Consider the following 114,952-nt stretch of genomic DNA (forward strand, 5'->3'; position numbering starts at 1 on the left):
CCACTACGATCAGGTCTTCACCGCTCACGGCGTGATCATGATCTTCTTCGTAGCGATGCCGTTTGTTATCGGTCTGATGAACCTGGTGGTTCCGCTCCAGATCGGTGCGCGCGACGTGGCGTTCCCGTTCCTGAACAACCTGAGCTTCTGGTTCACGGTAGTTGGGGTGATCCTGGTAAACCTGTCACTGGGCCTGGGCGAATTCGCGCAGACCGGCTGGCTGGCGTATCCGCCGCTTTCGGGAATAGAGTACAGTCCCAGCGTTGGGGTCGATTACTGGATCTGGAGTCTCCAGCTATCCGGTATTGGTACGACGCTGACCGGTATTAACTTCTTCGTCACCATCCTGCGTATGCGTGCGCCGGGCATGACGATGTTCAAAATGCCGGTATTTACCTGGGCGTCGCTGTGCGCCAACATCCTGATTATTGTCTCTTTCCCGATCCTGACCGTCACTGTCGCGTTGCTGACGCTTGACCGCTATATCGGCACCCATTTCTTTACCAACGATATGGGCGGCAACATGATGATGTACATCAACCTGATCTGGGCCTGGGGCCATCCGGAAGTGTACATTCTGGTGCTGCCGGTATTCGGGGTGTTCTCCGAAATCGCCGCAACCTTCTCGCGTAAGCGTCTGTTCGGTTACACCTCGCTGGTGTGGGCAACGGTCTGTATTACCATTCTGTCGTTCATCGTCTGGCTGCACCACTTCTTCACGATGGGTGCGGGCGCGAACGTCAACGCCTTCTTTGGTATTACCACCATGATTATCGCCATCCCGACCGGGGTGAAGATTTTCAACTGGCTGTTCACCATGTATCAGGGGCGTATCCAGTTCAACACTGCCATGATGTGGACTATCGGCTTTATCGTCACCTTCTCGGTGGGCGGTATGACCGGCGTACTGCTGGCGGTGCCGGGCGCAGACTTTGTGCTGCATAACAGCCTGTTCCTGATCGCCCACTTCCATAACGTGATTATCGGTGGTGTGGTGTTCGGCTGCTTCGCGGGCCTGACCTACTGGTGGCCGAAAGCCTTTGGCTTCACCCTGAACGAAACCTGGGGCAAACGCGCCTTCTGGTTCTGGATCATCGGCTTCTTCGTGGCCTTCATGCCGCTGTACGTGCTGGGCTTCATGGGGATGACCCGTCGCTTAAGCCAGCAGATCGATCCGCAGTTCCACTCGATGCTGATGATTGCAGCGGGCGGCGCAGCGCTTATCGCCTGCGGTATTCTCTGCCAGCTGATTCAGTTCTACGTGTCTATTCGCGACCGCGATCAGAACCGTGACCTGACCGGCGATCCGTGGGGTGGTCGTACCCTGGAGTGGGCAACCTCTTCACCGCCGCCGTTCTATAACTTTGCCGTTGTGCCGCACGTTCATGAACGTGATGCCTTCTGGGAAATGAAAGACAAAGGCGACGCGTACAAAAAGCCTGAGCGTTATGAAGAAATTCATATGCCGAAAAACACTGGCGCGGGCATCATCATTGCTGCCTTCACCACGCTGTTTGGTTTCGCCATGATCTGGCATATCTGGTGGCTGGCTATCGCGAGCTTCGCAGGCATGATCATTACGTGGATTGTGAAAAGCTTTGACGAAGACGTGGATTATTACGTGCCGGTAGCGGAAGTCGAAAAACTGGAAAACCAGCATTTCGATGAAATCACTAAGGCAGGGCTGAAATAATGGCAACGAGCACTTTTAACCAAACTACGGCCCATGCGCACGATCATGGGCATCACGATGCAGGATCGAACAAAGTTTTCGGTTTCTGGATCTACCTGATGAGCGACTGCATTCTGTTCTCGTGCCTGTTCGCCACTTACGCAGTGCTGGTCAACGGCACGGCGGGTGGTCCGACCGGCAAGGACATTTTTGAGCTGCCGTTCGTGCTGGTCGAAACGTTCCTGCTGCTGTTTAGCTCCATCACCTACGGCATGGCGGCGATCGCCATGCACAAAAACAACAAAAGCCAGGTCATCACCTGGCTTGCCCTCACCTTCCTGTTTGGTGCCGGGTTCGTGGGAATGGAAATCTATGAATTCCATCACCTGATTGTTGAAGGTTATGGCCCGGATCGCAGCGGCTTCCTGTCGGCGTTCTTTGCGCTGGTCGGCACCCACGGACTGCACGTCACCTCAGGTCTGGTATGGATGGCTGTGCTGATGTTCCAGATCAAGCGTCGCGGTCTGACCAGCACTAACCGTACCCGTATCATGTGCCTGAGCCTGTTCTGGCACTTCCTGGACGTAGTGTGGATCTGCGTGTTCTCTGTAGTTTATCTGATGGGGGCGATGTAATGAGTCATTCAACCGATCACAACGGCGCGTCCCACGGCAGCGTAAAGACCTACATGACAGGATTTATCCTGTCGATCATCCTGACGGTGATCCCGTTCTGGCTGGTAATGAGCGGTGCCGTGTCGCACGGTGCGATCCTCGGAACCATTCTGGTTACTGCGGTGGTACAGATTCTGGTGCATCTGGTCTGCTTCCTGCACATGAACACCTCTTCTGAGGAGCGCTGGAACCTGACGGCCTTTGTCTTTACCGTGATTATCATCGCTATCCTGGTAGTGGGTTCAATCTGGATCATGTGGAACCTCAACTACAACATGATGGTTCACTAAGAGCGGCGTGTATGTTTAAGCAATACCTGCAAGTAACGAAACCAGGCATCATTTTTGGCAACCTGATCTCGGTGATCGGTGGATTCCTGCTGGCGTCAAAAGGCAGCATCGATTATCCGCTGTTCATCTATACGCTGCTTGGCGTATCTCTGGTGGTCGCCTCTGGTTGTGTTTTCAACAACTATATCGACCGTGACATCGATCGTAAGATGGAGCGGACGAAAAACCGGGTGCTGGTCAAGGGGCTGATCTCGCCAAAAGTCTCGCTGGTGTACGCCACCTTGTTGGGTATTGCTGGCTTTATGCTGCTGTGGTTTGGGGCCAATCCGCTGGCCTGCTGGCTGGGGGTCATGGGGTTCGTGGTGTATGTGGGCGTCTACAGCCTGTATATGAAACGTCACTCCGTCTATGGCACCCTGATTGGCTCGCTCTCCGGCGCTGCGCCGCCGGTGATTGGCTACTGCGCGGTGACCAACCAGTTTGACAGCGGCGCGGCGATCCTGCTGGCGATTTTCAGCCTGTGGCAGATGCCTCACTCCTACGCCATCGCGATTTTCCGCTTTAAGGATTATCAGGCGGCGAACATTCCGGTACTGCCGGTGGTGAAAGGCATTTCGGTCGCCAAAAACCATATCACGCTGTACATCATCGCGTTTGCTATCGCCACGCTGATGCTGTCGCTGGGCGGTTACGCCGGGTATAAATACCTGGTGGTCGCAGCGGCGGTGAGCGTGTGGTGGCTGGGCATGGCGCTACGCGGTTATAAAGTGGAAGATGATAAAGTCTGGGCGCGCAAGCTGTTCGGCTTCTCCATCATCGCCATTACCGCGCTTAGCGTAATGATGTCAGTCGATTTTATGGTGCCGGATTCACACAGCCTGCTGACTTACGTCTGGTAACCAGGTAACAAAAAAGTAAGGCACGCCCGTGCCTTACTTTATTCACCCCGTCAATTTCCATACTTCGCAGTTTCTCCCGTCAATGCCGCTGGTTATTTATTACAAAACCACCCGGTTTTATTAACTTCAAACTAATAACATTCCCCTCCCGCCAGAATGAGCAACCTTTATGAAATATGTTTTAAACAATCATCTGTTTACCCTCATTCCTGCCCGCACTACACTATCCCTGGCTTTTACATTGAGGTGGTAATGAACGATTACAAAATGACGCCGGGCGAGCTGCGCGCGACCTGGGGTTTAGGGGCCGTCTTCTCCCTGCGTATGCTCGGCATGTTTATGGTTCTGCCCGTTTTGACCACTTATGGCATGGTGCTTCAGGGGGCAAGCGAAGCCCTGATTGGTCTGGCGATTGGTATTTATGGCCTCGCACAGGCGGTATTTCAAATTCCTTTTGGCCTGCTTTCTGACCGCATCGGGCGCAAGCCGCTGATCGTCGGTGGGCTGGCGATTTTCGTTATCGGCAGCGTGATTGCCGCCCTGTCACATTCCATCTGGGGCATTATTCTCGGGCGCGCCCTGCAAGGCTCCGGGGCGATTGCCGCTGCGGTAATGGCCCTGCTTTCAGATTTAACCCGGGAACAGAACCGCACCAAAGCGATGGCGTTTATCGGCGTCAGCTTTGGCGTGACCTTTGCTATCGCCATGGTGCTGGGGCCGATTATCACCCACAAACTTGGGCTGAATGCGCTGTTCTGGATGATCGCTGCGCTGGCGACGGCAGGCATCGCGCTGACCATCTGGTTTGTGCCGGACAGTAAAAATCACGTTCTCAACCGCGAATCGGGGATGGTCAAAGGCTGCTTCCGTAAAGTGATGGTCGAGCCACGACTGCTGAAGCTTAATTTCGGCATTATGTGCCTGCATATTCTGCTGATGTCGACGTTTGTCGCCCTTCCCGGCCAGCTGGAGTCGGCGGGGCTGGCCTCAAACGAGCACTGGAAAGTCTACCTGGCGACCATGCTGATTTCGTTCGTCTCGGTGGTGCCGTTTATTATTTATGCCGAAGTGAAACGCCGGATGAAACGGGTATTTCTGGTCTGCGTGGCGATCCTGCTGATTGCAGAAATTGTGCTCTGGGGCTCCGGTCCGCACTTCTGGGAACTGGTGGCAGGCGTGCAGCTGTTCTTCCTCGCCTTCAATCTGATGGAAGCGCTGCTGCCTTCGCTTATCAGCAAAGAATCTCCGGCGGGATACAAAGGCACCGCGATGGGCCTCTATTCCACCAGCCAGTTTATTGGCGTGGCGATTGGCGGTTCTTTCGGGGGCTGGATAGACGGATTATTTGACTCGCAGACGGTGTTTCTCGCCGGTGCGCTGCTGGCGACCCTCTGGCTGCTGGTGGCAAGTACCATGAAAGAGCCGCCCTACGTCAGCAGCCTGCGGGTGGAAATCCCCCGGGAAATTCCTGCCGATGACGCGCTGAAGGATCGCCTGTTGGCAACGGCTGGCGTCAGCGAAGTGCTGGTCGTTGCCGAAGAGCATTCGGCCTATGTCAAAATTGACAGCAAAGTCACTAATCGTTTTGAGATTGAGCAGCGCATCAGCGCAAAAGAAGCCGCGTAGCTCTGGCTACGGGTGTGAGAGTGGTACACCGTCCCTGACAATCATCGCACCCCGCAGCAGGTCCACCCGCTCACGCGAGTGGACCTGCAATACGGCTGATTAATCGCGGAAGTTTTTAAACTGGAACGGCTGTCCCAGATCGCCACCGCGTACCAGCGCCATCACGGATTGCAGATCGTCACGGGATTTCCCGGTAATGCGGATCTCTTCCCCCTGAATTTGCGCCTGCACTTTCAGCTTGCTGTCTTTAATCAGCTTGACGATTTTCTTCTGGATCGCGCTTTCAATGCCCTGCTTCAGCTTTGCTTCCACAAACCAGGTTTTACCACTGTGGACGAAGGTTTCCGGCACGTCCAGCGAAGTGCCTTCAATGCCGCGCTTGAGCAGCTTGGCGCGCAGAATATCCAGCAGCTGATTCACCTGAAAATCGGATTCGCTCAGCACCTTAATGGTCTTATTAGCGTCGTTCAGCTCAAAAGTCGCCTCAACGTTGCGAAAATCGAAGCGTGATTCAACTTCACGGCTGGCGTTGTCAACTGCGTTACGGGCTTCCTGAAGATCAACTTCAGAGACAATATCGAAAGATGGCATCTTTTCCTCTCCCTTAGTTTCTTTTGCGATGCATAATACCCGCCACACGGCATAACTCAACTTGTTCTGTCCAGAAGCGTAGTCGAAAGCGCCAGAGTGGATCGGTGACAAGCGAGGAGGATCAATGAAAATTACCGTACTCGGATGCGGTGCAATGGGACAACTCTGGCTGAACGCACTTCATCAGCATGGGCATGACGTTCAGGGCTGGTTACGGGTGCCGCAACCGTATTGCAGCGTCAATCTGGTCGAGCTGGACGGCTCAATCTTTAATGAATCCCTGATAGCCAACGATCCCGACTTTCTGGCCGACAGCGATCTCCTGCTGGTCACACTGAAAGCCTGGCAGGTTTCTGACGCCGTGCGAGCGCTTGCGGCGATTCTCCCTGAAACGACCCCCATTCTGCTGATACATAACGGGATGGGCACCGTGGACGAACTGCGCAGCGTCAGGCAACCGCTGTTGATTGCCGCGACCACCCAGGCCGCACGGCATGATGGTAACGTCATCGTTCATGTGGCGAGCGGAATTACCCACATCGGCCCGGCAAGAAGTTATCCGCAGGATCTTAGCGGGCTGGCCGACGAACTGCAAAAAGTGCTGCCCGACGTTGCCTGGCATAATAATATCCATTCCGCCCTGTGGGGCAAACTGGCCGTCAACTGCGTGATTAACCCGCTGACGGCGCTCTACAACTGCCGCAATGGCGATCTGCGCCAGTACGCGCCGTTAATTGCGTCTTTGTGCCAGGAGATTGCGGCTGTGATGGAGCGGGAGGGGTTTCATACCTCGCAGGAAAATCTGCTCTATTATGTCTATCAGATCATCGACAGCACGGCGGAGAATATTTCCTCCATGTTGCAGGATATTCGCAGCCAGCGTCACACAGAAATTGATTACATCAATGGTTATCTGCTCCGGCGCGCCCGCGCGCACGGGATTGCCGTTCCCGAAAATACCCGCCTGTTTGAACAGGTAAAACGAAAGGAGAGTGAATATGAGCGCATCAGCACTGATATGCCTCGCCCCTGGTAGTGAAGAAACTGAAGCCGTCACCACCATTGATTTACTGGTGCGCGGCGGCATTGACGTCACGGTTGCCAGCGTCGCCAGCGATGGCAATCTCACCATCACCTGCTCACGCGGCGTGAAGATCCAGGCAGACGCGCCGCTGGTGGAAGTCGCCGACGGTGAATATGACGTGATTGTCCTGCCCGGCGGCATTAAGGGCGCGGAGTGCTTTCGCGACAGCCCCTTGCTGGTCGAAACGGTAAAACAGTTTCACCGCTCCGGGCGTATCGTTGCCGCCATTTGCGCCGCTGCGGCAACGGTGCTGGTTCCACATGACATTTTCCCGATTGGCAATATGACCGGCTTCCCGGCGCTGAAGGATAAAATCCCGGAAGAACAGTGGCAGGATAAACGCGTGGTGTGGGATGCGCGGGTAAAACTGCTGACCAGCCAGGGGCCGGGCACATCAATTGATTTTGGTCTGAAGATTATTGACCTGCTGGTCGGACGCGAGAAAGCGCATGAGGTGGCTTCGCAACTGGTGATGGCGGCAGGAATATATAATTACTATGAATAATCAATGATTTCAGGGTGGTGACGACACAACCCTGAAATCATTATCACTTGTGCCCTTCACCACAAACGGCATCATCTCTTCCACGCTTCCCTTTCTCAGTATCTGCATTTAAAAATAGCGCTATGCAAATGCCAGACCCGGTATCGCGATACGATACCGGCTTTGCTGCGGTGAATAACGCACGCTGCGTAAACCTCCCTGTTTACATAGTTAAGGCCGGTACACCTTCACGTTGTTAAAGCCCTGCTCGCGCAGATACAGCGCCTGCAAACGGCTCATCACGCCGCGCTCGCACCACAGCAGGTAATTTTTGCTCTGGTCGAGATCGCCGAATTTAGTGCTGAGTTTATAGAACGGCAGCGAGGCAATTTCCACGCCTTCCAGCTTAAGCGGCTTGTCGTCCTGCTCGTCGATGGCGCGGATGTCGAGGATCACGTCGCTGGCGCTGAATCCGCTGACGGTTTCAACTTCCACCACCGCCTGCTGCGTCTGCTGGGCAATTTCGCGAATGTCGATATTGGTGGCTTCCTGCACCACTTTATCGAGGATTGCAAAATCGAAATGCGTTTCTTCCGCTTCGATTTTTGCCTTCACCGCTTTCACCGTCGGGCTTTTGGAGATCACGCCGCAGTATTCCGGCATGGTACGGGCGAAATCTTCGGTGCCAATTTCGCGCGCCAGATCGATGATGTGCTCTTTATCGTGCGAAATCAGCGGACGCAGGATCAGCGTATCGGAGACGTTATCGATCAGGCGCAGGTTCGTCAGCGTCTGGCTGGACACCTGCCCCAGCGCTTCGCCCGTCACCAGCGCCTGCACGCCGTAGCGTTCGGCAATCTGTGAAGCGGCACGCACCATCATGCGCTTAAGCACTACGCCCATCTGCCCGTCGTCCACTTTCTCAAGGATTTCGCCGACAACCGGTTCAAAGTTAATCGCCACAAAGCGCACGCGGTGCGAGCTGCCGAAGCGGTTCCACAAATAGTGGGCGACCTGACGCACGCCGATTTCATGCGCCGCGCCGCCGAGATTGAAGAAGCAGTAATGCACGCGGCAGCCGCGACGCATCAGCATGTAGCTGGAAACGCCGGAGTCGAAACCGCCGGAAATCAGCGACAGCACGTCTTCCTGCGTACCAATCGGGAAACCGCCCAGCCCTTCCACGCGCTTGTTCACCAGCAGCAGACGGTCGTTTTCAATTTCGAGATTCACGGTGACGTCCGGGTGCGTCAGCTTCACGCGCGCGGATTCAATATGCTGATTCAGGCCGCCGCCAACATAGCGTTCGACTTCAATCGAGCTAAACTCGTGAGTGCCGCGACGTTTTACGCGCACGCAGAAGGTTTTGCCTTCCAGCCGTTCACGGTACAGGGCCAGCGCTTTTTCGAAAATATCGTGCAGAGACGTATACGGAACGTCCTCCACTTCCAGCACGTGGTGGATCCCCGGAATGCGGGTCAACGCTTCCCGGATAACCGGGCGCTGGTTTTCGTCTTTCGCGCGGACTTCGATGTGATCCCAGTGACGAACGACGGCAAGATCTTCGTCGTAGTGTTTCAGAACGTTACGAATGTTACCGGTTAAAATTTTAATAAAGCGCAAACGTACAGATTGGCTTTTGATAGTGATTTCCGGGAACAATTTAATGATAAACTTCATGGCGGCAATGATTCTTCAGCAAGTCATTACGACTTGTACAGGAAAAGAGTACAGCAACCGCAGTTGCGGCTGCATCCAGGCGCGCAAGTATACCACCATCGCGGTCATTCTGTGCATCTGCCCTCACCATTGCGCGTTATTTGCTTATCCGTTCGAGTCCGTTACCATAAACCTCGTGCTGAAATAACTAAGAGTCAGACCTTACTATGCCAAAGAAAAACGATGCGCCTGCCAGTTTTGAAACTGCATTAAGCGAGCTGGAACAGATTGTTACCCGTCTGGAAAGTGGCGACCTGCCGCTGGAGCAGGCGCTGAATGAATTTGAGCACGGCGTGCAGCTTGCCCGTCAGGGGCAGAAAAAGCTGCAGCAGGCCGAGCAGCGGGTGCAGATCCTGCTGGCGGACAGCGAAGATGCCCCTCTTACCCCTTTTGCACCGGACGCTGAGTAAATGGATTTCAGCCAACAACTGCACGTTTGCGTGGAGCGAGCCAACGACGCGCTGCGCCGGTTTATCGAACCGCAGCCGTTTCAGAACACTCCGCTGGTCGAGGCCATGCACTATGGTGCATTGTTAGGCGGTAAACGGCTGCGGCCTTTCCTGGTGTATGCCACCGGCAAGATGTTCGGCGTTAGCCAGCAGGCGCTGGACGCGCCAGCGGCGGCCATTGAGTGCATTCATGCCTATTCGCTTATTCATGACGATCTCCCGGCAATGGACGATGACGATCTGCGCCGGGGCCAGCCGACCTGCCATATCAAATTTGGCGAGGCAAGCGCGATCCTCGCGGGCGATGCGTTACAGACGCTGGCGTTTTCTATTTTAAGCAGCGCGCCGATGCCCGATGTCAGCGATCGCGACCGTCTGGCGATGGTGGCTGAGCTGGCGCAGGCCAGCGGCGTGGCGGGAATGTGCGGTGGACAAGCGCTTGATCTGGCGGCGGAAGGTCAGCATGTGGACCTGGCGGCGCTGGAAAAAATTCATCGTCACAAAACCGGTGCGCTGATCCGCGCGGCGGTTCGCCTTGGCGCACTTAGCGCTGGTGACAAAGGACGTGACGCACTGCCCATTCTTGATACATATGCAGAATCTATCGGTTTGGCGTTCCAGGTACAGGATGACATTCTGGATGTGGTAGGCGATACTGCCACCTTAGGGAAGCGTCAGGGTGCCGATCAGCAGCTTGGCAAAAGTACCTACCCCGCACTTTTAGGCCTTGAGCAAGCCCGCCATAAAGCGCGGGATCTGATTGATGATGCCCGCCAGTCTCTCAGCCAACTGGCCGCGCAGTCTCTCGACATCTCTGCACTGGAAGCACTGGCGAATTATATAATCCAGCGTGATAAATAAACAAAACACCGCGATGAGTCTCTATGAGTTTTGATATAGCCAAATACCCGACCCTGGCGCTGGTCGACTCCACCCAGGAGTTACGCCTTTTGCCAAAAGAGAGCCTGCCGAAGCTGTGCGACGAGCTGCGTCGTTACCTGCTCGACAGCGTGAGCCGTTCCAGCGGACACTTTGCCTCCGGGCTTGGCACGGTTGAGCTTACCGTCGCGCTGCACTATGTCTATAACACGCCTTTTGATCGCCTGATTTGGGATGTGGGTCACCAGGCCTATCCGCATAAAATCCTGACCGGTCGCCGGGACAAAATTGACACCATCCGCCAGAAAAACGGGCTGCACCCGTTCCCGTGGCGCGGTGAAAGCGAGTATGACGTGCTTAGCGTCGGTCACTCCTCCACGTCTATCAGCGCGGGGATTGGCGTCGCCATTGCCGCTGAAAAAGAGGATAAACAGCGCCGCACGGTGTGCGTCATTGGCGACGGCGCGATCACCGCAGGTATGGCGTTTGAGGCGATGAACCACGCGGGAGATATTCGCCCGGACATGCTGGTGATCCTCAACGACAACGAAATGTCGATTTCCGAGAACGTCGGCGCGCTGAATAACCACCTGGCCAAAATTCTCTCCGGCAAGCTCTATTCCAGCCTGCGCGAAGGCGGCAAAAAAGTGTTTTCCGGCGTGCCGCCGATTAAAGAGCTGCTTAAGCGTACCGAAGAGCACATTAAAGGGATGGTGGTGCCGGGAACGCTGTTTGAAGAGCTGGGCTTTAACTATATCGGCCCGGTAGACGGTCACGACGTGCTCAGTCTGGTCAGCACCCTGAAAAATATGCGCGATCTGAAAGGCCCGCAGTTCCTGCATATTATGACCAAAAAAGGGCGCGGCTATGAGCCTGCTGAAAAAGATCCCATCACCTTTCACGCGGTGCCGAAATTCGATCACACCAGCGGCGTGCTGCCCAAAAGCAGCGGCGGCTTGCCGTCCTATTCGAAAGTCTTTGGCGACTGGCTGTGTGAAACGGCGGCCAGCGATGACAAACTGATGGCGGTGACGCCCGCCATGCGTGAAGGCTCCGGCATGGTCGAGTTTTCCCGCAAGTTCCCCGACCGCTATTTTGATGTCGCTATTGCCGAGCAGCACGCGGTGACGTTTGCGGCAGGACTGGCCATCGGCGGCTATAAACCGATCGTGGCGATCTACTCCACCTTCCTGCAACGCGCTTACGATCAGCTTATTCACGATGTCGCGATCCAGAAATTACCGGTGCTGTTTGCTATCGATCGCGCAGGGATCGTCGGCGCGGACGGTCAGACGCATCAGGGCGCGTTCGATCTCTCTTTCCTGCGCTGCATCCCGGATATGCTGATCATGACGCCGAGCGACGAAAACGAATGTCGGCAGATGCTGTACACCGGCTACCATTATGCCGACGGCCCGAGCGCGGTGCGCTACCCGCGCGGCACGGGAACCGGCGCGACGCTTGCGCCGCTGGCGGCGCTGCCCATCGGTAAAGGCGTGGTGAAACGTCAGGGTGAAAAAGTCGCGATCCTCAACTTCGGCACCCTGCTGCCCGATGCGCTGGTGGCCGCAGAATCGCTGAATGCCACGCTGGTGGACATGCGTTTCGTCAAGCCGCTGGATGAAACCCTGATCCTGCAACTGGCGCAACAGCATGAAGCGCTGGTGACGCTGGAAGAAAACGCCATTATGGGCGGTGCGGGCAGCGGCGTGAATGAGGTGCTGATGGCCCGTCGCAAAGCGGTGCCGGTGCTGAATCTTGGCCTGCCGGATTATTTCATCCCGCAGGGAACCCAGGAAGAAGCACGCGCCGATGTGGGCCTGGATGCGCCAGGCATTGAAGCCAAAATCCGCCGCTGGCTACAATAACTCCCCTCCCCACTCCTGCTATGCTTACAACTACCCTTATAGCAGGAGTGGAACCATGCAATACAACATGTTAGGAAAAACAGACCTCAGGGTTTCCCGCCTTTGTCTCGGCTGTATGACCTTCGGCGAACCGGATCGCGGTAAGCACGCCTGGACCCTACCGGAAGAGAGCAGCCGCCCGATTATTCAACGCGCGCTGGAAGGCGGCATTAACTTCTTTGATACCGCCAACAGCTATTCTGACGGTAGCAGCGAAGAGATTGTCGGCCGCGCGCTGCGCGATTTTGCCCGTCGGGAAGAGATTGTGGTGGCGACGAAGGTCTATCATCAGGTAGGCGATCTGGCGGAAGGTCTTTCGCGTGCGCAGATCCTGCGCTCGATTGATGACAGCCTGCGCCGTCTGAATATGGATTATGTCGATCTGCTGCAAATCCACCGCTGGGATTACAACACTCCGATTGAAGAAACCCTCGAAGCGCTCAACGACGTGGTGAAAGCCGGTAAGGCGCGCTACATCGGCGCGTCTTCGATGCACGCCGCCCAGTTTGCCGACGCGCTGGCGCGACAGAAACAGCACGGCTGGGCACCGTTTGTGACCATGCAGGATCACTACAATCTGATTTACCGCGAAGAAGAACGGGAAATGCTGCCGCTGTGCTATCAGGAAGGCGTGGCGGTGATCCCGTGGAGCCCGCTGGCGCGCGGTCGGCTGACGCGTCCGTGGGGCGAAACCACCGCCCGTTCGGTTTCTGACGAATTCGGCAGCACGCTATATAACACCACGGAAGATAACGACGCGCAGATCGCTGAACGGCTAACCGGAGTAAGTGAAGAAACCGGGGCGACGCGCGCACAGGTGGCGCTGGCCTGGCTGCTCAGCAAGCCGGGCGTGGCCGCGCCGATTATCGGCACGTCCCGCGAAGAACAGCTGGCAGAGCTGTTACAGGCAGTGGATCTGAACCTGACCCCGGAACAGATCGCCGAGCTGGAAACGCCGTATCAGCCGCATCCGGTGGTGGGATTTAAATAATCGTCGCTAAGACCTGCCGGACGTACAGTCCGGCAGGTATTCAGGCAAAGTGATCGTAACCTTTCCAGTCAAAAGTCACCGGCGCACCGTTGCGGACAAACTCCAGCCCTTCACTTTCCGGCACAATCTGGCCGATGCAGGTAAACGCCGCGCCGAGATGCCCCAGCGCCACATCCAGCGCACCGCGATTCAGTTCCGGGACGGTAAAGCACAGTTCGTAATCTTCGCCGCCCGCCAGCGCCCAGCGCAGCGCCTGGTCAGGCTCAACATGGCGCTGCATCTGCGCAGACAACGGAAAAGCGTCGAGATCGAGACGTGCCCCGCAGCCGCTGGCTTTGAGGATATGACCAAGATCGGAAATCAGACCGTCGGAGAGATCGATAGCTGAACTGGCGCGATCGCGCAGCGCCTGACCGTGCAGAATGCGCGGCGTCGGCCGGATATGCCGTTTCACCAGATAAGCCGCATCCGCCGGGTCATTCACCTGAAGCCGATCCTGCAAAATCGCCAGACCTGCCGCACTGTCACCCGGCGTGCCGGTCACGTAAATCCAGTCGCCAGGCTTCGCGCCGGAGCGTTTCAGGGCGCGGCCCACCGGCACGTAGCCGTGAATACCCAGGGTCATGGAAAGCGGACCGCGAGTGGTATCGCCGCCAATCAGCTGCATATCGTAGTAATTAAGCTGTTCAAACAGGCTGTCGCTAAAGGCGGCAAGCCAGGATTCATCGACTTCCGGCAGGGTCAGCGCCAGCGTTAACCACGCCGGATCGGCACCCATTGCCGCCAGATCGCTGACGTTCACCGCCAGCGCTTTATACGCCAGATCGGCAGGATCGATATCCGGCAGGAAATGCGTCCCGCATACCAGCGTGTCGGTGCTGATTGCCAGCGTCTGTCTTTCAGGAATATTGAGTAGCGCACAGTCGTCGCCGATGCCGGTTTCAACATCACGGCGGGAGCTTCTTACGCGGTCAAAATAACGGGCAATCAGGGAAAATTCGCCGCATGCCATACGTTAAGCCTCAGCAGTAAAAAGAAAAGGCCGGGAGCAGAGCGAAGACCGCCCTGCTGTTCCGGCCTGGAGATTACTTTTTGCGGGGACGGATCGCCGGGGCTGCTTTATCCAGCACGCCGTTTACGAATTTGTGGCTGTCTTCTGCACCAAACGTTTTGGCCAGTTCAATGGCTTCGTTGATGGCGACTTTGTACGGTACATCATCACGTTTGGACAGTTCGAACAGCGCGATACGCAGTACGGCTTTCTCAACCTGACCCAGCTCTTCAAGCAGGCGGGACAGGTACGGCTTCATCAGGCCGTCGAGATATGCGCTGTTAGTCGCCACCCCGGAGAGCAGTTCACGGAAATACACTACGTCAACATCTTTGACGTCCTGTTCCGCCAGGAACTGGTATTCGACATCAGCGATGTCGTTCTGGGACAACTGCCAGGAGTAAAGCGCCTGGACGGCACATTCACGGGCGCGGCGACGAGCAGCAGGTTTCACGGAATTCCCCTTACAAAATTCAGGCCTTGATGGCTTTCAATACATTAATCATTTCAAGCGCGGTCAGTGCAGCTTCTGCACCTTTGTTACCGGCTTTTGTGCCAGCGCGTTCGATGGCTTGTTCAATACTTTCAGTAGTGAGTACGCCGAAAGCGACAGGAATTTCTGTTTCCTGTGCGACGTGCGCCAGACCGTTGCTTGCGCCGCCCGCGACATATTCAAAGTGGGCAGTACCGCCACGGATCACGGTGCCGAGTGCCACTATCGCATCGTACTTACCGGTTTTCGCCAGCGCACCGGTCGCCAGAGGCAGCTCGTAAGCGCCGGGCACCCAGACAACGGTGATGTTTTCATCTTTCACCTGACCAATACGCTTGAGAGCGTCAATCGCGCCTTCTAACAGGCTGTCATTGATGAAATTGTTAAAACGCGCAATGGTGATGGCGACGCGAGCGTCCGGGGCAGCAACGTTAGCTTCAATAATGTTCATACTCTTCCTTTGGGTTCATTTGGCCCCGCAGGGGGGCGGATTTTATCATAATAATTCAGGCGCTGCTGCTGTTTATACCGCAGGCGCTACAGGTTAGTCAGATGGAGACAAATATCCGGGCCAACCTGTCGTATCTCATTGAATTTAAAATGGGGCGCATCGGCGAGCTTCTCAAGCCCCGGCAGCACGCAAAGAGCGCGGGCATCGCTGCCCAGCAGTTTGGGCGCGAGATACACCAGCAGTTCATCGACCAGCCCGGCCTGAATCAGCGCGCCCGCAAGCGTTGGACCGGCTTCCACCCAGACGCTGTTAATTTGTTCGCGTCCCAGTTGCATCAGCAGCAGGACCAGATCCAGATGCCCGTTGTGCGCCGGAATGCTCAGCGTGCGCACGTTTGCAGGCCAGACGCGATTATCCTGTTCGGTACGCGCAAACCAGGTTTCTCCCGCCTGCTGAACGATGCGGTGTTCCGGGGTCACGCGGTTGTGGCTGTCAATCACCACGCGCACAGGCTGGCGCAATTCATCCTGCGGATAGCGCGCCAGCACCTCGGCGGAAAGCGCATCGCGGCGGACGTTCAGCTGCGGATCGTCCGCCAGCACCGTGGCACTGGTGGTCAGAATGGCGTGACTTTGCGCGCGCAAACGCTGCACATCGCACCGCGCTTGCGGTGAGGTGATCCACTGGCTTTCGCCGCTGTGCATTGCCGTGCGTCCGTCCAGCGACGCGCCAAGCTTAAGCTGCACATACGGAAAGCCGGTGCGCATTCTTTTCAGGAAGCCTTTATTCAGCGCTTCCGCTTCGCTCATCATCAGCCCGTGACTGACCTCAATACCTTCCTGTTGCAGACGGTACAGACCGCGCCCGGCCACCTGTGGATTGGGGTCCTGCATGGCGACGACAACGCGCGCGACGCCTGCTGCAATCAGCGCTTCGCAGCACGGCGGCGTGCGGCCATGATGACTGCACGGCTCAAGCGTCACATAGGCCGTTGCACCACGGGCCTTTTCGCCCGCCATACGCAGGGCATACACTTCCGCATGTGGCTCGCCCGCGCGCTGGTGAAAACCTTCCCCGACGATGTCGCCTTCTTTGACAATCACACAGCCCACGCGGGGATTGGGATGGGTGGTAAACTGACCGCGCTGCGCCAGCTTCAGCGCCCGCGCCATGTACACTTCATCCTGCATGAGTTAATCCTGTAAGCGGGCGATCTCTTCGCCAAATTCTTTGATGTCTTCGAAACTGCGGTAGACGGAGGCAAAACGGATGTAGGCCACTTTATCGAGCTTTTTAAGCTGCTCCATCACCAGATTGCCGATCATCTTACTGGGCACTTCGCGTTCACCGGTTGCCCGTAATTGCGATTTAATGTGATTAAGCGCCATTTCGACGTCATCCGCACTCACCGGGCGCTTTTCCAGCGCGCGCAGCATACCGTTGCGCAGTTTATCTTCATTAAAGGGTTCGCGGACGTCGTTGCTTTTCACCACTCGCGGCATCACCAGTTCCGCCACTTCAAAGGTGGTGAAGCGTTCATTACAGACCAGACACTGCCGACGACGGCGCACTGAAGAGCCTTCCCCCACCAGACGGGAGTCAATTACTTTGGTATCTACGGCTAAACAGAATGGGCAGTGCATAACGCGTCCTGACGAGTGGTGAATGTGGCCTATAGTTTACCCTGAACTGGCGGGACTACAAAGGAAGAGCTTTTTTGAGACTATGGATCGATGGCAGGCGCGCCGTTATCCTCTACCCTAATGATAATAATTGCCCTTTTGAAGGAATCGACGCTATGACAAGAGGTTATCTGAAAGCTTTGACGCTGGGGAGCCTGTTTACTCTGGCCGCCTGCGCACCGCACAGTGAAGTTCGTCAGTTGCATCAGAGCGTAAGCACGCTCAATAAAGAAATGACGGAGCTGAATAAAGAAACGGTAAAAATCACCCAGCAAAATGCGCTGAATGCGAAATCGGCCAGCGGCGTTTATTTACTGCCCGGCGCAAACACGCCCGCCCGCCTGAACAGTCAGATCGGGATGCTGCGGATGTCGCTGACCAATATCGCGCCAAATGCCGACGGCACGCGGGCGACGCTGCGTATTCAGGGCGAATCGAACGATCCGTTACCGGCCTTCAGCGGCACGGTAGAATGGGGACAGCTTCAGGGCACCACCCAGAACTATCAGGAAGTTAACGTGCAGAGCCAGTTGATCAACGCCCCTGCCAGCACCCTGGCCCCCAGCGATGTCGATGTTGCCCTGCAACTCAATGGCATTACGCCTGAGCAGTTAGGTTTCATTCGAATCCATGACATTCAGCCCGCACAACAACCTTAATCCTGCCAGGGCGGATCATTTTCCGCCCGCTTTTCCCCGTATTTCGTAAGCGAATATTGGCAACCCACGCAGTTGCCAGTACAATCGCCGCCGTTAAAGTACGCAAACGTGAACGCAATCGATTACGTCAATGAGAAGAATGTGAAACAACACATATTTTTGTGAGCAGGGATTCTTATAATAGGCCCCACAGAAAAATTGAAACATTTAGCAACGCGTACTCATCTTTCGTTCCCGTGAGGGATTTTTAAACAGTGGCATAACTATGAAATATACAATTCTTGCAGCAGGCGCTGTGCTGGCGCTCTCTTCCACTTTTTCGGTGAACGCCGCAGAAGAAGAAAAACCGCAGTTCCTTTCCGATTGGTGGCATCAGAGCGTCAACGTGGTCGGCAGCTATCACACCCGCTTCGGACCGGCGCTGCGCAACGATACCTACCTCGAATACGAAGCCTTCGCGAAAAAGGACTGGTTTGATTTCTACGGCTATGTCGATGCTCCGCGCTTCTTCGGCGGCGACGGCGATTCTCGCGGTATCTGGAATCACGGTTCCCCGCTGTTTACCGAAATCGAGCCGCGTTTCTCCATCGACAAGCTGACCAACTCCGATCTGAGCGTTGGACCGTTTAAAGAATGGTACTTTGCCAACAACTATATCTACGATATGGGCCGCAACGAGTCGGGCCGTCAGAGCACCTGGTACATGGGTCTGGGCACGGACGTTGAAACCGGACTGCCGATTGGTTTGTCGCTGAACGTTTACGCAAAATACCAGTGGCAGAACTACGGCGCGTCAAACGAGAACGAGTGGGACGGCTACCGTTTCAAAGTGAAATACTTTGTGCCAATCACCGATGTCTGGGGCGGCCACTTAAGCTACATCGGCTTTACCAACTTCGACTGGGGTTCGGATCTGGGCGACGATCAATACCGCACCAGCAACTCTATCGCTTCCAGCCACGTGCTGGCGCTGAACTACGACCACTGGCACTACTCAGTCGTCGCGCGTTACTTCCATAACGGCGGCCAGTGGAACGATGGCGACCAGCCGGTCTGGCAGGCCGAGCCGATCAAATCTAACGGCTTTGGCTGGTATCTGGTCGCAGGCTACAATTTCTGATGTCATAACGATGTAAAAAGCCGATCTGTGGATCGGCTTTTTTTATGTCGCACGCCTGGAAAACATTCACCACAATTTTATTTATAGACTAATTTAATCACCATACAAATATTATCATAAAAACACCTCATTCATTTTTAATATATATACCAGAGGAATATCTCGGTATTTTATTCACCCTGCCAATATATATTAAATTGTATAAATATTACCTCAGTCACATTATTACCCCACCAATGAAGACAATTGTGATCTTTTTCTCACTCTGGTTATAATTTAATAGGAAAACGTTTTCCTTTTCTTATATCCTCGCCGCATTCAAAATAACCTGGCCTCCTCTAATGATGAAAAAAAGCAAACCAGGCACTCGCGTCACGATAAAAGACATTGCCAGTGCAGCCAATGTCAGTATTAGTACCGTGTCAAAAGTCATGAACGGCACCGGATCAATTAGTCGGCAAACCCAGGATAACATTAAGAGAGTCATTAACGAACTGGATTACCGACCGAGCGAACTGGCACGCGCGCTGCATCAAAAGAAAACATACACCATTGGATTATTATCCAGCGATAATTACGGACGTTTCAGTCTGCCTATTCTTAATGGAATAGAGAATGCGCTGGCGGAAGCGCAAATATCCGTGTTCCTGTGTAATGCTGGCGGCTGCGAGCAGGAACTTAAAAGACATGTTGATTCTTTACTGGCAAAACGCGTTGACGGCATTATTGTCACCGCTGCTAAAACGGATACCCGCCTGCCGCTGCCAATGAAAAAGAATCAGACGCCGGTAGTCTATGCCTACACCGACGTTGAAGATGAAAATGCCCTTTGCGTCCTGCCTGATGATATCGGTGCGGGCCAGCTTGCCAGTCAGCATTTGATCACCCAGGGCTGCAAACATATTGTGCAAATTACCGGGCCTGCACATTTTATGGCGGTCCGCCAGCGCGATGCTGGCTGTAAAAGCGTGCTATCTGCTCACGGCTTAAAAGATTATCCGCTGCAATACGGTCCGTGGAATTCTGAACATGGCTATGCCGCTGCACGGGAAATTCTGTCCCGGTGTCCTGAAGTGGACGGCATTATTACCGGAAATGATTTAATCGCACATGGCGTATTACAGGCATTACATGAACATCATCGCCAGGTGCCAAAAGATGTGGCGGTCGTGAGTTACGATAACTGGCAGGTGATTACCGAACTCTGTCGCCCGACGCTTAGCAGCGTTGATTTTGAGTTGAAAGAATTAGGCCGGATCGCCGGTAAATGTTTAATAGAAAAAATTGATGGGCAGGTCCACCGGGGAAAAATTATCGTTCCCTGCTACCTGCAAATGAGTGAATCAAGTTGTAGATATTCCATAAGTTAACAAAACCGAGGTGTTTATGTTTTCAAAGGCTCTACATACCACTCTTGCCGCCTGTATTATTTCTGCGACATTGGGTAGCATTGCACACGCAAAAGAAACTGTTACCTTCTGGGGGCGCTCTAATCAGACGTCACTGGAACTGCTGGTTGCGGCTTATAATAAATCCCAGGATAAAGTCAATATTAAGCTGAACATGATCCCCGGCGAGAGCATGTTAACCAAGCTTAGCTCATCGATTGCCGCCGACAGCGCCCCGGACCTGGTGGCGCTGGATGTCTCTTTTCTGCCGCAGCTTCATGGTTCTGAACAACTGGTAGACCTGACGGATAAAATTGGCGACCGGGATTATATTCAACAACTCAGCGGCTCCCTGAAAACCATCGGCGTCTCCAAAGGACGTCTCTACGGCGTGCCATTTTCTGCCGAGTCTTCCTTCTTATTTTACAACAAAAAGATATTTCGCCAGGCGGGGTTAGATCCTGAAAGACCGCCAGAAACGCTACAGGAATTAAGAGAGTATTCCGAGAAAATTAATAAGATTGGCGACGGATACTACGGCTTTGCTATCCCCGGCACCTGCTCTGGCTGCCTGGCATTTACTCTCCTGCCCTATATGTGGGCCAATGGCGGCGACGTCTTTACTGATGAGGGTAAGCAATCCGTTATTAATTCAGAAAGTAATAAACGCACCCTGTTATTTTTCCACAAAATGTATACTGACGGCCTGATGTCTCCTGTTTCCAGAGGGGATAACTCGCTGATTGATAGTTTTGCTTCAGGGAAAATCGGTATGGTCGGTTCGGGTGCTTTTGTCTTTAAAGTCTTCAAAGACAGCTACCCGCATATCGAATATGGCGTAGGGTATTATCCGGGTGAGAAAAAAGGCGACTGGGCCTCTTTTGCGGGAGGGGATGCGCTTGCCGTCCCTGTCAAAAGTAAGCACCAACAGGAAGCCATCGACTTTATCGATTGGGCGCTATCTAAAGAAACACAGATCGAACTGCTGGCAAAAAATGGTTTTGTGCCGACGCGTATGGACGCCAGCGATAACCCGTATAACCAGAAAGATCCCAGGTTTCTGTTAGCAACCAAAGCCCTGGCTAACGGACGCTCTGTCTATTTGCCTGCGTATAACGAAGCCATTAGCGCGCCCAGTAGCCCATTCCTGACTATGTTGCAGAAATCTATTTTTGAAGGGGATGTGGATAATGCGCTGAATACCGCAGATCAGAAATTCAAACAGATTATAAAAATGTCGCAGGAATAAATACCAGGAAGATGATTTCAGCGTAATGAAAACCTGTTGAAAGTAATTATCAACAGGCAAGGAGTACACGCATTAGTAAATTGACTCTGCGTCATTTTACTAATATCACATCGATAAAGCCAGGCGCACACTGTATTCATTTTACGCATTGTGAAGCTACGCGCTCAGGCTTTTAACAATTAAATACGAAGAGGTGTTTATGGTTTCAAAAATTATATACACTACCGCAGCGGCCTGTTTGATAACGGCTTCATACAGCCATTTCGCGCAAGCCAAAGAGGTCGTTAACTTCTGGGCCCGTAGCGATCAATCCGCTCTGCCGATGCTGGTTAGTGAATACAATAAATCGCAGGATAAAGTTACCGTTAAGTTAAATGAGATCCCCAATGCGCAGATGTTAACGAAGCTGAGTTCAGCGATTGGCGTGGGTAATCCACCCGATATTGTCGCCATTGATCTGGTCTATTTCCCTGAACTTAATCGTTCCGAACAGCTTGTCGATCTGACGGAAAAAATCGGCAAAATGGATTACGTGAGCCAGTTCAGTCCGACACTCAAAGGAATAGGCACCTATAACGGCAAATTTTACGCCGTGCCGTTCGCCGCTGAATCCGCCCTGCTGTTTTACAATAAAAAACTGTTCCGTGAAGCGGGTTTAGACCCCAATCATCCCCCCGAAACGCTGGCAGAATTACGTGAATATTCGGAAAAAATTCGCCAGCTCGGCAACGAGTATTACGGTCTCAGCATTCCGGGAACCAGTTCCGGCGGCCTGGCCTTTACTTTTATGCCGTATCTGTGGGCCAACGGCGGAAGTGTTATTTCCAGCGATGGCAAAAAATCCGTCGTTAACTCTGAAAATAACAAAAGAACGCTGACCTTTTTCCATAACATGTACAAAGACGGCCTGATGTCGCCGATGTCCCGGCTGGATGCGTCTCTGAACGATTATTTTGCCTCCGGCAAGATTGCCATGGTTGGTAGCGGCGCATTCACGTTCAAAGTGTTTAAAGAGCAATATCCCAACCTTGAATACGGCGTCACCTATTTTCCCGGCGAGAAAAAAGGTGACTGGGCGTCTTTTACCGGCGGCGACGCATTCGCGTTACCGGTAGGAAGTAAACATCAGGATGAAGCGATTGATTTCATCAACTGGACGCTGTCAAAAAATACCCAGGTCGAACTGCTGGCAAAAAATGGCTTCGTTCCGACGCGCATGGATGCCAGTGATAACCCGTACAGCCAGCAGGACCCCAAATACCTGCTGGCCAACAAAGCGCTGGCGAAAGGGTATATTCCTTTCCTGGTTCCTTACAATGAAACCTTTAACGCCACCAATAGTCCCTGGCTGACCATGCTGCAAAAATCGATATTTGATGGCGATATTGACGGCGCACTGAAGACGGCGGATCAAAAAATTAACCAAATCATAAAAATGGCAGAAGAGTAAGTTTAAGTTTTTTTGATTCAATAAACACATAGGTCGTCTGCCGACAACTTTCCGTAGACAGATGACCTGCTGAGGTGATGAGAATGTTTGCACAAAAGGAAGTTCCGCAATCACATATTTTTCAGAACGTTGCCCTGCCAAAATTCAGGAAAAACAACCGCAAGGGATATTTAGGTTTTTTATTTATTTTACCGGTATTAGCGATAATGGTATTTTTCTTTGTCATTCCGCTCATGATGACCGCGTGGATGTCATTCTTCAAATGGCCAATGTTTGGTAAAACCAAATTCATTGGCTGGATGAACTATACCAATATTTTCCAGGATGATGTTTTCTGGCACGCGCTAAAATTTACCTTTGCCTACGCCCTTATCGTGACCCCGCTTATTTTTATACTGTCGATGTTTCTGGCATCGTTAGTCAAAAACAGCGGCAGGCCCGGCGTCGCTTTCTTTCGTAGCATCTATTTTCTTCCGACGGTAATCGGCTTCGGCACCGCCAGTATCTTATGGAAATGGCTGCTGGATATTCGTTTCGGTTTACTCAACCACCTTGCGGTTTCCCTTAATCTGGTTGAATCGCCGATCATGTACCAGGACTCGCTCAGCATGAGCCTGATCGTGGTCATCACGATGGTGTTATGGAAAACGCTGGGTTTCAATATGATCCTGCTGCTGGTGGGGTTACAGGGGATCAGTAAAGATATTTATCATGCTGCGCAGGTCGATGGTGCGGTTGGCTGGCGACGTTTATTCTACATTACGCTGCCGCTGATGCGGCGCACGTTTATGCTAACGCTAATTCTCTCCGTCACCGGTTCACTGCTGGCCTTCGATCAGTTTTATATCATCACCAATGGCGGCCCGATGGATAAAACCCTCACCAGCGTTTTCCTGATTTACAACAATTCGTTTATTAATGGCCGACTGGGTTATGGCGCAGCGCTGTCAATTATTCAGCTACTCATCTTAATGGTCGTGAGTATTTTGCAAATCTGGCTATTACGCGATAAAGAAGGACGAGCTTAATCATGAATACGGAAGTGATCCTGCATACCCAGAGGAAGAAAAACCGGCTGCTGGAAATTTTATTCTATGCGGTTAACGCCGGTATGGTTATCGTTTTTTTGTATCCGCTTCTCTGCGTACTTCTGGCATCGATGAAACCGGCGGCGGAGTTGGTACTGATGCCGCCGCGCTGGTGGCCCTCGGTATTTACTCTCGATAATTTTAGTAAACTGCTGCTGTCTAATAACAATATGTCGCGGGCCATCATGCTGTCAGGAATAGTCTCTTTTCTGACGGTCATCGGCACCGTGCTGTTATCGACGTTAGCCGGATACGGTTTTTCCCGCTTTCACTTTCGCGGTAAAAACGTGTTCTTTGTGCTGATATTGCTCACGATGATGATCCCCTCCCAGCCGATCCTGACGCCATTATTTATCATCATTACCAAACTGGGTCTGCAAAATAATATCCTCGGTCTGGTACTGGTTTATATCACCTTCCAGCTACCGTTTAGCATTTTTATGATGCGCAATACCTTTGACAGCATTCCCAAAGAAATTGATGAAGCCGCGCAGCTCGACGGCTGCTCACCGGTGAAAATCCTTTTCCGGGTGATGCCGCGCATGGTGTCGCCAGGGATTGTCACCGTGGTCGTCACAACCTTTATTGCCGCATGGAATGAGTTTCTGGTGGCGCTGATATTTATGACCGACTCCGACAATTACACCATGCCGATTCTGTTGCTGATGACCAGCGCGGGTAAATACGGTTCGGTTGACTGGGGACTATTACAGGCCTGCACCGTGTTTGCCATGCTGCCGTGCATCATTATTTTCCTGTTTTTACAAAAACATTATGTCAGTGGATTAACCAGCGGCGCGACCAAAGGTTAAGCAAATAAAATTTTATTCATGGAGATTTCACATGAAGCTAAATACCGTACCCTATATTCTGCAAACATTATCCTTTATTAACCCCGGTCAGATTACGCCTGCGGGCTGGCTTAAACGGCAGTTAACGTTACAGGCCGAGGGTTTGTCCGGGCAGCTGGAAGAAATCTGGCCCGATGTGGGCGCAAACAGCGGCTGGCTCGGCGGCAGCGGTGAAAACTGGGAGCGTGGCCCCTACTATCTGGACGGGCTGGTGCCGCTGGCGTACTGCCTGCAGGACGAGAAGCTGATTAAGAAAGCGCAAAAATGGATCGAGTGGATGCTCGCCAGCCAGGACGCAGACGGTCAGTTTGGCCCGACGCAAAATAACGACTGGTGGCCGCGCATGGTGGCATTAAAAGTATTAATGCAGTACGCCGATGCCACTCACGATCCTCGCGTGGTGCCTTTTATGCAGCGCTATTTTCATTATCAGCTTCAGCATCTGCCTGCGCGCCCGCTCAGCGACTGGGGCAAAGCGCGCGCGGCGGATAATGTGCTGTCGGTTTTGTGGACGTGGAAACAACGGCCGGATGATGAACAATTACCGGCGCTGGCGAAATTACTGCTCGAACAGGGCGACAACTGGCCGGACTTTATTATTCACCACCTGCCGACCGGCCCGGTCAATTATTTCTCGCACTTAACCCACGTCGTCAACGTGGCGATGGGCATGAAATATTCGGCGATGCATGACGCCATCCACCAGCAGCGCGAGCGTCTGGCAGAAATTCACCGCTGCTTTGCCGAGCTGGATCACTATCACGGTCAGCCGCAGGGGATGTTCTCCGGGGACGAATGGCTGGCGGGCAACGCGCCGGAACAGGGCGTGGAGCTGTGTGCCATCGTCGAACTCATGTTCTCGCTGGAAAACCTGCTGCGCATTTATGGCGATGCGCAGTTTGCTGAACGCCTTGAGCGCATCGCGTATAACGCCCTGCCCGCCGGGATCACCGCCGATATGATGGCGCATCAGTATCACCAGCAGCCGAATCAAATCGCAGTAAGCATCGCCAAACGTAATTGGACCTACAGCGGCGACGACTGCAATATTTTTGGCCTGGAACCCAATTTTGGTTGCTGCACCGCCAACTATCATCAGGGCTGGCCCAAACTGTGCAACAGCCTGTTTATGCAGGCAGGCAGCGACGATCTGGCCTGTATGGTTTACGGCCCTGCGGAAGTGGTTTCCGGCGACTGGCAGATTTCCCTGCAAACCGACTACCCGTTTAATACCGATCTGCGGCTGGACATTCGTCGTGCCCCCGCAGGCGAAAAAACCCTGTGGCTGCGCATTCCGCAGTGGAGTGAAAACACGGTCTTTACCCTCAACGGCGAAGAGATTACCTGCGACGGCAAGGGCTATCTGCCGTTGACCCGCCAATGGCAGGCAGGCGACACGCTGAGCATCACTTTTGAACGGCAGCCGCGTCTGGAACGACGTCCGCGCAATGCTGTCGGCGTTTATTATGGCCCACTGCTGATGGTGCATACGCCTGGCGAGATCTGGGAAAACATCCCCGGCGGTTCGCTGAGCGGCGACTGGGAAATCCGCCCTCGCAACTGCTGGGATTACGCGCTGGACGTGCAGCCAGGCGAAGGGTTAATCGTGCGCAGTATTAGCTGCTGCCCTTCCGGTGATCAGCCCTTCGCGCTGGAAAATGCCCCCGTCACCCTCCGCGCCAGCGCCCGCCGGATGCCGACCTGGAAGATGATGGATAACTCGGTGGCCCCGATGCCTAACAGCCCGGCCTACGACGCGATGTGCTGCCCTACGCTTGCCACGCTCGTTCCCTACGGCTGCGCGCGTTTGCGTATCGCTGAATTCCCGTGGGTCGATGGACGCCAGAAAACCGCTGAAGCACATTAAAGGGTGAAGTCATGGCAACGATACGACTAGAGTCCGTCTACAAAGCGTACTCGGCAAAACAGATTGTCGTTAACAACATTAACCTGACGATCGATAAAGGCGAGTTTTGCGTGATTGTCGGTCCTTCCGGCTGCGGTAAGTCAACGCTGCTACGGATGATTGCCGGTCTGGAAGAGATATCCGCAGGCGAGCTTTATATTGATGATAAGCGCATGACCGAAACGGCCTCTTCTGAAAGGGGCATCGCGATGGTTTTCCAGAACTACGCGCTCTATCCCCATATGACCGTGGAGGAAAATATGGGATTCGCGCTGAAAATGGCGAAAATGCCGACCGATGAGGTCAAACGATACGTCGCGGCAGCGGCAAAGTCGTTACAGCTTGAAGACCTCCTGCTGCGCAGGCCCGCCGCCCTTTCCGGCGGTCAGCGCCAGCGCGTGGCAATTGGTCGCGCCATCGTGCGTAAACCCGGCGTCTTTTTGTTTGATGAACCGTTATCAAACCTGGATGCCGGTCTGCGCGCACAAATGCGGCTGGAAATTGGCCGCCTGCATCGCGAATTTGAAAATGTGGCGACGGTGTATGTTACCCACGATCAGGTTGAAGCCATGACGCTGGCCGATAAAATCGTCCTGCTCAACAGCGGTGAAAGCGTCAACAAGTACGGTAGCGTGGCGCAAATTGGCACGCCGCTGGAGCTGTACGAGTCCCCGCGCAATAAATTCACCGCCAGCTTTATCGGCTCTCCGCGGATGAATTTCCTGCCCGCGAAGGTGGTCAGCGTTCATGCCGACCATGTGGAGGTCAAACTTCCCGGCGGGGAAACGCTGGCGGTTAACGTCAACGGTGAGCGCCTGACTTGCGCGGAGGATGTGACGGTCGGCATCCGCCCGGAACATATTTCTCTGCAGAAAGAGGACGGGCCAAACAGCCTCGTTCGCAGCGTCCATTTTGTGGAGCAGCTCGGCGATGCCACCTGCCTCTATTTTGAAGGCGATTTCACCGCCAAACTCAATGGCTACCACCAGTACGCTTATTACAGTGAAATAAGGTTACATTTACCGGCTGAATGTTGTCATCTGTTCGATAGCAGCGATCAGGCCTGCCCTCGCCTGCTTAACGCCACGGCACACATGGAGACGACCGCTCACTGATCTTCACTCTGCCCTCCGGTTTCCGACCGGAGGTGTAGAAACGGGCGGAATACGGGGAGGATCGCAATGGAGCGAGGCATCATATTTGATCTCAAAGAGTTCTCGGTCTTTGACGGGCCGGGCATCAGGCAAACGGTTTTTCTGAAAGGATGCCCCTTGCTATGCAGCTGGTGCCATAACCCGGAAGGGCAGAAAAAGCACCCGCAGGTGATGGCCACTCAAACCGAATGCCGGTACTGCCATCTGCAGCAATTTATTCAGGAAAATAACCGCTGTTGCCGCTGCGCAAAGATCCTTCCGGCATTAGCCAAAACGTCAGGTGAGGAAATCAGCTCCGCCGATCTGATCGAAAGACTGCGCATTAACAGTGGCTGGTATGCGAAATACGGCGGCGGCGTGACCTTTTCTGGCGGCGAGCCACTCATGCAGCCCGCATTTTTACTGGATGTACTGCAACACATTCCCGATATGCATACGGCCATCGAAACCTCAGGGTATTGTGACAGTGAAATCTTTACCCGAATTATTGCGCAAATAGACTATGTGATGCTGGATATCAAAATAGTCGATGCTGAATGCCATAAAAAATACACCGGTCATAGTAATGACAAAATACTTCACAATCTGCATACCCTTTGTAATAGCGAGAAACCTTTTACCATCCGAATCCCGCTCATACCGGGCGTCAACGATAACGAACATAATTTCCGTCAAACCGCCGAATTAATTCATCAGGCTAAATCCTTAATTAAGGTCGAGCTTCTCCCCTATCACCGGACCGCTGGTGCGAAATATGCACAGATCGGCAGAGCGTATCAGCCAGGTTTTGACGAGCAAAAAGCGATTCATGCGCCAGTGAATATATTCCGCGATTTTGGCATACGGAGTGAAATATTATGAATGACCGTATTGCGCTGCTACGCCAGCAATTTATTACTGATAAAATTCAGATCCCCTGGCGGCAGCAGCCCGAAGACAATGACGCGTTAGCCGGGACATTCAGCCGGGATAATCTGAGTCATACCCGGCGGGAGGCGTTGCGTCTGATCCATATGCTCAGTAAAGAAACGCCCGTCGTGTTTGCCAATGAGCGTATTGCTTTTACGCGCACGGTGCCTGCGGTTCCGGCCCTGTTAACCGCGCGCGAGATGGCGGAATTAAAAGCCACACATTTCGTGCATGGTGAAGTCTCTAATTTAAGTCTTGATTACACCCGGCTTATCCGCACCGGTCTGCGGCCTAAGATCGCCAGCCTTGAGGTGCTGAAAGCGCAGTTCCAGCAGCACAATCAATCAGAGCAGGCCGGGTATACCCAGCTGCAAATTGAGATCCTGGAAAGCATTCTCGATCTTTCAGAGCGCTACCGGGAAACCGCGCAATTGCAGGGCAATAAGGTGGTGGCGCGCACGCTCTCCCGCGTTCCGGCCAACCCGCCAGAAAATTTCCTTGAAGCTCTACAGATGTTTCGCATTTTGCATTTTACCGCGTGGTGCGGCGGGCACTGGCATAATACTATTGGCCGTCTGGATCAATATCTCTATCCGTGGCTGGAACACGATCTGCAAACGGGGGCGCTGAATGAAGAATCGGCGCTGGAATTGCTGGAAGAGTTTTTCCTGACCTTTAACCGCGACGCGGATATTTATCCCGGCGTCCAGCAGGGAGATAACGGTCAAACGCTGATGTTGGGTGGACTCAACCCGGACGGCACGGACAGCTATAATCTGTTGTCGGCGTTGTGCCTTAAAGCCAGCCTCAATTTAAACGTCATCGATCCGAAAATTAATCTTCGGGTACACAGCAAAACCCCAATTGAAACTTATATTCTGGCGACCCGCCTGACCAAACAGGGTCTTGGCTTTCCGCAATATGCGAATGATGATGTGGTGATCCCCGGCCTGATGGCGTTGGGATACAGCAAAGCAGACGCTTATAATTATGTTGTTGCCGCCTGCTGGGAATTTATTATTCCGGGTCGGGCAATGGATATCCCGAACATTAACGGACTCTCTTTCGCTGAGGCGGTTCTTGATACGGTCGGTAAAAAACTCGCCGCCTGCGCCAGCTATTCCGAGCTTTTCACCCATGTTAAAAGCACCATCGCCAGCAGAATTGATACGATTTGCCAGCAGATAAAAAACCTGTATCTGTTTCCCGCCCCTTATTTTTCACTGATGATGGAGGGCTGTACGGAAACGGCGAGGGATATTTCGTTGGGCTGTATCTATAATAACTATGGGCTGCACGGCACCGGATTATCCACGGCGGCAGATTCTCTCGCCGCCATTAAAAAATTCATTTTTGATGAGCAAATTATTACGGCAGAGGAGATGCTCGCGGCCTTAAAAAATGATTTTGTCGGTTATGAGGATTTGGCAAATCAATTACGTTATCTGACGCCTAAAATGGGACAGAACGATGATTATGTCGATAGCATCGCCGTTGATTTATTAAACTGTTTTGCCGATGAACTTCAGGGGCGGAAAAATGAACGCGGCGGTATATTCCGCTCAGGTACGGGGTCAGCCATGTATTATATCTGGCACTCGTCAGATCTTCCGGCAACGCCCGACGGCCGGTATCGCGGGGAAGGCATTGGCTGTAACTATTCCCCCGGTCTTTTCACAAAATGCGCCGGGCCGGTTTCGATTATTAAATCCTTCACCAGGCCGGATTTAAAACGCACCATCAACGGCGGGCCACTGACGCTGGAACTTCACGATACTCTGTTTCGCACCGCAGACAGCATTGCCAAAGTCGCGTTGATGGTTAAGTCGTTTATCGAGGCAGGCGGCCATCAGATTCAGCTTAACGCCGTTAATCGGGAGACGTTAATCAATGCGCAAAAACACCCGGAAAATTATCGCAACCTGATAGTCCGCGTCTGGGGCTGGAGTGGTTATTTTGTCGAGCTGGATAAAGTCTATCAGGACCATGTTATTCAGCGGATGGAACTGGTGATCTAAATATTAAGGAAGTATTTATCAATGAAGATACAAGACCGTGAATTTATCAATGTCTGTAAAGAACAGATTTTACGCCTGACCGGCAACGAGAAAATTGCCGCGATTCTGGAGCGCGCGCTGGCCAATACTCTGGATACCACCCTGCAAACCAGTGAGCACGGCGTGTTTGCCATCACCGGTGATATTCCGGCGATGTGGTTGCGGGACTCGGCGTGTCAGATGCGTCCCTATCTGCTTTTCTGCCAGCAGCATCAGGAATTACAGGCGATGATCGCGGGGGTGATCCAGCAGCAGCTGCACTTTATTACCCTTGACCCCTATGCCAACGCGTTTAACCGTCACCCGGACGGCTCCGGTCATCAGGGTGACCTCACCGATATGCAGCCGCAAATTTGGGAGCGTAAATATGAAATTGACTCGCTCTGCTATCCGCTCCAGCTGGCCTGGCTTTTCTGGAAAGTGACCGGCATTACCCGCCACTTTAACGAGACGTTTGTTCAGGCCAGTAATCTGATCCTCGATCTGTGGGAGACGGAGTTGCACCATGAGGAACAATCCCCTTATCGTTTCCAGCGCCCCAACCCGCCAGCGCCCACCGATACCCTGACCCACGAGGGTAAAGGCGCACCGGTGAGCTACACCGGCATGACCTGGTCGGGCTTTCGCCCCAGCGATGACGCCTGCCGCTGGGGCTATCTGGTGCCTGCCAATTTCTTTGCGGTGGTGGTGCTCGGCTATCTGGAAGAGATCGCCCATGAGGTGTTGCATGACGAAGATTTACGGCTCCGGGCGGCCTGGCTGAAAGACACCATCCGCACCGGCATTGAGCGCTTCGCCGTCACGGAGCATGAAAAATACGGCGCAATGTACTGCTATGAAACCGACGGGCAGGGGAATGCGTTATTGATGGATGACGCCAATATCCCTTCCCTGCTCTCGCTGCCGCTGCTCGGCGCGCTGGCGAAAGACGATCCGCGCTATCTGAATACCCGGCGCTTCATTCTCAGCCCCGACAATCCTTCTTTTACCGCCGGGCACTTCGCGCAGGGCGTCGGCAGCCCGCATACGCCAGAAGGCTATATCTGGCCGATTGCGCTGGCCGTGCAGGGACTGACGTCAGACGATGCGGCGGAAAAACTCGCCATGATCCAGATGCTGATCGCCACCGACAATGATACCCGGATGATGCATGAGTCCTTCGATCCTGACGATCCCTCACGCTTTACCCGTCCGTGGTTCTCCTGGGCGAACGCCATGTTCTGCGAACTGGTGCTGGATTACTGCGGCCTGCGGCTTAACGATTTAATTAATACCAGGGAGTGATCATGTCTGTAACCATTAAAAACCCGATCGTCGATGGCTGGTACGCCGATCCAGAAATCCGTTTTTATGACAACCAGTACTGGATCTATGTCACCCGATCCTTCAGCGACTATCAGCAGCAGATGAACATCGACGCCTTCTCGTCGCCGGATCTGGTCCACTGGGAGAAACATTCAGGGATTATTCAGATGACGGATTTTCCGTGGATCTGGCGCGCGGTATGGGCACCGACTATTGTTGCCCGCAACGGCAAATACTATCTGGTCTTCGCGTCTAACGATATTCAGAGCAATGATGAAACCGGCGGGCTGGAGATCGCGGTGGCCGACTCTCCCGCTGGCCCTTTCCGCGCGCTGCTGCAACAGCCGCTGATCGGCCGTTTTATTCACGACGCGCAGCCCATTGACGCGCACCTGTTCGCCGATGATGACGGCAAAATTTATCTCTACTACGGCGGCTGGGGGCACTGCAATGTCGCCCTGATGAACCCGGAAATGAACGGCTTCGTGCCCTTTGAGGATGGCTCGGTATTTCGCGAAATCGACATTCCCGGCTATGTGGAAGCGCCGTGCATGATTAAGCGTCAGGGCCGCTACCACTTTATGTGGTCGGAAGGTGGCTGGATCAACGGCACCTATCACGTTGTCACCGCCGACAGCGACTCGCCGTTTGTTTTCCCTGGCCCAAAAACGACGATTCTGGATGCGCAGGACATCGCTGATGGCCCGGGGCACCACGGGTGTATTTCCCTGAACGGGGACGATGGCGACGAATGGCTGATCGCCTACCATCGCCGTATTCCCGGCGACCTGGAGGCGGGGCACCGGATGCTGTGCCTCGAGCGGATGGTGTTTAAAGACGGGAAGATCCAGCCGGTTGTAATGACGGCGCAAACGGAAATTTAATCGCGTTCAACTCGGCGGATGCAGACCAATATAGGAGGGCTGCTGACAGCATACTGTCAGTCATGAGGAGGAAAAGAGAATAAAAAAATCCCGGCCTTGCGACCGGGATTCAGATCTTCAGAACTGCGCAGTCTTAAGGCAGAATTGACGGCTGATCCGCCCCTTCTTTCTCAACTTTCTGCTGGAGCATATGCTCGCGCTTCATCCCAAGCTTCAGCGCCAGCGCCGAGGCCACGTAGATGGACGATGCGGTACCGATGGAAACACCGATAAGCATCGTCAGCGAGAAGCCTTTCAGCATCGCACCGCCAAAGAGGTAAAGCATCAGGATCACCACTAAGGTGGTTCCTGAGGTGATCAACGTCCTGTGCAACGTCTGGGTCAGCGAGACGTTGAAGATCTCGTAAGGCGTGCCGCGACGGATCTTGCGGAAGTTCTCACGGATACGGTCCGAAACCACGATGCTGTCGTTCAGCGAGTAGCCGATAACCGACATCAGCGAAGCGACGATCGTCAGGTCGACCTCAATATGGAACAGCGAGAGCACGCCCATCGTGATGATCACGTCGTGCGCCAGCGCGATAACCACCCCGGCCGCCAGACGCCACTCGAAGCGGAAGCCGACGTAAATCAGGATGGAAATCAGCGCTACCATCAGCGCCATTGCACCGGTTTGTGCCAGATCGGCACCCACGCTTGGCCCGACGAACTCAATGCGTTTTACCGCTGCGTTCTGGCTGGTGGACTGGTTAATCACCTCCAGGACCTTGCTGCCCAGCTCCTGTCCACCGGTTTCACCGTGAACGGGAGGCATACGCACCATGATATCGCGGCTGCTGCCGAAGTTCTGGAGCAGCGGCTCTTCAAAGCCCGCTTTGACCAGCGCTTCACGCATAACATCAATTTCAGCCGGTTTTTCAAGGGAGATTTCAATGACGGTACCGCCAGTGAAATCCAGACCCCAGTTAAAACCACGCACGCCGATCACGATGATAGAAATAACCAGCAGCAGGCCAGAGATGCCAAAGGCCCAGTAATCCCAGCGCATAAAGTCCCAGACTTTACGCCCGTGGTTCAATTGTTCAACAGTATATTCCTGTGCCACACCGCACTCCTCAGATAGACAGCTTTTTAATGCGTTTGCCGCCGTACACCAGGTTCACGATGGCACGGGTACCGACGATCGCGGTAAACATTGACGTCGCCACACCAATACCGGTAGTAATCGCAAAACCTTTAATCGCCCCGGTACCCACAGCGTACAGGATGATGACTTTGATCAGCGTCGTGATGTTCGCATCGACGATAGAACTGAACGCGCCTTTATAACCCTCATCAATGGCCTGCTGTACTGAACGCCCGTTGCTCAACTCTTCTTTGATACGTTCGTTAATCAGTACGTTGGCATCGACCGCCACCGCAAGGGTTAAGACGATACCCGCGATACCCGGCATGGTCAGCGTCGCCCCCGGCAGCAGGGACATAATACCGACAATCAGTACCAGGTTAGCCAGCAGCGCGGTGGTCGCGATTAAACCAAACTTCTTGTAGAAGAAGATCATGAACAGAATCGACGCAATCAGGCCAGCCAGACACGCTTCCAGACCCTGGACGATATTCTGCATACCCAGCGTTGGGCCGATGGTACGTTCTTCAACAATCTGGATCGGCGCAATCAGCGCACCCGCACGCAGCAGCAGAGCCAGCTGACGCGCTTCGTTCGGGTTGTTGATGCCGGTGATGCGGAAGCTGTTGCCGAGGCGAGACTGGATGTTCGCAACGTTAATCACTTCTTCCTGTTTCACCAGTACCGAACGGCCTTTGGCATCTTTTTTACCGCTGTCTTTGTACTCCACAAACAGGGTCGCCATCGGCTTACCGATGTTGTCCTTGGTGAAGTTAGACATGATGTTGCCACCGGCGCTATCCAGCGAGATGTTTACCTGCGGCTGGTTGTATTCATCCTGGTTTGACGTGGAGTCGGTGATGTGATCGCCGGTCAGGATCACGCGTTTGTACAGCACAACCGGCTGGCCTTCACGCATGTTCTTGACTTCCGAGTCGCCCGGAATACGGCCAGAAGCGGCAGCGGACTGATCGACGTTGGTATTTACCAGACGGAATTCCAGCGTGGCGGTCGCCCCGAGGATTTCTTTCGCCCGTGCGGTGTCCTGCACGCCCGGCAGTTCGACCACAATACGCTCTGCGCCCTGACGCTGTACCAGCGGCTCAGCAACACCCAACTGGTTCACACGGTTACGCAGGATGTTAATGTTCTGCTGTACCGCGTATTCGCGCGCTTCTTTCAGACGCGCGTCCGTCATCACCGCACGCAGCGCATTATCACCCTGTGCGGAAATCACCAGGTCCTGATGGACAGGGGACAAATAACTGACGGCTTTATCACGCGTGGCGCTGTCGCGGAACGCAATGCTCATGCCGTAGTTATCTTCTTTACGCACGGTGGCGTAAGGAATGCCTTTCTCACGCAGATTACTGCGCAGGCTGTCGATGTTTTGTTCCTGGAGTTTGCCCAGCGCGGTTTGCATATCGACTTCCATCAGGAAGTGTACGCCGCCACGCAGGTCGAGACCGAGTTTCATCGGTTCGGCTTTAAAGGTGGACAGCCAGCGCGGGGTTGCAGGCGCAAGGTTCAGCGCCACGACGTAGTTGTCGCCAAGCACGCTCATCAGCGCTTCACGCGCACGCAGCTGTGTATCAGTGGAGTCAAAACGCGCCAGAATAGCGCCCTCTTCCAGCGCGACAGACCTGGCGGTGATTTTTTCTTGTTGTAACGTTTTCTGGACCTGGATCAGCGTTTGCTCACTGGCGGCGACGCCGCGCGCGCCAGTGACCTGAACAGCCGGATCCTCACCATACAGGTTGGGAAGTGCGTAAAGCAGGCCGACGACAATGACGACGACCAGCATAATGTACTTCCACAAAGGATAACGGTTTAACACGGCAGTTCCCTTTGGGAAAACAATAAATTACAGCGCCTTCATCGTGCCTTTCGGCAGAACGGCAGCTACGAAGTCACGTTTGATAACCACTTCAGTGGTATCGTTCAGGGCAATAGCGATATAGCCAGTTTCGGTGACTTTGGTCACGCGGCCCACTAATCCACCGTTGGTTAATACTTCATCACCCTTGGCGATGGAGCTCATCAGGTTTTTGTGTTCTTTGGTACGTTTCTGCTGTGGACGTAAGATCATGAAATAGAAAATCAGACCAAACACCACCAGCATCAGGATCAGAGACATCGGGCTGCCCTGCGATGGTGCTCCGGCTGCTGCTACCGCATCAGAAATAAAAAAGCTCATTCAAATTCCCTCATTATTAAAATTAATCAACGTTTACAGGTGGAACGGGTCGCCCCTGACGTTGGTAAAAATCGGTCACGAAGTTCTCTAATTTACCCTCTTCAATAGCCTTGCGTAAACCAGCCATTAAACGCTGATAGTATCGCAGGTTATGAATGGTATTGAGACGCGCACCCAATATTTCGTTACAACGGTCAAGATGGTGCAAGTAAGCGCGTGAATAATTGCGACAGGTGTAGCAATCACACTCAGCGTCCAGCGGGCTGGTATCGCTTTTGTACTTCGCATTACGGATTTTTACCACGCCGTCGGTCACAAACAGATGACCGTTACGGGCGTTGCGGGTCGGCATGACGCAGTCGAACATATCGATGCCGCGACGAACGCCTTCAACCAGGTCTTCCGGCTTGCCGACGCCCATCAGGTAACGCGGTTTATCTGCCGGAATTTGCGGGCAGACATGCTCCAGAATGCGGTGCATATCTTCCTTCGGCTCACCCACAGCCAGACCGCCGACAGCGTAGCCATCAAAGCCAATCTCTACCAGACCTTTGACCGAGATATCGCGTAAATCTTCGTAAACGCTGCCCTGAATAATGCCAAACAGCGCGTTTTTATTGCCGAGGCCGTCAAAGCGGTCGCGGCTACGTTTCGCCCAGCGCAGCGACATTTCCATCGAGCGTTTAGCGTAGTCCCAGTCCGCCGGGTACGGCGTGCATTCGTCGAAGATCATCACGATATCGGAACCGAGATCGTACTGAATCTCCATCGATTTTTCTGGATCGAGGAAAATGGGATCGCCGTTGATCGGGTTGCGGAAATGCACGCCCTGTTCGGTGATCTTACGGATGTCGCCGAGGCTGAACACCTGGAAACCGCCGGAGTCGGTGAGGATCGGGCCTTTCCACTGCATGAAATCGTGCAGATCGCCGTGCAGCTTCATGATTTCCTGGCCCGGACGCAGCCACAGGTGGAAAGTGTTGCCGAGAATAATTTGCGCGCCGGTCGCTTCAACTTCTTCCGGCGTCATGCCTTTCACGGTGCCGTAGGTGCCCACCGGCATAAAGGCTGGCGTTTCCACTACGCCACGATCAAACACCAGGCGGCCACGGCGTGCGCGTCCGTCGGTGGTATCCAGTTCGAATTTCATTTTCTCTCCTGCGCCAGAAAAACAGTCTGACGTTTACACCAGTGCCGGAAATTTATTCCCCGACACGTTCATTAATAGCCGACGGATTGTACGTGATATACATCGCATCGCCATAACTAAAAAAGCGATATTCGGCTTTAACCGCCTGCTCATAGGCGTTGAGGGTATGTTTATAACCCGCAAAGGCGGAAACCAGCATGATCAGCGTCGATTCCGGCAGATGGAAATTAGTCACCAGCGCGTCGATAATCTGATACTGATAGCCCGGATAGATGAAAATCTGCGTGTCGCCGAAGAACGGTTCGATGAGGGCGTTTTTCGCCGCCTGCGCTGCGCTTTCCAGCGAACGCACGGACGTTGTACCCACCGCAATCACCCGATTGCCGCGCGCTTTTGCCGCCAGCACCGCGTCAACGACGTCCTGCGGCACTTCGGCATATTCGGAGTGCATGATGTGATCTTCAATGCTCTCAACGCGCACCGGCTGGAAAGTGCCCGCGCCAACGTGCAGGGTCACAAATGCCATCTCAATGCCTTTATTGCGCAGGCGCTCCAGCAGCGGCTCGTCGAAGTGCAGCCCGGCGGTCGGAGCAGCCACCGCGCCCGGCTTCTGGCTGTAGACGGTCTGATACAGTTCGCGGTCGGCGTCTTCGTCCGGGCGGTCGATGTACGGCGGCAGCGGCATATGCCCGATAGCATTGAGAATATCCAGCACCGGACGTTCATCGTTAAATTCGACTTCAAACAGCGCATCGTGGCGGGCGGTCATGGTCGCGTTAATACTTTCATCATCGCCCAACAGCAGTTCTGCGCCTGGCTTCGGCGCTTTGGATGCGCGAATATGTGCCAGAATACGTTTATCGTCCAGCATCCGCTCGACCAGCACTTCAATCTTGCCACCGCTGGCTTTACGCCCGAACAGGCGCGCCGGGATCACGCGGGTATTATTAAAGACCAGAAGATCGCCGGGGTTGAGCTTATCGAGCAGATCGGTGAAAGTACCGTGCGTCAGCGCACCTGTCGGCCCGTCCAGCGATAACAAGCGGCAACGACTGCGTTCCGGTTGGGGATAGTGGGCAATCAGGGATTCAGGTAACTCAAAGGAAAAATCGGCAAGGCGCATGACTCTGACTCAGTGCTTAATAAAGAGGCGGGTAGTCTAGTGCCGGGAGGTCTTCCCTGCAACCGTTCGCCTCTACGGGATAAAAACAAATCATGAATTTTCTTGCGCACCTGCACCTCGCTCATCTCGCTGACAGTTCCCTGTCGGGAAATTTACTGGCGGATTTCGTTCGCGGCGATCCGCAGTCGCTCTACCCTGATGCGGTGGTAGAAGGCATTCACATGCACCGGCGCATTGATGTTCTGACCGATAACCTGCCGGAAGTGAAAGAAGCGCGGGCGTGGTTTCGCCCGCAAACGCGCCGCGTGGCCCCGATTACGCTGGACGTGATGTGGGATCATTTTCTTTCGCTGCACTGGGCGCGGCTCTCCCCGCACATGCCGCTGGCGACATTTATTGACTATGCGCGCATGCAAATCAGCGACATCCTGCCCGATTCGCCGCCGCGCTTTGTGAATCTCAACCAGTATCTGTGGTCCGAACGCTGGCTGGAGCGCTACCGGGATATGGCCTTTATCCAGAACGTGCTGAACGGTATGGCCAGCCGCCGTCCCCGGCTCGACGCCCTGCGCGACTCCTGGCACGATCTGGACGCCCACTATCCGCAGCTTGAACAACAGTTCTGGCAGTTTTATCCGCGCATGATGGCGCAGGCGAAAAACAAAACGCTGTGATCCGCCTGCCCGTGCGGGTTAATTTCCCTGCCACACCGATGCCGATACCGCAGGCAGGGTCAGCAGTTCATCAGTGAAGGTGCCTTTGCCTTCTTTCAGATGCCAGGCTTTGACGTTCAGCAGCGGCGAGCGACCGAGGTTCACTTCGCAGGCTTCACCCCGGTTAATCGCCACCAGCACCCGCTGCTGCTTCAGCACCCGCACAAACACCACCACGTTGTCTTCGGCATAAATGACCTGACAACCGCCGTGGCGCAGCGCCTGACTGCGGTGACGCAGTTTAGCCATCCGCTGATACAGCGCCAGCAGTTCGCCGTCCTGCTTGTGTTTATCCCACGGGAAAGGTTTACGGCAGAACGGATCGTTCGCGCCGTCCAGTCCGACCTCATCGCCATAATAAATGCACGGCACGCCGGGCCAGCTAAACAGCCAGACCACCGCCAGCGGCAGACGCGCTACGTCTTTACCGAGCAGCGTTTTGAAGCGCGACGTGTCGTGACTATCAAGCTGATTAAACATACGCAACTGCTGCTGGTGCGAAAGCGAAGCGCGGTAGTTATCCATCCACGCCACGCAGGTGCGGGCATCAATATTTTGCGGATCGTATGAGAGATCGGTATTCGCCAGAAATGCCCATAGCGGCTTGGTGAAGCCCATATAGTTCATCGCCGAATCTTCCGCATCCATTTGCAGCCACTGGCGGGCGTCGGCAAAGTGCTCGCCGAAGACAAAGGCGTCAGGCCGCGCCTCTTTCGCCGCCCGGGTAATGCCGGAGACGTGATGCAAATTGTTGCGCGCGCCGCCGTCCTCACCGAGCATATGCACCACGTCAAGCCGCCAGCCATCCATGTTCCACGGCGCTTTCAGCCAGTGGCGAACGATGCTGTCTTCGCCGCGATAAATCTCGTCAACCAGCGTGGGCGAGCGGAAATCCAGCTTCGGCAGGCTGGCGTAGCCCAACCAGTCCAGCGCCCGTCCGTCATCGGAAAAACTGTACCAGTCGCGCCAGCGGGAATCCGGGTTGTGGCACGCGCCGCCGGTGCCCCGGTTATGGCGATCAAACCACGCGTGGGAATCGCCGCTGTGATTGAACACGCCGTCAAGGATCAGCCGCATCCCTTGTTCCAGCGTGTTCTGCCGCAGACGCATCAGCGCCACATTGCCGCCAAACTGCGGATCGACCTGGCGATAATCTTCGGTATCGTATTTATGCACGCTGGGTGCGGAGAAGATCGGATTCAGGTACAGCGCGGTCACGCCGAGCTTTTTCAGGTACGGCAGTTTTTCGCTGATGCCATCAAGATCCCCGCCGTAGAACGTCGATCCGCCTGCTTCAGCGGTAACGGGTTCATCCCAGTCGCGCAGGACGATCTCCTGTCCGGCGGCGTGATGATAATAGACGTTGTCCTGATTGACCGGCTGCGCCCGGCCCCGCGCAAAGCGGTCAGGGAAGATCTGATAAAACACCTGATCCGCCACCCAGTCCGGGCCGCTGTCCGGTAGATCGAGCGCAAAACGCTCCAGCTTCGCAGGCGGAAAACGGCTGAATCCCTGCGGGGTAAACCATAGCTGACGATCGTCCCACAGCAGCTTAAAGCTGTAGCGACGACGCGGCTGCCCTTCGTTGAGTTTAATATCCGCGCGCCACGCCACGATCCCCGGATGAGGCGCGTGAGCAGAACGGCGCATGGACAGTGAGATTTCTTCGTTATCCAGCTCACTGCGCAGCACTACGCGCGTGGGCAGGTTTTCGCCACGTAGCCACAGCGTTACCGTGAGCCGATCCTGTCGCTGCGCGATAAAAGGCGCAACCGGAAGATGCCAGGCATTTAACATCGCTAATCCTCTTTCCACAAAATCACGTCACCATGCCACAGGCTGAAAACGCGCCCCTCCTCTTTTGTCTTTTTTTGAGGGGATGAAGACAGGGGCGCAGAATTTTCCCGCGCGCATTCGCGCCGATGCACGACGTTTCAGGATAAGTCAGTTTTTATACTGGACGCCACAGAAAGGCGTGCTGACGCTGCCCGGCGGCAACGCCACGCCTGGTGCCGGCGGGATTAGGTCGGAAGGAGTCGTGATTACCATCGCGGGCGATCGCGCCAGCGTAAATGCAGTGACCGGGGCGTACCCCGGTCAACGTAGTCAGACTTTAGCGCGGCGCTTGAACAGCCAGCCGATCAGCAGCAGCACGATCCAGCCGAAGCCCACGTACAGCGAAATGCGCGTGTCCGGGTGATAGCCAATCAGCGCAATAATAAAGACCAGGAAAATCAGCCCGGCAATGGTCGTTGCCACGCCGCCCGGCACTTTAAATTTCAGCGCACGGGTTTCTTCCGGCGACAGGCGACGGCGGAAAGCAATCTGCGACAGCAGGATCATGATCCACACCCACACCGTGGCGAAGGTCGCCAGCGACGCGATCACCAGGAAGACGTTTTCCGGGATGATGTAGTTCAGATACACCGCCAGCAGCAGGGCAAACGTCATCACCACCACCGTGACCCACGGAATACCGCGACGGGAGGTTTTAGCGAAAACCTTCGGCGCGCTCCCCTGCTCCGCCATGCCGTGCAGCATACGCCCGACGCCGAAGACGTCGCTGTTAATCGCCGAAAGCGAGGCGGTCAGCACGACAAAGTTCAGGATGCTGGCAGCGAAGGTGATCCCCAGATGCTGGAACGTCAGGACAAACGGGCTGCCGTTGGTGCCAACCTGATTCCACGGGAAAATCGACATAATCACAAACAGCGTACCGACGTAGAACACCAGAATACGCATCGGCACAGAGTTGATAGCGCGCGGGATGGATTTTTCCGGCTCGTTGGCTTCACCAGCGGTGATGCCAATGATTTCAATCCCGCCGTAGGCGAACATCACCATTTGCAGCGACATCACCATACCCAGCCAGCCGTTGCTGAAGAAACCGCCGTTGCTCCACAGATTATGGATGCCGGTCGGTTGCCCGCCGTTGCCGATCCCCCAGATGATGATGCCAAATCCAGCGACAATCATGATGATAATGGTGGCGACTTTGAAGAAGGAGAACCAGAACTCCAGCTCGCCGAACACCTTCACGCTCATCAGATTGATTGCGCAGATGATCATCACCACGCTCAGCACCCAGATCCAGTGCGGCACGTCCGGGAACCAGACGCCCATATAGATGCCGAAGGCGGTGACGTCGGCGATGGCGACGATCAGGATTTCAAAGCAGTAGGTCCAGCCGGTGATATAACCCGCCAGCGGGCCGAGGTTATCCTGCGCGTAGCGTGAAAAGGAGCTGGCGGACGGATTATGGACCGACATTTCCCCCAGTGCGCGCATGATGATATAGGCCGCGACGCCGCCGATAATGTAGGCCAGCAGCACGCTGGGACCCGCCATTTTAATGGCATCTGCCGAGCCATAAAAAAGGCCGGTGCCAATTGCCGACCCGAGTGCCATAAAGCGGATGTGGCGGGTGCTCAGCCCCCGCTTCAGCTTGTTAGTACTTTCCATCGTTTCAAATGCCATTCAACACAAAAAATAAAAAACCACGGAACCCTAAGCCCCGTGGTTAAACGAACCGCCGCGCAACGATTAATGTGCGCTGGAGGTTACCTGACGCCCCGCAGAGCGATCCCAGATAACAGCCAGGACGATCATCACTATCGTTGGCATCAGCCAGGCCAGCCCCTGTGCAGAAAGCGGTAAGCTCTCGGTCCAGGCAGGCAGGACATCTTTCAGCGCTGACCCTTTAATACCGTCAAGGATACCAAAGATCAGGCTGATAAACATGGCGGGCGCAATCACGCGCGATGAATTATGCCACCATGAGCGGGTGAAGCTTAACACAACCAGTGCGATACACGGCGGATAGATCGCCGTTAACACCGGGACAGAAACCTGAATCAGGTGGCTCAGCCCCAGGTTGGATACCGCCATCGAGAAAATGCCGAGGATGAAGACCAGCGTGCGATAAGACAGCGGCAGATACTGGGCAAAGAACTCGGCGCAGGCGCAGGTCAGGCCCACCGCCGTAACCAGACAGGCGATGAAAATCAGCGCCGCCAGCATCAGGCTGCCCGGCCCACCAAAGGTATGCTGAACGTAGGCGTGCAGAATAGCCGCGCCGTTTACGGATTGATCGACCAGCGTGGAGCTATCGGAACCCAGACGGAACAGCGCCAGATACAGCAGCGTCAGGCCCACCCCTGCCATGATGCCAGCCCAGACGGTATAGCGCGTCAACAGACGGGCTTCGGTCACGCCACGCGAACGGGCGGCATTAACGATAACAATCCCGAAAACCATCGCGCCCAGCGTATCCATGGTCAGATAGCCATTTACAAAGCCGTTAGAGAACGGCGCGGTCTGATACGCCTCCATCGCGTGGCTGATCGGGCCTGCTGGCCACACCAGCGCCGCAACGGACAGCACCGTCAGCGCCACGATTTTCATCGGCGCGAGGAAATTGCCCACCGTATCAAGCAGCTTGCCCGGATAAAGCGATACGCAGATCACCAGCGCAAAGTAAATCACGCTATAGATGAACAGCGGCATTGGCCCGTCACCGGTCAGCGGCGCAATGCCGACTTCAAACGAGACGGTTGCGGTACGCGGCGTGGCAAACAGCGGGCCGACCGCCAGATAACAGACCGTCGCCAGCAGAATGCCCGCAGTTTTACCGACAGGCGTGCTGAGGCTGTCGATGCCGCCGCCCACTTTCGCCAGCGCAATCACCGTCAATACCGGCAGACCGACCGCAGTGATCAGGAATCCCGTCGCCGCCGTCCAGACGTGCTCGCCTGCCTGTAAGCCAACCATGGGAGGGAAAATGATATTGCCAGCGCCAACAAACAACGCAAAGGTCATAAAGCCCAGAGCGATGATGTCGCGAGATTTTAACTGATGGGTCATAAATTAAACTGCCTGTGGATGTGGTGTTGTAAATGAATTGTTGCCTTCCCTGTGAAACAATACAGCAGCAATTGCATAAGATTTCAGCGGGATATGCTCCCGGACTGGCGTGAAGAAGTATAGTTTTTCGATTTATCACGCAAATGCAGTCGGTATGACAGCATCTGGGGCGCAATTTAAACGCTTATAACGTTTTAAAGCAACCCGCGATCGCGAAACCAGAGGATTATGCTGGTTCGTAACATCTGATTAGCACGTTAAACCAGATATAAGAAAAACTTACGGGCGATAGTTCGAACAAAAAAGCAGCAAACGTGAGGAAGTGGCGTCCGCTTCGCTGGCCTGCAAAGTAAACGGCGCGCACGGAGCGGATCTGCGGAAAGTTAGCCTTACACGCATCGGTGTCAGGCTATTTTTTGGCAATTAAACGTTCCGGCAGGAGAAAACTAAAGCGTGTGCCTTTCCCCGGCTGGCTGTCGATTTGCAGGCGACTGTCGTGATGATTTAGCGCGTGCTTCACAATCGCCAGCCCCAGACCGCTGCCGCCGGTTTGCCGCGAGCGGGCCTTATCCACGCGATAAAAACGCTCGGTCAGACGCGGAATATGCTCAGCGGCAATCCCTGGCCCGTCGTCCTCAATAGAAAACTGTGCGCCGTGGGGGGCGCGCTGCCAGTTAACCGAAATGGTGGTGCCCGCAGGGGTATGGTTCACCGCATTGTAGACGAGGTTGGAAATAGCGCTGCGCAGCTGCTCTTCGTTACCCAGCACGCTTAAGGTGTCATCAACGGTAAAATGCAGGCTATGCCGCCCGTGGCTTAGGGTTTGCGCTTCGCGCTCGATCATCCGCAGCATCATCGGCACATCAATTTTTTCATTCAGCGCCAGCGCGGGCGCAGCTTCGATTCGGGAGAGGGTCAGCAGTTGCTTCACCAGCGACTCCATGCGCTGGGTCTGTTCGCGCATGGTATGCAGCGCTTTTTCTCGCGGCGCGCCCTCCAGCGTCTGCTCCTGCATCATTTCCAGATAGCCCTGCAAGACGGTTAACGGCGTGCGCAGTTCATGGCTGACGTTGGCAAAAAAGTTGCGCCGCGCGCCTTCAAGCTGATGCATCTGGGTGGTATCGCGCGCCACCATCAGCCGCTGGTTTTCGCTGTAGGGCATAACGCGAAACTCCAGGTAGCGACCGTTATTCAGCACCAGATTCAACGGCTTGCTGAAATCGCGGTTCTTCAGATACAGCGTAAATTCCGGGTAGCGCAGCAGGTTGAGAATATTTTGCCCATTGTCATCCGGCCAGCGCAGGCCCAGAAGCTGCTGCGCCAGGCCGTTACACCAGAAAATCGTGCCTTCTTCCGTCGTCAGCACCACCGCATCCGGCAGTGATTCCGCGCCGCTGCGAAAGCGCTTGATGAGATTACCCAGCTCGCGGCGGCGCTTTTTATTGCGTAGCTGCATCTGGTGCAGGCCGTAGAGCAGCGGCTCCCAGCTACCGCGACCCGGCGGCGGCGTCATGCTGCGATCCACCCACAGCCACCAGGAGAGTCCCAGTAAATTGAGAAAGTGCCAGATGAGCAGCCCGGTCACGGCCGCCAGTAAAAACCACGGCAAATGACCGAAGAATGCCGCCAGCAGCAGCGCGGGCAGACAGCAGACGATCAGCTCAAGAACCAGCCTTTTCCATGACAGACGTTCCAGCACGCGTCACACTCCTGTGTCAGATATCAGAAACGGGTGGAGAAACGATAACCCGTACCGCGAACTGTTTGCACCATTCGATCGTGACCGCTCAGCTCCAGCGCCTTACGCAGGCGGCGGATATGCACGTCCACCGTGCGGTCCTCGACATACACATTGGTTCCCCAGACGTGATTCAGCAACTGTTCACGGCTATACACTCTTTCAGGGTGAGTCATAAAGAAGTGCAGTAATTTAAACTCGGTCGGCCCCATATCCAGCGGGCTTTCACCGGTCATCACCCGATGTGAAGAGGGATCGAGGCTTAGCCCCTGCATTTCAATCACTTCTTCAACGGCCATAGGTGAGATGCGGCGCATCACCGCTTTGATGCGCGCAATCAGCTCTTTAGGAGAGAACGGCTTCGTGATGTAGTCGTCGGCACCGGTTTCCAGCCCGCGAACGCGATCTTCTTCTTCGCCGCGCGCGGTCAGCATCACTACCGGGATATCGCGCGTCAGCGCTTCACGCTTGATATGTTTGATAAACTGAATGCCGGAGCCGCCCGGGAGCATCCAGTCCAGCAGGATCAGGTCAGGCCAGGGTTCATTGAGCTGATTCACCGCGCTGTCATAATCTTCCGCTTCTACAGGCTGAAAGCCATTTTGCTCGAGGACAAAGCACACCATCTCGCGGATCGGAGCTTCATCTTCAACGACCAGAATACGTCTCGCCATTTTTTACCCTGTTTTATCATCATCATTAGTGATAGCGACGTCATTATGCGTCAGATTTGTGACAGATTTATGAAAATAATGACTATGAGGTGATCCATCCAGTCGTTATATGACAGACAGACTTCGCCCCCGCCTGCCGCAGGGTTTATAATCCGCCCTACGCTTTTTTGCCACGGAACCGACATGCGCATCATTCATACTTCAGACTGGCATCTCGGCCAGAACTTCTACAGTAAAAGCCGTGCCGCCGAGCATAAAGCTTTTCTCGACTGGCTGCTGCAAACCGCCGAAGCGCAGCAGGTGGACGCCATTATTGTGGCGGGCGATATTTTCGATACCGGTGCGCCGCCAAGCTACGCCCGCGAGCTGTATTACCGTTTTGTTGTCGATTTACAACAGACCGGCTGTCATCTGGTGGTGCTGGCGGGCAATCACGATTCCGTCGCCACCCTGAATGAATCGCGCGAAATTCTCGCCTTCCTGAATACGACCGTGGTCGCCAGCGCGGGCAGCGAGCCGCACATTTTGCTGCAACGCGACGGCACGCCCGGCGCGGTTTTCTGCCCGGTGCCGTTCCTGCGTCCGCGCGATATGGTCACCAGTCAGGCCGGGCATTCCGGCAGCCAGAAACTTCAGCGCCTGCTGACCGCCATCACTGATTATTATCAGCAACAGTATCAGCTCGCCTGCGAACTGCGGGGCGATCGACCGCTGCCGATTATTGCCAGCGGTCACCTGACCACCGTCGGGGCCAGTAAAAGCGACGCGGTACGCGATATTTATATTGGCACGCTGGACGCGTTCCCGGCGCAAAACTTTCCCCCGGCAGATTACATCGCCCTGGGGCATATCCATCGGGCGCAAAAAATCAACGCCAGCGAGCATATTCGTTACTGCGGCTCGCCCATCTCCCTGAGCTTTGATGAAACCGGTAAAAGCAAAAGCGTGAATCTGGTGACCTTTGCCGGAGGGAAATTAGCAGAAGTCACGCCGCTTGAGGTGCCCGTCACCCAGCCGCTGGCAGTCATAAAAGGGGATTTTACCGCCATTTGCCAACAGCTTAAGCAATGGCGCGGTGCGCCAGCCAGCCCCGCCGTGTGGCTGGATATTGAAATCACCCGCGGCGGCGAGTATTTGCATGATGTGCAGCGGCGTATTCAGGCGCTGGCGGAGGAACTGCCGGTCGAAGTGCTGCTGGTCCGCCGTAGCCGGGAACAGCGCCAGCGAATTCTGGATGGCGAACTGCGCGAAACGCTTAGCGAACTGAAAGTGGAAGACGTATTTGCCCGTCGTCTGGCGCAGGAAGATCTTGATGAGGCGCAGCAGCAACGGCTGTTTACTCTGCTGGCGCAAACGCTGGAAACGATGGCCGGGGAGGATGAAGCATGAAAATTATCAGCCTGCGCCTGAAAAATCTTAACTCGCTGAAGGGCGAGTGGAAAATCGATTTTACCGCCGAGCCTTTCGCCAGCAACGGCCTGTTTGCCATTACCGGTCCAACCGGCGCGGGAAAAACCACCCTGCTGGACGCCATCTGCCTCGCGCTGTATCACGAAACCCCGCGGCTGAGCACACTGTCGCAGTCGCAAAATGATCTGATGACCCGCGATACCGCTGACTGTCTGGCGGAGGTGGAATTTGAAGTCAAAGGCGAGGCGTACCGCGCCTTCTGGAGCCAGAACCGCGCGCGCAATCAGCCGGACGGCAACCTTCAGGCTCCCCGCGTGGAGCTGGCACGCTGCGCCGATGGCAAAATCCTTGCTGATAAAGTCAAAGATAAGCTGGAGCTGACCGCCACCCTGACCGGGCTGGATTACGGACGTTTCACCCGCTCCATGCTGCTCTCCCAGGGGCAATTCGCCGCCTTTCTGAATGCCAAACCGAAAGAGCGCGCCGAGCTGCTGGAGGAGCTGACCGGCACCGAGATCTACGGGCAAATCTCGGCAATGGTGTTTGAAAAACATAAAGTCGCCCGTACCGATCTGGAAAAGTTGCAGGCGCAGGCGGCGGGCATGGTGCTGCTCAGCGACGAGCAACAGCAGGCGCTGCAACAACGTTTGCAGGCGCTCACTGACGAGGAAAGCCAGCAGTCCCGCCAGCACGCGCAGGCCCAGACCCACGTAAACTGGCTGGTCCGCCAGCAGGAACTGCACGCGGAACAGCAGCGCTCGCAGGCCGCGCTGACCCAGGCCCGGCAGGCGCTGACAGAGGCGCAGCCGCAGCTGAACGCACTGCAACTGGCGCAGCCTGCCGAACAGTTACGCCCGCTGTGGAACCGCTGCCAGGAGTACGCCAGCGCCGCCGACCAGACCCGGCGACTGATGCAGGAAGTGAACACTCGCTTACAAAGCGCGATCGCCCGACGCGCGCAGATCCGCGCCAGCGCAGAACAAAAATCGGTGGCGCTGCACCTCACCCGCACCACCCTGACCGCGTGGCTAACCGAACATGAACGCTACCGCTTATGGAGCAGCGAACTGGCAGGCTGGCGGCACGCGTTCAGCCAGCAGGCGCGCGATAACGCCCAGCTTCAACAGCGACAGCAGCAGCTGAGCGGCCACCAGAAAGCGCTGGCGGCCCTGCCTGCGGTGACGCTGGACCTGACCCCGGACGCTGTCAGTCAGGCAATCGCGCGCCATGCCGCACAGCGTGCGCAGCGTCAACGGCTGGGCGCGCTGCACGCACGGTTCGCGCCACTGAATGCGCGTTTGCAGCAGCTCCGCCAGAGCGTACAGACCGGGCAAAATGAACAAACCACGCTGAACGAGGCGCTGGCCCGCCTGCGCCAGCAGTATAAGGATAAGCATCAGCATCTGACTGACGTGCGCACCCTCTGCCAGCAGGAAGCGCGGATTAAGGATCTGGAAGGCCAGCGCGCGCTGTTGCAGGCCGGGCAGCCGTGTCCGCTGTGCGGCTCCACCTCGCATCCGTCCGTCGCCCACTATCAGGCGCTGGAGCCAGGGGTGAATCAGGCCCGGCTGGAGGCGCTGGAAAAAGAGGTTAAATCGCTGACCGACGAAGGCGGCAAACTGCGCGGGCAGCAGGAAGCGCTGATCCGCCAGCAGCAGCGTGATGAAAGCGAGGTCCGCACGCTCGCCGAAGAGGAGCAAGCGCTCACTCTGGAATGGCGGGAGCTTGGCGCAACGCTTAACGTGGCGCTGCAACCGACGGAAGATATCACGCCGTGGCAAAACGAACAGGATCGCTACGAGCAGCAGCTTTACCAGCTCAGCCAGCGGCAGAATCTGGAGAAGCAGATTGCTGATGTTCAGCACCAGATAACCGAGTATCAGCAGCAGATAGCCGACCAGCGTGCCACGCTTGCGATTGCGCTGCGCGCGATGGCGCTGGAATACCCTGAAGCGGGCAGCGAATCAGCATGGCTGAGCGCGCGCGAAGAAGAGGCGCTGGCGTGGCAAAACCACCAGACGCAGCTGACCACCGTTCAGGAAGCGCTGGCGCAGGTGACACCGCTGCTGGAGACACTCCCGCAAGACACTATTCCCCTCTCCGGTGAGCCGGTGGCGCTGGACGGTTGGCGCAGCGCGCACGACGATTGCGTCAAATTGCACAGCCAATGGCAAACGCTCCAGCAGCAGGAAACGCTGGAGAAATCGCGGCTGGAACAGGCGCAGGCGCAATTTACTACGGCGCTTGGCAACAGCCAGTTTGCCGACCTGGAGGCATTTCAGGCCGCGCTGCTTGATGAGTCCGTCCGCCAGCAACTGGACGCCTTTAAGCAGAAGCTCGAAAGCCAGCTCCAGCAAACTCAGGCGCTGGCGGCCCAGGCGCAAAACCAGCTTGCAGCCCATCAGCAGCAGTTACCTGAAGGGCTGACGGCGGAGCACAATGTGGCGCAGATCCGCCAGGTGCTGGAGCAGCACACGCAGCGCCTGCGGGAAATCAGCTCGCAGCTGGGGGAAATCCGCCAGCAGTTAAAACAGGACGCGGACAACCGCCAGCACCAGCAGGCGCTGATGCAGCAGATTGCACAGGCGGCGCGGGAACTGGAAGACTGGAGCGTGCTGAACGGTCTGATTGGCTCGCGCGAGGGCGACAAGTTCCGCAAATTTGCTCAGGGACTGACGCTGGATAATCTGGTCTGGCTGGCGAATAAGCAGCTTAACCGTCTTCACGGACGCTACCTGCTTAAGCGCAAAATCAGCGAAGCGCTGGAGCTGGAAGTGGTTGATACCTGGCAGGCGGATGCCGAGCGCGATACCCGCACCTTGTCCGGCGGCGAAAGTTTCCTCGTGAGCCTCGCGCTGGCGCTGGCGCTGTCCGATCTGGTCAGTCATAAAACGCGGATTGATTCGTTATTTCTTGATGAAGGTTTCGGCACGCTGGATAGCGAAACGCTGGACGCCGCGCTGGATGCGCTCGACGCGCTCAACGCCACCGGCAAAACGATTGGCGTGATAAGCCACGTAGAAGCGATGAAAGAACGGATCCCGGTGCAGATCAAAGTGAAGAAGGTCAACGGGCTGGGCTACAGCAAGCTGGACAGCGCCTTTGCGGTGAAATAATCAAAGGCCCGGCACCGGGTGCCGGGCGGAAGCATTATTTTTCCTGCGGCCACAGCCACGCGGCACCGCGCACGCCGCTGGAGTCGCCGTGGACCGCTTTACGGATCGGCGTTTCACACTCGCCGCCGAACACCCAGTTTTTCACCTGCTGCGGCACCGTTTTATACAGCCTGTCGACGTTGCTCATGCCGCCGCCCAGCACGATGACGTCCGGGTCGAGAATATTAATGACGTGGCTTAGCGATTTTGCCAGCCGCAGTTCATAGCGGCTGAGTGCCAGCTCGGCCAGCGGGTCCTGCTCTTCAACCAGACGGATGATTTCATTGCCCTTCAGCGACTTATGACTTAAGCGCTGATAGTCTCTGGCAAAACCGGTTCCTGAAATAAAGGTTTCGATGCAGCCCTGCTTCCCGCAATAGCACGGAACTTCCTCCCGGTAGCGCAGTTCATCTTCATCCATCCACGGCAGCGGGTTATGCCCCCACTCGCCCGCCGTGCCGTTGCCGCCGATGTGCGCACGACCGTTCAGCGCTACGCCTGCGCCGCAGCCAGTGCCAATAATCACCGCGAATACGGTTTGCGCCCCGGCCGCCGCGCCGTCCACCGCTTCGGAAACGGCCAGGCAGTTGGCATCGTTAGCGAGGCGAACGTCGCGCTCAAGGCGCGCGCTCAAATCCCGGTCGAAAGGCTGACCGTTCAGCCAGGTGGAGTTCGCATTTTTCACCACTCCGCTGAAAGAAGAAAGGGAGCCGGGAATACCGACGCCCACCGTGCCACTTTCGCCAGTGGCCTTTTCTGCCATCGCCACCAGGGTGGCGATAGTCTCGATGGTCTGCGCGTAATCATCACGCGGCGTCGGTAAACGATGACGAAATCGCTGTTCGCCCTCCTCACCCAGCGCAATAACTTCCGTTTTAGTGCCGCCTAAATCAATCCCTATCCGCATACTCTTCTCCTCAATCTCGCTGAATATCAAAGAGTAAAACTGCCCTTCCTGATTAGCAATGCAAGCACAGCGACAATTCGCTATCATGCCCGCTGGATTTAACAACAACCTCGTGGAAATTGTCATGCTGTGGTTCAAAAATTTAATGGTTTACCGTCTTAGCCGCGATATCTCTCTGCGTGTGGAAGAGATGGAGAAACAGCTCGCGGAATTTTCATTCACGCCCTGCGGTAGCCAGGATATGGCGAAGACCGGCTGGGTGCCGCCGATGGGCTCACAGAGCGACGCCTTCACCCACGAAGTTAACGGTCAGATTGTTATTTGCGCACGTAAAGAAGAAAAAATCCTGCCGTCGCCAGTCATCAAGCAGGCGCTGGAAGCAAAAATTTTCAAGCTGGAAGCCGACCAGGGTCGCAAGCTGAAAAAAACCGAAAAAGATTCGCTGAAAGATGAAGTCCTGCATTCCCTGCTGCCGCGCGCCTTCAGCCGTTTTAACCAGACGATGATGTGGATCGATACCGTCAACGATCTGATCATCGTGGACTGCGCCAGCGCTAAAAAAGCGGAAGATACGCTGGCCCTGCTGCGCAAAAGCCTCGGTTCGCTGCCGGTGGTGCCGCTGACGCTGGAAACCCCGATTGAGCTGACGCTGACCGAATGGGTACGTTCCGGCAGCGCAGCGCAGGGTTTTCAACTGCTGGACGAAGCCGAACTGAAAGCGATGCTGGAAGACGGCGGCGTGATCCGCGCGAAAAAACAGGATCTGGTGAGCGATGAAATCGCCGTGCATATCGAAGCGGGTAAAGTGGTCACTAAGCTGGCGCTGGACTGGCAGCAGCGCATTCAGTTTATGGTCTGCGACGATGGCTCAATTAAGCGCCTGAAATTCGCCGATGAACTGCGCGATCAAAACGATGATATTGAGCGGGAAAACGTAGCCCAGCGTTTTGATGCCGACTTCACCCTGATGACCGGTGAGCTGGCAGCGCTGATTAAAGGTCTGGTGGAAGGTCTGGGCGGCGAAGCCCAGCGCTAATCGCCGGTTTCCCTCTCCGCCACGGAGAGGGAACGCAACGCGTTACAGGTAGCGGCAAAGATAAGACGTCGGCTCGGCGACCTGCAAATGAAATTCACTGTGTCCCGGCACATTGAAAACCTGCCCGGCAGCATAAACTTTCCATTCCGTTTCACCCGGCAACAGCACGTTCAACGCGCCGCTGACCACGGTCATTTCTTCAGGATCGGCTGTGCCAAAGGTATATTCCCCCTGGGCCATCACGCCCACGCTGGCGCGACCGGTGCTGCTGCTGGTAAAGCCGATCGATTTCACTTTTCCTGAAAAATACTCGTTACTCTGAAGCATGACAGACCCCTTTTTTATGCTGGAAAGTCATCAATATAGGGGGCAGGCTCCCTGCCTGTCACGCAAAATTAACCTTTGGCCCCCTGGCGGTAGCGCTTAGACCAGTAGCTCGGAGGCCAGGCGGGTGATCAGCACGTTTGAGAGCAATACCGGCACGTCGAGCGCCTTTTGCAGCAGATCGCGATGGCGCTGGTAAAAGCCCAGGCAGTCGAGCATCAGAACATCCGCCCCGCGATCGATCAGTTCTTTCCCGGCGGCAATCAGTTCTTCTTCAGAGGAATAGAGAGGATGGGCGAGCGAGTAAAGCGGCGGATGTTCCAGCACCTGCCATTTGATTCGTTGCGTCGCGATCAGTTCTTCCATCGGCACAATGACTCCCACCTGATGCCCGTCGACAATGGAGGCGACCAGCGGAGGAATAATACGTAGCGGTTCGAGAAGGATGGCGTTGTGCGCTTTCATACCGATAATCTGCGCGGTGCTCATCAGAATGATGACGTCGTAGCCCTGGTTATCAAGCACCTCAATCACCGACTGTAAATCACGTTCGACTTTAGAGCGGGAAACCTCGGCGGGCTGGAGGTCGCTAAGCATCGTCAGCAGGGCTTCTTCTCCCGGCTCCACGGCGTAATCTTCCATGACGTCCTCGCGCGACATTTTACCGAGCAGGCTGATATGCGTAATTTGATCTTCGCTGATATGTTCAGTTAGTAGCGGCAAGACTTCACGAATGGGAACTACGCCGATTGTTAACATTGCCAGAGTCGCACTCATTTCTGTCACCTTATTCACTGCTATTACTGCATAACGACTACAGATTTGCTACACGCACATTGGGTGAAAATAAACGCTCATCAGCACGCGGGAGATGAGCGATTAAATACCTGTAAATTCCAGAACCTGTCTTAAAAATTGATACTAGCGGTTTGTTAGCATTTTCCATAGTTGAAAAACGTGATGTACCGCCAGTTATGCAGGGTTTAGGAATTTATTGAGATCCTAACTTTTATCGGGATCTTCATAGCGCCGTTTAGCATCCAGCGCTTCCTGCTCGGTGTTGTGTTCGCTAATCAGCGAATCTGGCTCGGGATGATCGGCACGAAGCTGATACCAGGTGACCGTTTGATTATCAGCCCCTTTCTCAACGGCGACGATACGTGCTTCACGTGGGTATGGAGGTTTCGTTGGCATAGTTGTTCCTCATTGCTCGCTATCAGAACTATGAGTATAGACGCAGGCCGGATGACGCGGGCGTGCTTAACACTGCCAGCACGTCGGCGATAATCCTCTCCAGAGGCTGCGCGGCGTCGATAATATAATGTGCGGTTTCGCTGTACAGCGCTTCGCGTTCCGCCAGCACGTCGCGGATTTCTTCACCCAGCGGTTTGCCGGTCAGAGCCGGACGCTGACCCTCTTCGGGAAACGCCTCCAGCCGCGCCGCCAGCACCGACACCGGTGCGCGCAGGTAAATAACCCGTCCTGCTTCGCGCATAAAGTGGCGATTCACGTCGGCCAGCACCATGCCGCCGCCGGTTGCCACCACGGTTGATGGCGCGGCAACGCTCTGGAGCGCCTGTGTTTCTCTGGCGCGGAATCCTTCCCAGCCTTCTTTTTCGACTATCGCCGCCACGTTCATTTGCGCCCGTTCCTGTAACCAGTGGTCGGTATCAACAAAATCCCAGTTTTGCTCTCGTGCCAGCGCCTGGCCGACGGTGGTTTTGCCGCAGCCGCGTGGGCCAATGAAGAAAACGGGTTGCGTCATAGATCGGAAATCCCCCAGATGCCGCAAAGCGGTAAAGTAGTTGTCGCGCAATGAGAGGCTATACTATCAAGCGAGTACAATAATATCTGTAAATTTTTCGTTACGATGCATTTATAAGCGCCGATTTACGGCAGCAACGCAACCAAGGAGTGTAAACATATTCTTGCATAATGGTTTGCCGCTGGCTGGCCTGCAAGGATTATTTCGCCTGTTGCAGCAGCCATTTATCCAGCTCGGCCGCAAAACGCTGGCGGTCGCGCTGGGTCAGGCTGTCCGGCCCGCCGGTCTGGATGCCGCTGGCGCGCAGGGTATCCATAAAATCGCGCATGGTCAGGCGCTCGCGGATGGTCGCCTCCGTGTAACGCTCGCCGCGCGGATTTAACGCCGCCGCGCCTTTGGCAATAACTTCCGCCGCCAGCGGGATGTCCGCCGTGATCACTAAATCCCCCGCCTCACACAGACGGACAATTTCGTTATCGGCCACATCAAAACCGCTTTCAACGCGCAGCGTGCGGATCACCCGCGACGGCGGCACACGCAACGTCTGATTCGCCACCAGCGTCAGCGTGGTCTGCGTGCGCTCGGCGGCGCGGAACAAAATCTCTTTTATGACGTTCGGACAGGCGTCCGCATCTACCCAAATGGCCATCGTGGCTCCTGTTTATCACTTTACACGGCGCGGCCTGCGGACAATACGCAGGAAGCTTTAGCCCTGAAGAATAATCCGCGTTAAGCTTATCGCCCAGACAAAATACACGCGGAGAAGGGTGATGGAAAAAAAAATTGGTTTTATCGGCTGCGGAAACATGGGTAAAGCGATCCTCGGTGGCCTGATCGCCAGCGGCCAGGTACAGCCGGAAAACATCTGGGTCTATACCCCCTCACCGGAAAACGTCCGCGCCCTGCATGAGCAGTACGGCGTGAAGGGCGCGCAAAGCGCGCAGGAAGTCGCTCAGGCGGCAGACATTGTTTTTGGTGCGGTCAAGCCAGGCATTATGGTGAAAACCCTCAACGATATTGCGTCGAGCTTTAATAAAGAGTCGCTGGTCATTTCGATTGCGGCGGGCGTGACCCTGGCGCAACTGGCGACCGCGCTGGGCCACGATCGCAAGATTATTCGCGCCATGCCGAATACGCCTTCGCTGGTCAATGCGGGGATGACCTCGCTGACGCCAAACGCGCTGGTGACGCCGGAAGAGACGCAGCTGGCGCTGGATATTTTCCGCTGCTTCGGCGAGGCCGAGGTGGTAAGTGAAGCCATGATCCATCCGGTCGTCGGCGTGAGCGGCTCCGCCCCCGCCTATGTGTTTATGTTTATCGAAGCGATGGCGGATGCCGCCGTCCTCGGCGGAATGCCGCGCGCGCAGGCGTATAAATTTGCGGCTCAGGCGGTAATGGGATCGGCGAAGATGGTGCTTGAGACGGGTAAACATCCCGGCGAGCTGAAAGATATGGTCTGTTCGCCCGGCGGGACGACCATTGAAGCCGTGCGCGTACTGGAAGAGCGCGGTTTTCGTGCAGCGGTCATTGAGGCGATGAGCAAGTGCATGGAAAAATCAGACAAGCTCAGTAAATCCTGATGAAATAACGGGTGAGGCGCATTTGCCCTCACCCGTTATATTCAGGCGGTTTTTTTCAGGCAGCCGCTCATAAATTTACTGCGGTCTTCGCCTTTCAGCGATTGTTGCGTGGCCTGCGAACTACAGTCGCGCATTTTAAGCTGCTGCGGGGTCAGTCCTTTCTTATCGTCAGACGCTTTATTGCCTTTCAGACACTCGCTCATATAACTTTTCCGCTCGTCCCCTTTCAACGTTTTCTCTTTGGCCTGTTGATTACAGGTGGCCATCCGTTGCTGTTGCGGCGTCAGCGTTTTTTCCGCCGCACCGACCGTTGAAAGAAAGATCATGCCAAACACCAGGGTTACCAGCACTATTATTTTCATTATTCTGTCCTTCAGTAAGTTGTTCATCTTAAGTCTGGTCTCTGCGGCTAAAAAAACCACCTGATGCAGCAAATTTCGTCAGGACAGAAGAACACCTTTCGGTGAATATTGCGGGTTAATGGCGAGGATGACGGAGGAGTTTTTTAATATACTGATGCAAAAGCTGGCTGTCGTTATCAGGGACATGTAAATCGGGCCGGGCACTGGCCATCGCGGTTTCGATGCCTTCGATAAGCCGTTGCTGTTCCTCTTGTGCCATATGGCGTACCAGCGCCGTGACGACGATTTCCAGCGCTTCAACCTGCGCCAGCAGTTCCTTGGATTCCTCTTCCTTTTCTCCCAGCTTGACCAGCAATTCGGCAATAAGATTTTTCATGGCGTAACACCCTTAATGAATACTGGTTTAACATGCTGTTAACGAGAATACTAAATACAGGATAGCCTTCTTTTTTTCAAGATCGTGCGCATCATATAAATAATCGCTTCAGCATAATTAAGCACGGCTAAAAGCAATATTATCGGGCGGATAAGATCGCCCACATTTATCGTGCTTTGGTCTGCGGGGTGCGGCGCAGCATAATCACCAGTTGCCAGAGATTAATCAGTACCACGATTGCCGTGGCGACAAACACCCAGCGAAAACCTGCCACGGCAGAGACGGACGCGCCCATCAGTGGCCCTGCGACATTTCCCATATACATAAAGGACTGGTTATAACCGAAAATACGTCCGGTCACCTGGTCGCTGCAATATTTCAGCAGCAGCGTTTGCACCGCCGGAAGCATGGCTCCGTCGGCAAAACCGAGCATAAAACGCAGGATACCTAACTGAAGTGGAGAGGTGACAAAAGACATGGCGAAAAAGATCACCACCGCCAGAGCGAGCGTTGCCACCAGAATTCGCCCGGTGCCAATGCGGTCGCCGAGCTTGCCGAGGCGTGGCGCGGAAATCAGCGCCGAAACACCGGGAACAGCGGCGATCATGCCGCTTAAAAAAGCAATATTATCGCTGTCAGGGCTCATCGCTTTGATAAACAGCGCGAGAACAGGACCGACCGAACCATTACACAGCTGGATCACCATCGTGGTGACAAACAGGCTGATCACCAGTCCCGGATAAGGCAGGGTCGCAAATACCGCTTTGCCGGTCAGTCGGTCGGCTTTGCTTACCTGCGGTCTGACGCCCTCTTTAATCAGAAACAGCGTGACCAGGAAACTCACCGTCAGCAGCAGGGCGGTAATGAAGAAAACCGCGCGCAGGCCAACGTGATCCGCCAGAAACCCGCCGAGCAGCGGCCCACCAATAACCCCGCTGATTTGCGCCGTGGAAAGCGTGCTTAAGGCCCAGCCGCTCCGCTCGCGCGGCACCTGCGAGGCCACCAGCGCCATCGCGTTAGGAATATAGCCGGAGGTTAATCCCATCACCGCACGCAGAAAAAATAGCTGCCAGACGTTAGTCGCAAACGCCTGAAGCAGGATCGCAATCGCCATGCCCAGCGAGGCGCGCAGAAGCATAAGCTTACGGCCTTTACGGTCGGCGAGGCTGCCCCACATCGGCGAGACAATCGCCGAAACCAGAAACGTCACGCTGAAGGTCAGTCCCGACCACATCGACAACGCCTCGTGCGAGGTGACGCCGAGCTGGGAAACATAAAGCGGCAGGAATGGCAGGATTTGGCTGATTGCCAGCCCCGTAAAAAAGCAGCCAAACCATACGGAAATAAGATTAACTTTCCAGGATTCCATAGACCGTCATATTGATTAAGGATTTACTTAGCGCGCTTAGATTAACAATTTCTCTCCCTGCTGTCCGAACCGGACATGTATTTATCCATTTTTTGTTGTTACCGGTTTAACGACACAGGCCGTAACCGCGCATCCCCAGATGGAAATGATTGGCGTGAGCCGCGTTATATTCCGGCCCTAACCCGTTACCGTAATAGTTGCAGCTGCTGGCGAGCAGCGCCCGCAAAAAAGGCTGTGTTTCCGGGCGCGGCCAGCCTTTCAGCACCGTTACGCTTTTGCCGTTGGCGAAGCGAAAGGCGCTGATATCCAGCGCATCGGCGGTGGCATGTTCACTCAGGCGTGCATTCTCACGATGATAAATATTGCGGCAGGCGTAGCTGCCAAAGTGATCGATCTGCCGCAGGGGGCTGCCCATAAGCTGCTGCGCGAGCGGTTTAGCCTGCTGCTCAACAAACAGTGCGCTACTGAGCGCCAGCGGGCAACTGGCAAGAAAACTGCTGCTTAAGCGGACATCGCCGAAGTCACGGACTCTGACCACGTTGGTTAGCGGACACGCCCCCGCGCTGTCGGCGACCTTCTGGCTGGTAATAAGATGGCGCTGATTGGCCTCTGCCAGCAGCGCCTGGCACTGTTCGGCAGAAAGGCGGCGTAGCTTGAACTGCGTGATCCGCCCCGGCGGATCGCTAAGCTGAAGAGGCGCAAAAGGATTATAGTACGGCGGCAGAGAGCGGTAGCCCAGCCACGCCGCGCCGACCAGCAGCGCGAAGACGATTACACCTTTTCCTTTCACTGCACCCCCTTTGTCGAATTACTTAAGATTATGGCAGAAGGGGCGATTTTGACGTGATATGTTATGTGTTTTACGTTTACCAGGAAACAGTGTGGAAATGGCTAAGTTGCGGGTGGGTATCGTTTTTGGCGGTAAATCAGCAGAGCACGAAGTGTCGTTGCAGTCGGCAAAAAATATCGTAGAAGCAATTGATAAATCACGATTTGAGGTTGTCCTTCTGGGCATTGATAAGCAGGGCGGCTGGCATATTAATGACGAAAGCCACTATCTGCTCAACGCGCACGATCCCGCGCATATCGCGCTGGCTCCGTCAGCCTCCACCCTCGCCCATGTTCCCGGTAAACCCGTTCAGCAATTTATTGACGCCGACAGCGGCCAGCCGTTGGCAAACATTGACGTTATTTTTCCGATTGTTCACGGCACGCTGGGTGAAGACGGATCGCTTCAGGGACTTCTGCGGATGGCGAATGTGCCTTTTGTCGGCTCGGACGTGCTGGGATCGGCCGCCTGCATGGATAAAGATGTGACTAAACGTCTGCTGCGCGATGCCGGGCTGGCGATTGCCCCTTTCATCACCCTTACCCGCGCCAACCGTCACAGTCTGACGTTTGCCGACGTGGAAGCCCGTCTCGGTCTGCCGCTGTTTGTGAAACCGGCCAATCAGGGCTCGTCGGTCGGCGTCAGCAAAGTCACCAGTGAGGCGCAGTATCAGCAGGCCGTCGCGCTGGCCTTTGAGTTCGACCATAAAGTGGTGGTGGAGCAGGGAATTAAAGGTCGCGAAATTGAATGTGCCGTGCTGGGTAATGATTATCCGCAAGCCAGCACCTGCGGTGAAATTGTGCTGAACAGCGAGTTTTATGCCTACGACACAAAATATATTGACGATGTTGGCGCACAGGTCGTGGTGCCCGCGGCGATTGACGCCGCCGTTAACGATAATATCCGCCACATTGCCATTCAGGCCTATCAGACGCTGGGCTGTAGCGGGATGGCGCGAGTGGATGTATTTCTGACGGACAGCAACGAGGTGGTGATCAATGAAATCAACACCCTGCCCGGCTTTACCAATATCAGCATGTATCCAAAACTATGGCAGGCAAGCGGACTGGGCTATACCGATCTGATCACCCGTCTGATTGAACTGGCGCTGGAGCGGCATCAGGCCAACGCCAGCTTAACCCGCACGATATCCCATTAATCGGCTTCGTTCGCCGCTGCCTCTTCCGGGCGGCGGCGAATAATTAATCCGGCAAGCCAGAAGCTTATTACCCAGGTCACCAGCCCAACGGCATAGGTCTGCCAGCCTTTAGCTTCAAAGCCCAATAATCCCACCACCCCGTTCAGAATAAAGATCAGGCCAATGGCAAACGCATAATAGTGCCAGTCACGGCGGATTTTTCCAGGCAGCTTCATGACAACTCCGACAACATAAAAACTCATCCTCGCATATTTTCCACCCGTCGTCTGTGCGGTCTGCGGAAAATCTGAAACCCGTCAAAGTTAAATATTAGTTAACAATTTGTGACATAAGTCTAACTTATGTAACCAGGAGAATTCTTGCGCTGAATTTACCATGAATCCGATATTGACAATGGAAATGACCTGTCACACTAAGCATCAGTACAGGCATGAAGTCTGACAGTTGAGAAGTCCGGGAGGTCTGTATGACAGAGTTCACCTTTTCCAAACCTATGCTACGCGGGAAAAAGAGGGATCGCTCCACTCCAGGGAATATCGCCTACGCGCTGTTTGTCCTGCTCTGCTTTTGGGTAGGCGCACAGATGCTGAACCTTGTGGTACATGCGCCAGGGGTTTATGAGGAGTTAATGCAGATACATGATACCGGCCGACCCCATGTGGAAATGGGGCTGGCGGTAGGCACGCTTTTCGGTCTGGTCCCCTTCCTGGGCGGCTGCATGATCCTCGGCGTGATCGCGTTACTGCTGCGGTGGCGTCGATATGATTAATTCTGCGCCATACATTTAGCCCGTCGATCGTCGACGCGTTTCGCAAACCAGGCGGTGGTGAGATTGCGCGTGATCTTCGGGCTTTCTAATTGAATACCCGGTAACATTTCCTTCGGCAGCGCCTTGCCACTCTTCTTCTCCGCCAGCTTATACACGCCGGTATAGAGATCGGTTTTCTCAAACGAGAACGCATCGCCTTTTTCCAGCTGGCTGCGGATTTCACTGTTGCTCATATCAAGCTGCGACGCCAGTTTTCTGATCGCCAGCTCGGTTTTGCCTGCTTCACGGCTGTCATAGCGGATCAGATCCCCGTCCAGCGCCAGCTTAACGCCGCTGGCCTTGCTGACTGCATTCTGAAATGCCGCATTGCGGCTGGCATACCAGCCCGCGTTAAAGTCGGCAAAGCGGTACAGCGGCGCGGAGTAGCTGGCAGGATAATTCAGCAGATGATACGTGCCGAACCACAGGCCGCCACGCAGCGTAAAGACTTCCTGGCGCACGGTCCCTTCCCGCTTCCACGGATAGCCCTGGGTATGCGCTTCGGCAAACGCGATGCTGACCTGCATCGGCCCGCCGGTATGCACCGGGTTAAAGGAGCCAAATAGCTGCTGTCCTAACGGGACGGTATCAATCAGATCGTCAAAGATGGCGCTAAGCTGCTTTTCCGTTCTCACCGCATCCAGCCGGTCGCTGTAGCTTTTGCCGTCCGGCGATGTCATTTTCAACGCCGTATGGACCAGCAGCGCCGGGATATGCAGTTTGGCCGCCCGCCGTTCGATTTCCTGCCAGGCAATTTTATTCAGCCCCGGCACCGCCGGATCGGCCTGGTAATTTGACTCCTGCTGCGCCACCGCCAGCACCGAACAGACATTTTCTTCCGTCGGGGCCAGCTTTTGACTCTCAAATGTGCGGGCGATGTTTTGCGCCCAGGCATCGCGGTTTTTCACGCTGGCGGGCATTTTCTGCCGGACCACGCTCGCCACATCTATCGCTTTTTCACCTTTCTTTAACGGCGTGGTTTCGCTGCTACAGCCTGCCAGAACCAGTGCGGCAACGATGAGCGTTGGGGCAAAACGAAATTGCGGTGCGGTCATAATCCGGGCATCCCTGTAAGCAATTAAAATGTATGGATGACTTCCTCCACGTCCGGGCGTTCCAGCTTGCGCTCGAAGGCGCGCAGACGTTTGTAGATCGACATCAGTTCCACCAGCCCCGGCCATGAGTTAATGAGATACTGAAAAGATTCGCGTACCTGACCAAAGACGTCGAGGATTTGACGCATCAAACCCAGGGTGACTGTACCAGCAATGATAGACGGAAACAGCAGTAACAAACCGAAAACGTTATCGACCTGAAGATAAAGGATCCGCGCAATATTGAAGTACATGTAATGAAAATAGAGGCGGAAATAGTTATGGCGGACAGCGTTAAATAGCTCACGCAGCGTCGGCGGCGTGGCACGTTTTGGGTCATCCTCACCATAAACCAGCTCTTTACGATACGCCGCTTCAACACGCTGGTTTCTGAATTCCAGACCGGGAAGCTTAATGCCGACGCCCGCCAGCAGCACCGTTCCCAGCAGCGACCAGACGATCCCGGCGATCACCAGGCCATAGTGTAAATGACCAATCAGCGGCAGTTCAGGAACGTGCGCGGACAGCGTCACCAGCACCGGCAGGAAGGCAATCAGCGTCATGATGGCGTTCAGTAAGCTGACGCCCATATCCTCCAGTGACGTGGAGAAGCGCATGGTATCTTCCTGCACACGCTGGGCCGCGCCTTCAATATGCCGCAGCTGCGGCCAGTGCCCGGTATAATATTCGTTCATGGCGCTGCGCCAGCGGAAAATATAATGGCTGATAAAAAAGTTGTTCAGCACGCCGATCACAACCGCAATTAACGCAATTCCCAGAAAGACCACTATACCGTGGTAGAACTGTTCGATGTTGACGCTGTGCGGTGCATCCAGCGATTTCTGGATCAGGTCGTAAAAAGGTCCGTACCAGGCGTTGACCGCCACTCCCACTTCAACCAGAAACCAGGTGACAAAAATAATCAGCGCGGTGCCCCATACCGACCAGCGCTGCCAGCGGTGCGGGCTGAACACCTGCCAGAAAAGCGCAAAAATACCGACGCACGCCGCATAGAACGCATAGAACACCAGGTAGCCGGGCGACCAGAATCTGGCGGCGCTGATCGGCGCGTCGGCGGTGGCAGAAAAAAGGTGCAGCAGCCATTTACCGCCTCCGGTTTGCCAGAAGATGACGGCGGCCAGCGCCCAAAGAAAGGCCGACAGAAAAAATGGCCCCGGCTTCGGGAAAAAAGATTTGAACATGTGCTCTCCTGCAAAAGGATTATCGACATTACGTGCGCTTGTCAGCTAAACGCAGCAGCAATCGCTCAACTATACGTAGTCTGGCTGACTTAATTTCTGTTCCACTCATGAAGAATTGTTTCGACGGATTTCAGATGGTGCCGGTTACGCAGGAGGAAGCTGATGATTTTCCGGGAAAAAAATGCCGTCTTTCCAGGATTTATTCTCAACCTTGCCGATCCGTCTTAAAGGCGCTTTGCAACGGCCGGAGAAGTAGTATAAATAGGCATAGTTCTTTCTATTTCATTGATGGATGCCTGCGTTGAAACGTTGTTTAGCCCTTTTTGCCGCACTTTATGCGGCTGTGCTGCCGGTTGCCCATGCCGCGCAGACCTCACCCGATCCGGTGTTTGCTTCTGATATTGTCGATCGCTACGCCAACCATATTTTCTACGGCAGCGGCGCGACAGGCATGGCGCTGGTGGTGATTGACGGTAATCAGCGGGTTTTCCGCAGTTTTGGCGAGACGCGACCGGGCAATAATGTCCGTCCGCAGCTCGATTCGGTGATCAGGATCGCCTCACTGACAAAATTAATGACCAGCGAAATGCTGGTGAAACTGCTCGATCAGGGCGTGGTGAAACTCAACGATCCGCTGAGTAAATATGCACCGCCTGGAGCGCGGGTGCCCGGCTATCAGGGCACCCCGATTACGCTGGTGAATCTGGCGACCCATACCAGCGCCCTCCCCCGCGAGCAGCCTGGCGGGGCAGCAAATCGTCCGGTGTTTGTCTGGCCAACGCAGGCGCAGCGCTGGAGCTGGCTCTCCACAGCAAAAATAAAAACCGCGCCCGGCTCGCAGGCGGCCTATTCAAACCTGGCCTTTGATTTGCTGGCCGACGCTCTGGCGAACGCCTCCGGGAAACCCTATACCCAGCTTTTTGAGCAGCAAATCACTCGCCCGCTCGGGATGAAAGATACGACCTTTACCCCGTCACCGGATCAGTGCAAGCGCCTGATGGTGGCAGAAAAAGGGGCCAGCCCGTGTAATAACACCCTGGCGGCCGTCGGCAGCGGCGGCGTATATTCCACCCCCGATGATATGATGCGCTGGATGCAGCAGTTCCTGACCTCTGATTTTTATACCCGTACTCATCAGGCAGATCGGATGCAGACGCTGATTTATCAACGCAGCCAGCTGACGCGCCTCATCGGTATGGACGTGCCGGGGAAAGCCGATGCGCTGGGACTTGGCTGGGTATATATGGCACCGAAAGACGGACGCCCCGGTATTATTCAGAAAACAGGGGGCGGTGGCGGATTCATTACCTATATGGCGATGATCCCGCAGCATAATATTGGTGCCTTTGTGGTGGTCACGCGCTCTCCGCTGACCCGATTTACCAATATGAGCGATGGCATTAATAATTTGCTCAGCGAGCTGAGCGGAAATATTCCGCTGATTGCGCCCGCGTCCTGATCGTTAATAGTCATAAGGCAGACGGTTGATGCTGATCAGTTTGCCTTTATGCATCTCGATATAGCTTCCCTGACGCAGCGCTGAAAGCACTTCAGCAATCACCGAGCGGGAAATATGGGTGCGCCGCTGAATGTAATTTATCACGCCGATGCGTGAACGCAGCGCGTCATCCCATTGCTCCATCGTCAGCAGGGTGGAGCGGATCTGATTGTAGTTGTTGGTGCCAACCAGGTGCATATCGCGTTTTTCCAGCATCCGGTGCTGCCAGGTCAGCCAGTAAAAAGCCTCACGCCACAACTGCCCCTGATCTAACAGACGAAGCGTTTCCTCCGCTGGCAGATAATAGCCACAGCATTCATTTTCGGCGCTAATTACGTAGTCAATACTATTTTTGATTGCGCCAGCAGAAAGCCCGGCGATAAAAGGAGCGGCCAGGAAACCCAGTAAAGTGTCATTACATTTTCGGCTCAGAGAGATGATGCCCTGTTGAATAATCACGGTGTGATTTGATGTCTGGTCGTCACCGAAAGAGAGCGACTCACCTTCGTGACAGATAAAATGGGTACCATATGCAGAAAGGTGTTTATCAAGTACGTTGAATTCGTTTAACGGCTTACACAAATGGGTCATTTCACTGCGTCCTTTGCGAAAAATGCCCGTCCTGTCCATGACAGGCATTACCAATGCTATAGCTACCGGTAAGAATAGAGGGGAGTTTCCTCCCCTGCTCCGCCAATTACCAGGTGTATTTAACACCCGCGTTAGCGGCCCAATCCTGGTCAACATCGCCGCCACCGACGTAGTTAACACCGGTATAGCCGCTGAAGTTTTTGGTGAAGCTGAACTGGCTACCCGCACCAACACGTACCGCAGAGCCTTTCACGCCGTTATCAATGTCATCGCCATTGAAGTCGGAATCGTTGTCAGAGTCATCGTAGACGTAGGCCAGGTCGAAGTAAGGAGTCAGCGCCTGGTCACCGTAGTTGAAGGTGTAACCGGTATTGACACCCAGCTCATAGCGCAGGCTGTCGTAGCTCTGATCGCCGACGCGGGCGTCGTTGCTCAGACGATAGCTGTCGCCAGACTGGAACAGGCCATTGATGCTGCCGTAAGGCGTTACGTAACCGGCTTCGTTAACGTTGAAGTCGTAACCCAGTTTCAGACCGAAGCCCCATGCATCCACAGTGCTGTTACCGTCAACATAAGCACCGTTGCTCATGGTGGCAGTCAGGTCGCTGTCGAAACGGCTGTAGCTTAAGTTACCATCAACAAAGATGTTGTTCGCGAAGTGCGCTGAAGAGTACAAGTAGGCAGACTGGCTGTCTTGATCTACCTGACCAGTACGGTCGCTCAGGTCGCCTTTACCGAACGCTGCCGCAGCACCGACGATCCACTCAGCGTTGTTACCGTCAACGTTGGTATCCACACCGACCATCAGACCGTGAACGTCCTGATCGTAGGAGATGGTGTCGTTGTCAGCATCGAAGCTACCGCCGAAGTAGCTCACCCATGCGCCGCCGTTGTCTTCAAAACCGTGACGAGCAGTAGTCAGACGGTTGGACAGAGTATCCTGTTGCAGATTCCAGATGTTGGTGTTTGCAGAAGGAATGCTCAGTGCCATGTTAGCGTAGTCGGTCAGTTCCATCTGTTGCAGAACAACAGTGTTACCCTGCTGCTGAGCCTGATAAGTGTAAGCACCGAGATCAGCTTTGTTAGCCGCGCTGAAGGTGGCGTTAGTGTTTACGTCGTTGACATAGATAATTTCTTTACCTTTGTAGTCAGCGATATCACCAGCGCCAGTCGCGTTGTCGATACGAACGTGGTAGTTACCGGTTGCGGCTACAACACCGTCGGTGGCGCTGTTATCCAGTTCGTCACCGCTGTTGATATCGCCGTTACCGTTGATAGTCAGATGACCGTCAGAGTTCATAGCAAGAGTACCGTAACCGTAGTTAGCCTGCGTTTTATCCCAGGTACGGTCGTTCACCAGATCGGCGTTCAGTACATAGTCGCTGCTGTGGATGTCGAAGACACCGGATACAACGTGGCGATTGTTGTCAGCATAATTGCCGCTGGTCACTTGCAGAGTATCAGTCTGGAACGGGTTGGCATCAAACTGCTCAACGTTCACATCCAGCAGACCGCCATTGGTGACGGTGATGGTGTTTGCGTACAGAGCCGCACTTGTAGACCAGCCGACGGAGGCATCCAGATCAACGGTACTGTAGGTATCGATAGTCAGGCGATCGGTGGCAACCAGCCCTTGCTCGCCGATGTTCACAGAAGAACCATTGGTTAGGGCGATGGTGTCAGAAAGCAGGCTGGAATTAGAAACGTTTACCTGTGAGCCGTTGTTGACCGCCAGGGTATCGATGTTGGAAGCGTTAACAGTGTCCCACTCGGAACCGTTATTCAGGGCTACGTTGAATACGCCGCTCTGGAATACCCGATCGTCAATTGCACGACCCCAGTTATTTGCTTCAACAACGACGCCAGGGAAAAGGCTGTTACCCGTTACATCATACCAGTCAGTAGAAGCAACAGAATGCTCATCAACATTCATGCTGGCAGAGCCAACCCACTTACTGCCGTTGTCCAGCGTAATGTTCAGTTCATCAACGTTCAGGGAGTCTTCAGCCCAGCCGCCGTTGGTGTCAAGAGTACCATCACCATTGCTGTCATGGCCTTGTGGATAGAAGTTCGCATTCCAGGTACTGCTGAATACCACATCACCCAGCAGTGTAGAATTGCTGAAGTTCACGTTGTTTTTCATGGAGTAACTGGAAGCGGCGCTATCGCTGAAATACAGCGCAACGTCATTGGCTCCGCCATTACCCGCATAATCACCTGGTTCAGCGGAATTGCCGTAGAAACCGTCGCCTTCCAGCGGCGTTACTGACCCAGAGGTAACAGTAGAATCCGTTACGCTGATGTTGTTATCCCAGGTATGGGATTCAGTGGTATAGGTTGAATTAGTCGTGTTGCCCTGTACCAGGCTAATACCCGCAACGCGAGAATTATTGGAAATATTAATGTTACTTTCTACGTCAAGCTGAACAGCAAGGCCCAGACCTGCGCTTTCACCCGTGGCGGTGTACAGAGTTTCATGGGTATTTTTGCTGACATCACCATTTAAATACGTATCGGTGAAGTAAAGTCCTTCATAATCATCGTCAATGGTGGAATTAGCGATATTTAGCGTGAAGACGTCACCGTCATGCCAGGTTTCGTCGATAACAGCATCGCCAGCCTGATAGAAATAATAGCCACCGTCATAATTGGTGCCGCCATTATAACCATAATAGCCTTCAGGTAACATTGAGGTGATGGCGCCATGAATCACTGAATTAGTCACATCCAGCTGATTTGGATTACCGTTGGTGCCGTCGGTATAATCATGATTCAGATAATAGGTCGACATCGTGCCGTTAACAGTGTCGCCTTTGAAGGAAGTATCAAAGTCACCGTTCGCATTATTGTAGTAAACAAAGCCGTTATAAATCACATAGTTGCCATCAGAGCCTGGGGCATCCATGTTTGCCCAGTCAAGAGCAGTAGCGGTGTTATCGTGATACCCCCAGGTATCATAAACAGTCGCATTTGCCTGAGAAGCGATTGCCAAAGTGCAGGCCAATGCTAATTGAGATACTACAAGTTTCTTTTTCCAGGTTTGCATTTGTCATCCCTCCTCAGGGACGTAATCCAGTTGATCCATCAATTATTAATGCAATCAAAACAAGTAAGGTTACATTGCAGGCTGAATTATGCGGTTTAGACGGGAGAAGGTTCAATTAATCTTTACCTAAAGTCCGAATACGGACTATTAACGCGTTGAGGTCATCACAGGATAATTTAATAATTCCTTATATTACAAGAGCATTCTCATAAAACATCAAATAAATAAACAATGGCTCAATGAATAAATAAACAAACTCATATAACCCTCATGAATGCACACAGAATACCCGTTAAAAAATAATATACCCCGTAATGAGTTAACAAAAAACTGTCGCTATTGATTGGTTATAATGCATTTTAACAAAAGTCCCGATTATCTGTTATCAATTGAAATTGAGTATTTATATATTTAATAACTCTGATAATGGTAATAACATTTCGCTGGCTTATTTAAATAATCAAACAGCGCAACGGTAAATGCATGTTCCGCAGCCAGCCATGCTTATCCCGTCCTGAACGACAACTTTGGTAAAACATCCCCGTGATGTTTAAGGTACAATAACGTCATATTTCACAAACATCAGGCATAACATGACCGATTTATTGCACCGCCCCCGTCGCCTGCGCAAGTCTCCCGCGCTGCGCGCTATGTTTGAAGAGACAACACTGAGCTTAAATGACTTGGTGTTACCGATTTTTGTTGAAGAAGAGCTGGACGATTACAAAGCTATCGAAGCCATGCCGGGCGTGATGCGCATCCCTGAAAAGCATCTGGCGCGGGAAATTGAGCGCATTGCCAGAGCCGGTATCCGCTCGGTAATGACCTTTGGCATTTCCCACCATACCGACGCGACCGGCAGCGATGCCTGGAAAGAAGAGGGTCTGGTGGCGCGAATGTCGCGCATCTGCAAGCAGGCCGTGCCGGAGATGATTGTGATGTCCGATACCTGCTTCTGCGAATACACCTCTCATGGTCACTGCGGCGTGCTGTGCGAGCATGGCGTGGATAACGACGCTACGCTTGCCAATCTGGGTAAACAGGCGGTGGTCGCAGCGGCGGCGGGCGCGGATTTTATCGCCCCTTCTGCGGCGATGGATGGACAGGTACAGGCGATTCGCCAGGCGCTGGATGCCGCTGGGTTTTCTGATACCGCGATCATGTCCTACTCCACCAAATTTGCCTCTTCCTTTTATGGTCCGTTCCGTGAAGCGGCCGGAACCGCGCTGAAAGGCGACCGCAAAACCTATCAGATGAACCCGATGAACCGCCGGGAAGCGATCCGTGAATCACTGCTGGACGAAGCGCAGGGCGCGGACTGCCTGATGGTGAAACCGGCCGGTGCCTATCTGGATATTCTGCGCGATATTCGCGAACGTACCGAACTGCCGCTGGGCGCGTACCAGGTGAGCGGCGAGTACGCGATGATCAAGTTTGCGGCGCAGGCCGGGGCGATTGATGAGCATAAAGTGGTGCTGGAGAGTCTGGGCGCAATCAAACGCGCCGGGGCCGATCTGATTTTCAGCTATTTCGCACTCGATTTAGCGGAAAACAAAATCCTTTAAGAAGGAACGCCATCCGCCCTGAAAGCGGATGGCGCAGGTCATGCATTAATTGTTAACCGGGATCACCGCGCCTTTGTATTTGGTGCGGATCCAGTCCTGAATCTCTTTTGAGTGCAGCACTTTCACCAGCTCAACGATATCTTTTTTCTTCTCATCGCCGCGATGTACGGTAATGATATTCGCATACGGGTTGTTTTCACCGCTTTCTACCGCAATCGGATCGTGAACCGGGTCCAGACCAGCATCAATCGCATAGTTGGCGTTAATCACCACGGCGTCGCCTTCATCGTTGTTATACATCTGCGGCAGCAGCGCTGCTTCAACGTTAGGCTGGAATTGCAGTTTTTTCGGGTTCTCAACGATATCACTGATGCGCGCGTTGACTTTATCCACGCCCGGTTTCAGTTTGATCACGCCTTCTTTTTCGAAGATGGAAAGAATACGTCCTTCTTCGGAAACCGCATCACGCATAATCACTTTCCCGCCCTGCGGCAGATCTTTCAGTGATTTATATTTTTTCGAGTAAATACCGATCGGCTCAATATGAATCGCACCTGCGCTGACGAAATCAAACGTCTTATCGCCCGCATGATCTTTCAGCACGCTGTTCAGGTAAGGGATATGCTGGAAGTAGTTGGCGTCGATGTCACCGCTGGCCAGCGCCGTGTTCGGCAGGATGTAATCCTGGAACGGTTTAATTTCCAGGTCGATGCCTTCTTTCGCAAGGATGGGTTTAGCCTGCTCCAGAATTTCCGCGTGCGGGACGTTGGACGCGCCCACGGTCAGGGTATCTGCCCAGGAAGCGAAGCTAATGGCACTCAGGGTTGCTGCGGCGATCAGGGTCAACGTTTTAGTCATGATGTTGGTTTCCGTATTATTAGCGTTTGTCTAACAGAGAGGTGATAACGTCGCCGCAGAACTGGATGATGAAAACGATGATCAAAATAGTCACCGTCGCCACCAGCGTGACGTCGCTATGGTTGCGCTGGAATCCTTCCAGATAAGCCAGGTTCCCTAATCCGCCCGCGCCAATCACGCCTGCCATTGCACTATAGCTAACCAGCGCAATCAGCGTCACCGTAATGCCGGACACTAAAGCAGGCGAGGACTCGGGCAGTAAAACTCTAAAAATCAGGGTGCTAAGACGTGCGCCCATTGAGCGCGTCGCTTCAATCACGCCTTTATCGACTTCACGCAGGGCAATTTCAACCAGACGCGCGTAAAACGGCGCGGCCCCGACAATCAGCGCCGGAAGCGCAGCGTTCGCGCCCAGAATGGTGCCGATAATGGTTTTGGTGAAGGGGATCAGCAGCACGATTAAAATAATGAACGGGATGGAGCGGAACACGTTCACGATAATCGAAATGACGCTGTAGAGCGTCCGATTCTGAAACAGGCCGCCCCTCGCGGTTAAAAACAGCGCCAGCCCAAGCACAATCCCCAGAACAAAGGTTGCCACCCCGGAGAGCGCGGTCATATACAGCGTTTCCTGCGTTGCCGCCCAAAGCTGTTCCCATTTCAGATGAGGTAATAGTTGATCAATCATGTTTAATCACCTCGCATTCAATACCGCTTTGCTGCAAATCCGCGAGGATGTTGTTCAGTTGATCCTGGTTTGCAATAACGTGGAGCCACAGGTGTCCGAAGATGCCATGGGCGGTTTGCGCCATTTTGCCGTGCAGAATATTAAACGGCAGACCGTAGCGCAGCGTCAGTTCCCCGACCACCGGCTGATGCGTGCTGAGGCCGGTGAAGGTCAGCTTGATCACCGCCCCGTCCAGATCGCTGGTCAGTTCAGGGTTAAACGACTCTTCTTCTTTATACTGGCTCACCTGACGCACAAACTGCCGGGTGATCGGCTGCTGCGGGCGGGTAAAGACCTCCAGCACATCGCCCTCTTCCACCACCCTGCCATTTTCCATCACCGCGACCCGGTCGCAAATCTTGCGCACGACGTGCATTTCGTGAGTGATAAGCACGATGGTCAGCTTAAAGCGACGGTTGATATCAAGCAGCAAATCAAGAATTTGATCGGTCGTCTGCGGGTCCAGCGCGGAGGTCGCTTCGTCACACAGCAGCACGTCCGGGCTGTTAGCCAGCGCGCGGGCGATACCGACGCGCTGCTTTTGCCCGCCGCTTAACTGGGAAGGATAAGCGTCTTCACGCCCGGTCAGTCCCACCAGCTCGATCAGCTCCGCCACGCGAGCGCGAATTTTAGCTTTTGGCGCACCGGCAATCTGCATCGAAAAAGCAATGTTTTCCCACACGGTACGCGACCACAGCAGATTAAAATGCTGAAAAACCATGCTGATTTTCAGCCGTGCCTGGCGCAGCGCTTCACCTTTTGCCGACGAAATGTCCTGACCGTTAATGGTCACTGACCCCGTGCTGGGCTTTTCCAGCCCGTTGAGCAGGCGGATCAGCGTGCTTTTTCCTGCTCCGCTGTAACCGATAATGCCGTAAATCTGCCCCTGTTCGATCGTTAAATCTACGCTATCCACAGCGACCACGGGCGTCTTTCCGTGGTCGAAAATCTTCGAAATATTGCGGAGAAGGATCATCTTTATTTGTTACCCAATGCTTCTTATATGTTTCGTGATTGTGATACGAACGGCAGTTTAGCAGTATGGACGTCCATATGATAGTAATCAGCCAAAATTATGTTTGAAACAAACTGATTGATATTAGTTATAACTTTTAACGCTAAATGACGGTTTCTGCGGGCTGGCTGGCTTAGCGAGAATTCAGCAATCCATATTCAGCGAATGAATAACTGCCGTAAAGACGAAGCGGCAGGAGCGGCTGTAAAGCGCATTCTTCCGTTGCATTTAGCCGTCGATACATCTGCACTACCGCACGGCTTTCCTTCCTGACGTCTGATTAGTCTTTTATATTACGTTTTGGCATAAACCACAGAGAAAGGTTCTTTATCAGCGTTTTTTGGCACGCCTATTATTCCGCCATGTCCCTGAACTCTGGTGAAATACGATGACCGTTTTTCATTCCGTCACCGATTTAATCGGTAATACCCCGCTGCTCCAGTTACATAAACTGGATAGCGGTCCCTGTGAATTATTTCTGAAGCTGGAGAATCAGAATCCGGGCGGGTCGATCAAAGATCGCGTGGCCCTGTCGATGATTGCCGAAGCGGAACGAAAAGGATTGCTGCAACCCGGCGGCACCATTATTGAAGCGACCGCTGGCAATACCGGCCTTGGGCTGGCGCTGATCGCCGCGCAAAAAGGCTATCAGCTTCTGCTGGTAGTGCCGGACAAAATGAGCCGCGAGAAGATTTTTCATCTGCGTGCGCTGGGTGCCCAGGTAGTTCTCACCCGCTCCGACGTGGTTAAAGGCCATCCGGCGTACTATCAGGATTACGCCCGGCGGCTGGCAGACGACACCCCCGGCGCGTTTTATATTGACCAGTTCAATAACGCCGCCAATCCGCTGGCGCACGCCACCACCACCGCCCCGGAGCTCTTTGCCCAGCTTGAAGGCCGCATTGATGCGGTGGTCGTTGGCGTGGGTTCGGGCGGTACGCTGGGCGGATTACAGGCCTGGTTTGCCGAACACTCTCCGCACACGGAATTTGTGCTGGCCGATCCCGCCGGTTCGATTCTCGCCGATCAGGTGGAAACCGGGCGTTATGGCGAGGCTGGCTCGTGGCTGGTCGAAGGGATTGGTGAAGACTTCATTCCGCCACTTTCCCATCTCGACGGCGTTAAACAGGCGTTTCGCGTCGGCGACAGCGAAGCATTTAACACTGCGCGGGAGCTGCTGAAGACAGAAGGCGTACTGGCCGGATCGTCCACCGGTACACTGCTGGCGGCGGCGCTGCGCTATTGCCGGGCGCAGACGACACCAAAGCGCGTCGTCACTTTTGCCTGCGACAGCGGCAATAAATACCTGTCAAAAATGTTTAATGATGACTGGATGCGCCAGCAGGGGTTAATCGCCCGCCCGCAGGCCGGGGATTTAAGCGATTTTATTGCCCTGCGTCATGATGAAGGTGCCACCGTCACCGCCGCCCCGGACGATACGCTTGCCACCGTGCTGGCCCGCATGCGTCTGTACGACATTTCCCAGCTTCCGGTGCTCGACAAAGACGACGTGGTGGGGATCGTTGATGAGTGGGATTTAATCAGCCACGTGCGCGGCGACAGTCAGCGTTTCTCGCTCCCGGTTAAAGAAGCGATGACCCGCGACGTGGAGATCGTCGATCGCCACGCGCCGGAAAGCGCCCTCAAATCCATTTTCGATCGCGGTCTGGTCGCGATTGTTGTCGATAACCACCGCTTTCTGGGTCTGGTGACCCGCAGCGATGTTTTAACCACATGGCGCAACCGCCTGTCGCACTAAGGATATTTTATGAAAAATCTTGCCACGCTTAGCGTTCACAGCGGCGCGTTTAACGATCAGCACGGCGCGGTGATGCCGCCGATTTATGCCACCTCCACTTATGCCCAGCCCGCGCCCGGTCAGCATACCGGCTATGAATATTCCCGCAGCGGCAACCCGACGCGCGACGTGCTGGAAGCCTCAATCGCGGAGCTTGAAGGCGGCACGCGCGGTTATGCGTTTGCTTCCGGGCTGGCCGGGATTTCAACCGTGCTGGAATTGCTGGATAAAGAGAGCCACATCGTGGCGGTGGATGATGTCTACGGCGGCACGTACCGTCTGATTGAGAACGTGCGCCGCCGCACGGCGGGTTTACAGGTGAGCTGGGTAAAACCGGACGATCTGGCGGCGCTTGAAGCGGCCATTCGTCCTGATACGCGGATGATCTGGGTAGAAACGCCGACCAATCCACTGCTTAAGCTGGCAGATCTGGAAGCGATTGCCGCCATCGCCAGACGCCACAAACTCATAAGCGTGGCGGATAACACCTTTGCCTCGCCGATCCTGCAACGTCCGCTGGAGCAGGGTTTTGATATCGTGGTTCACTCCGCCACCAAATATCTTAACGGCCATTCGGACGTGGTGGCCGGGCTGGTGGTGGTGGGCGATAACCCGGAACTGGCGGAAAAACTCGGCTATCTGCAAAACGCGATTGGCGGCGTTCTCGATCCGTTCAGCAGCTTTCTGACGCTGCGCGGCATCCGCACGCTGGCGCTGCGCATCGAACGTCACAGCAGCAACGCGCTGGCGCTGGCGCAGTGGCTGGAACAGCAGCCACAGGTGGAAAAAGTGTGGTATCCGGGGCTGGAGTCGCATCCGCATTACGCGCTTGCCCGGCGGCAGATGTCGCAGGCGGGCGGCATGATTTCGGTTATCGTTAAAGGCGATGAGCAGCAGGCCGCCGCCATCATCAAAAAACTCAAACTGTTTACCCTTGCAGAAAGTCTTGGCGGCGTGGAAAGTCTGGTGAGCCAGCCGTTCAGCATGACGCACGCGTCGATCCCGCTTGAGCAGCGGCTGGCAAACGGCATCACGCCCCAGCTTATTCGCCTGTCGGTCGGCATTGAAGATGCCAGCGACCTGATCGAGGATTTGCGTCAGGCGCTCGCCGGGTAAAAACAACTCATTCAATTTACCTGGGCTTAACATCGCTTTTACTTATGGTTTTTTTGATATAGATAAGAACTTTTTCTTCTTTGTCGTCGAAGAAACATTGTGGGAGCGTAGCGCTACAAAACAAAAACAGGGTACGCAGAGGAATCTATGGCACATCAATTACACACACTGAAGACACTCTCACTGGCGCTGGGTTTGCTGACGCTGGGAGCTGCCGCACATGCCGATCAGCTGGCTGATATCAAAGCCGCTGGCGTAGTCAAAGTGGCAACGTTTGACGCGAATCCGCCGTTTGGGTCGGTCGATCCGAAAACCCATGACATCGTGGGCTACGATGTTGATTTCGCCAAAGCGCTGGCAAAATCGCTCGGCGTAAAGCTGGAGCTGGTGGCGACTAACCCGGCCAACCGCATTCCGCTGCTGCAATCCGGCAAAGCGGATCTGATCGTCGCGGATATCACCATCACCCCGGAACGCGCGCAGGTGGTCGATTTCTCTACCCCGTACTTCGTGACCGGGCAGCAGTTCCTGGTGCCGGTTAAATCGCCGGACAAACTGGACGAATACAGCCGCGCGCGGATTGGTGCCGTGAAGGGCACTACCGGCGAGCAGGCGCTGCATCAGCGTTACCCGCAGGCGCGCGTGCTGGCGTATGACGATATTCCGCTGGCGCTGACCGCACTGCGCAACGGTAACGTGCAGGCCATCACCCAAGACAGCACCATTCTGGCGGGTCTGCTGGCAGAAGCGCCGGACAAAGCGAAATTCAAAATCCTGCCGGATCTGCTGAGTAAAGAAGAAATTGGCGTGGGCGTGAAAAAAGGCGAAACGGCGCTGCTGAAAGCGGTGAATGACGAGCTGGTGAACCTGGAGAAAAACGGCCAGGCCGCCAAAATTTACGATACCTGGTTTGGTCCATCCACCAAAACTCCGCAGCCACGTTCATTCACTATCGAAGCAAAGTAATATGCTGTCAGGCTTAATCTCTCAATCCGCAGCAGGGTCTGCGGATTTTTCACGTCTGGAACATGCCAGCGTCGAATTTCGCGACGTGGTGAAAGCCTTTGGCGAGCACCGCGTCCTGAACGGTATCAACTTAACGATTAACCCCGGTGAGGTGGTGGCGATCCTCGGTCCATCGGGATCGGGAAAATCCACGCTGATCCGGCTGATCAACCAACTGGAATCGCTCAGCGGCGGCGAGATCCTGATCGACAATAAACCGACCCGCACTCTTCAGGGGCGCGCGCTGCGTCAGTTGCGCAGCCGGGTCGGGTTTGTCTTTCAGCAGTTTAATCTGTACGCCCATCTTAACGCGGTGCAAAACATTACCCTCGCGCTGGAGGCGGTCCACGGCTGGAAAAAAGCCGATGCCGAAAAACGCGCGCTGGAACTGTTAAACCAGGTCGGGCTGGCGGACAAAGCGCAGCATATGCCCTCACAGCTCTCCGGCGGGCAGCAGCAGCGCGTGGCGATTGCCCGCGCCCTCGCCTCTTCACCGCAAATCATTCTGTTTGACGAGCCGACCTCGGCGCTGGATCCCGAAATGATCGGCGAGGTGCTGTACGTAATGAAAACGCTGGCGCACAGCGGCATCACCATGATTGTGGTGACGCACGAAATGCAGTTTGCGAGAGAGATCGCCGACCGGGTGGTATTTATTGACGGGGGTGATATCTGTGAAGTGGCTCCACCGGCGGAGTTTTTCTCCCGGCCGCGTCATCCGCGCGCGCGTCGCTTTCTGCAAAAGGTGCTGGACCCGCTGCACCAGGAGCGCCCGGAGTGAATCAGCTACTGGACTGGCAGGGGGTGCTGACCGGGCAGCCTCTGCAATGGATTATTTCCGGTTTCCTGACCACGCTGTGGGTGACGGTGGCGGGCATAGCGCTCGCTACGGTGCTGGCGGTGCTGTTTCTGGCGCTGCGGCTGGCGGGTGGGCGTCCCGGCAATGCGCTGGTCGCCGCCTGGGTTTCGCTGTTTCGTAATACCCCGCTGCTGGTACAACTGCTGTTCTGGTATTTCGCGGCCTGGAATCTGCTGCCTTTAGCGGTACGTGATTTTATCAACGCCGATCATAGCTGGTCGATCCTGCCGGGCAACGTCTGGTGGCTGACCCCGGAATTTATCTGCTCGGCGTGGGGGCTGGCCGTTTTCACCTCTGCCTTCCTGATTGAAGAGATCGAATCCGGCCTGCGCGCGGTGGCGAGCGGGCAGCGTGAAGCGGCGCTGGCGCAGGGGTTTTCCACCTGGCGGCTGTTTCGCCTGATCCTGTTACCGCAAGGGCTGGCAAATGCCTGGCAGCCGATTATTGGTCAGTATCTTAATCTGATGAAACTCTCTTCGCTGGCGAGCGGTATCGGCTTTGCCGAATTAACCTATCAGGTGCGGCAGATTGAGAGCTACAACGCCCACGCGCTGGAAGCGTTCGCCGTCGGCACGGTGCTGTACCTGCTGACCGGGATCGTTGCCGGCATGATTCTGGTCCGTCTCGGTCCTGCCCACGCCCGCGTCGCGGTAAAAAGAAGGAAAGCCTGATGCTGGCGAATTTGACCGTTATTACCGATAACCTTGATTATCTGCTGTGGGGCCGTCTCGCGGACGGGCAGCCCGGCGGCGTGGTGCTTACGCTGTTGATGGCTATTGGCGCGGGCATTCTCGCCCTGCCCGGCGGCATCGCGCTGGCCTGCGCCGCATGGCGTTATCCCGGGATCGTGCGCCGCATTTTATTTCTGTGGGCGGAGTTGATTCGCGGTATCCCGCTGATTTTTATCATCTTCTGGCTGTGGTATTTACTGCCGATGCTGACCGGCAGCGATCTGCCCGGCGCGGTCACCGTGACGCTGGCGCTGGCGTGGTTTACCGCCGCCTCAGTGATGCACTCGGTGCTTGCCGGTTTACAGGCGCTGCCCGTCGGGCAGTATGAAGCCGCGCAGACCCAGGGCTTCAGCCCCGGCCAGACGCTGCGGCTCATTTTATTGCCGCAGGTGCTGCGTAACGTTCTGCCCTCGCTGGTCGGCATTTTTATCAGTCTGCTGAAAGATACTTCGCTGGCATTTATCGTCAACGTGCCGGAACTCACCACCGTTGCCGGCCAGGTGAATAACCGGGTTCAGATTTACCCTACGGCGATCTTTATTTTTACCGGCGTTGTTTACTATTTATTATGTAGCGGTCTGGGTTTACTGGCAAAACGCTGGCAGCGCAGAGATGCGCGCCTCAACGGGGTAATGAACTGACGATGAGAATTTTCCGGGACTGCTCACAAACATGCACAGGGCTCCTATACTGAAAGGACACACGTAGCTAAGGAGCCTGACATGTTCGAGAAAGCAGAAAATAAAGTTAATGAAGCCGCAGGTAAAGCACAGGAAGTATTTGGCCGTGCGACCGATAACCATGACGACACCGTAAAAGGTGCGACGCGCAAATATGCATCGCAGGCTGGCTACGCAGTACGTGACGCGGCGGACACCGTTCGCGATCAGGTATCTTCTAACCCGCTGGGTGGTCTGGCTATTGCCGGTGCCGTAGGCATCGTGCTGGGCTTCCTGCTGGCACGTAAATAATACGCCATCAGTTCCGAATCGGGATCGTCGCAGGACGGTCCCGATTTTTTTTGTCTTTTTTCTGTCCGGGACGTGTTATTGGATCTTGCGCAATAGCGTCAGAAGAATAGAAAAGTTATGCAGATATTCATCTAAGCCCCTGCGGTGACGGTCGGTTTCATATATGGGATATTGAATATTCACCGTAAAAAGAGAATATTTTATGTCCCGTAATGAAGACGAAGCGGTATTACCCGCCTGCCCGGCAGCGCCTTTTTTATATGAGGAAGCGCCGGATTTTGCTGCCCGCTCAACCCACGGCGACATCCGCCTGAGCGATTATCGCGGTCGCTGGGTATTATTATTTTCCCATCCGGCCGATTTCACGCCGGTCTGTACCAGCGAACTGATCGCCTTTGCCCGTAGCGCGGCGCGTTTCGAGGCGCTTAACTGTCAGCTTCTGGCGCTGTCTGTGGATGGTCTGTATGCCCATCTGGCGTGGCTTAACAGCATTAAAGTTAACTTTGCTATCGATGTCACTTTTCCGCTGATTGAAGATCCGTCGATGGCGGTTGCCCGCGCCTTTGGGATGCTGCCGCGTCATTCGCATGCCTCCGGCACCGTCCGGGGCACGTTCCTGATCGACCCGCGCGGCATTATCCAGGCGATCAACTGGTATCCCATCTCGACCGGGCGATCCGTGGAAGAGCAGTTGCGCCAGCTGGAAGCCATTAAGCTGAGCTACGAATTTCCCCTGTATACCCAGGCGGAGTGGCAGCCGGGTGACGATACCATCGTGCCGCCCCCGCGCACGGTAGAAGGTGCCAGAGCGCGGCTGGCGGATAGCAGCGCGCCCGACTGGTATTACAAAACCTGCGCCAATCCGTGGCGTAACGGAAAAGGAGAATGACGATGACCAGCCCCCGCCATGATCAGCTCGCCGCGCTGCTGCGACTGCTGAGCCATCCCGTCCGCCTGCACATTACGCTCCTCCTGCGCCAGCAGCCGCAAACCGTTTCTGCACTGGCGGCGATATTGCGCATCCGCCAGCCGAGCCTGTCACAGCATCTTGCCGCCCTGCGCGATGCGGAGCTGGTGTACGCCACCAGAGAAGCAAAATGCGTGGTGTATGCCATCAGCGATGGACTTCCCGCCCGGTTGATTAACGCGCTCGCCGCCCTGACTACCGACACCGCCCCGGCAGCGGAAAATCCGGCGTCGCGGCAGGGAGATGAACTGGTTTTTGCGACGCTGCGTTTTCCGGCGGGCAGTTGATCGCCCTGAATACGCGGCAGCGGGAAAGCATTTTTCTTTGTTACGATTGCAAAAAGCAGTGGAATTCAGCTCATTGAAAGGCAAATGCGATAACCGCATTAACATTCTATTTATATATATTTATATTTTTTAACCTTAGCCTGTAGGTTGAGAAAACACATTCCATCTGAGCTAAATGGTTATTCAATTTCCTGAATATATCAGGCTCACTATATGACAGGTGTTTTCAATGAGTTCTGATCTTATTCATTTGCATCAACCGCTCGACCCTGAATTTAATCAGCCGCCGGTTCTTGATCCGCAAACATTTCGTCGGGAGCCGGAGGTTTTCCAGGATATTCGTATTCGCCCGTTTACGCCGGTAGTGGGAGGGATAGTTGAAGGTTTTCAGCTAAATGAAGGCGAACAGGTTTCTGACGCCGTGCGCGAATTTCTCTATCAGGCGCTGCTGAAATATGGCTTTTTATCGTTCGTTCCCGGCTCAGTCAATGCCAGTACCTTTGAGCACTTTTCACATCTGTTTGGTTCACCGCGTTTTGCCGGTAATCCGCAGGCTCCGCGCACCGGTTCCGGTGAAATGAACGCTATCGACTCTTCGCGTAAAAAAACGCGCACCAATTATATCTGGCACATCGATCAGGCTTATCGCCCTAATCCGCAAAAATTCACCGCGCTACATGCAGTAAAAGCACCGGGTTTTGGCGGTGAAACTATTTTTACCGATGCCACTGCCGCCTACCGTCTTCTGGACCCAACGCTGGCGGCCTGGCTCGATACCCTGAATATCATTAATAACGGTGACCAGATGGGCTTAATTTCCATGTCGTATCCTGAAGCGGAACTGTTATTTGAGGCCCGGCAGAAAACGCCGCCGTTACAGGTGCCGCTGGTGCGGGTTCATCCTGAAACCGGGGTAAAACAGCTTTTTCCCTGTGAACTGTATGCGCAGCGCGTTCTCGGCCTGCCGCGCATTGTCAGCGATCATGTTCTGCATATCGTTTTTGAATATTTACGCTCGCCGGAAGTGCTGGCCCAGTACTACTGGCAGGACGGCGCCACGCTAATTTGGGATAACCGGATTGTTCATCACCGGGGCGTATTTAATTACGGTGGGCAGGAGCGCGTCCTCCACCGTGCGGTTATCGATTAAGTAGCGGATAATAATGATGAATTACTTTAGAACTTTATTTCGCGGCGTGGTTTCTGCCCTGCTGCTGATGACTTTTCTGGCGTCCGGCGTAAAAGCCGAAACGGTGCCGGAATTAAATATCACCGTATTTGCCGCGCCGTCGCAAAGCGTCTGGGTCCCGGCGTTAATTCAGCATCTGGCGCTGGATAAAAAGCACGGTTTCAAACTGAACGTGACCCAGAAGCCGTCTAATGTCGCCTATACCGATTTCGCCACCGGTAAAGATCCGTTCTGCTACTGCGCCGCTATTCCTGCGGTATCCCGTTTTAAACAACAGGGCGCCGATATCGCGCTGCTGTGGAACGTATTTAATTTTGAATCGGATATCGTGGTGAAAGATCCGGCGATTAAAACCCTTAATGATTTACAGGGTAAGACGTTGCTGACGGATACCATTTCCGGCGGCTGGGCATTATCCAAATGGTTTTTTGAACAGCAGGGACTGGATATGCAGAAAATAACCGTCAAATCCTCCAGCGTGCGCGGGGCGGCTTTTCTCGCCGAGCTACAGCTTAACCGGGTCGATGCGCTACTGGTGAATCCAATTGAAGGCGCGGCCGCGGTGCAGCAAAGCCACGGTGAATATCACACCATTGCGGTCTTTAACCAGGCGCTGTGGAAGAAGATTTCCGGCACTGATTTTGTTCCGCAGGTGACGACCGGGGTTTCACAAGCGTGGATCGCTAAGCCGGAAAACCAGGATCTGGCACGTCGTTTTTACAGCGCCAACCGCGAGGCGGCGGAGTTCATTGCCGCGCATCCTGAAGAGGCCGCGAAGCTGGTGGCAAAAGACGCGAAGCTGGATGTCCCGGCGATGGAACAAGTGCTGCGCCGCTATCGCAATCTTATTCGCATCGAACCGCTGGCACCGCACCGTCAGACCATCGCCCTGCTGACCCAGAAGCTGCTGCCGGAAGCAAAACTCCTGCCCCGTCCGCTGACGGATGAGGAACTGAAGTCTCTGGTGCCCGATTTTAACGTTGCCCCTTAACGCGCGAGCAAAAGCCTGTGAGCCAGATATCGAATCACTCTGTGAAAATCACCGCCCGCGAGAAGCGGGCGGGCAGACGAAAAACCCGCCGCCTCCCCTGGGAAGGTGCGCTGGCGATTGCCGTACTGCTGGGAGGCTGGATGTGGGGATCGCACTACTCCACGCCGATGTTTTTCCCGTCGCTGACGCAGATCTTCACCAATATCGTCACCCTGCTTTCCAGCCCGGAAGGCTGGTCTTCCGTCGGGACGACCTACGCACGCATTCTGCTGTATCTTGCCGGATCGTTTGTCATCTCTTCCCTGCTGGGACTGCTCGCCGCATGGAATGTGCATATCGAGCGCTTTCTGCTGCCGCTGATCGAGCTTAAGCAGGGCATTCCCGCCTTGTGCTGGGTGCTGTTTGCCATTATCTGGTTTGCCGACAGCGAGGCGCGAATTGCTTTCGTGGTTATCACTTCCGCCCTGCCCACGTTCTTTTATCAGTCGCGCGATGCGCTGCGCAGTATTCCGCGCGACTGGGTCGAGCTGGTGCATTCCCTGCGCCCCTCCGCATGGCAGAAAGCGCGTATTTTGTGGTGGCCTGCCATATTGCCCGCGCTGCTGACCGGCTGGCGTATCAATATTGGCAATGCCACCCGCGTTACCATTATGGCGGAACTGCTGGGTGGCATTACCGGGATTGGTCATGAGCTGCGGGTGTCACAGGAGATGTTCCGCATGGATCAGACGATTGCCTGGACGGCGGTGCTGGTTCTGTTCGTGATTGCCAGTAACGCGGTGATAAGCCTCGCTGAACGCCACTATCTTTTTTATCGTCATGGCGATGGAGTACGCGATCATGTCAACTGAACCGGCTATCACGTTCTCGCACGTCGCGCGCCACTTTGCGCGCAGCGGCGAAGCGAACGGAACGACGGCCATCACCGATCTGCATTTCAGCATCCGTACAGGCGAGCATATTTGCGTGGTGGGCCGCACCGGCTGCGGCAAATCCACCAGCGTCAACCTGTTGCTGGGCTTACTGCCCGCCTCTTCTGGCAGCGTGCGGGTGCTGGGTGTCGATCCGTATCAGGATTTTCAGCGCCTGCGCGGGCGTATCGGCTGCGTCTTTCAGAGCGACCGGCTGCTGCCGTGGCGTAGCGCAATAGATAACGTGCTGATGCCGCTGGAAATCTTGCGTACCCGCAACCGCGCAACCTTTGCCAGCGCGACGGAGTTGCTCGCCAGAGTTGGCCTTGCCGGATATGAAAATGCCTTTCCGCATCAGCTTTCCGGCGGTATGCGCCAGCGGGTCGCCTTTGCCCGGGCGTTAATCACCGAACCGGATATTTTGATTGCGGATGAAGCCTTTGGTCATCTTGATGAAGTGACCGCCAGCGCGCTACGTCATGATTTCAAACAGATTGCCCGCGCGCGAGGCCAGACGGTGTATCAGATCACCCATTCGCTGGATGAAGCGCTGGAAGTCTCTGACCGGATACTGGTGCTGGATCGGCCTGGCAAAGTGGTGGGGATCTTTACCCGTCCGCAGTGGGAAGGCGACCCTGATCTTCAGCGCCAGGTGAAACAGGACCTGCGCCGTCTGATTGCAGGCCAGGAGACGACCACTGAGGAGGCGCAATGACGACGGTCAGCGCGTCGGAAGAGCGCGTGTCGCCGCCGCTCTCTCCGGCAACGCGCCGGGTGGCGTGGATCATCTCGGCGGTTTTTTTTATTGAGCAACTCGATTCGTCGATCGTTGCGCCTGCCCTGCCTGATATGGCGATCGGTCTTGGCAGCGACGTCATTACCCTGAGCGCAACCATCACCGCCTATCTGCTGGGGCTGACGGTGCTGATCCCGGTCAGCGGCAAGCTGGCCGAACGCTACGGCGATAAGGCGCTGTTTTCACTGGCTATCGCTGCGTTTATGCTGGCTTCTGTCGCCTGTGGCTTTGCTAACGATGCGCAGTTGCTGATTGTGCTGCGCTTTGTTCAGGGTCTGGCTGGCGCGCTGATGGCACCGGTCGGACGGCTCATCGTCCTGCGCTCGGCGGCCCGGCATGAACTGGTCGAGGCCATGGCGCTGGTGATTTTACTCGCCATGATTGCCCCGGTGATTGGCCCGTTTCTCGGCGGGGTGATTGTCACCTGGCTCAACTGGCGCTGGATCTTCTGGGTAAACGTGCCGCTGTGTTTACTCTCTCTGGCGCTGATATGGCGCTTTTTACCCGCCACGGCCGGGGATCGTGAGGTCCGGCTGGATAAAACCGGCTCGCTCCTGACCGGGCTGGGCTTCTCCTGCCTGATTTACGGATTGATCGCGCTCGGTGAAGCGCAGCATGAGCCGCTAAGCGTGGGCATCGCCATTGCTGCCGGATTGCTGTTTATGATCGGCTATCGGCTTCACGCCACGCGGGTCAGTTCCCCGGTGCTCAACCTGTCGCTGCTGAAGCTTTACAGCTTTCGCGCCTCGATGCTGAGCGGGTCGATATTTCGTATTGCGGTTGGCGGGCTGCCGTTTCTGCTGCCGGTGACGCTGCAGAAAGGGTATGGCTACAGTCCGCTGTACGCCGGGATGGTGGTGCTGATCCCCGCCGCCGGAGGACTGTGCATGAAATTTTTCAGCACCCGTCTGCTGCGCAGGCTGGGCTACCGTAACGGTCTGGCGCTGCACGGCCTGCTGGCAACCCTTTGCCTGGCGCTGGCGGGCGTTCTCCATCCGCAGGATGCAGTGGTGGTTTATGTTCTGGCGCTGTTTGGTTTTGGCTGGGCGCGCTCATTGCAGATGAACGCCTTCGGCACGCTGGCTTATGCCGACGTCAAAAAGCCGCAGTTGGCCTCGGCGACCAGCTTCTTTTTATCTATCCAGAATCTGACGACGGCGCTCGGTGTGGCGCTGGCGGCACTGCTGCTGCGCTTTTTCAGCGATCTGCCCGGCGAAACCACGGCTGACAGCCTGCTGTGGACCTGGCTGCTACTGGCGTTACTTGCCCTGCTGAGCGCCGTGATGTGTTTACGTATGCCATCTGATACGGGCAATGCCCTGTTGAAAAAATGAGGAAATGCGATGACTGTCTCCCCTTTTATAAGCCGCCCACCCGCGAATGCCCGGCGGGTATTCATCACCGAGAATGACGCACCGCCAGCGGATCTGTGGCCCGGCTCGCTGATTGCCACGCTGATCCCTCACTATGCGCAGGCAGGCGGCGGGCGGCGTGGGCGGCTACCGCTACCGGAAAAACAGGCCGTTCAGGACTGGCTTGCCGAAGCCGGTATTGATAACCAAACGCCAATCGTCGTGTATGACGCCGGAAACGGTAGCCAGGCGGCACGGGCGTGGTGGGTGCTGAACTGGGCCGGGCATAATAACGTCTTTATTCTGGCGGAAGGCAGTGAAGCCGCGCACCCGCCTGGGCAGACTGCAACGTTTCGCGAGGTGACTACCGACGACATTCTGCGTCATGCAGACGACGTCCAACTGGTGGATGCGCGCGGTACAGCGGCGTTTGAGGAAGGGCATTTGCCCGGCGCGATTTCGCTGCCGGTCGCTACGCTTCAGGACGGACCAGGAAGGCTGTTGCCGCGCGCGCAACGGCAGGTAAAACTGGCGGCGCTGGGTCTGACCGATAGCCGCCCGCTGGTTGCCTACTGCGGGTCGGGCATTGCCTCTGCCTGGCTGGTTGCGGCGCTGCACGACGCGGGTCTTGATGCGGCGCTGTACGTCGGCTCATGGAGCGCGTGGAGCCAGCGGGACGCCTGAAAAAAACCGTCAGGGCGATGTCCTGACGGTGAATTTCATTAATGATGCAGCATTTCGTCAACCACTTCCGCTTTGCTTAACTGGTACGGATAATAAGTCGGCCAGTTATCCATCTCTTTCAGCAGAGCATCCTGCGACGTGTTACCCATGAAAATATGGTAATGCGCCGACTTGCGCGGGGCGATGATATGATCGCTGAACTGTACGTATTTCGGCGCTTTACTGTTGGCGTCTTTACACTCAAACAGATAGCGCACGCCTTTTTTACCGGAGGTATAGGTCAGGATCTTGTGGCCCGCGTAGTCGTACTTACAGCTACTGACCTTATCGCCCACGTGAAACTCCATCACGCCATTCTCAATGCCGATCATCCCGACATCCGTGACGTAACCTTTACGATAATATTCTTTGATTTGCTCAGCCGTTTTGCCTGATTCTTTTTGCGCTTTCTTTTTGAAAACCGGATCAAGATCGCCGCTTTCTAACAGCGGATAAACCGACTGCCATACGCCGTCCCAGTCGGTCAGGCTTCTGTCCTTCACGTTTTTATCGTCAAAAACGCCTTCTGCCGCTTTCTGTTCTACTTCGGTCAGCGGCGCACCGTGTGAGTGATGCGCATGAGCCAGCGCCTGACCACTGATAAACAACAGACCGACTACCAGCGCACCCTTTTTAAATTGACCCACCAGCATTCCCCCTCAATGTATACTCGATATGAATTGTTACAATATAACATAACAAACATTATGGCAACATCACGGCCCCTTTCCTTCGGCGTCAATGTTAATGCTTCACTATGTGAAGCGTTTTTCAGTCGCAATCTATGACCCGTTTCACGCAACCCGGCACTGCATTCGCCAGCAAGCCTGCGATCTCTACACTCAGCGTACCAATAACAAAACGATACCCTGCTTAACCTTCTGGAGGTTACATGGCTCAAACAGGAATTCACTACGCCGGGGATGAGGCTGGCGGTCAGCAAAAAGTCCCCGCCAGACGCACCGCCAAAATCATGCTGTCGGCGGGCGTCGGCCATTTTATTGAGTGGTTCGACTTCGGGCTTTACGGCACCCTGGCGGCCATTATTGCCAGTAACTTTTTTGTCAGCGACGATCCGGCGGTGGCGCTGTTGAAATCTTTCGCTGTTTTCGGCTCCGGCTTTCTGATGCGGCCGATTGGCGGGCTGTTTTTTGGTTCGATGGGCGACCGCCTCGGACGGCGCAAGGTGCTGGTGACGGTAATCGTCATTACCTCCATTTCCACCTTTGTGATGGGCATTCTGCCGACCTGGGATCAGGTTGGTATTCTTGCCCCGATATTGCTGGTGCTGACCCGTCTGGTGCAGGGCTTTGCCGCAGGCGGTGAAAGCTCCGGCGTGATCACCTATCTGGCAGAAAGCGCACCGCCGCATCGCCGGGCGACGCTCACCTGCTGGAGCGAAAACTTCAGCTTTATGGCCTTTGTTTGCGGCTCCGGGCTGGTGCTGTTCCTGACCCATATGCTGGGTGAGACAGTAATGAACGACTGGGGCTGGCGCATTCCTTTCCTGCTGGCGGCACCGCTCGGACTTGGCGGCCTCTACATGCGCCGGAACATGGAGGATTCCGCAGAGTTTCATAAACTGAAAGCCAGCGGCAAGCTGGAAAAATCACCGCTGCGCAAAACGCTGTCGACCTCCATGCGCGCGCTGCTGTTTTGTACCGGTTTTGTGGTGATCAAGGCGGTGAGCAGTTGGGTGCTGCAATCGTTTATGCCCGGCTATCTCTCCACGCATCTTAATTACAGCCGCACGGACTCCTACCTGATCACTACCCTCGGCCTGCTGAGCGTGGCGATTTGTATGCCCATCACCGGTTATCTCTCTGACCGCTGGGGTCGCCGCCCGCTGATGCTGATGGGCTGCGTCGGTTTTATCCTGCTGACCTGGCCTGCGATGCTGGTGATGAGTCAGGGATCGGTGGCCTCCTCGATTGCTGCCATGAGTATGCTCGGCGTCTTCGTGGCGATGTTTAACGGTGGCTGCGGAGCGGCAATGGTGGAATTGTTCCCGACCGCCATCCGCTACGGTGGGATCGCCATCGCCTATAACCTGACCGTCGCGGTGTTCGGAGGCGTGACGCCGCTGGCCTCGGCTGGCCTGATTTCCCTGACCGGCGATCCGCTCTCGCCCGCGTGGTACGTGATGATCACCGCGCTCATTTCACTTGTTGCCGTGTGGCTCGCCAAAGAAACCGCCGGAAAGATCCTCGATTAATGTGACCTGGAGTTGTTATGAAAATCAGCCACGTAGAATGTTTTCCATTAAAAATTACCCCTCGTCAGGCGTATCTGGGCGGTAATGTCGACGAGGAAGAAGACGATTATTACTACCGCCCCGAATACCGCTGCGTGTATTCACGCAAGATGGAAACCTGTCTGGTAAAAATCACCACCGATGACGGGTATGTCGGCTGGGGCGAGGCGCTGGCCCCGGTGGTGCCCCAGGTGATTGCCGAACTGATCGCACACCTGTTTACGCCGCTGCTGAAGGGCCAGTCTCCCTTCGCCAGCGCGGTACTGAATTCTCAGATGTACGATGCGATGCGCGATCGCGGGCATATCACCGGCTATCACGTTGATGCCATCGCCGCCGTGGATATCGCGCTCTGGGATCTGAAAGGCAAGATCCTCGGGCAGCCGGTGTATCAACTGTTGGGCGGCGCGTACCGCGAGACGATCCCCTGCTACGTTTCCGGCCTGCCGGAGCCGGATCTGCCCGCGCGCTGTGCGCTGGCAGCACGCTGGCAGGAGCAGGGATTTAACGCCGTCAAACTGGCGCTGGGCTATGGCGTAAAAGAAGATATTGCGAATGTCCGCGCTATCCGCGAAACCCTGGGCGACGAGGCGCAGATCTTTCTTGATGCCCACTGGAACTACAGCGTCACCGAGGCGGCGGAACTGGCGAACGCCCTGCATCCGCTGGGATTAGGCTTTCTGGAAGCGCCGCTGCTGCCGGAAGATATCGCCGGTCATCGCGAACTGCGCGCCCGCAGCCCTGTGCCGATTGCGCTGGGCGAGACCGAACGCACCCGCTATCAGTTTAAACCCGTTATTGAGCAGCGTGCCGCCGACATTCTCCAGCCGGACGTTGGGCGTACCGGTATCAGTGAACTGATGCACATCGCATCGCTGGCGGAGACGTGGAATCTTCAGGTCGCGCCGCATCTGAGCGTGGGGCTGGGGCCATGCATTGCCGCCTCCATCCACGTCGCCGCCGCGATCCCTAATCTGTTTATGCTGGAGTACCAGCCGCCGGTGTTCGCCATCGCTAATCAGTTACTTAACACGCCGCTGGTCTGCGAGCAGGGACATTATCACCTGCCGGAAGGCAGCGGGCTGGGCATTGATATTAATGAAGATCGCGTTCGTGAATCTGTTATGGGGGCTACATGTTAAAAGGTAATGTGCCAATTCTGGCGACGGCGTTTGATGCGCACGGCGACGTTGATTTCGCGTCAATGGAAAAGCTGGTGAAGTTTCTGCTGGCGCAGGGCGTTGACGGTCTGGCGCTGTTCGGCAATGCATCGGAGGGGTACGCGCTGACCACTGCTGAAAAAGAAGCGCTTTTTGCCTGCGTTAAACGGCTTACCGGCGATCTGCCGCTGGTGGCGGCGGCGGGCGGCGCATCTTCGGCGGTGGCGATTGAAGATATTCAGCGCGTGCAGCGCTGGGGCGCGCAGGTCGCGATGGTTAACCCGCCGTCAGTCGTCAAACCCGGCCCGGAAGAGATTTATCACTTCTGGCGCGATATCTGCCGTGCCTGCGATATTGACATCATGATCCAGGATGCGCCGCTGATGACCGGAGTCACTCTGCCGGTCCCGACGCTGGTGAAGCTGTGCGAAGATTTCCCGTCCATCAAATACATCAAAGTTGAACAGCCGCCGACCACGCTGAAGATCACCGCCCTGAAAAACGCGCTGGGCGATCGGGTGGGTCTGTTTGGCGGGCTGAACGCTGGCTTTCTTTATGAAGAGCTGCGCCGGGGCATTATCGGCACTATGCCCGCCTGCGAATTCCCTGACGTGATTAATGCGATCCTGCGTGCGTGGCAGCAGGATCGGCGCGAGGCGCAGGCGCTGTTTTATCGTTATCTTCCGTTCCTGCGCTACGGCGTGCAGCCGAGCATTGGCGTGGCGATCCATAAGACGGTGCTGCATCAGGCGGGTATTTTTGCCACCGACGTGGTTCGGGAACCGGCAAAAAGGATCGATCGGGTGACGCAGGATGAACTTCGCGATCTGACCGATGCGCTGGCGCTGGCCGTTCTGGAGGCGGGGAAATGAACTATATTGCCGTGGACTGGGGCACCAGCAATTTTCGCGCGCTGAGCGTGCGTGAGGGGCGAGTGATCCGCAGCGTGGAAGATACCTGCGGCGTTGGGCGGTGCCAGCGCGAGGCGCTGCCGTCGATTCTGCGCGAGCAGCTTTCGCGCCTTGAAGACGCCTTTGATGACCAGTTGCCGGTGCTGCTGTGCGGCATGATCGGCAGCAATATCGGCATTGCCGACGCGGGCTACATGGAACTGCCGCTGAGCTTTCGCGATCTGACGGCCAGAGGCCGCGAACTGCCGGGCATTCTGCCTAATCCGCTGACCCTGCGGCCCGGCATCTGCGACCGGCGGGTTAATGAGATTTGCCGGGGCGAAGAGATGCAGCTGGCGGGCGCACTCGCCCTGACCGATAACGCGATTTTTGCGGCGGTCGGCACTCACAGCAAGTGGATGACAGTTAATCGCGCGCAGCAGCGGGTGGAGAGCTTACGCACGCTGATGACCGGAGAGCTGTGGAATCTGGTCCTGCATCAGTCGGTAGTCGGCAAAGGGCTACCCGTTCAGGCGACCTCCGGGGCGGCCTTTTTTGACGGCGTGGCGACCGCGCAGGCCGTACAGCGCGGCGACAGTACGCTGGTCGCTGAACTGTTTCGCTGTCGCGGGCGCTATATTCTGGGAGAGCTGGAACCGACGGCGGCAGGCTCGTGGCTTTCCGGGCTGCTGCTGGGGCATGAGGTTTTACAGGGCCATCCCGGTCAGCAAAAGGTCTGTTTTATCGGTAGCCGCGCGCTGTTGCCGCTTTACCAGAATGTCTGTGACGCGCTGGAATTGCCCTGCGCCACGCTGGCGGCAGAAACCGCGCTGATTGCCGGTCTGAATGAGGTTTTTCGCTATGACGCTTAACGCCCGGATCGTTGCCATTCTGCGCGGCATTACGCCGCAAGAGAGCGTGGATCAGGTCGCCTGTCTGCTGGAACACGGCATCGCCACCGTTGAGATCACCACCAATTCTCCCGACTGGGCTACCAGCCTGGCGCGGGTGCATGAGGCATTTGGGCATGCCGTACAATGCGGGGCGGGTACTGTTCTTACTCCAGCGCACGTCGCGACCTGCGCCCAGGCGGGCGGGCAATTTATCCTCACCCCTAATCTGGACGCGCGGGTGGTGAAAGCGGCGCAGGACTACGGCCTGCGCGTCTGTGCGGGCGTTTTTACCGCCACTGAAATTTTTACCGCCTGCGAGCTTGGCGTGGACGTGCTGAAGGTTTTCCCGGCGGGCGCGCTGCCGTTCAATTATCCGCAGATTATCAAAGGCCCGTTGTCTGGCGAGGTGCATTTTTCCGCCGTGGGCGGCGTGGAGGTGGAAAACGTCGCAGATTTTCTGCGCCATTACGATAGCGTCGGGGTCGGTTCAGCATTATACCGACCGGGCCAGAGGGTTGCCGCCACCGCCGAACAGTGCCGGAAACTACTCAACGCCGCTGATTTTTCGCGCCGCTGACATTAAGAACTGGCGCAGGCTGTCAATATTCAGCCTGTCGCCATGAATATTAGACAGCGCTATCGCTGCCTGCATGCCCGGAATAATACACGCCAGCCGATAATCCTGCTCCGAATAGGCTTTACCATACACCTGATGATGCCGCGCGTTTTCAATGTCGTTTTTCAGCAGGTGATAATCATGAATACCCAGCCGATCGATAATTTCTTCATCGCTCATGGTTGCCAGCAATTTAATACCGATAACAGAATCGCGAATCGGCACGGATTCATAATTACCAATTGCGCGGGCAATACTTTTTCCGCCGCGCGTATGCAGTAAATACACCACGTTATTGCCGCTCAGCACGCCAATAACGATGGATACCGAATGACTGCCCGTCTCTTCCAGCATATTCAATACCGCAGTATAAAATGCCGAGTTGTGGATCGCGCTGGCCGACAGACGATGTATTCCCATCCCCAGGCTGTATTTACGTCTGGCATCCTGCTGCACCATTTCGAGCTTCAGTAGCGTCTGCATCAGCCGGGTAACTTTCGCTGAATCCAGCCCCAGCAGGCGGCCGATTTCCCTGATCCCAAAAGAGCGGTTTCCCGTTGCCAGAAGGTTGAGGCAGCGAAAGGCATCATAGACGGTGCTGTTCATTGTGCTCGCTTATCGGTTGTCGGAAAGTCAGGATTAAAGAGGTCGGTACATAGTAGGTGATTTAACGCATGAAAGGTATCAGACCCGACAGAGAATATATTTTGCCGTAAATCACAATGAAACCGCTCTGGTTAAAAGCGGCTTCATTACGTTCTGCAGTAATAGATTATTACTGATTCTGCTCGCGCCATTGTTTGACCATATCTTGCGTGACTTCGTCTTTATAGCACAGGGGCGCATATCCTCCCGCCCTGCTCCATGCGCTTCGCCGTCCGCAGGAACTGCCGTTTCTGGCCCGGTTAAAGGGACAGGCACAGGTGCCGGGATAAGCCGCCACAGAGTCATTGATAATTTGTTGTTTAACCTGATCGTCAGACAGACGGGTCGTTTTAGCGAAAACGGGATCGGAGATAAAAACACAAACGATAGCCAGCAGGATCAAAACCAGAGCATTCACGTTCATGATCGCATGTCTCATAAGAGAGGGAGAGGTTAGTTTAAATACTCGCCAGGAGGGCGGAGTTGATCTTTAGCAAAGATCGTTAACGACAGCATAAAAGAATTTAAGAGCGTGCGGGAATTATTTTACTTAAGTAGCGGGGAGAACCACAATACAGCGTTATACTTGTATTTCTCGCAGCCCGAAATGACCAGACGCTGTCAGAGGTACACGTAAATATCACCACGCCCGGCCCGCGATGACCGTTTTCTTCGGCAGATGAAAGGTCATGCAAATCCGCCTCCGGTATAGGGTATTCCTAATCCCCAACGTATTGCAAAATGGGTTTTATACTTACGAATAAGGTCAGGCGCATTTTTAATTACCAGCAGATTTTCACTGTTGGCGTTTTCAGCAAGCGTGGTGTAATTAAATGAGCCAGTTTCAAGCGTATTGCCATCAATAATCATCACTTTGTCGTGCTGTATGTGATAATGACTGTCAATGCGTATGTGTACCCCATGATCAGTAGCCGACTGTATAGCGTTCAGCGCTTTTATATTTCTGCGGTTACATCGGGCATCAATGACCACATCAACACGCACACCGCGTTCAGCGGCATGATTGAGAGCATCCACCACATCCGGCGCCTGGAATTCATAGGCCATCATGTCGACAGAACGTTGCGCCTGATTGATAGAGCGCAGCACCAGTTTATGGGCGGAGCCTTCAGGTGAAAAACCAGCGGTAATGACTGGAGCGGCTGATGCCGTTGCGGCAACGCTGATCGTTGCGATAAAAATCATTGTTCGCACAGGGATAACTCATCGCAAGTGAAGCTGACCGGTTGCTCACCGGGAGCCATTTAATGCCGCCAGAATCTTACGAATGCGGAATGTCTGAGTTGACAGCGATCAAGGTCGGAGTGTGGGCAGTCGTGAATTGATGGGATGTTTAACTGTTGTTGATATTTGGGGCGGTGGGAAAGGCTCAGGCCAGGAGTTGTATGCGAAAAATCATGGGGTAAGGGGCGGGTGATTTTAGATGAGGGGTGATTTTGGTGGGATAACAGGAACCAACAAAATACGATAATGCAATGATTTATGAAGAAATTTATCATTCGAAAAATAAAAATATACTCACCGACGATGGCGTTCAATTTTTGAACTTGTTGATGCGTCAGAAAAAGTTTTTTTCATTTAATTGTTCACACTGTTCACCTTTGATTTTTTACAAAGAATTTCATACGGTTAGATGGTGAACATACGGTGAAGGGTGAAAAGTGGATCGTTCACCCTTAAGATATGTTTAGAAAGAAAAAGACCGGCTGTTGCCGGTCTGAGGTTGGTTAAGCCGTTGCGGGTTTGTCGTCCTGTAGCTACTACTAAGAAAGGGCAAGTCTGCGCACCGTCATCAGGAAATCGAATGGGGTTGAATCCCACAACTCAGGCGAAAAATCAAATCCATACCGGCCTTTGAACTCATCATCCAACCTGTCTCGGTAAAGCTCAATGAAAGAATCAACCTCTTCGGCTAACTCTTTTAACATCCAGTTGGGAGCTGTTTTTTTATACAGTTCAATAGTGCCCTCAACAGTATCCTCCCCCTCATTTATGAGGTCATGATCCTGATTGAAATAACCCTGAATCAGCTGATCAAGATGATAGAAACTTTGCATAATCCACCTGTCCTATGGGGTCGGGAATGCTGTAAGGATATAGTAAGGTTTTCCGTTATACTCTTGCAGTTCGATAACAATCCTCACTCCACGCATGCTGATGCGCTGTGTGTTGCCTCGCGTGAATCCGTACCCAACCTCCTGACCGGCAGGATAATTGATGGTAAGGCGTCCACCGTTTTTACCACCACCGAGTAAGGATTTGATATTTGCTCGATTAAGATAGACCGCTCTCGAAATAACATTTTCAGCAACATTTAAATCTTTAAACGTTGAAGACATAATAAGTCGCTTATTTTGCTCTAATCGGGCAAGTAACTCACTATCAGTTTTTCCGATATGATTTGCGAGTGTATGTCCCCCGGGTTTGAGACCTGTAACTGATTCATGCTGGATCAATTTGATGCGACCAGCTTTAATTGCAGCTACCCGGACGGCACCAATAGCCGCTGCAAATCCAAGCGGAACGGCAATATCCACTGTCATCCCGATATTGAGAGCTGTGTTTTCATCGGCACCAAGTTCTCTTGCTGCGCTCACAGCAATCTGCCAGGTGGCTGAGCGCGTATCACGACCTGTTATCACCTGTCTGGCTGCGCTTTGAACGGCGTCAAGACTATGTGCACCAACCGCTTTCGTCAGTCCAGTTGGTTCTGGCGCGATACATAGTACCGTAGCACCGGCCATTTCTACCGCTCCGAGTAAAACACCAAGTCCACCCAATAGTCGGTTACTCAGCGTTTCCGCCTCTGTGACGCTCTTATCTAAAAGCACCGCCGCCAGTTGTACCGGCGACATAACAACGACCATTCCACCTTCTTCCATAACAGTATCCCATACCCTCATATCCTTACTCGACAATAGCCTAAACTTTCTTCGGTTGATAAGAATAAATTCTTAGCCTTTCTTATTTATTCAATTTCATCATATTTAACTGATATAAAAAGACCGGCTGTTGCCGGTCCTGGATAGACACCAAGCGAGATCATTTTAGGTTTACCGGCATAACGATAGCGAAACCGCCAGCTCTTGCTTCCATTAGGTTCTATAAGTAATGACAGCCCTTGCCCATCTCCAGGTGTATAGGCTTTAGCTTCAGGTTTAGCGCGACGAACCTGCATATCGTTTAAAGGTATGTGTATAGGAATCCAGATCGAACAGGAACATATACACAATCCTATACACATTCTGTATCGGATTCTACTGGATGGTTACGGACAGTGATGGACTAAAAAGCACTAAAATCGTTATAAATCAGGGTTTTTATGGATGAATACGGACGTTTGAGGAACTTGAGATGGTGCGATAATAGGAACAATACCTGACCACTATCATATTGATAGTATTAGCTAATATTCTGTTTCAACTGCCTACATGCCCCCAACGATGCCCCCATATGTTTTTCTGCCCTGAATAACTGGGTGTTTTTTGACCAACTTAATGTTTCATCCTGAACGCTTCAGCCATCATCCCGATCTTATGCATATGGTTATTGTTGCGCGCCATTTTATGCGCTTCGGGTTTCAGGATGATAATCAGCAGATAGGCATCGGGATCCATCGCACCTTGGCAGTATACCAAATGCGCCTGATCGCTGGTTCGTTTGAACTGACGTAAAAACTTCGGGAAAGGGGCATCCGCATCGGCAAGATGAATGTGGGCCACCTGCTCCTCTTTTACCAAGGGATAGGTGCGGTCATCATCATAGAGTGCGTCACGACCAAAGGTATCTGGCAACACGCCATCCTTTTTGTAGGACAGAAAATCCGCCGCCAAATCATCAAGCTCTTGTTGGCTCAATTGCTGACGGATCAGTGCTGACTTGAAAATCCTGATACTCATTCCGTGAACTCAGTCAGATCCTTGTCGGAGGCATTTTGCAGCAGTTTCTGCCCACTATCCGCAATATCACTTAAACGCTCAGCCGTTGGCCTGAACCGCGCAGCGGTATGAACCCTGCCCTGCTTCTCTTCCAACAGATCGATCAGTTCTTCAAACACCTTGGCACTGACCATGTAGCCAGCAGGACGGTTGTTGGAAAGAACGGCAACCGGCTCATCAATAAAATACTTCGCCGGGTTCTTTCTTAACTCAGTGATGTTAATAGATTTTTCTGCAAGGATGCGTTCCATAGACCACCTGAAAGCGTGTTTTATTACATACATTATAATGCACATCAAAGTGTGCATCAATTTTTGTTTATTTATAAAACCTTTAGAGACATCAAAACCTTCAAACGTGTGCAGGATGAGCTATGAGAATGTGGCAGATTTCATATTACTTAACTGAAAAAACTAAGCATCTCAATGATTAACCTGTTTAAATTTACGTAGAGATGATAAAGTGAATACTGGTTACGGAAAACTTACCTGTTAAAAAACAGTGTGGAGTTCATCATACAGTCTGTGGTGGGTATAAGTATCCTGCCGCTTTAGGAAAATAAGAATTTTAAACTATGAGTAAACTTACAGACGATTCTGTTGAATTTGCTAAAAAGCATATTGAATATTATTACGATTCTGACTTCTTTCCAAAAGCTTTTGAATTTCAAGCTATTTGGCACTCATGGGAGGACGTTAAGAAACATTTATTAGGAAGCAATGTTGGGAAATTCAGAACCAAGCATCCGTTGACAATGGCCTCTAAAAAGCCCTCAGGAAGTTATAGAATAGTCCATCAACTTGAGCCTCTTGATACGATAATCTATACCGCTTTAGCGTATTTAATAACTGAAAAAATAGAACAGGTAAGAGCTGGTGAAAATATTGCATGTTCTTATCGATTTAATATCGATGAAGGTGGCTTTTTTGAGAAGAACGCAGGTTTTAAAATGTTCACTGATATGATCATGAACCTCACTAATCAATACCAATATATACTGGTGACCGATATCACTGATTTCTACAATCAAATTTATTTACACCGACTTAACAATGCGATTGAGCGCGCCGACCCAAGTTTAAAAAATATTGCAGATGATACAGAAGGATTCATCTCTTCCCTGAACGATAAAGCTTCACAAGGAGTCCCTGTAGGCCCAGCAGCAAGCATAATAATGTCTGAAGCTGTACTAATAGATATCGATGAATACATTACAAATTTAGGTGTAGAACATACGAGATATGTAGATGACATAAGAATTTTCTCTGACTCCAGAGAAGAACTTGAGAAAACATTAGAAAAACTCACCTTATATTTACATGAAAATCATCGACTTACTCTTGCATCGGATAAAACCTTTATTCAAGAAACAGAAAAATATGTTGAGGGCGTACTTCATAATCAATACGAAATGGAGAAGGTTGAAATATTCGAAACTCTTGAAATTTTCAACCCATATTCCGGGGTCGTTAAGCATGAAGAAATATTAGTTGAACAAAAACCCGACCTGGAAGGACATCTGAAATATATTTCGGAACAACTTTTAAAACGTGACACTATCGATCTTGGGCTCGCTAGGGCATTGATTAGAAAAGCGAAATCGAATCGCATTGAATTCGTGGCGAACATAATTTTTGAGAATTTTGAATTTTTCTCACCTGTCATCAATGATGTCATCCTTTATTTTCAGGCACTATCAAATACCAAATGGATAAATGACAATAAAGATAACTTTATTTCTTTATTATCTGCTCCGTCTATAAAACAAAGTATGGTTAGATATTGGTTAGAGTGGTATTTCTCAGCAAGTGAAATTTTACTCCAAATTGCAGAGATAAAAAGATTTATAAATCAAAGTGATTTTATTGAAAATCAAGCTTTTGCCGCAATGACCTCAAAAAATGTCTCATGGGTCAGAGATAATAAAAATAAAGTCTTTTACGTGGGTGAAAAAGGAAAACGAGCCATATTAAGATCAACAAAAATCCTTCCTCAAGATGAGCGCAACAACTGGCTTAGAAATATTGAGAAAAATACTCCGGAGGAATTAGATCGGTGGATCATAAAATGGGTCATGGATACATCCCGATGAACTTTAACATGTTATTTTTATTGGTTACGATAAAGTATCAATCAGTAAATATAATAAAACAGTGTTAATGTATACAAAGATGGTGTAAATTTTTCCCATAATCCCAGTATAATACAGGCCATTATGGATACATCTGAACATTGTAAAGAAGTTTACGCATACTTTGGACTCGCAATGTATAGGGCTCAATGTGTGGAACAGTCAATAGTCCAGCTATTAATTTTCTTTGATTTTTTCAAAGAAAACGTACCTAAATTTAGCACAAGTGAGAAATGGGAGGAGGATTTTGATAGATTTGATGAGATGTTATTAAAAAAAACCATGGGAAATCTTTTAAATTCAATAAAAAAACTCAGTGTTTTAGATGATGACATTGAGAATACATTGTCATTAGCCTTAAAGACACGAAACTGGTTAGCTCACGCATACTTTGTCGATCACGCTTTAGATTTCATAAATGAATCTGGTCGTAACAAAATGATTACAGAACTTGAAAAGGTTATTGAATTATTCAATTCAGTTGAAAATATACTGCAACCAATTTCCAGTTCTGCAGCACTTAAGTATGGATTAACTGACGAGGTTTTGGAGAGAATAAAAAAAGAAATGCATAAATCAGTTCAAGGTGATATTTAATTAGTCCAGTAGCGAATTTTTATATTTTATAGAAACCCTTATTAAGGTCGGTTTAAGATAATAACCTGCATGTCTGATCCATTGATTGATGCAAAATGATTTAAATGATAAATACAATAGTATTAAGTCGAACTACCCTCGTAATAGCTACTACCTCGTACTCACTATAAAAAACGGGAAGTTCAGTCAAGAAAAACCAGAAATATCTTGCTCAAGTTCTTTGATAGACGAGGTAATTTTATAATTAAAGATTCTAGTCACTGCTGCATGGCTTAGCTGCTTGACCTCTTCTTCTCCAATCCATAAAGATACAATCTCCCTTTGCTGCTCAATCGATAACGAATCAAAATTAGGAATATACTTGTGAGAGTCTTTATCTCCACGATGCCACTCATAGAACGTTTTGATTAACGATTTCAACTTGATATCTTTATCTAACTCGAACCGTTCCGTCAATTTTCTTATGGTATGATTAACAGCTCTGAACTGAACCGTACTAGATACTTGGGAGAAATAAGCCACCCAGCCCATACGTTTTCCATCGAAAATACAACCAGTAATTCGCAAATTTAGCTTCCACTGGCAATATGCTATGGCTCGTGCTTTATCTTTCTTGCTTTTAGCTTTAGATAATGCATGTCGATAGGCAGTAAATATTTTTGCAAGCGATGATTCAAAGCGAAGAACGCTATCTCTCCTGATTCCAACCCCTTGCTCACTCACCTTGTAACCCAGAAAATTAAATGACTCACACAATAAACCTACCTTTGACTTAGATTCAGCATTACCTATTGGATGAGGAGAGAGACCAATACTTTCCAATTTATTTACAATAGCATTGGCGATTTCGGTAGCTCGACCGGCGGGGGATAATATGAGAATGTCATCAACATATCGCTTATACCAAATATCTTTCATAAGGCTGATTTCTTCATCAATTTTTTGTAATGCAATTTCAGCCAAAACATTTGAAATAGACAGACCTTGCGGTACCCCAACGCTATTTTTAATTACACCTTTACTTCCTTGCCCCTCACTTACTGTCGGTGTAGAAATAGCACTATAAATTAAATGCCTGAATTCTGGTTTTCTAATTTTATTTTTGACCGAATGCACAATCAGTGCATGAGGAATCGAAGGATAAAAATTCTTAAGATCAATTTTGGCATATTCATAATATTTGCCAGAAACTATAGAATCTTTAAGTGATTCTATCACCACTTGAGGAAGCGAAAGCTTTGCTTTGGGGAATACATCAATGAGTGCATCACAAAGTGCTCGAAGCGTGATCCGGTCTCGTACCGTTGGAATAGAAATCTGTCGGGGAAATGAATGTGCCCCTTTGGAAATCAACTTTTCCTTATATGCAGTGAAATTATAGTTGCCGACAGAAACCTTTCTTACTATCAGGGCTATTTCGGATGAGATATTTTTCTCAAAACTACTTGGCTGCACCCGATCTATGCCAATTGCTCCTGATTCTTTAATTTTATCAAAATATATTTTCTTCAAATTCTTAGAGCTAAAGCACTTTTTAAAACTACGAGCCGCATTACTCATAGCAGACACCATGCCACGATAACAGGAGCCAGATATGAAAACATTAACATAATATATTTAATAATAGTATAAGCGTAAACTTGCCCATACTCTATCCAGCCCGGTTTTCGAGACGTTAACTGTGAGGAATTTCTTACTCGAAAAATTTTGTCGTCCATTGCATTATGATTTTCCACTTCATTTAACAGTTCATCATATTTTATAATATGGCCTTCTGTTATTTCCCCTCTGGAATTCATTTCATTATATAGATGTTGCAATGCCAAATAATTCTTACGCATATTCATTGCCCGGCCTCGGAAATCTCTGTTTGCAACAGAAAGTGATACACCAAGCAATGCAATTGACAACACAGCACCAAAAATATCAGTATTCTGACCAAATACAGTCGGGTAACGAATTGCAACTATAGCCAAAATAGCTCCTAGAATAGCATACCAAACGAGCAGAAATTGAGAGTGTGTATCCATCCACTCTAATCGATGATGTGCCTGAATCCGTGCCTTATAGGTAAACCATACCTTATCTAGCATGAACGTCTCCATAGCAAAATGGGAAAAGAGAGACAGGGGAAATTGGAAACTATTGAACATCCCGTGGGATCAGCGAGCCGAAGCTCAACAGCTTACGCTGTTCTTCATCAGAGCCACCCTTACCATAAGTAAGAGGAATAACCTGTCTCTCTCTTGTATCTTATAACACTGCTGAACAGAATAAATCAACTCAATATCAGAGGCTTCCATACCGCCGTATCTGGACTTCCAGTTGTAGTAAGTGACTTCAGAGATACCGGCCGCCCGGCAGACATCTTTAACGGTTCGTCCGGCTTCAACCGACTTAATCACAGCGATGATCTGATGCTCAGTAAAATGGGCTTTACGCATAGCGATCTCCTTCGTTGGCAGATTGATTATGCCGGATGACCTCTAAATATGAATGGCACGATTATGTGGGATACTTACAGAACAGCGAATACCCCCATTGATACCCCCAACTCACCGTAGATTTCTGTGAACGTGAGTAGACGAGCAGAGACAACAAGGGCCGTGAAACCGCGTATTATAAGGGTTTAAAGGGTGTTTGAGTAGACTTTGGGAGACGTTAAAATAGATAGGATGGTGCCGATAATAGGAGTCGAACCTACGACCTTCGCATTACGAATGCGCTGCTCTACCAACTGAGCTATATCGGCCCTGAGAAGGGTGCAATCTGCCGGGAGCAAATCACGGGGTAGAAGGTTAAAACTTACGGGGCGATGCGTCAATAACCTTGCGAATCAATCGGCTACTTTTGCATCACCCTTTTTCATTTAAGCACGAATCGTATCGTCGCCAAAACCTATCCACTTATAGGTGGTCAGCGCTTCAAGCCCCATCGGGCCGCGCGCGTGCAGTTTTTGCGTGCTGACTGCCACTTCCGCGCCCAGACCGAACTGGCCGCCGTCGGTGAAACGCGTGGAGGCATTAACGTAGACGGCGGAGGAATCAACTTCGTTCACGAAGCGGTTTGCGTTGCCGATGGTACGCGTCAGAATGGCATCGGAATGCTGGGTGCCGTGCTGACGAATGTGGGCAATAGCTTCGTCCAAATCCGCCACCACTTTGACGTTCAGATCCAGCGACAAAAACTCATTGTCATACTCTTCCGGCTGCACGGCAATGACCTTCGCCGGACCGCTTTTCAGCGCGTCCAGAGCGTTATTTTCAGCATGCAGCGTGACGCCGCTTTCCGCCATCTGTTTGCTAAGCGCAGGCAGGAAATGCGCAGCGATGCCCTGATGGACCAGCAGCGTCTCGACGGTGTTACAGGTGCTCGGACGCTGGGTTTTCGCGTTAACGATAATATTAAGCGCCGGTGCAATTTCAGCAGTGTCATCAACAAAAATATGGCAAACGCCGATGCCGCCGGTAATCACCGGGATCGTGGACTGCTCGCGGCATAGCTGGTGCAAGCCTGCTCCGCCGCGCGGGATCAGCATGTCGATGTATTTGTCCATCCGCAGCATCTCGCTGACCAGCGCACGGTCAGGGCTTTCAATTGCCTGTACCGCGCCTGCGGGTAAACCGCACTCTTCCAGCGCCTGCTGGATGACTTTCACCGTAGCCGCGTTAGTGCGCCAGGTCTCTTTGCCGCCGCGCAGAATGGCGGCGTTGCCGGTTTTCAGGCACAGAGAGGCGACGTCAACGGTGACGTTCGGGCGCGCTTCATAGATGACACCAATGACGCCGAGCGGCACGCGGCGGCGCTCAATGCGCAGGCCGCTGTCAAGAAGGCCGCCATCGATCACCTGCCCGACCGGATCGGCGAGTTTGCAGACCTGGCGGACATCGCTGGCAATCGCGGTCAGGCGCGCGGGCGTCAGCGCCAGACGATCGAGCATCGCCTCGCTAAGACCATTGCGGCGCGCTTCAAGTAAATCCTGCTCGTTCGCGGTAAGGATCTGCTGAGCTTCCGTTTCCAGATAATCAGCAATTTTTTCCAGAACGCGGTTTTTCTCTTTACTGCTGAGCAGCGCCAGTTGGTAAGAGGCGGCTTTCGCGGCCTGGCCCATTTGTTCCAGCATACTTCGCTCCTTAACGGGTGATCATATCGTCGCGATGAACGGCGACCGGACCATATTCATAGCCAAGAATCGCATCAATCTGCTGCGAGTGATGGCCCGCAATGCGGCGCAGCGCATCGCTGTTATAACGGCTGACGCCGTGCGCGATATCGCGACCATCCAGACTGCGGATGCGGATCACTTCACCACGGGAGAAGTTACCTGTCACGCTTTTAATGCCTTTTGGAAGCAATGAACTGCCTCTTTCCAGAATGGCCGTGGTTGCGCCCTCATCCACGGTGATTTCACCGGCCGGAGGCGCGCCGAAGATCCAGCGCTTACGGTTTTCCAGCGGCGAGGTCTGGGCGTGGAACAGCGTGCCGACAGAGATATTTTCCATCACGTCGCCGATCACACCAGGACGGCTTCCGGCAGCGATAATGGTGTCGATGCCCGCGCGGCAGGCGACATCGGCGGCCTGAAGTTTGGTGCCCATTCCGCCCGTTCCTAAACCGGAGACGCTGTCACCGGCGACAGCGCGCAGCGCGTCATCAATGCCATAAACGTCCTGAATAAGTTCAGCGTCAGGGTTGCTGCGCGGATCGGCAGTAAACAGCCCTTGTTGATCGGTCAGCAGCAGCAGTTTATCCGCTCCGGCCAGAATCGCCGCCAGCGCAGAGAGATTGTCGTTGTCGCCAACCTTGATTTCAGTGGTCGCCACCGCGTCGTTCTCGTTGATAACCGGCACAATATTATTGTCCAGCAACGCGCGCAGGGTGTCGCGCGCGTTAAGGAAACGCTCGCGATCTTCCATATCGGCGCGGGTCAGCAGCATTTGACCGATGTGGATACCGTAAATCGAGAACAGCTGTTCCCAGAGCTGGATCAGGCGGCTCTGCCCAACGGCGGCCAGCAATTGCTTCGAGGCGATAGTGGCCGGAAGTTCCGGGTAGCCAAGATGCTCACGCCCGGCAGCAATCGCGCCAGACGTCACGATAACAATACGATGCCCCGCAGCATGTAACTGCGCGCACTGGCGTACCAGCTCAACAATATGGGCGCGATTCAGGCGGCGCGATCCGCCCGTTAAAACACTGGTGCCCAGTTTTACCACCAGCGTCTGGCTGTCACTCATCTTTTCCTGCCGTCATACAAATAATAAATGGATATCAGGCAAACGTTGTAACAGGACTGAAGCCGCTTGCCAACACTCGCGGCGTCAGGCGTGACATTTTGTTGCGCAGGATCAGCAAGCGTAACGGCTGACTTTTACAATTTCATTACAAGGATAATTAAATTGAATATTTAAGGAATAATCTAAAACTGTCATAAATGTTTAATGCTTAAAAGTTAAAACCCTTCATGTTTTCAACGGGGCCGTCGCCCTGAATTTATTAGCGCGTTTATTCAAGAAGCAGGATTAAAAATGAAAAAGAGCATTCTGGCATTAGTGGTAATGGGTGTTGTCACGTCCTCTGCGGTCCATGCTGCTGAAGTTTATAATAAGAACAGTAATAAACTGGATGTTTACGGCAAAGTAAAAGCCATGCATTACTTCAGCGATAATGACGGCAAAGATGGCGATCAAACTTATGTCCGTTTTGGCTTTAAAGGCGAAACACAGATTAACGATCAAATGACCGGTTTTGGCCGCTGGGAAGCCGAATTTGCCGGTAATAAAGAAGAGGGTAACAGCAGCTCGCAGAAAACCCGCCTGGCGTTCGCCGGGATTAAATTTCAGGATTTCGGCTCCATTGATTACGGCCGTAATCTCGGCGCGCTGTATGACGTTGAAGCCTGGACCGATATGTTCCCGGAGTTCGGCGGCGACTCTTCCGGCCAGACCGATAACTTTATGACCAAACGCTCCAGCGGTCTGGCTACCTACCGTAATACCGATTTCTTCGGCGCAGTGGATGGCCTGGATTTGACGCTTCAGTATCAGGGCAAAAACGAAGGCCGCGACGTTAAGAAGCAGAACGGTGACGGCGTGGGCACGTCCCTGAGCTATGATTTCGGCGGCAGCGATTTTGCTGTCAGCGGCGCGTATACCAACTCGGACCGCACCGACGATCAGCAAAATGTGGCGCTGGCACCGCGTGGTCAGGGCGATAAAGCCGAAGCCTGGGCAACCGGCCTGAAATATGATGCCAATAATGTTTATCTGGCAGCGATGTACGCCGAAACCCGTAATATGACCCCGATTACCGGTGGTTTTGCCAATAAAGCCCAGCATTTTGAAGCCGTCGCGCAATATCAGTTCGATTTCGGGCTGCGTCCGTCTCTGGGTTATGTGCAGTCGAAAGGTAAAGATATTGAAGGCGTGGGCGATGAAGATATCGTCAAATATATTGACGTTGGCGCAACCTATTATTTCAACAAAAATATGTCTGCGTTTGTGGATTATAAAATCAATCAGCTTGATGATGATAACAAACTGGCTATCAACAGCGATGACATCGTGGCGCTGGGTATGACGTATCAGTTCTGATACGGATAAACGCATCATAAAAAAACGCCCTGCAAATTTGCGGGGCATTTTTATGTAACTGGTTTAATCATTGCTTCAGGCTGGCTGGTTAATCACCCGTTCGGAGAACCCTTCTGCAGGCACCAGAGCAAGCTCCAGCGTGACCAGCAACTCCCGCGCTCTTTCATGGAACTGGCGGAGGGTGTGCTCCAGACGTTCGGTGACTTCTGGATCTTTAATCTCCGTCGGCACCCATTTTCCTTCTTTGTCGAACAGACCAAAATGGTAGCTATAGGTAAAGCGCTTCTCCTGTGCTTCCATCTCCATCCACCATCCCCAGAACTCACGTTTTTCCGGTGCCGGTTTGACATTGACGCAAACGGCCAGGCAATCAAAAAAGAAGCGGTTGTCTTCACATTGCTCTTCACGGATGTAAGGGCCAAGCGCGGTGAATTTTTTAATCAGCCTGCTTCTTGGGTGTCCACTTGGTAACGTCATTGCTCTCTCCTTTTGTGATGCAACTGTTTTACCAAATCAATAGAAATTAGCAATCTATTAACCAAATCTATGATTAATCCAGGCGGTAATTTCTTTCAACGCCTTGTCAAAGTTGCGATACACCGGGCTGAACGGGATTGTTAAAAGTTTGCCATCGGAGGATGACGAGACAATCAGCCTGGATTCTTCTTCCGGGCTGAAGGGATCGTTTTTCCAGAAGCCGGAGAGCATCGGCGTCGGGCAACGACGACCAAGCAAGCCCTGGGTTTTCAGCGAATAGCGGTTCAGCTCAACGCGCAGAGCTTCGTCTGAGGCATCGTGCATACCGAGGCGGCTGGCGAGCACGTCAAGATACATTTCCGGTACTTGTCCCTGCCGGAGCGGATCGTTGAGCAGCGCGTGTACCACCGGCCCAAGGCAGGCGACTGCTTTCAGGCGAGGCGATTCCAGATACGCCAGTCGCACCGCAACGTTAGCGCCAAAACGGAAGCCAAACAGCGCCACGCGGGTATGATCGATCCACGGAATATCCGGCAGCGATTTCAACACCTGCTGGTGCAATAAACTTGAATCCTGGGTCAGTTTCCATTTTGACGAGAAGCCGATCGAAGGCATATCCAGCGTCAGCATGGCAATGCCCAGCGGCGCAAAATAGCGCTCAAACAGGCTGTAGTAGTCAAATTGCAGCGAATCGAGGCCGCCGCACATCAGTATAGTGGGAAACGGCCCCTCACCTTCAGGCATATGTAAAAAGCCGGTGACCGGGGAGCCGCCCGGAATGGCAAACTCCATCTCGCGCATGTTTCCGGGCAGACGCTGGGATGCTTCTTCATAAGCACGGCTTGCCAGCACCTGCGCTTGTTCAGCCAGCTCGTCGCCTTTCAGATGAGGATAAGCCGCGATGCTGTAGAGATTAGCCGCGTGCAGCCAGTGGCGACCGCAGCGGGCAGCGTCGTCTTCCTGGCTGGCCTTTTGCTGCCAGAGCATCGCCTGCTTCGACCATTCGTAGATCCAGTTACCACCGCGATAACCCACCACCGTGTCATAAAGGTTTTCGTCGGTGCGTTCGGCGGAACTCATCACGATGCGCGACTGGACATCAAGAATTTCACGTGCGTCAACGCCCCGCGAGATCCACATCAGACGGTTAATCATCCGATACCAGTGCGGTACGTTTTTGCCGTCCAGCGTGGATTGCACCAGCGGTTGCTCACCGGAATTAAAGCGGCGCACCAGCGTCGAAGTTTCTGGATGTTTGAATCGGGGTTTGAACAGGGTTTCGCTGAGGTTAGCCTGTGTCATGTCGCGCAGCCTCCATGATGTCGTCGTGAAGGTCTATTGTAACGCGCCTGAGGCCAAAATGAACAACGCCCGGCATGACCGGGCGTTGAAAAAGACAGGAATTAACGACCAGAGATCGGCGGTACGAATACGACGCCCATATCCCACGGCTGTTCAATCCAGGTATCCTGCGGGATATCAACAACATAATCATCAACCAGCGGACGACCTGCCGGTTTTGCAAAGATAGTAATGAAATGAGCTTTTGGATACATTTCGCGGATGGCTACCGCCGTACCGCCGGTATCAACCAGGTCATCAATAACGATAAAGCCTTCGCCATCACCTTCTGCACGCTTCAGGACTTTCAGTTCGCGCTGGTTGTCGTGATCGTAGCTGGAAATGCACACGGTATCTACATGACGAATACCCAGTTCACGTGCCAGCAGTGCGCCCGGGACCAGTCCCCCACGACTCACGGCAATGATGCCTTTCCATTGTTCTGAAGGCATCAGGCGGGCGGCCAGTTTGCGTGCGTGAATCTGCAACATGTCCCAGGTGACGACGTATTTTTCGCTCATGTGAAGTATCCCAGCCTGTATTTACGGCTTAAAAAATGTTCGAGGGGGAAATAGGTTGCGCGAGATTATAGAGATCTGAAACGCTAAAAACCAGTGTTAAGCGGCATCCGGGGGTGTTTTTGCGTGCTTAATACTATGCGTTGCCAGATAAAGTGGTATTCTCAGACTCATCCCGCAAGCCTGACTTGTCGTGTGATTTTTTTGCTAACCCTTGACCTGCAAGCCTCTTTGCAGAAAGTCGAAAGGAGATTTATCGTGTCTGAACTGTCCCAACTATCTCCGCAGCCGCTGTGGGATATTTTTGCCAAAATTTGCTCCATTCCGCACCCTTCCCACCATGAAGAAGAACTCGCGCAGCACATCATGGGCTGGGCAAAAGAGAAAGGTCTGTTTGTCGATCGTGACGCCGTGGGCAATATTCTGATCCGTAAAGCCGCTACGGCGGGGATGGAAAATCGTAAGCCAGTGGTTTTGCAGGCGCATCTGGATATGGTGCCGCAGAAAAACAACGATACGGTTCACGATTTCACTAAAGATCCGATCCAGCCTTATATCGACGGTGAGTGGGTTAAAGCACGCGGCACTACGCTGGGTGCGGATAACGGCATCGGTATGGCTTCCGCGCTGGCGGTACTGGCTGATGAGAGCGTCGAGCATGGCCCGCTGGAAGTGCTGCTGACCATGACCGAAGAAACCGGTATGGACGGCGCGTTTGGTCTTCAGGCCAACTGGCTCCAGGCAGACATTTTGATCAACACCGACTCGGAAGAAGAAGGTGAAATTTACATGGGCTGCGCGGGCGGGATCGATTTCTCCTCGAATCTGACGCTGACCCGCGAAGCGATCCCGGCGGGCTTCCAGAGCTTTAAGCTGACGCTGAAAGGGCTGAAAGGCGGTCACTCCGGTGGCGATATCCATTTAGGTCTGGGCAACGCGAACAAACTGCTGGCGCGTTTCCTGGCAGGCCACGCGCAGGAACTGGATCTGCGTCTGGTGGATTTCAATGGCGGCACCCTGCGCAACGCTATCCCGCGTGAAGCCTTCGCGACCGTCGCCGTGGCGGCAGATAAAGCGGAACAGCTTAAATCACTGGTCGGTACGTATCTGGATATCCTCAAAAACGAACTGTCGATTAAAGAAAAAAATCTGACCGTGGTACTGGAAACCGTCACTACCGATAAAGCCGCGCTGAATGCGCAGTCGCGTGACAGCTTCATCCAGTTGCTGAACGCCACGCCAAACGGCGTGATCCGCAACTCTGACGTGGCCAAAGGCGTGGTTGAAACCTCTCTCAACGTTGGCGTTGTCACGATGACCGACGACAACGTTGAAATTCACTGCCTGATCCGCTCGCTGATCGACAGCGGTAAAGATTATGTGGTGAGTATGCTGGAGTCGCTGGGCAAACTGGCTGGTGCAAGAACCCAGCCGAAAGGCGGCTACCCAGGCTGGCAGCCGGATGCCAGCTCGCCGGTGATGCAACTGGTGCGCGAAACTTATCAGCGTCTGTTTGATAAGACGCCGAATATCCAGGTGATCCACGCCGGTCTGGAATGCGGTCTGTTCAAAAAACCGTACCCGGATATGGACATGGTTTCCATCGGGCCAACCATTACCGGTCCACACTCCCCGGATGAGCAGGTGCATATTGAAAGCGTCGGACAATACTGGCAGCTTCTGACTGAACTGCTGAAGGCGATTCCGGCGAAATAATCGTGATGATGTCCACGCCTGCGGGCGTGGGCTTTTCAGGGATGAATAATGCTGTTCAAAAAACGCCGCGTTGATGCAATCTGAATGATTGTGAGCAGAATAAAAAATCAGGCGATGCCAGACGTATACAGCGCAAAGACGATTAATATGCAGAGAGCCTGCCCTATAACCCCAGCAAAAGCTGCCTTTCCAGTTGCGGATCGAGCAGAGTAACGTGCAGCCCCACCAGCCGCACGCCGCGCCCGCCACGGCGTTCATCCCAGGTTTTACGCGCGGTAGCGATGAGGTCATCTTTATTCAGACGCGGCCAGACGTGTTCCTGCGTGGTCTGCTGAAAATCGTTGAATTTCAGTTTGACGCCCTGACGGGCAATCAATAAATCAGGTTTAACTTTAGCAAGACGGCTTTCCAGTTCTGGATAAAGACGCTCGATAATCGCCTCGCATTCCGGCCATTCATGGATATCTTCCGCCAGCGTGCGCTCCACGCCCACCGATTTACGCAACCGCTCGTTATTCACCGCTCGCTCATCAATGCCCTGACTGCGCTCCCAGAGAACGCGGCCAAATTTACCGAAGCGCTTAAGTAAAAGGGCCAGATCGCTATTTTGCACATCTTCACAGGTTCGCAGCCCCATATTTTCCAGCTTTGCCGCCGAGACTTTCCCCACGCCGGGAATTTTGCTTAGCGGCAGCGTTTTGAGAAATTGCGGCACGTCATCCGGGGTAATGACATATTGCCCGTTGGGCTTATTCAGATCGGAAGCGATTTTGGCGAGAAATTTAATCGGCGCAATGCCCGCCGAAGCGGTGAGATCCAGTTCATCGTGTATGGTTTTGCGGATTTGCTGCGCCATCAGGGTCGCGGAGCCGTGGCAGTGCAGGCTGTCTGTAACGTCTAAATAGGCTTCGTCCAGCGAGAGTGGCTCAATCAGTGAGGTATAGCGGGAGAAGATGTCGCGGATGTGATCGGACGCTTCCCGGTAAGCCTCAAAGCGCCCCGGAAGAAGCGTCAGATGCGGGCACAGTTTTAGCGCCATTGCGGTAGACATCGCGCTGCGCACGCCGAATTTGCGGGCCGGATAGTTTGCCGTGCTGATGACCCCGCGCCGCTCCCGACTGCCGCCAATGGCAATCGGGATATCGCGCAGGGCCGGGTTGTCGCGCATTTCTACCGCCGCGAAAAAGCAGTCCATATCGACATGTATGATTTTGCGCATTTCCCGCCCCTCCTCACTGGATAAGTATACAGTGAGTTACAGCGAATTGAGAAGTCGGTTTATCACAGTGTGATTCAGCGCGCTGATGTTTCACCTGAAAGCTCGTAAAAAGACAAACGCCAGCAACAAATTTGTAAACGGCGCATGTCGCGCTTGCGAAAAATTACCGTGGTGCTAATGTGAGCGCTCCCGAATTAGATAAGTCTGATATTTTGGGTCTCTTTTGCCGTTCTGGCAGTGTGGTAACGTTTTATCAAGGAACAAGCAGTATGCGCATAATCGCATTTTTTCTTGCGATGCTTCTGATGCCGTGCGTCTCTTTTGCCGGGCTTACCGGTTCTGCAACGCCGGTGAATAAAGAGTATAAGCAGCAGTTGATGGGGTCGCCGGTCTACATTCAGATCTTTAAAGAAGAGCGCGCGCTCGATCTTTACGTCAAGATGGGCGAGAAATATCAGTTACTTGATAGCTACCGCATTTGCAAATATTCCGGTGGGCTGGGACCCAAGCAGCGCCAGGGCGATTTTAAAAGCCCGGAAGGGTTTTACTCGGTTCAGCGTAGCCAGTTAAAGCCGGACAGCCGCTTCTATAAGGCCATTAACATCGGTTTCCCGAATGCCTATGACCGTGCTCACGGCTATGAAGGCAAATACCTGATGATCCACGGTGACTGCGTATCCATTGGCTGCTATGCCATGACGAACAGCGGCATTGATGAAATCTTCCAGTTCGTTACCGGTGCGCTGGTGTTTGGTCAGCCGGTGGTGCAGATCAGCATCTATCCGTTCCGTATGACCGATGCCAATATGCAGCGCCACAAGTATTCAACGTATATCGATTTCTGGAATCAGCTCAAACCCGGATACGATTACTTTGCACAAACCCAGCAGCCACCGATGGTGTCTGTGGTGGCTGGTCGTTACGTCGTCAGCAAACCGCTAAGCCACGAAATCGTCCATCCGCAACTGGCGTCAAACTACACGCTCTCCGAGGCAAAATAATGCCCACTCGCCTGGCATAATTTTTTGCCAGGTTTCGTTGCCGGTCAGCGGCTGCGTCGCAATCACGGAAACCACATCATTCGGTGTGGTTTCCCGCTGAAAATCAATTTCCATATCCTGATCGATAAGCGTCGCCAGCCCAAACGGCGCGCGACGGGTGATCCAGTACAGATTGGTCGAGCAGAACGCCATCACGTAGCGCCCGTCCGACAGCAGCATATTGAACACTCCTTTCTGACGCATTTCACCGGCAAGCGTGGCGATATATTTAAATACCGCCAGCATATTGCCCGGCGTGCGCGGGTAGCGCTGCGTCAGCTTGTGGAGCAGCCAGCAAAAGGCTTTTTCACTGTCGGTGTCGCCAACCGGGCGGAACATGCCGGTCTCCAGCGATTTATAACCGTTCATCTGCCCGTTATGCGCGTAGGTCCAGTTACGTCCCCACAGCTCACGGGTGAAGGGATGGGTGTTTTCCAGCGCCACCTCACCCCGGTTAGCCTGGCGAATATGGGCGACGACCGAGCAGGATTTGATCGGGTAATCCTGCACCAGTTTAGCGATGGGCGAGTTAAAGCTCGGCTGCGGATCTTTGAACGTGCGACACCCTTTTCCCTCGTAGAAGGTAATACCCCAGCCGTCTTTATGCGGCCCGGTTCCTCCTCCCCGCTGTACAAGCCCGGAAAAACTAAAGCAGATATCAGTTGGCACATTCGCGCTCATCCCGAGCAGTTCGCACATAAGATCACCTCATACAACAGAGCGGGTCGCCCCGCAAAATCAGGCTTTAACCATTTCTTTTTCGATCAGCTGGATCAGGATGTGGATCACTTTGATATGAATTTCCTGAATGCGATCGGCATAACCAAAATGCGGTACGCGAATTTCAATATCCGCCGTTCCTGCCATTTTACCGCCGTCTTTCCCGGTCAGGGTAATGACTTTCATGCCTTTCTCACGCGCCGCGTCGATGGCTTTGATGACGTTGCCAGAGTTACCTGATGTCGAAATACCCAGCAGGACGTCGCCTTCGCGACCGACTGCTTCAACGTAGCGGGAGAAAATATAATCGTAGCCAAAATCGTTGCTGACGCAGGAAATATGGCTGACGTCGGAAATGGCAATCGCCGGATAGCCCGGACGATTCTCACGATACCGCCCCGTCAGCTCTTCTGCAAAGTGCATTGCATCGCAATGAGAACCGCCGTTGCCGCAGGAAAGCACTTTACCGCCTGCCTTAAAGCTGTCCGCCAGTAGCACGGCCGCACGCTGGATAGCATGAATATTGGCTTCATCTTTCAGAAAGTTAGCCAGCGTTTCCGCCGCTTCGTTCAGTTCATTACGAATCAGATCCTGGTACATGAGGATATCCTTCAGATTTTATGAAAATAACAAGTTGCAGTGTACCCAATCGCACCTGAAGCGGGAAGCAGAAGCCAGGACGATCAACGTCTGTTTTGATTTTGCGTGCGCTGAAAAACGGCAACAATGTGAGCGAGGTTGTAATTATATTGTAAATACATTGATAAAAAAAATAACATCCGCTACAACCATATCATCACAAGTGGTCAGACCTCCTACAAGCTACGGAGCTTTTTTCTATGATGATTTTGAGTATTGTTGCAACGGTTGTGCTGATCGGCGTGCTGTTCTATCACCGGGTCAGCCTGGTACTAAGTAGTCTGATTGTGCTCGCATGGACAGCGGCGCTGGGTGCCGCTGGCATCTGGTCGCTGTGGATGCTGCTGCCGGTCGCGCTGGTGCTTATTCCGCTTAACCTGACGCCGATGCGTAAATCAATGATTTCTGTTCCGGCTTTCCGTAACTTCCGTAAAGTAATGCCGCCGATGTCACGTACCGAAAAAGAGGCCATTGACGCCGGTACGACCTGGTGGGAAGGCGATTTGTTTCGCGGCATTCCTGACTGGAAAAAACTGCATAGCTATCCGCAGCCGCATCTGACCGCTGAAGAGCAGGCGTTTCTTGATGGCCCGACGGAAGAAGCCTGCCGGATGGCGAATGATTTT

At 53.7% G+C, this 114,952-nt stretch carries 112 protein-coding genes, 1 tRNA gene and 2 pseudogenes (2 of these 115 running past the window's edge); 59 read left to right on the forward strand and 56 right to left on the reverse strand.

The window, feature by feature from the left end:
- The 5 genes from cyoB to RT197_RS10635 form a co-directional block, all read left to right on the forward strand.
- A protein-coding gene (gene cyoB / locus RT197_RS10615; protein ID WP_312950149.1) for a cytochrome o ubiquinol oxidase subunit I crosses the window boundary here: on the forward strand, positions 1-1,693 show its 3' portion. It extends 290 nt beyond the left edge of the window; only the last 1,693 of its 1,983 coding nucleotides appear in the window; its start codon lies beyond the left edge, outside the window; the stop codon is at positions 1,691-1,693.
- Entirely contained in the window at positions 1,693-2,307 is a 615-nt protein-coding gene (locus RT197_RS10620; RefSeq protein ID WP_312950152.1) for a cytochrome o ubiquinol oxidase subunit III, read from the forward strand. Before cyoB ends, RT197_RS10620 begins: the two co-directional genes overlap by 1 nt.
- Positions 2,307-2,636 carry a cytochrome o ubiquinol oxidase subunit IV gene (locus RT197_RS10625; RefSeq protein WP_312950155.1) on the forward strand — a complete coding sequence of 110 codons (330 nt, stop codon included), beginning with the start codon at positions 2,307-2,309 and terminating at the stop codon, positions 2,634-2,636. Before RT197_RS10620 ends, RT197_RS10625 begins: the two co-directional genes overlap by 1 nt.
- Before the next feature lie 11 nt (positions 2,637-2,647).
- The gene (gene cyoE, locus RT197_RS10630) at positions 2,648-3,535 is read left to right on the forward strand and encodes a heme o synthase (protein WP_312950158.1); all 888 of its coding nucleotides are present in this window, start codon (positions 2,648-2,650) and stop codon (positions 3,533-3,535) included.
- A gap of 252 nt (positions 3,536-3,787) precedes the next feature.
- Positions 3,788-5,161: an MFS transporter gene (locus RT197_RS10635; RefSeq protein ID WP_312950160.1), complete on the forward strand. Its 1,374-nt coding sequence runs from the start codon at positions 3,788-3,790 to the stop codon at positions 5,159-5,161.
- A gap of 99 nt (positions 5,162-5,260) precedes the next feature.
- Here RT197_RS10635 and RT197_RS10640 read toward each other — a convergent pair whose 3' ends face one another.
- Positions 5,261-5,752, reverse strand: a complete 492-nt coding sequence (locus RT197_RS10640; RefSeq protein WP_103674902.1) for a YajQ family cyclic di-GMP-binding protein — start codon at positions 5,750-5,752, stop codon at positions 5,261-5,263.
- Positions 5,753-5,876: 124 nt separating this feature from the next.
- Between RT197_RS10640 and panE the strand changes: the two genes are divergently transcribed.
- Positions 5,877-6,788, forward strand: coding sequence for a 2-dehydropantoate 2-reductase (panE, locus tag RT197_RS10645; RefSeq protein WP_312950164.1), 912 nt, complete (start codon positions 5,877-5,879; stop codon positions 6,786-6,788).
- Positions 6,751-7,341 (forward strand): protein deglycase YajL, encoded by a 591-nt coding sequence (gene yajL / locus RT197_RS10650; protein WP_312950166.1) that lies wholly within the window; start codon positions 6,751-6,753, stop codon positions 7,339-7,341. The genes panE and yajL overlap by 38 nt, the downstream gene beginning before the upstream one ends.
- A gap of 210 nt (positions 7,342-7,551) precedes the next feature.
- Here yajL and thiI read toward each other — a convergent pair whose 3' ends face one another.
- Positions 7,552-9,000: a tRNA uracil 4-sulfurtransferase ThiI gene (gene thiI / locus RT197_RS10655; protein WP_312950167.1), complete on the reverse strand. Its 1,449-nt coding sequence runs from the start codon at positions 8,998-9,000 to the stop codon at positions 7,552-7,554.
- Positions 9,001-9,206: 206 nt separating this feature from the next.
- Between thiI and xseB the strand changes: the two genes are divergently transcribed.
- The 4 genes from xseB to RT197_RS10675 are packed head-to-tail and all read left to right on the forward strand — an operon-like array spanning position 9,207 to position 13,265.
- Positions 9,207-9,449: an exodeoxyribonuclease VII small subunit gene (xseB, locus tag RT197_RS10660; RefSeq protein ID WP_312950169.1), complete on the forward strand. Its 243-nt coding sequence runs from the start codon at positions 9,207-9,209 to the stop codon at positions 9,447-9,449.
- Positions 9,450-10,349 (forward strand): (2E,6E)-farnesyl diphosphate synthase, encoded by a 900-nt coding sequence (ispA, locus tag RT197_RS10665; protein WP_312950172.1) that lies wholly within the window; start codon positions 9,450-9,452, stop codon positions 10,347-10,349.
- Positions 10,350-10,372: 23 nt separating this feature from the next.
- A complete protein-coding gene (gene dxs, locus RT197_RS10670; protein ID WP_312950174.1) occupies positions 10,373-12,235 on the forward strand; it encodes a 1-deoxy-D-xylulose-5-phosphate synthase in 1,863 nt (620 codons plus the stop codon).
- Between the two features lie 55 nt (positions 12,236-12,290).
- Complete coding sequence (locus tag RT197_RS10675) at positions 12,291-13,265, forward strand: aldo/keto reductase (RefSeq protein WP_312950176.1); 975 nt, start codon at positions 12,291-12,293, stop codon at positions 13,263-13,265.
- A 40-nt stretch (positions 13,266-13,305) separates the two neighbouring features.
- On the opposite strand, the gene thiL is transcribed toward RT197_RS10675, so the two are convergent.
- The 5 genes from thiL to nrdR all read right to left on the reverse strand — a co-directional run bounded on the left by thiL (position 13,306) and on the right by nrdR (position 16,903).
- Positions 13,306-14,277, reverse strand: coding sequence for a thiamine-phosphate kinase (gene thiL / locus RT197_RS10680; protein ID WP_312950179.1), 972 nt, complete (start codon positions 14,275-14,277; stop codon positions 13,306-13,308).
- Positions 14,278-14,350: 73 nt separating this feature from the next.
- Positions 14,351-14,770, reverse strand: coding sequence for a transcription antitermination factor NusB (nusB, locus tag RT197_RS10685; protein ID WP_032616814.1), 420 nt, complete (start codon positions 14,768-14,770; stop codon positions 14,351-14,353).
- A gap of 19 nt (positions 14,771-14,789) precedes the next feature.
- Positions 14,790-15,260: a 6,7-dimethyl-8-ribityllumazine synthase gene (gene ribE, locus RT197_RS10690; RefSeq protein ID WP_312950182.1), complete on the reverse strand. Its 471-nt coding sequence runs from the start codon at positions 15,258-15,260 to the stop codon at positions 14,790-14,792.
- Between the two features lie 86 nt (positions 15,261-15,346).
- Positions 15,347-16,450 carry a bifunctional diaminohydroxyphosphoribosylaminopyrimidine deaminase/5-amino-6-(5-phosphoribosylamino)uracil reductase RibD gene (ribD, locus tag RT197_RS10695; RefSeq protein WP_312950183.1) on the reverse strand — a complete coding sequence of 368 codons (1,104 nt, stop codon included), beginning with the start codon at positions 16,448-16,450 and terminating at the stop codon, positions 15,347-15,349.
- A gap of 3 nt (positions 16,451-16,453) precedes the next feature.
- Entirely contained in the window at positions 16,454-16,903 is a 450-nt protein-coding gene (nrdR, locus tag RT197_RS10700) for a transcriptional regulator NrdR (protein ID WP_312950185.1), read from the reverse strand.
- A 155-nt stretch (positions 16,904-17,058) separates the two neighbouring features.
- Here nrdR and RT197_RS10705 point away from each other — a divergent pair, with 155 nt between their 5' ends.
- The 13 genes from RT197_RS10705 to RT197_RS10765 all read left to right on the forward strand — a co-directional run bounded on the left by RT197_RS10705 (position 17,059) and on the right by RT197_RS10765 (position 32,962).
- On the forward strand, positions 17,059-17,601 hold the full coding sequence (locus RT197_RS10705) for a DUF3251 domain-containing protein (RefSeq protein ID WP_312950188.1): 543 nt from the start codon (positions 17,059-17,061) through the stop codon (positions 17,599-17,601).
- A 265-nt stretch (positions 17,602-17,866) separates the two neighbouring features.
- Positions 17,867-18,721, forward strand: coding sequence for a nucleoside-specific channel-forming protein Tsx (locus RT197_RS10710; RefSeq protein ID WP_312950191.1), 855 nt, complete (start codon positions 17,867-17,869; stop codon positions 18,719-18,721).
- Between the two features lie 341 nt (positions 18,722-19,062).
- A complete protein-coding gene (locus tag RT197_RS10715) occupies positions 19,063-20,091 on the forward strand; it encodes a LacI family DNA-binding transcriptional regulator (RefSeq protein WP_312950194.1) in 1,029 nt (342 codons plus the stop codon).
- A 16-nt stretch (positions 20,092-20,107) separates the two neighbouring features.
- Complete coding sequence (locus RT197_RS10720; protein ID WP_312950473.1) at positions 20,108-21,358, forward strand: sugar ABC transporter substrate-binding protein; 1,251 nt, start codon at positions 20,108-20,110, stop codon at positions 21,356-21,358.
- A 238-nt stretch (positions 21,359-21,596) separates the two neighbouring features.
- Entirely contained in the window at positions 21,597-22,808 is a 1,212-nt protein-coding gene (locus RT197_RS10725; protein ID WP_312950196.1) for an ABC transporter substrate-binding protein, read from the forward strand.
- Positions 22,809-22,891: 83 nt separating this feature from the next.
- Positions 22,892-23,836: a sugar ABC transporter permease gene (locus RT197_RS10730; RefSeq protein WP_312950199.1), complete on the forward strand. Its 945-nt coding sequence runs from the start codon at positions 22,892-22,894 to the stop codon at positions 23,834-23,836.
- Between the two features lie 2 nt (positions 23,837-23,838).
- Positions 23,839-24,708 carry a carbohydrate ABC transporter permease gene (locus tag RT197_RS10735; RefSeq protein WP_312950200.1) on the forward strand — a complete coding sequence of 290 codons (870 nt, stop codon included), beginning with the start codon at positions 23,839-23,841 and terminating at the stop codon, positions 24,706-24,708.
- Positions 24,709-24,739: 31 nt separating this feature from the next.
- The gene (locus tag RT197_RS10740) at positions 24,740-26,614 is read left to right on the forward strand and encodes a beta-L-arabinofuranosidase domain-containing protein (protein ID WP_312950203.1); all 1,875 of its coding nucleotides are present in this window, start codon (positions 24,740-24,742) and stop codon (positions 26,612-26,614) included.
- 11 nt (positions 26,615-26,625) lie between these two features.
- Positions 26,626-27,768, forward strand: a complete 1,143-nt coding sequence (locus tag RT197_RS10745) for a sn-glycerol-3-phosphate ABC transporter ATP-binding protein UgpC (RefSeq protein WP_312950206.1) — start codon at positions 26,626-26,628, stop codon at positions 27,766-27,768.
- Positions 27,769-27,834: 66 nt separating this feature from the next.
- Complete coding sequence (locus RT197_RS10750) at positions 27,835-28,668, forward strand: glycyl-radical enzyme activating protein (protein ID WP_312950208.1); 834 nt, start codon at positions 27,835-27,837, stop codon at positions 28,666-28,668.
- Entirely contained in the window at positions 28,665-30,734 is a 2,070-nt protein-coding gene (locus tag RT197_RS10755) for a pyruvate formate lyase family protein (protein WP_312950210.1), read from the forward strand. The genes RT197_RS10750 and RT197_RS10755 overlap by 4 nt, the downstream gene beginning before the upstream one ends.
- A 21-nt stretch (positions 30,735-30,755) precedes the next feature.
- Positions 30,756-32,057 (forward strand): glycoside hydrolase family 125 protein, encoded by a 1,302-nt coding sequence (locus RT197_RS10760; RefSeq protein WP_312950212.1) that lies wholly within the window; start codon positions 30,756-30,758, stop codon positions 32,055-32,057.
- Positions 32,058-32,059: 2 nt separating this feature from the next.
- Positions 32,060-32,962, forward strand: a complete 903-nt coding sequence (locus RT197_RS10765) for a glycoside hydrolase family 43 protein (protein ID WP_312950214.1) — start codon at positions 32,060-32,062, stop codon at positions 32,960-32,962.
- A 133-nt stretch (positions 32,963-33,095) separates the two neighbouring features.
- On the opposite strand, the gene secF is transcribed toward RT197_RS10765, so the two are convergent.
- The 5 genes from secF to queA are packed head-to-tail and all read right to left on the reverse strand — an operon-like array spanning position 33,096 to position 38,558.
- Positions 33,096-34,067, reverse strand: coding sequence for a protein translocase subunit SecF (gene secF, locus RT197_RS10770; RefSeq protein ID WP_312950216.1), 972 nt, complete (start codon positions 34,065-34,067; stop codon positions 33,096-33,098).
- A gap of 10 nt (positions 34,068-34,077) precedes the next feature.
- Positions 34,078-35,925: a protein translocase subunit SecD gene (gene secD / locus RT197_RS10775; protein WP_312950218.1), complete on the reverse strand. Its 1,848-nt coding sequence runs from the start codon at positions 35,923-35,925 to the stop codon at positions 34,078-34,080.
- Positions 35,926-35,952: 27 nt separating this feature from the next.
- Positions 35,953-36,285, reverse strand: coding sequence for a preprotein translocase subunit YajC (yajC, locus tag RT197_RS10780; RefSeq protein WP_312950220.1), 333 nt, complete (start codon positions 36,283-36,285; stop codon positions 35,953-35,955).
- A 22-nt stretch (positions 36,286-36,307) separates the two neighbouring features.
- Complete coding sequence (tgt, locus tag RT197_RS10785) at positions 36,308-37,435, reverse strand: tRNA guanosine(34) transglycosylase Tgt (RefSeq protein ID WP_312950222.1); 1,128 nt, start codon at positions 37,433-37,435, stop codon at positions 36,308-36,310.
- Between the two features lie 52 nt (positions 37,436-37,487).
- Positions 37,488-38,558 carry a tRNA preQ1(34) S-adenosylmethionine ribosyltransferase-isomerase QueA gene (gene queA, locus RT197_RS10790; RefSeq protein WP_312950224.1) on the reverse strand — a complete coding sequence of 357 codons (1,071 nt, stop codon included), beginning with the start codon at positions 38,556-38,558 and terminating at the stop codon, positions 37,488-37,490.
- Positions 38,559-38,650: 92 nt separating this feature from the next.
- Between queA and acpH the strand changes: the two genes are divergently transcribed.
- Entirely contained in the window at positions 38,651-39,232 is a 582-nt protein-coding gene (gene acpH / locus RT197_RS10795) for an ACP phosphodiesterase (RefSeq protein WP_312950227.1), read from the forward strand.
- Between the two features lie 18 nt (positions 39,233-39,250).
- Here acpH and malZ read toward each other — a convergent pair whose 3' ends face one another.
- The 5 genes from malZ to phoB form a co-directional block, all read right to left on the reverse strand.
- The gene (gene malZ / locus RT197_RS10800) at positions 39,251-41,068 is read right to left on the reverse strand and encodes a maltodextrin glucosidase (protein WP_312950229.1); all 1,818 of its coding nucleotides are present in this window, start codon (positions 41,066-41,068) and stop codon (positions 39,251-39,253) included.
- Between the two features lie 309 nt (positions 41,069-41,377).
- Positions 41,378-42,733, reverse strand: a complete 1,356-nt coding sequence (gene proY, locus RT197_RS10805; protein WP_312950231.1) for a proline-specific permease ProY — start codon at positions 42,731-42,733, stop codon at positions 41,378-41,380.
- Between the two features lie 81 nt (positions 42,734-42,814).
- Positions 42,815-44,134 (reverse strand): branched-chain amino acid transporter carrier protein BrnQ, encoded by a 1,320-nt coding sequence (brnQ, locus tag RT197_RS10810; RefSeq protein ID WP_312950233.1) that lies wholly within the window; start codon positions 44,132-44,134, stop codon positions 42,815-42,817.
- Positions 44,135-44,543: 409 nt separating this feature from the next.
- Complete coding sequence (phoR, locus tag RT197_RS10815) at positions 44,544-45,833, reverse strand: phosphate regulon sensor histidine kinase PhoR (RefSeq protein ID WP_312950235.1); 1,290 nt, start codon at positions 45,831-45,833, stop codon at positions 44,544-44,546.
- 23 nt (positions 45,834-45,856) lie between these two features.
- Complete coding sequence (gene phoB / locus RT197_RS10820) at positions 45,857-46,546, reverse strand: phosphate response regulator transcription factor PhoB (RefSeq protein ID WP_312950238.1); 690 nt, start codon at positions 46,544-46,546, stop codon at positions 45,857-45,859.
- Between the two features lie 183 nt (positions 46,547-46,729).
- On the opposite strand from phoB, the gene sbcD reads away from it, so the two are divergent.
- A complete protein-coding gene (sbcD, locus tag RT197_RS10825) occupies positions 46,730-47,935 on the forward strand; it encodes an exonuclease subunit SbcD (RefSeq protein ID WP_312950240.1) in 1,206 nt (401 codons plus the stop codon).
- Positions 47,932-51,072 carry an exonuclease subunit SbcC gene (sbcC, locus tag RT197_RS10830; protein WP_312950243.1) on the forward strand — a complete coding sequence of 1,047 codons (3,141 nt, stop codon included), beginning with the start codon at positions 47,932-47,934 and terminating at the stop codon, positions 51,070-51,072. Before sbcD ends, sbcC begins: the two co-directional genes overlap by 4 nt.
- A 34-nt stretch (positions 51,073-51,106) precedes the next feature.
- Here the strand turns inward: sbcC and mak are convergent, their stop codons facing one another.
- Positions 51,107-52,018, reverse strand: a complete 912-nt coding sequence (gene mak / locus RT197_RS10835; RefSeq protein ID WP_312950246.1) for a fructokinase — start codon at positions 52,016-52,018, stop codon at positions 51,107-51,109.
- Between the two features lie 124 nt (positions 52,019-52,142).
- Here mak and rdgC point away from each other — a divergent pair, with 124 nt between their 5' ends.
- Positions 52,143-53,054 carry a recombination-associated protein RdgC gene (rdgC, locus tag RT197_RS10840; RefSeq protein WP_312950249.1) on the forward strand — a complete coding sequence of 304 codons (912 nt, stop codon included), beginning with the start codon at positions 52,143-52,145 and terminating at the stop codon, positions 53,052-53,054.
- Positions 53,055-53,096: 42 nt separating this feature from the next.
- Here the strand turns inward: rdgC and ppnP are convergent, their stop codons facing one another.
- From ppnP to RT197_RS10865, 5 genes are all read right to left on the reverse strand, one after another.
- Positions 53,097-53,381: a pyrimidine/purine nucleoside phosphorylase gene (gene ppnP / locus RT197_RS10845; RefSeq protein WP_312950252.1), complete on the reverse strand. Its 285-nt coding sequence runs from the start codon at positions 53,379-53,381 to the stop codon at positions 53,097-53,099.
- Positions 53,382-53,477: 96 nt separating this feature from the next.
- Positions 53,478-54,155: an AroM family protein gene (locus RT197_RS10850; RefSeq protein WP_312950253.1), complete on the reverse strand. Its 678-nt coding sequence runs from the start codon at positions 54,153-54,155 to the stop codon at positions 53,478-53,480.
- 225 nt (positions 54,156-54,380) lie between these two features.
- Positions 54,381-54,572 (reverse strand): protein YaiA, encoded by a 192-nt coding sequence (yaiA, locus tag RT197_RS10855; protein ID WP_312950256.1) that lies wholly within the window; start codon positions 54,570-54,572, stop codon positions 54,381-54,383.
- Positions 54,573-54,600: 28 nt separating this feature from the next.
- Positions 54,601-55,143 (reverse strand): shikimate kinase AroL, encoded by a 543-nt coding sequence (gene aroL / locus RT197_RS10860; protein ID WP_312950258.1) that lies wholly within the window; start codon positions 55,141-55,143, stop codon positions 54,601-54,603.
- A gap of 199 nt (positions 55,144-55,342) precedes the next feature.
- Positions 55,343-55,792 (reverse strand): YaiI/YqxD family protein, encoded by a 450-nt coding sequence (locus RT197_RS10865; RefSeq protein WP_312950261.1) that lies wholly within the window; start codon positions 55,790-55,792, stop codon positions 55,343-55,345.
- Between the two features lie 121 nt (positions 55,793-55,913).
- Between RT197_RS10865 and proC the strand changes: the two genes are divergently transcribed.
- On the forward strand, positions 55,914-56,723 hold the full coding sequence (proC, locus tag RT197_RS10870; protein ID WP_312950263.1) for a pyrroline-5-carboxylate reductase: 810 nt from the start codon (positions 55,914-55,916) through the stop codon (positions 56,721-56,723).
- Between the two features lie 41 nt (positions 56,724-56,764).
- Here proC and psiF read toward each other — a convergent pair whose 3' ends face one another.
- From psiF to RT197_RS10890, 4 genes are all read right to left on the reverse strand, one after another.
- Positions 56,765-57,085, reverse strand: coding sequence for a phosphate starvation-inducible protein PsiF (gene psiF, locus RT197_RS10875; RefSeq protein WP_312950266.1), 321 nt, complete (start codon positions 57,083-57,085; stop codon positions 56,765-56,767).
- A 115-nt stretch (positions 57,086-57,200) separates the two neighbouring features.
- Entirely contained in the window at positions 57,201-57,461 is a 261-nt protein-coding gene (gene iraP, locus RT197_RS10880) for an anti-adapter protein IraP (RefSeq protein WP_312950268.1), read from the reverse strand.
- Between the two features lie 166 nt (positions 57,462-57,627).
- Positions 57,628-58,830, reverse strand: a complete 1,203-nt coding sequence (locus RT197_RS10885) for a multidrug efflux MFS transporter (protein WP_312950269.1) — start codon at positions 58,828-58,830, stop codon at positions 57,628-57,630.
- A gap of 106 nt (positions 58,831-58,936) precedes the next feature.
- Complete coding sequence (locus RT197_RS10890) at positions 58,937-59,620, reverse strand: extensin family protein (RefSeq protein WP_312950272.1); 684 nt, start codon at positions 59,618-59,620, stop codon at positions 58,937-58,939.
- A gap of 97 nt (positions 59,621-59,717) precedes the next feature.
- Between RT197_RS10890 and ddlA the strand changes: the two genes are divergently transcribed.
- On the forward strand, positions 59,718-60,818 hold the full coding sequence (ddlA, locus tag RT197_RS10895; protein WP_312950275.1) for a D-alanine--D-alanine ligase: 1,101 nt from the start codon (positions 59,718-59,720) through the stop codon (positions 60,816-60,818).
- Here ddlA and RT197_RS10900 read toward each other — a convergent pair.
- Entirely contained in the window at positions 60,815-61,033 is a 219-nt protein-coding gene (locus tag RT197_RS10900; RefSeq protein ID WP_312950278.1) for a DUF2754 domain-containing protein, read from the reverse strand. The genes ddlA and RT197_RS10900 overlap by 4 nt on opposite strands.
- 251 nt (positions 61,034-61,284) lie before the next feature.
- On the opposite strand from RT197_RS10900, the gene RT197_RS10905 reads away from it, so the two are divergent.
- Positions 61,285-61,587, forward strand: coding sequence for a DUF2755 family protein (locus RT197_RS10905; protein WP_312950281.1), 303 nt, complete (start codon positions 61,285-61,287; stop codon positions 61,585-61,587).
- Here the strand turns inward: RT197_RS10905 and RT197_RS10910 are convergent.
- Together RT197_RS10910 and sbmA are read right to left on the reverse strand one after the other, a co-directional pair.
- On the reverse strand, positions 61,584-62,681 hold the full coding sequence (locus RT197_RS10910) for a DUF1615 domain-containing protein (RefSeq protein ID WP_312950283.1): 1,098 nt from the start codon (positions 62,679-62,681) through the stop codon (positions 61,584-61,586). The genes RT197_RS10905 and RT197_RS10910 overlap by 4 nt on opposite strands.
- Positions 62,682-62,704: 23 nt before the next feature.
- On the reverse strand, positions 62,705-63,922 hold the full coding sequence (gene sbmA / locus RT197_RS10915) for a peptide antibiotic transporter SbmA (RefSeq protein ID WP_312950285.1): 1,218 nt from the start codon (positions 63,920-63,922) through the stop codon (positions 62,705-62,707).
- Positions 63,923-64,214: 292 nt separating this feature from the next.
- Between sbmA and ampH the strand changes: the two genes are divergently transcribed.
- Positions 64,215-65,381 (forward strand): D-alanyl-D-alanine-carboxypeptidase/endopeptidase AmpH, encoded by a 1,167-nt coding sequence (ampH, locus tag RT197_RS10920; protein ID WP_409529687.1) that lies wholly within the window; start codon positions 64,215-64,217, stop codon positions 65,379-65,381.
- Positions 65,382-65,384: 3 nt separating this feature from the next.
- Here ampH and RT197_RS10925 read toward each other — a convergent pair whose 3' ends face one another.
- Positions 65,385-66,011, reverse strand: a complete 627-nt coding sequence (locus RT197_RS10925; RefSeq protein ID WP_312950289.1) for a helix-turn-helix domain-containing protein — start codon at positions 66,009-66,011, stop codon at positions 65,385-65,387.
- A gap of 106 nt (positions 66,012-66,117) precedes the next feature.
- Complete coding sequence (locus tag RT197_RS10930) at positions 66,118-69,057, reverse strand: autotransporter outer membrane beta-barrel domain-containing protein (RefSeq protein WP_312950291.1); 2,940 nt, start codon at positions 69,055-69,057, stop codon at positions 66,118-66,120.
- Positions 69,058-69,650: 593 nt separating this feature from the next.
- Here RT197_RS10930 and hemB point away from each other — a divergent pair.
- Positions 69,651-70,622: a porphobilinogen synthase gene (gene hemB / locus RT197_RS10935; protein WP_312950294.1), complete on the forward strand. Its 972-nt coding sequence runs from the start codon at positions 69,651-69,653 to the stop codon at positions 70,620-70,622.
- 45 nt (positions 70,623-70,667) lie between these two features.
- On the opposite strand, the gene RT197_RS10940 is transcribed toward hemB, so the two are convergent.
- From RT197_RS10940 to RT197_RS10950, 3 genes are read right to left on the reverse strand one after another with little or no spacing between them, the layout of a single operon-like run.
- On the reverse strand, positions 70,668-71,480 hold the full coding sequence (locus RT197_RS10940; RefSeq protein ID WP_312950296.1) for a MetQ/NlpA family ABC transporter substrate-binding protein: 813 nt from the start codon (positions 71,478-71,480) through the stop codon (positions 70,668-70,670).
- A gap of 19 nt (positions 71,481-71,499) precedes the next feature.
- Positions 71,500-72,168 (reverse strand): methionine ABC transporter permease, encoded by a 669-nt coding sequence (locus RT197_RS10945; RefSeq protein WP_312950298.1) that lies wholly within the window; start codon positions 72,166-72,168, stop codon positions 71,500-71,502.
- Positions 72,161-73,183, reverse strand: a complete 1,023-nt coding sequence (locus RT197_RS10950; RefSeq protein WP_312950301.1) for a methionine ABC transporter ATP-binding protein — start codon at positions 73,181-73,183, stop codon at positions 72,161-72,163. The genes RT197_RS10945 and RT197_RS10950 overlap by 8 nt, the downstream gene beginning before the upstream one ends.
- Before the next feature lie 427 nt (positions 73,184-73,610).
- Between RT197_RS10950 and RT197_RS10955 the strand changes: the two genes are divergently transcribed.
- From RT197_RS10955 to RT197_RS11025, 15 genes are all read left to right on the forward strand, one after another.
- Positions 73,611-74,981, forward strand: coding sequence for a cystathionine beta-synthase (locus tag RT197_RS10955; RefSeq protein ID WP_312950304.1), 1,371 nt, complete (start codon positions 73,611-73,613; stop codon positions 74,979-74,981).
- Positions 74,982-74,990: 9 nt separating this feature from the next.
- Positions 74,991-76,136 carry a PLP-dependent aspartate aminotransferase family protein gene (locus RT197_RS10960; protein WP_312950306.1) on the forward strand — a complete coding sequence of 382 codons (1,146 nt, stop codon included), beginning with the start codon at positions 74,991-74,993 and terminating at the stop codon, positions 76,134-76,136.
- 147 nt (positions 76,137-76,283) lie between these two features.
- Complete coding sequence (locus tag RT197_RS10965) at positions 76,284-77,102, forward strand: ABC transporter substrate-binding protein (protein WP_312950309.1); 819 nt, start codon at positions 76,284-76,286, stop codon at positions 77,100-77,102.
- A 1-nt stretch (position 77,103) separates the two neighbouring features.
- The gene (locus RT197_RS10970; protein ID WP_312950311.1) at positions 77,104-77,922 is read left to right on the forward strand and encodes an amino acid ABC transporter ATP-binding protein; all 819 of its coding nucleotides are present in this window, start codon (positions 77,104-77,106) and stop codon (positions 77,920-77,922) included.
- Positions 77,919-78,671 carry an amino acid ABC transporter permease gene (locus RT197_RS10975; RefSeq protein ID WP_312950314.1) on the forward strand — a complete coding sequence of 251 codons (753 nt, stop codon included), beginning with the start codon at positions 77,919-77,921 and terminating at the stop codon, positions 78,669-78,671. Before RT197_RS10970 ends, RT197_RS10975 begins: the two co-directional genes overlap by 4 nt.
- Positions 78,671-79,372, forward strand: coding sequence for an amino acid ABC transporter permease (locus RT197_RS10980; RefSeq protein WP_312950317.1), 702 nt, complete (start codon positions 78,671-78,673; stop codon positions 79,370-79,372). Before RT197_RS10975 ends, RT197_RS10980 begins: the two co-directional genes overlap by 1 nt.
- Before the next feature lie 81 nt (positions 79,373-79,453).
- The gene (locus RT197_RS10985) at positions 79,454-79,702 is read left to right on the forward strand and encodes a glycine zipper domain-containing protein (protein WP_276163946.1); all 249 of its coding nucleotides are present in this window, start codon (positions 79,454-79,456) and stop codon (positions 79,700-79,702) included.
- Positions 79,703-79,904: 202 nt separating this feature from the next.
- A complete protein-coding gene (locus RT197_RS10990) occupies positions 79,905-80,591 on the forward strand; it encodes a peroxiredoxin (protein WP_312950324.1) in 687 nt (228 codons plus the stop codon).
- Positions 80,592-80,593: 2 nt separating this feature from the next.
- Positions 80,594-80,956 (forward strand): metalloregulator ArsR/SmtB family transcription factor, encoded by a 363-nt coding sequence (locus RT197_RS10995; protein WP_312950327.1) that lies wholly within the window; start codon positions 80,594-80,596, stop codon positions 80,954-80,956.
- A gap of 229 nt (positions 80,957-81,185) precedes the next feature.
- Positions 81,186-82,106, forward strand: a complete 921-nt coding sequence (locus RT197_RS11000) for a TauD/TfdA family dioxygenase (protein ID WP_312950330.1) — start codon at positions 81,186-81,188, stop codon at positions 82,104-82,106.
- Positions 82,107-82,122: 16 nt separating this feature from the next.
- Positions 82,123-83,136, forward strand: coding sequence for an ABC transporter substrate-binding protein (locus tag RT197_RS11005; RefSeq protein ID WP_312950333.1), 1,014 nt, complete (start codon positions 82,123-82,125; stop codon positions 83,134-83,136).
- A gap of 17 nt (positions 83,137-83,153) precedes the next feature.
- Complete coding sequence (locus RT197_RS11010; RefSeq protein ID WP_312950335.1) at positions 83,154-83,987, forward strand: ABC transporter permease subunit; 834 nt, start codon at positions 83,154-83,156, stop codon at positions 83,985-83,987.
- A complete protein-coding gene (locus RT197_RS11015; protein WP_312950338.1) occupies positions 83,977-84,762 on the forward strand; it encodes an ABC transporter ATP-binding protein in 786 nt (261 codons plus the stop codon). Before RT197_RS11010 ends, RT197_RS11015 begins: the two co-directional genes overlap by 11 nt.
- Positions 84,759-86,177, forward strand: a complete 1,419-nt coding sequence (locus tag RT197_RS11020) for an MFS transporter (protein WP_312950340.1) — start codon at positions 84,759-84,761, stop codon at positions 86,175-86,177. Before RT197_RS11015 ends, RT197_RS11020 begins: the two co-directional genes overlap by 4 nt.
- 9 nt (positions 86,178-86,186) lie before the next feature.
- Positions 86,187-86,879 (forward strand): sulfurtransferase, encoded by a 693-nt coding sequence (locus tag RT197_RS11025; protein WP_312950343.1) that lies wholly within the window; start codon positions 86,187-86,189, stop codon positions 86,877-86,879.
- A gap of 38 nt (positions 86,880-86,917) precedes the next feature.
- On the opposite strand, the gene zinT is transcribed toward RT197_RS11025, so the two are convergent.
- A complete protein-coding gene (gene zinT, locus RT197_RS11030) occupies positions 86,918-87,571 on the reverse strand; it encodes a metal-binding protein ZinT (RefSeq protein ID WP_312950345.1) in 654 nt (217 codons plus the stop codon).
- A 320-nt stretch (positions 87,572-87,891) separates the two neighbouring features.
- Between zinT and RT197_RS11035 the strand changes: the two genes are divergently transcribed.
- Genes RT197_RS11035 through RT197_RS11055 form a run of 5 tightly spaced genes read left to right on the forward strand, consistent with a single transcriptional unit; the run spans position 87,892 to position 92,692 of the window.
- Complete coding sequence (locus tag RT197_RS11035) at positions 87,892-89,133, forward strand: MFS transporter (protein ID WP_409529688.1); 1,242 nt, start codon at positions 87,892-87,894, stop codon at positions 89,131-89,133.
- Positions 89,134-89,150: 17 nt separating this feature from the next.
- Positions 89,151-90,314, forward strand: coding sequence for a mandelate racemase/muconate lactonizing enzyme family protein (locus RT197_RS11040; protein ID WP_312950350.1), 1,164 nt, complete (start codon positions 89,151-89,153; stop codon positions 90,312-90,314).
- On the forward strand, positions 90,308-91,204 hold the full coding sequence (locus RT197_RS11045) for a dihydrodipicolinate synthase family protein (RefSeq protein ID WP_312950352.1): 897 nt from the start codon (positions 90,308-90,310) through the stop codon (positions 91,202-91,204). Before RT197_RS11040 ends, RT197_RS11045 begins: the two co-directional genes overlap by 7 nt.
- Entirely contained in the window at positions 91,201-92,094 is an 894-nt protein-coding gene (locus RT197_RS11050) for a 2-dehydro-3-deoxygalactonokinase (protein WP_312950355.1), read from the forward strand. Before RT197_RS11045 ends, RT197_RS11050 begins: the two co-directional genes overlap by 4 nt.
- On the forward strand, positions 92,084-92,692 hold the full coding sequence (locus RT197_RS11055) for a 2-dehydro-3-deoxyphosphogluconate aldolase (RefSeq protein WP_312950357.1): 609 nt from the start codon (positions 92,084-92,086) through the stop codon (positions 92,690-92,692). Before RT197_RS11050 ends, RT197_RS11055 begins: the two co-directional genes overlap by 11 nt.
- On the opposite strand, the gene RT197_RS11060 is transcribed toward RT197_RS11055, so the two are convergent.
- The 8 genes and pseudogenes from RT197_RS11060 to yafN all read right to left on the reverse strand — a co-directional run bounded on the left by RT197_RS11060 (position 92,660) and on the right by yafN (position 97,586).
- Entirely contained in the window at positions 92,660-93,337 is a 678-nt protein-coding gene (locus RT197_RS11060; RefSeq protein ID WP_312950359.1) for a helix-turn-helix domain-containing protein, read from the reverse strand. The two genes, RT197_RS11055 and RT197_RS11060, sit on opposite strands and share 33 nt — an antisense overlap.
- A 169-nt stretch (positions 93,338-93,506) precedes the next feature.
- Entirely contained in the window at positions 93,507-93,800 is a 294-nt protein-coding gene (locus RT197_RS11065) for a hypothetical protein (RefSeq protein WP_312950362.1), read from the reverse strand.
- A gap of 263 nt (positions 93,801-94,063) precedes the next feature.
- Positions 94,064-94,582 carry a phospholipase D family protein gene (locus RT197_RS11070; RefSeq protein ID WP_312950367.1) on the reverse strand — a complete coding sequence of 173 codons (519 nt, stop codon included), beginning with the start codon at positions 94,580-94,582 and terminating at the stop codon, positions 94,064-94,066.
- A gap of 578 nt (positions 94,583-95,160) precedes the next feature.
- Positions 95,161-95,454 carry a contact-dependent growth inhibition system immunity protein gene (locus tag RT197_RS11075; protein ID WP_312950370.1) on the reverse strand — a complete coding sequence of 98 codons (294 nt, stop codon included), beginning with the start codon at positions 95,452-95,454 and terminating at the stop codon, positions 95,161-95,163.
- A gap of 12 nt (positions 95,455-95,466) precedes the next feature.
- Complete coding sequence (locus tag RT197_RS11080; RefSeq protein ID WP_312950373.1) at positions 95,467-96,279, reverse strand: RNase A-like domain-containing protein; 813 nt, start codon at positions 96,277-96,279, stop codon at positions 95,467-95,469.
- A gap of 140 nt (positions 96,280-96,419) precedes the next feature.
- Positions 96,420-96,590: pseudogene (locus tag RT197_RS11085) on the reverse strand (Arm DNA-binding domain-containing protein); the annotation flags it as partial.
- A gap of 301 nt (positions 96,591-96,891) precedes the next feature.
- Positions 96,892-97,296, reverse strand: a complete 405-nt coding sequence (locus tag RT197_RS11090) for a type II toxin-antitoxin system YafO family toxin (RefSeq protein ID WP_312950375.1) — start codon at positions 97,294-97,296, stop codon at positions 96,892-96,894.
- Complete coding sequence (gene yafN, locus RT197_RS11095) at positions 97,293-97,586, reverse strand: type I toxin-antitoxin system antitoxin YafN (RefSeq protein WP_009111694.1); 294 nt, start codon at positions 97,584-97,586, stop codon at positions 97,293-97,295. Before yafN ends, RT197_RS11090 begins: the two co-directional genes overlap by 4 nt.
- A 323-nt stretch (positions 97,587-97,909) precedes the next feature.
- On the opposite strand from yafN, the gene RT197_RS11100 reads away from it, so the two are divergent.
- Positions 97,910-99,427, forward strand: a complete 1,518-nt coding sequence (locus RT197_RS11100) for an RNA-directed DNA polymerase (RefSeq protein WP_312950379.1) — start codon at positions 97,910-97,912, stop codon at positions 99,425-99,427.
- A 123-nt stretch (positions 99,428-99,550) separates the two neighbouring features.
- On the forward strand, positions 99,551-100,063 hold the full coding sequence (locus RT197_RS11105) for a hypothetical protein (RefSeq protein WP_312950382.1): 513 nt from the start codon (positions 99,551-99,553) through the stop codon (positions 100,061-100,063).
- A 186-nt stretch (positions 100,064-100,249) separates the two neighbouring features.
- Here the strand turns inward: RT197_RS11105 and RT197_RS11110 are convergent, their stop codons facing one another.
- The 6 genes and pseudogenes from RT197_RS11110 to proB form a co-directional block, all read right to left on the reverse strand.
- Positions 100,250-101,623 carry a reverse transcriptase domain-containing protein gene (locus RT197_RS11110; protein ID WP_312950384.1) on the reverse strand — a complete coding sequence of 458 codons (1,374 nt, stop codon included), beginning with the start codon at positions 101,621-101,623 and terminating at the stop codon, positions 100,250-100,252.
- Positions 101,620-102,156 (reverse strand): SLATT domain-containing protein, encoded by a 537-nt coding sequence (locus RT197_RS11115; protein WP_312950386.1) that lies wholly within the window; start codon positions 102,154-102,156, stop codon positions 101,620-101,622. Before RT197_RS11115 ends, RT197_RS11110 begins: the two co-directional genes overlap by 4 nt.
- Positions 102,157-102,327: 171 nt before the next feature.
- Positions 102,328-102,507: pseudogene (locus RT197_RS11120) on the reverse strand (transposase); the annotation flags it as partial.
- A gap of 232 nt (positions 102,508-102,739) precedes the next feature.
- Positions 102,740-102,815, reverse strand: a tRNA-Thr gene (locus RT197_RS11125).
- A 117-nt stretch (positions 102,816-102,932) separates the two neighbouring features.
- Positions 102,933-104,186 (reverse strand): glutamate-5-semialdehyde dehydrogenase, encoded by a 1,254-nt coding sequence (proA, locus tag RT197_RS11130; RefSeq protein ID WP_312950389.1) that lies wholly within the window; start codon positions 104,184-104,186, stop codon positions 102,933-102,935.
- A gap of 10 nt (positions 104,187-104,196) precedes the next feature.
- A complete protein-coding gene (gene proB / locus RT197_RS11135; RefSeq protein ID WP_312950392.1) occupies positions 104,197-105,300 on the reverse strand; it encodes a glutamate 5-kinase in 1,104 nt (367 codons plus the stop codon).
- Between the two features lie 291 nt (positions 105,301-105,591).
- On the opposite strand from proB, the gene phoE reads away from it, so the two are divergent.
- Positions 105,592-106,656 (forward strand): phosphoporin PhoE, encoded by a 1,065-nt coding sequence (gene phoE / locus RT197_RS11140; protein ID WP_312950396.1) that lies wholly within the window; start codon positions 105,592-105,594, stop codon positions 106,654-106,656.
- Between the two features lie 75 nt (positions 106,657-106,731).
- Here the strand turns inward: phoE and crl are convergent, their stop codons facing one another.
- The 3 genes from crl to gpt form a co-directional block, all read right to left on the reverse strand.
- Complete coding sequence (gene crl / locus RT197_RS11145; RefSeq protein WP_312950399.1) at positions 106,732-107,133, reverse strand: sigma factor-binding protein Crl; 402 nt, start codon at positions 107,131-107,133, stop codon at positions 106,732-106,734.
- Between the two features lie 57 nt (positions 107,134-107,190).
- Positions 107,191-108,435: an esterase FrsA gene (gene frsA / locus RT197_RS11150; protein WP_312950401.1), complete on the reverse strand. Its 1,245-nt coding sequence runs from the start codon at positions 108,433-108,435 to the stop codon at positions 107,191-107,193.
- A gap of 101 nt (positions 108,436-108,536) precedes the next feature.
- Positions 108,537-108,995: a xanthine phosphoribosyltransferase gene (gene gpt / locus RT197_RS11155; protein WP_312950404.1), complete on the reverse strand. Its 459-nt coding sequence runs from the start codon at positions 108,993-108,995 to the stop codon at positions 108,537-108,539.
- A 255-nt stretch (positions 108,996-109,250) separates the two neighbouring features.
- Between gpt and pepD the strand changes: the two genes are divergently transcribed.
- The gene (pepD, locus tag RT197_RS11160; RefSeq protein WP_312950407.1) at positions 109,251-110,708 is read left to right on the forward strand and encodes a cytosol nonspecific dipeptidase; all 1,458 of its coding nucleotides are present in this window, start codon (positions 109,251-109,253) and stop codon (positions 110,706-110,708) included.
- A 163-nt stretch (positions 110,709-110,871) separates the two neighbouring features.
- Here pepD and dinB read toward each other — a convergent pair whose 3' ends face one another.
- Positions 110,872-111,927: a DNA polymerase IV gene (dinB, locus tag RT197_RS11165; RefSeq protein ID WP_312950410.1), complete on the reverse strand. Its 1,056-nt coding sequence runs from the start codon at positions 111,925-111,927 to the stop codon at positions 110,872-110,874.
- Positions 111,928-112,196: 269 nt separating this feature from the next.
- On the opposite strand from dinB, the gene dpaA reads away from it, so the two are divergent.
- The gene (gene dpaA, locus RT197_RS11170) at positions 112,197-112,928 is read left to right on the forward strand and encodes a peptidoglycan meso-diaminopimelic acid protein amidase (RefSeq protein WP_312950412.1); all 732 of its coding nucleotides are present in this window, start codon (positions 112,197-112,199) and stop codon (positions 112,926-112,928) included.
- Here the strand turns inward: dpaA and RT197_RS11175 are convergent.
- Together RT197_RS11175 and lpcA are read right to left on the reverse strand one after the other, a co-directional pair.
- Positions 112,899-113,666: a class II glutamine amidotransferase gene (locus tag RT197_RS11175; protein ID WP_312950415.1), complete on the reverse strand. Its 768-nt coding sequence runs from the start codon at positions 113,664-113,666 to the stop codon at positions 112,899-112,901. The genes dpaA and RT197_RS11175 overlap by 30 nt on opposite strands.
- A 39-nt stretch (positions 113,667-113,705) precedes the next feature.
- Positions 113,706-114,287, reverse strand: a complete 582-nt coding sequence (lpcA, locus tag RT197_RS11180) for a D-sedoheptulose 7-phosphate isomerase (protein WP_312950418.1) — start codon at positions 114,285-114,287, stop codon at positions 113,706-113,708.
- Positions 114,288-114,526: 239 nt separating this feature from the next.
- Here lpcA and fadE point away from each other — a divergent pair, with 239 nt between their 5' ends.
- Positions 114,527-114,952, forward strand: the beginning of a protein-coding gene (fadE, locus tag RT197_RS11185) for an acyl-CoA dehydrogenase FadE (protein ID WP_312950421.1). The gene runs 2,022 nt beyond the window's last position; 426 of the gene's 2,448 nt are visible here — the first part of the coding sequence; its start codon is at positions 114,527-114,529; the stop codon falls past the right edge of the window.

Origin of the sequence: Superficieibacter sp., assembly GCF_032071645.1 — a bacterium.
Classification (GTDB): domain Bacteria; phylum Pseudomonadota; class Gammaproteobacteria; order Enterobacterales; family Enterobacteriaceae; genus Superficieibacter.

Excerpts from the sequence above, each read along its gene's own strand:
- RT197_RS10620 (WP_312950152.1), top strand. The coding sequence starts at position 1,693 with ATGGCAACGAGCACTTTTAACCAAACTACGGCCCATGCGCACGATCAT.
- RT197_RS10625 (WP_312950155.1), top strand. The coding sequence starts at position 2,307 with ATGAGTCATTCAACCGATCACAACGGCGCGTCCCACGGCAGCGTAAAG.
- cyoE (WP_312950158.1), top strand. The coding sequence starts at position 2,648 with ATGTTTAAGCAATACCTGCAAGTAACGAAACCAGGCATCATTTTTGGC.
- RT197_RS10635 (WP_312950160.1), top strand. The coding sequence starts at position 3,788 with ATGAACGATTACAAAATGACGCCGGGCGAGCTGCGCGCGACCTGGGGT.
- RT197_RS10640 (WP_103674902.1), bottom strand. The coding sequence starts at position 5,752 with ATGCCATCTTTCGATATTGTCTCTGAAGTTGATCTTCAGGAAGCCCGT.
- panE (WP_312950164.1), top strand. The coding sequence starts at position 5,877 with ATGAAAATTACCGTACTCGGATGCGGTGCAATGGGACAACTCTGGCTG.
- yajL (WP_312950166.1), top strand. The coding sequence starts at position 6,751 with ATGAGCGCATCAGCACTGATATGCCTCGCCCCTGGTAGTGAAGAAACT.
- thiI (WP_312950167.1), bottom strand. The coding sequence starts at position 9,000 with ATGAAGTTTATCATTAAATTGTTCCCGGAAATCACTATCAAAAGCCAA.
- xseB (WP_312950169.1), top strand. The coding sequence starts at position 9,207 with ATGCCAAAGAAAAACGATGCGCCTGCCAGTTTTGAAACTGCATTAAGC.
- ispA (WP_312950172.1), top strand. The coding sequence starts at position 9,450 with ATGGATTTCAGCCAACAACTGCACGTTTGCGTGGAGCGAGCCAACGAC.
- dxs (WP_312950174.1), top strand. The coding sequence starts at position 10,373 with ATGAGTTTTGATATAGCCAAATACCCGACCCTGGCGCTGGTCGACTCC.
- RT197_RS10675 (WP_312950176.1), top strand. The coding sequence starts at position 12,291 with ATGCAATACAACATGTTAGGAAAAACAGACCTCAGGGTTTCCCGCCTT.
- thiL (WP_312950179.1), bottom strand. The coding sequence starts at position 14,277 with ATGGCATGCGGCGAATTTTCCCTGATTGCCCGTTATTTTGACCGCGTA.
- ribE (WP_312950182.1), bottom strand. The coding sequence starts at position 15,260 with ATGAACATTATTGAAGCTAACGTTGCTGCCCCGGACGCTCGCGTCGCC.
- ribD (WP_312950183.1), bottom strand. The coding sequence starts at position 16,450 with ATGCAGGATGAAGTGTACATGGCGCGGGCGCTGAAGCTGGCGCAGCGC.
- nrdR (WP_312950185.1), bottom strand. The coding sequence starts at position 16,903 with ATGCACTGCCCATTCTGTTTAGCCGTAGATACCAAAGTAATTGACTCC.
- RT197_RS10705 (WP_312950188.1), top strand. The coding sequence starts at position 17,059 with ATGACAAGAGGTTATCTGAAAGCTTTGACGCTGGGGAGCCTGTTTACT.
- RT197_RS10710 (WP_312950191.1), top strand. The coding sequence starts at position 17,867 with ATGAAATATACAATTCTTGCAGCAGGCGCTGTGCTGGCGCTCTCTTCC.
- RT197_RS10715 (WP_312950194.1), top strand. The coding sequence starts at position 19,063 with ATGATGAAAAAAAGCAAACCAGGCACTCGCGTCACGATAAAAGACATT.
- RT197_RS10720 (WP_312950473.1), top strand. The coding sequence starts at position 20,108 with ATGTTTTCAAAGGCTCTACATACCACTCTTGCCGCCTGTATTATTTCT.
- RT197_RS10730 (WP_312950199.1), top strand. The coding sequence starts at position 22,892 with ATGTTTGCACAAAAGGAAGTTCCGCAATCACATATTTTTCAGAACGTT.
- RT197_RS10735 (WP_312950200.1), top strand. The coding sequence starts at position 23,839 with ATGAATACGGAAGTGATCCTGCATACCCAGAGGAAGAAAAACCGGCTG.
- RT197_RS10740 (WP_312950203.1), top strand. The coding sequence starts at position 24,740 with ATGAAGCTAAATACCGTACCCTATATTCTGCAAACATTATCCTTTATT.
- RT197_RS10745 (WP_312950206.1), top strand. The coding sequence starts at position 26,626 with ATGGCAACGATACGACTAGAGTCCGTCTACAAAGCGTACTCGGCAAAA.
- RT197_RS10750 (WP_312950208.1), top strand. The coding sequence starts at position 27,835 with ATGGAGCGAGGCATCATATTTGATCTCAAAGAGTTCTCGGTCTTTGAC.
- RT197_RS10755 (WP_312950210.1), top strand. The coding sequence starts at position 28,665 with ATGAATGACCGTATTGCGCTGCTACGCCAGCAATTTATTACTGATAAA.
- RT197_RS10760 (WP_312950212.1), top strand. The coding sequence starts at position 30,756 with ATGAAGATACAAGACCGTGAATTTATCAATGTCTGTAAAGAACAGATT.
- RT197_RS10765 (WP_312950214.1), top strand. The coding sequence starts at position 32,060 with ATGTCTGTAACCATTAAAAACCCGATCGTCGATGGCTGGTACGCCGAT.
- yajC (WP_312950220.1), bottom strand. The coding sequence starts at position 36,285 with ATGAGCTTTTTTATTTCTGATGCGGTAGCAGCAGCCGGAGCACCATCG.
- tgt (WP_312950222.1), bottom strand. The coding sequence starts at position 37,435 with ATGAAATTCGAACTGGATACCACCGACGGACGCGCACGCCGTGGCCGC.
- queA (WP_312950224.1), bottom strand. The coding sequence starts at position 38,558 with ATGCGCCTTGCCGATTTTTCCTTTGAGTTACCTGAATCCCTGATTGCC.
- acpH (WP_312950227.1), top strand. The coding sequence starts at position 38,651 with ATGAATTTTCTTGCGCACCTGCACCTCGCTCATCTCGCTGACAGTTCC.
- malZ (WP_312950229.1), bottom strand. The coding sequence starts at position 41,068 with ATGTTAAATGCCTGGCATCTTCCGGTTGCGCCTTTTATCGCGCAGCGA.
- proY (WP_312950231.1), bottom strand. The coding sequence starts at position 42,733 with ATGGAAAGTACTAACAAGCTGAAGCGGGGGCTGAGCACCCGCCACATC.
- brnQ (WP_312950233.1), bottom strand. The coding sequence starts at position 44,134 with ATGACCCATCAGTTAAAATCTCGCGACATCATCGCTCTGGGCTTTATG.
- phoB (WP_312950238.1), bottom strand. The coding sequence starts at position 46,546 with ATGGCGAGACGTATTCTGGTCGTTGAAGATGAAGCTCCGATCCGCGAG.
- sbcD (WP_312950240.1), top strand. The coding sequence starts at position 46,730 with ATGCGCATCATTCATACTTCAGACTGGCATCTCGGCCAGAACTTCTAC.
- sbcC (WP_312950243.1), top strand. The coding sequence starts at position 47,932 with ATGAAAATTATCAGCCTGCGCCTGAAAAATCTTAACTCGCTGAAGGGC.
- mak (WP_312950246.1), bottom strand. The coding sequence starts at position 52,018 with ATGCGGATAGGGATTGATTTAGGCGGCACTAAAACGGAAGTTATTGCG.
- rdgC (WP_312950249.1), top strand. The coding sequence starts at position 52,143 with ATGCTGTGGTTCAAAAATTTAATGGTTTACCGTCTTAGCCGCGATATC.
- ppnP (WP_312950252.1), bottom strand. The coding sequence starts at position 53,381 with ATGCTTCAGAGTAACGAGTATTTTTCAGGAAAAGTGAAATCGATCGGC.
- RT197_RS10850 (WP_312950253.1), bottom strand. The coding sequence starts at position 54,155 with ATGAGTGCGACTCTGGCAATGTTAACAATCGGCGTAGTTCCCATTCGT.
- yaiA (WP_312950256.1), bottom strand. The coding sequence starts at position 54,572 with ATGCCAACGAAACCTCCATACCCACGTGAAGCACGTATCGTCGCCGTT.
- aroL (WP_312950258.1), bottom strand. The coding sequence starts at position 55,143 with ATGACGCAACCCGTTTTCTTCATTGGCCCACGCGGCTGCGGCAAAACC.
- RT197_RS10865 (WP_312950261.1), bottom strand. The coding sequence starts at position 55,792 with ATGGCCATTTGGGTAGATGCGGACGCCTGTCCGAACGTCATAAAAGAG.
- proC (WP_312950263.1), top strand. The coding sequence starts at position 55,914 with ATGGAAAAAAAAATTGGTTTTATCGGCTGCGGAAACATGGGTAAAGCG.
- psiF (WP_312950266.1), bottom strand. The coding sequence starts at position 57,085 with ATGAAAATAATAGTGCTGGTAACCCTGGTGTTTGGCATGATCTTTCTT.
- iraP (WP_312950268.1), bottom strand. The coding sequence starts at position 57,461 with ATGAAAAATCTTATTGCCGAATTGCTGGTCAAGCTGGGAGAAAAGGAA.
- RT197_RS10885 (WP_312950269.1), bottom strand. The coding sequence starts at position 58,830 with ATGGAATCCTGGAAAGTTAATCTTATTTCCGTATGGTTTGGCTGCTTT.
- ddlA (WP_312950275.1), top strand. The coding sequence starts at position 59,718 with ATGGCTAAGTTGCGGGTGGGTATCGTTTTTGGCGGTAAATCAGCAGAG.
- RT197_RS10900 (WP_312950278.1), bottom strand. The coding sequence starts at position 61,033 with ATGAAGCTGCCTGGAAAAATCCGCCGTGACTGGCACTATTATGCGTTT.
- RT197_RS10905 (WP_312950281.1), top strand. The coding sequence starts at position 61,285 with ATGACAGAGTTCACCTTTTCCAAACCTATGCTACGCGGGAAAAAGAGG.
- RT197_RS10910 (WP_312950283.1), bottom strand. The coding sequence starts at position 62,681 with ATGACCGCACCGCAATTTCGTTTTGCCCCAACGCTCATCGTTGCCGCA.
- sbmA (WP_312950285.1), bottom strand. The coding sequence starts at position 63,922 with ATGTTCAAATCTTTTTTCCCGAAGCCGGGGCCATTTTTTCTGTCGGCC.
- ampH (WP_409529687.1), top strand. The coding sequence starts at position 64,215 with ATGCCTGCGTTGAAACGTTGTTTAGCCCTTTTTGCCGCACTTTATGCG.
- RT197_RS10925 (WP_312950289.1), bottom strand. The coding sequence starts at position 66,011 with ATGACCCATTTGTGTAAGCCGTTAAACGAATTCAACGTACTTGATAAA.
- RT197_RS10930 (WP_312950291.1), bottom strand. The coding sequence starts at position 69,057 with ATGCAAACCTGGAAAAAGAAACTTGTAGTATCTCAATTAGCATTGGCC.
- hemB (WP_312950294.1), top strand. The coding sequence starts at position 69,651 with ATGACCGATTTATTGCACCGCCCCCGTCGCCTGCGCAAGTCTCCCGCG.
- RT197_RS10940 (WP_312950296.1), bottom strand. The coding sequence starts at position 71,480 with ATGACTAAAACGTTGACCCTGATCGCCGCAGCAACCCTGAGTGCCATT.
- RT197_RS10945 (WP_312950298.1), bottom strand. The coding sequence starts at position 72,168 with ATGATTGATCAACTATTACCTCATCTGAAATGGGAACAGCTTTGGGCG.
- RT197_RS10950 (WP_312950301.1), bottom strand. The coding sequence starts at position 73,183 with ATGATCCTTCTCCGCAATATTTCGAAGATTTTCGACCACGGAAAGACG.
- RT197_RS10955 (WP_312950304.1), top strand. The coding sequence starts at position 73,611 with ATGACCGTTTTTCATTCCGTCACCGATTTAATCGGTAATACCCCGCTG.
- RT197_RS10960 (WP_312950306.1), top strand. The coding sequence starts at position 74,991 with ATGAAAAATCTTGCCACGCTTAGCGTTCACAGCGGCGCGTTTAACGAT.
- RT197_RS10965 (WP_312950309.1), top strand. The coding sequence starts at position 76,284 with ATGGCACATCAATTACACACACTGAAGACACTCTCACTGGCGCTGGGT.
- RT197_RS10970 (WP_312950311.1), top strand. The coding sequence starts at position 77,104 with ATGCTGTCAGGCTTAATCTCTCAATCCGCAGCAGGGTCTGCGGATTTT.
- RT197_RS10980 (WP_312950317.1), top strand. The coding sequence starts at position 78,671 with ATGCTGGCGAATTTGACCGTTATTACCGATAACCTTGATTATCTGCTG.
- RT197_RS10985 (WP_276163946.1), top strand. The coding sequence starts at position 79,454 with ATGTTCGAGAAAGCAGAAAATAAAGTTAATGAAGCCGCAGGTAAAGCA.
- RT197_RS10990 (WP_312950324.1), top strand. The coding sequence starts at position 79,905 with ATGTCCCGTAATGAAGACGAAGCGGTATTACCCGCCTGCCCGGCAGCG.
- RT197_RS10995 (WP_312950327.1), top strand. The coding sequence starts at position 80,594 with ATGACCAGCCCCCGCCATGATCAGCTCGCCGCGCTGCTGCGACTGCTG.
- RT197_RS11000 (WP_312950330.1), top strand. The coding sequence starts at position 81,186 with ATGAGTTCTGATCTTATTCATTTGCATCAACCGCTCGACCCTGAATTT.
- RT197_RS11005 (WP_312950333.1), top strand. The coding sequence starts at position 82,123 with ATGAATTACTTTAGAACTTTATTTCGCGGCGTGGTTTCTGCCCTGCTG.
- RT197_RS11015 (WP_312950338.1), top strand. The coding sequence starts at position 83,977 with ATGTCAACTGAACCGGCTATCACGTTCTCGCACGTCGCGCGCCACTTT.
- RT197_RS11020 (WP_312950340.1), top strand. The coding sequence starts at position 84,759 with ATGACGACGGTCAGCGCGTCGGAAGAGCGCGTGTCGCCGCCGCTCTCT.
- RT197_RS11025 (WP_312950343.1), top strand. The coding sequence starts at position 86,187 with ATGACTGTCTCCCCTTTTATAAGCCGCCCACCCGCGAATGCCCGGCGG.
- zinT (WP_312950345.1), bottom strand. The coding sequence starts at position 87,571 with ATGCTGGTGGGTCAATTTAAAAAGGGTGCGCTGGTAGTCGGTCTGTTG.
- RT197_RS11035 (WP_409529688.1), top strand. The coding sequence starts at position 87,892 with ATGCTGTCGGCGGGCGTCGGCCATTTTATTGAGTGGTTCGACTTCGGG.
- RT197_RS11040 (WP_312950350.1), top strand. The coding sequence starts at position 89,151 with ATGAAAATCAGCCACGTAGAATGTTTTCCATTAAAAATTACCCCTCGT.
- RT197_RS11045 (WP_312950352.1), top strand. The coding sequence starts at position 90,308 with ATGTTAAAAGGTAATGTGCCAATTCTGGCGACGGCGTTTGATGCGCAC.
- RT197_RS11050 (WP_312950355.1), top strand. The coding sequence starts at position 91,201 with ATGAACTATATTGCCGTGGACTGGGGCACCAGCAATTTTCGCGCGCTG.
- RT197_RS11055 (WP_312950357.1), top strand. The coding sequence starts at position 92,084 with ATGACGCTTAACGCCCGGATCGTTGCCATTCTGCGCGGCATTACGCCG.
- RT197_RS11060 (WP_312950359.1), bottom strand. The coding sequence starts at position 93,337 with ATGAACAGCACCGTCTATGATGCCTTTCGCTGCCTCAACCTTCTGGCA.
- RT197_RS11065 (WP_312950362.1), bottom strand. The coding sequence starts at position 93,800 with ATGAACGTGAATGCTCTGGTTTTGATCCTGCTGGCTATCGTTTGTGTT.
- RT197_RS11070 (WP_312950367.1), bottom strand. The coding sequence starts at position 94,582 with ATGATTTTTATCGCAACGATCAGCGTTGCCGCAACGGCATCAGCCGCT.
- RT197_RS11075 (WP_312950370.1), bottom strand. The coding sequence starts at position 95,454 with ATGCAAAGTTTCTATCATCTTGATCAGCTGATTCAGGGTTATTTCAAT.
- RT197_RS11080 (WP_312950373.1), bottom strand. The coding sequence starts at position 96,279 with ATGGAAGAAGGTGGAATGGTCGTTGTTATGTCGCCGGTACAACTGGCG.
- RT197_RS11090 (WP_312950375.1), bottom strand. The coding sequence starts at position 97,296 with ATGAGTATCAGGATTTTCAAGTCAGCACTGATCCGTCAGCAATTGAGC.
- yafN (WP_009111694.1), bottom strand. The coding sequence starts at position 97,586 with ATGGAACGCATCCTTGCAGAAAAATCTATTAACATCACTGAGTTAAGA.
- RT197_RS11100 (WP_312950379.1), top strand. The coding sequence starts at position 97,910 with ATGAGTAAACTTACAGACGATTCTGTTGAATTTGCTAAAAAGCATATT.
- RT197_RS11105 (WP_312950382.1), top strand. The coding sequence starts at position 99,551 with ATGGATACATCTGAACATTGTAAAGAAGTTTACGCATACTTTGGACTC.
- RT197_RS11110 (WP_312950384.1), bottom strand. The coding sequence starts at position 101,623 with ATGAGTAATGCGGCTCGTAGTTTTAAAAAGTGCTTTAGCTCTAAGAAT.
- RT197_RS11115 (WP_312950386.1), bottom strand. The coding sequence starts at position 102,156 with ATGCTAGATAAGGTATGGTTTACCTATAAGGCACGGATTCAGGCACAT.
- proA (WP_312950389.1), bottom strand. The coding sequence starts at position 104,186 with ATGCTGGAACAAATGGGCCAGGCCGCGAAAGCCGCCTCTTACCAACTG.
- proB (WP_312950392.1), bottom strand. The coding sequence starts at position 105,300 with ATGAGTGACAGCCAGACGCTGGTGGTAAAACTGGGCACCAGTGTTTTA.
- phoE (WP_312950396.1), top strand. The coding sequence starts at position 105,592 with ATGAAAAAGAGCATTCTGGCATTAGTGGTAATGGGTGTTGTCACGTCC.
- crl (WP_312950399.1), bottom strand. The coding sequence starts at position 107,133 with ATGACGTTACCAAGTGGACACCCAAGAAGCAGGCTGATTAAAAAATTC.
- frsA (WP_312950401.1), bottom strand. The coding sequence starts at position 108,435 with ATGACACAGGCTAACCTCAGCGAAACCCTGTTCAAACCCCGATTCAAA.
- gpt (WP_312950404.1), bottom strand. The coding sequence starts at position 108,995 with ATGAGCGAAAAATACGTCGTCACCTGGGACATGTTGCAGATTCACGCA.
- dinB (WP_312950410.1), bottom strand. The coding sequence starts at position 111,927 with ATGCGCAAAATCATACATGTCGATATGGACTGCTTTTTCGCGGCGGTA.
- dpaA (WP_312950412.1), top strand. The coding sequence starts at position 112,197 with ATGCGCATAATCGCATTTTTTCTTGCGATGCTTCTGATGCCGTGCGTC.
- RT197_RS11175 (WP_312950415.1), bottom strand. The coding sequence starts at position 113,666 with ATGTGCGAACTGCTCGGGATGAGCGCGAATGTGCCAACTGATATCTGC.
- lpcA (WP_312950418.1), bottom strand. The coding sequence starts at position 114,287 with ATGTACCAGGATCTGATTCGTAATGAACTGAACGAAGCGGCGGAAACG.